Source organism: Nocardiopsis sp. CNT312 (genome assembly GCF_000515115.1).
Classification (GTDB): Bacteria; Actinomycetota; Actinomycetes; order Streptosporangiales; family Streptosporangiaceae; genus Nocardiopsis.
Map to the genome: position 1 here is coordinate 1 of NZ_AZXF01000014.1, position 115,343 is coordinate 115,343.

The following is a 115,343-nucleotide window of genomic DNA, read 5'->3' on the forward strand; positions in this document are numbered from 1 at the left end:
CCGCTGCGGCTGGCCGGGTCCCGACGGGCGTCCACGGTCATCCGGGTGGCGCGTTCGCGCAGCTCATCGGGGTATTTCCTCGGTGCTGGCATGTCTCTCATCCTTCCCAGGTTTGAGAGCCTCCATCACACCCGGCACGAGACACACCAGAGCAAAAGCGCTTAGATCAGGGCCTTTCGCGTGTGCGGCCGGGGCAGCCCGGGGCCGTTCCTGAAGGAGACCGACAGGGGTGCCAGGTGGTAGGCGCTGTGTTCGGCCTCTTGTGCCACGAACATCCGCGATTCGGGATCGGCGGAGACGTATTCCAGGGTGGGTGGAACCGAGACCGGGCCACCGAGGAAGACGCGCCCGGTCAGCGGGGCGGAGCCTGCGGAGACCGGCCGTACCGGCGAAGAGGCGTGTCCGGCCCTCGGGTTCCGTCCTCCGAATCCGGCCCCGGGGGCGACTCGGCCAGTTCCGGAGGAGCGAACTGGAATATGGGCCTCCTTCGGGAGGAAACACCTGGTATGGGGAAATACCCGGCAATGCCCGCCCTAGTCGTTTCTCCGGTACCGCGAAGATGATCGGAACAGACGGGCGAACACCTGCCGAACGGCGTCGTCACCCGGGAAGCCGAGGCACTGTGACGGCTCTGACGTGCCGTGGCCGTTCCGGGCCGGGTAGTGTCGGTCACCGGAGCCCGGCGATCGGGTTCGCGGACGAGGGAGCAGTACCCGCACCACGACAAGACTGCCACGAAGGGGTCACCGTCATGGCGTGGATCGTGCTCATCGTCTCGGGCATGCTGGAGGCCGTCTGGGCCGCGGCGCTGTCCGCCTCCCAGGGGTTCAGGCACCGGCGCCCCACCCTGCTGTTCTTCGTCTCTCTCGGCCTGAGCATGGGTGGCCTCTCCTGGGCCATGACCTCCCTGCCCACCGGCACCGCCTACGCGGTCTGGGTCGGTGTCGGCGCCACCCTGACGGTGTTCTGGGGGGTCTTCAGCGGTCAGGAGCGGATGACCGCCGCCCGGCTCCTGCTGCTGCTCCTGCTGGTCGGATCGGTCATCGGCCTGAAGGCGGTGAGCTGACGTGCCGTGGTTCGTCCTGCTCGCCAGCGCCGTGTTCGAGGCCGCCTGGGCCACCGCGCTGGGCATGTCGGACGGTTTCTCCCGCCCCGGGCCCACGGCCGTGTTCCTCGTCACCCTGACCATCAGCATGCTCGGCCTCGGCTGGTCCGCCAAACACATAACGATCGGCACCGCCTACGCTGTGTGGGTCGGTGTCGGTGCAGCCCTCACTGTCGCCTGCGCGATGGCCACCGGAGCAGAGAGCGCCTCACCCGTCAAGGTCGTCTTCATCGCCGGGATCGTCGCCGCGGTGATCGGGCTTAAGCTCGTCCCGGAAAGCCCGCGGACCGGTCCCAGGCGGAGCCCCGAGAAGGGCCGGGCACCGGGCGGCGCCCCCACGCACAGCCCGGAGTCCGACCGGAGGTAAACGCCGCGCCGACGGTGTGCCCCGGCCTTCTCCGGCCGGAGCGCCGCGAACCCCCGCCAACACAGCGTGCACAGACAGGATGACCGAATGCGCCCGAACCTCACCCGGCGTTCGACCCCGTTGTCGGCCCCCGAGACCGGGGAGGGATGCCCTCCCGCGCCGCCGGCTGGGGACGGTCGGCGCTTCCGCCCCGAGGTCCAGGGGCTGCGCGCCCTGGCGGTCCTGCTCGTCCTGGTGTACCACCTGGACGAGCGGCTCCTGCCCGGCGGCTATGTCGGCGTCGACGTCTTCTTCGTCATCTCCGGTTTCCTGATCACGTCTCTGCTGTACCGCGAGGCGACCGGGAACGGCCGGGTCTCGCTGGTCCGCTTCTACGTGCGCCGAGTCCGGCGGCTCCTGCCCGCCTCGATCGTCGTGCTCGTGGTGACCGGCACCGCCTCGCTCCTGCTGCTGCCGATCACCCGTGTCGCTGACACCGCCTGGCAGCTCATCGCCTCCGCGGCCTACGTCGAGAACCTCTACCTCGCCGACCAGGCCGTGGACTACCTCGCCGCGGAGACCCCGCCCAGCCCCGTGCAGCACTTCTGGTCGCTGTCGGTGGAGGAACAGTTCTACGTCGTCTGGCCGCTGCTGTTCGCCCTCTGGCTGCCGGCCCGGCGGCTCTGGCGCAGCGGAACGGCGGTCCTGGTCGCCTTGCTGGGCGGGGTCTTCGCCCTGTCCCTGGCCGCCTCCGTCTTCCAGGTGGGAGGCGCGACGGCCTACTTCCTTCCCACTACACGGGCCTGGGAGCTCGCCGCCGGCGGCCTGCTGGCCATCGCCCTGGCCCACGGCCGACTGCCCGCTGCGCTGCGGCCGTTCCTGGGCTGGGCCGGCCTGGCGGCGATCGTCAGCTCGGCCGCGCTCTACGACTCCGGGACCGTCTTCCCCGGCTGGGCCGCCCTCCTGCCCGTGCTGGGCACGGTGGCGGTGATCGCCGCGGAGGACTCCCCCGGCCACCTGTCCGCCTCGGCGCTACTGAGCACGCGTCCGGCCCGCTTCATCGGCGACGTCTCCTACTCGCTCTACCTGTGGCACTGGCCGGTCATCATCCTCACCCTCGCGGTGCTGCAACGGGACACCCTGGGCGTGCTCGGTCTCGTCTTCGCCGCAGCACTGTCCCTGCTGCTGGCGTGGGGGTCGAAGGTGTGGGTGGAGGATCCGGTACGCGCCCGCGGCCTGGTCCCCGACGGGCGCAGGGCCCTCACTGTGGCCGTGGCCGGGCTGGCGGTGGTGAGCGCCGTGGCGGCCGCGGGTCTGGTGCAGGTGGAGCGCGCCCGCAGCGCGGAGTTCGACTCCGGCGTGCACACGGGCCCGGCGGCGCTGGGAACCTCCACCCCGTCCTCCGGGGACCTGCTGTACCCGACACCCTTGGAGGCCGCGGAGGACGTCCCCGTGGTCTACGACGACGGTTGCCAGGCCCCCCATGCGGCCACCGAACCCTTCGACGGGTGCGTGTACGGCCCCGAGGACGCCGAGACGACCGTGGCCGTCGTGGGCGACTCCCACAGCACCCAGTGGTTCCCCGCGCTGGAGGAACTCGCGCGGGAACACGGTTGGCAGCTTCTCATCCGTACCAAGTCCTCCTGCGCTTTCACGGACACGCTGCAGCTCTACGACGGCAGCCCCTACCAGGCATGCCAGGACTACAACCGCGCCGTGGTCGACGAACTGCTCCAGGCTGAGCCCGACCTGGTGTTCACCAGCTCGTCGATCAGAACCGACCCCGCTGAGGCGGAGGCCTCCGACGCGGAGGCGAAGACGGCGGTGGCCGAGGGGATGGCGCGGTTGTGGCGTGAGGTCGCCGCCGCCGGGACCGAGGTCGTCATGATCCGGGACACGCCCCGCACCACCGGTGACGTCCTGGAGTGCCTGTCTGCCAACGGTGACGACCTCGCACGGTGCGACCGCCCCGAGGTGGAGGCGCTGGAGCTCGGCGACCCCCAGGAGCAGGCGGTCGGCATGATCGGTGAGAACGCGGCGCTCATCGACATGAGCGACCGGCTCTGCGGGGAGGGCACGTGCCCGGCGGTGATCGGCAACGTGGTCGTCTACCGCGACTCCCACCACATCACCGCCACCTACGCGCGAATGCTCTCGGAGGACCTGGGCGAGCGCGTCAGCGCGGCGCTCGGCTGAGCGGGGCGGGCCGCGCTCAGCCGTCGGTTCCCGACTGTGTGCCGCCACCGTCGGGCTCCGCTGTCCGCACGGTCTCCGGGAAGAGGACGCGCAGCCGGTGCGCCACTTCGGTGAACCCGGCGCCCGCGAGCAGGTCCACCTGCTCGCGGGCGAAGTCCGCCCGCCGCTCCTCCTCCGTGGAGTCGATGAGGCCGCGGACGATCGCCACCTGCACGTCCTGTTCGGCGGCGGCCCCGGCCGCGGCGCCCTCGGCCGGCCACCAGTAGCTCTCGTACCCCTCCTCGTCGACGTCGCTGCCGGGGCCGCGCTCCGACGGCGGCCCGGCGTCGAAGGGGGTGAGCTCCTCCAGTTCCGCCAGATCGCCGGTCTCCTCCGGAGGCGCGGTCGGCGGGAAGGGGTGCGGGTCCAGACCGTCCTCGGCGGCGCGGATCGCCTCCCACAACTCCCGGTCCTTGCGCAGACCCGCGAGTCTGCGGAGGCGCTCGGCGTCCGCGTCCGGGAGGCGCAGCCGTACGTCCTCGGCCCACGTGACGATCCCCGTGCCGGGCACCGGCCGCTCGGCGGCGAGCAGCGCGCCGAGTTCGCACTCGGCCGGACCGGCGTCGCAGGGCGAGACCTCGCGGGCGAGGTCGGCGGCAGCGGTCACCACGGCGTGCACGGCGGGGGCCGCCGGGTTGCGCAGGCGCAGGTCCACGTATCCGTCCCAGCGCCAGTGGACCACGGCGGAGAACTCCAAGCGGTGGTCGGCGGCGGCGCTGCGCAGCGCGACGGTGCGCACGCGCGTGCCCGGGACCGCGTCTTCGGCTGGGTCGCTTCCGGGGCCGTCCCGGCCGACTGCGTCGGTGCCGTCGGGGGGTCCGGCCTGCTGCGCGCCGCTAGGGGGCACCGGGCGGCGTGTCCGGGGGAGCAGGGCGGCGGCCAAGAGAAGGGCGGGACCCCACAGCAGAAGCCATACCGGGGGGAGGAGGTAGGCACCGCAGGGGGCGATGAGCAGGAGCGCGCCGAGGGCCAGGGCTCGCGGACGGAGGACGGGGGACACGGCGGGCACGTCTCCTCTCGCGGTGCGTGGTGGGGGCGGGAACGGGCGGCCCCGGCGTCCGGCGGGGCCGCTTGCGCACCAGTCTGCCGGAGTGCCCGGCTTCGGGAGGCGGTAACGGCCCTCTTCGCGGGGAAAAGCGCGGAACGCGCCACCCGGTTTCGGGGGCCCTCCCGCACAGGGGCCCGTCCCGGTCCGGGCCAGGGGGCCGGGAGCCCGGGGGGCGGCTGTCCGGGGGGAGCCGCCTCCGTGCGGGGGGCCGGCGGGTCACAGGGGCCGATCAACCGTCGGGGCCAGGAGGGGGAGGCACGTGGGGACTTCTCCTTTCGGTGTTCCGGCCGCCCCGGACGAAAACGGAGCAAAAAGGCCGGATGAGGAGGGGCGCCGCTGTTCGAACACGTTCTACGGTGGCACCAACGGCCGGGGCGATCAAATCGACCTGTGGAAAAACACACGCGGAACACCGCCCTACCGTGCGGCGGGGCGGAGAACACATGTATCGACCGATGGCCGCACTGATGGCGTCGAAGCACGCATCGGGTGCGCGGATTCCTGATACCGGTATGTCGGCGCGGCCTTCTCGGGGGATCGGCCCTGGCTGCCTTTGCGTCCCCTGGTCACCTGCCCGGGGCCGGCCGCCGACGAGGAGCGGCGCCCGGCGGCTCGCGCGCTCAGTTCTCCGAGGCGGCCTTCCGGTCGGACTTCTTCGGTCCGGTCCCGGCCCCGGCGTTGTCCCGGTCGAACGCCTCCTGGGCCCGGCCGTCGCGCTCCCAGGTGACGAAGCGCTCACTCTCGCCCAGGAGCATGGTGGTGAGCCACACGGCGGCACCGACGTCGTCGGTGATACCCAGCAGCGGCACCAGGAGTTCGGGGATGAAGTCGACCGGGGAGAGGATGTAGACCACCAAGAGGATCATCCCGGCGAACTTGGCGGGGGTGAGCTCCTTGTAGTGCCCCTTGGCCCGGGCACCGATCATTCTCGGAACGGCCTTCACCCGCTGCCACACGGAGATGTCGCCGCGGGTGTTCTGGACGACCTGCCAGGCGGCGGCGCCCGCCGCGGCCCGATTCTCCTTGCGCATCGTTCTCCTCCTCGGGGGGACACACCGCTTCTCACGATGTGACGTGATCGGCGCCTGATTCGTTCCCCGGTCCCGGCAGGCCAACCACGGTCCGGGGTCTCGAAACGGCGCCGTGTCCGTCCTCACCCCGCACTCCTCCGTCCACAGATTCCGGAGGAGGTGTTGAGACCACCGCACACCTGCGGGATCCTTGGATCGTCACAGCGCCGGAGAACAGGGCGCACGCCCTCCCACACGACCCCTTTTCCCGACCACTAGCGATCACGCCCCGCTTTGTCCACGGCGTGGCCACATCCGGCCATGACCCATACGACATTTCGGCGGGTACACAACCTCCCATCCACTCTCCGATCCCCACTGCCAGCACCGGAACCCGAAATACCGGCCACGGCCCTCCCACCACACCGCCGACCGCCTCGGGCACCGCCCGATTCCCACAGCCGAAAGGGGCGAATACGAGGACTCCCCCGCTGAGCCACACATTCGTTACGATGCGTCCGAGCGGCTTCTCCGAACGGCAATGCCGGACCGGACCGGACATCCCGTCAGCCCCCAGCGCTCAGAACCGATGGAGCTTGCCCAGTGTCCAATGCCCTTCCACGCTCGGCGACGACCGTCGCCCTGTTGGCGGACGTCCCCAGCACGGGCCACGTGGGTGAGGTCCGGGCACGGCGGTTCACGATGCACGGCGACGGTATCGGCGAACGCAGCGCGGAGTTCGTCTCCTTCGCCCAGCAGGAGCTCGCCGCCGGACGCAAGGTCGTCGCCCTCTACCCCGCCTGGCGCGCCGAACGCCCCGAACGCGCGATCAACTTCGTACGCGGCGCCGCGGGCACCGACCATGTCGCCGGGATGGCCCTGAACCTCTCCCCACTGGCCCTGTCACTGATCGCCGACCAGCTCGCCTACCTCGCCCCCTACCTCCCCCCGGGGATGGTCGCCGCGCTCTGCGAGGAACTGCCCCGGCACATCCTGGCCGGCGCATGGCTGCGCTCGGTCTCCAACCTGTCCACCATCCCCACCTCCCTGCGCCAGCACATGGGCTCCTACGCGCCGTCGGTCTCCTTCCTCGCCTACTGCGCCCCCATCGCCCGCGTGGAACGCCTGCGCCCCTCCGACCCGGTGGGGTCGCTGCCCTTCCAGCCCGTGCAGCCGGTCCAACTGCTGTGCTCCACACCGGACCCGGGGATCACCCGGACCTTCGACGACCACCTACCGCCCGCCGTCCGCCCCGTGGCCACCCGCAGCCTGCCCGCCCAGCCGCTGGGACCCGAGTACTGGGGCAGCGCCAGGTACGTGGAGTTCGTGGCGCTGAGCGCCCACCCCCAAGCGCTGGCCTACGCGGCCGGCTCCATCCGCGCCTCGGCCTGCTCCTGGTGCGGTGAGCCCACGGCCGCCCCGCGCTGCCCCTTCTGCTCCGCCACCGCCTCACGGACCCCGGTGCCGCCGATCGGCGGGCAGCCCGCGCCGGCCCCCGACGGCCGCGCCGCCCCCCGCACCGCGCAGGACCCCCCGCCGGCCACCGACGCCTCCGCCCCGGCTCCCCCGCCCCAGACCCCGCCGGTCCCGGGACCGCCTCCCCAGTCCGACCCCCACCGGTCCTACTCCCACTAGCGCTCTGTCCGCCTCGCGCGCCGCCCGATGACAAGGAAACGAAAGAGCCGTCCATGATGAACCCCCGCCAGCGACGAGGCGTCCTGCTCATGACCGTGGCGGCGATCGGTGCCGTCGCCGTGTTCGCCTCCGTGTTCACCTACCTCAGCTCCCAGCAGGAGCGGCTCGGCGACACCGCCACCGTCCTGCGCCTGGCGGCGGACGTGGACGCCTACCAACCCATCGGGGAGGAGTCCGTCGAGGCCGTCCAGGTGCCCCGCCTGTACTTCGACCCGGAGATCTTCATCACCGACCTCTCCGAGGTGGAGACCCCCGCCGACCAACAACTGGTCGCCGCCGCCCACCTCAGGGAGGGCGTCTACCTCCAGCAGGGCATGGTGCTGCCCCAGCCCACCCTCACCGAGGGCGAACGCGAGATCGCCATCATGGTCAACGCCGAGACCGGTGTGGCCGGCAAGGTCACCCGCGGCTCCATCGTGGACATCTACGGCACCTTCCAGGCCCGCGACCACGGCGAGGCGTGCGCGGTGCGCGTCATCACCGAGGTCGAGGTCCTCGACATCGGTGAGCTGCGGCCCCAGGAGAGCCCGACCGGCGGCGTGTCCGGGGTCGTCCCCGTCACGTTCCGGCTCGAACCCGAGGACTCGCTCCGGCTCACCTACGCCGAGGACTTCTCCTCCACGCTGCGCCTTGCCCTGGTCGGCCCCGAGGGCGGCGGCTCCCTCGGCTCCGGTGACTTCTGCAGCGGCGACTTCGACGAAATCATCGGTGCCGGGGACGGCACGGGAGACGCGGGCGGCGACCCCCTGGTCCCCGACCAGCGGCGCGCGCCGGAGAGGGGATAGACCGTGAACTTCCGCGTACTGGCGGGGATGCCCAACTCCGCGTCGGAGATGGTGCTCGCCGCGCGCTTCGAGGAACTGGACACGGCCGACCTGGTGGCCATCCGCCCCACCACCTCCACGCTGATGGACACGGCCGGGGAGTTCCGCGACCTGGACGTGGTCCTCGTCCACCAGGACCTCGGCCCGGCCCCGGTGTTCGACGCGATCCGGGACCTGTCGCACCGCCACCCCCATCTGGCGATCCTGCTGGTGTCGACGACCATGGACCCCGACACCTTCACGGGGGCCATGGAGGCGGGCGCGCGCGGGGTGCTCCCCGAAGACGCCGGAGCCGCCGAACTGGAGACGCGGGTGTCCAAGGCGGCCGAGTGGTCGCGTACCCTGCGCCGTCACCTGGAGTCGGCCTCCCTGGACCTGCCGGCCTCCTCCGGAGTGCGCGGCCGTCTGGTCACGGTCAACGGCGCCAAGGGCGGTGTGGGCACCACCACCTGCGCGGTCCACCTGGCGATGACGGCGGCCGCGGCGGGACGCGTGGTCTGCCTGGTCGACCTCGACCTGCAGACCGGCGACGTGCCCGCCTTCCTCAACGTGCGCCACCGGCGCTCCATCACCGATCTCGTGGACTCCGGGGACGACATCAGCCCCAGCATGCTGGCGGACACCCTCTACGTGGACCCGCGCGGCCCGCACGTGCTGCTCGCCCCCGAACACGGGGAACGAGGTGAGGACGTGGACGCCCGCGCCGTCCGCCGGGTCCTGTCGGCCCTGCGCTCACGGTACGAACTGGTCATTGCCGACTGCGGCTCGGCCATGAGCGAGGCCACCGCCATGGCCGTGGAGACCGCCGACGCCTCGGTGGTCGCCGTCACTCCCGACGTTCCGGCCATGCGCGGTGCCGGGCGGCTCATGGCCATGTGGGAAAGGTTGCAGATCCGCTCGCGCGACTCGGTGTTCGCCCTGGTCACCAGGCACAGTCGCAAGAACGAGGTGCAGCCGGACTTCGTGCGGCAACTCCTGGGGACCAAGGTACTGCGTACCCCCGTCCCGGCCGACTACCGCGCTCTGGAGCCGGGGGAGAACAACGGCGACCCCACCAAGGTCACCGATGAGGCGCTGCGCAAGGCCTTCGGGCGGCTGGCGGCCGAACTGGGTCTGCTGGAGCCGCCCGCCGGAAGCGGCGGCAAGGGCGGCTCCGCGCCCTCCGGCCCGACGGCCTCGCCCGCCACCCACGACATGTCCGGGTTCCTGGACGCCTTCCCGGGCGGCGGGGCGGCTGGCCTCGCCCGGGGCGGCCACACGGCCGGAAGCGGAGGGTTCGGTGGCTGAGCGGGCGACCGGGCGCGGACGGGGCGACCGCGGCGGGGCGATCGTGGAGTTCGCGGCGACGCTGCCCTTCCTGGGGCTGGCCCTGGCCCTGGTGTGGCAGGTCCTCCTGATCGGGCTCACCGCCATGTACGCCTCGCACGGTGCTGCCGAGGCCGCACGCCAAGCCGCCGTGACCCCCGACGACATGGAGCGCATCGACGCCGAGGCCCGCAAGCGCGTCCGCGCGCCGTGGGACGGCGAGAACGTGCTCACGGTGGAGATCACGGACCGCGGCGGCGCGCGTTACGCGCAGGTCACCCTGGCCATGCCGGTGTTCCTGCCCGGGACGGACGGCCCCTGGGACATCACCGCCGAGGCCGTGGTCGTGACCGAGGTGCGGCCGAGGGGGGCGCCCACGTGAGTGAGAGGACCGCGCGTGCGCGGCGAAACCGACGCGACTCCGACCGGGGCGGCCCCCTCATGGAGTTCGCGGCCATGTTCCCGTTCCTGCTTCTGATCTGCGTCATGTCGATTGAGGTGTTCATGACCTTCGTGGCGGCCGAGCGCATGGAGTCGGCCGCGCGGGCCGGGGCGCGTGTGGCCGGGGAGCAGTCGAGGCTCGGGGCGCTGGATACCGCACGCGACTCCCTGCCCTCGTGGATGCAGGACCACGCGTGGATCGACAGCGGCGACAACGACAGCGGCGGCTACTACGTGGAGATCACCTACTCCCTGCCGGTCGTGTTCTCGTCGGTGCCGCTGGACCTGTCGATCACGCGCCGCGTGGACATGCCCCATGTGTGAGGTCGGTGCGGACCCCGCCGCGCGGGGACGCGAGAGAAGGAGGCGACCGTGGGTCTGAGGGACCGTCTGGAAGAGGACGGCACCGGCGCGGAGCGCGGCGAGCACGGCGGTGTGACACACTGGCGCCGCCGCCTGCTGGAGGAGATCAACCTGGAGGACCTCACCCGGCTCACCCTGGCGCAGCGCCGGGTGCGGCTGGAGAAGGTCGTCGGGCACATCCTCTCCCGCGAGGGGCCGGTGCTGTCGGACCGTGAGCGGTCGGTGCTGATCCGCCGCGTGGTCGACGAGGCCTTGGGGCTGGGCGTGCTGGAGCCGCTGCTGGCCGACGAGACCGTCACCGAGATCATGGTGAACGGCCCCGACCACGTGTTCGTCGAGCGAGCCGGGCGCATGCAGCGCGTGGACGCCACGTTCAACGGCGAGGAGCAGTTGTACCAGACCATCGACCGGATCGTCTCCCTGGTCAACCGCCGGGTGGACGAGTCCTCACCCATGGTGGACGCGCGCCTGCCCACGGGTGAGCGGGTGAACGTCATCATCCCGCCGCTGTCGCTGTCCGGGCCGGTGCTGACCATCCGCCGCTTCCCCCGGCCCTACCCCGTCGAGGAGCTCGTGCGCATGGGCAGCCTGGACACACCTACGGGCCTGCTGCTGGCCGCGATGGTGCGGGCGCGGTTCAACATCGTGGTCTCCGGGGGGACCGGCAGCGGCAAGACGACGTTCCTCAACGCCTTGTCGGCGTTCGTGCCCACCAGCGAGCGTATCGTCACCATCGAGGACTCCGCCGAACTCCAACTGATGCAGGAGCACGTGGTGCGGTTGGAGTCGCGCCCGCCCAACATCGAGGGCCGGGGCGGGATCGCCATCCGCGACCTGGTGCGCAACGCTCTGCGGATGCGTCCGGACCGCATCATCGTCGGCGAGGTGCGCGGGGCGGAGACCATCGACATGCTCCAGGCCATGAACACCGGCCACGACGGTTCGCTGGTCACCGTGCACGCCAACTCCGCCGAGGACGCGATCCACCGGTTGCAGACCCTGGCGACCCTGGGCGAGCAGCACATCCCCTACGAAGCGATCCGCGACCAGATCAACAACGCCGTCGACGCCATCGTGCACCTGGGCCGGTGGCCGGACGGCTCGCGCCGCGTCAACGGCGTCTCCGTGGTCTCCTCCCGCAGGCGCGAGGAGTTCCGGCTGGAGCCGGTGATGTCCTTCGACGCCCTGCCGATGGGAACACACCGGTCCATGGAGGGCACCTTCCGCCACCTGCCGCTGCCCCGGCACGTGGCGGGACGGATCTACCAAGTGGGCGAGACCGTCCCCGCCGCGTTCGGCGTGGCGACCGAGGAGGCACGATGACCTGGCAGATGGCCGCGATCCTGGGTGCTCTGGCCCTCGTGCTCGCCCTGGCGCTGTGGGCGCTGTGGGAGTTCGTGGCCAGTTCCCAGCAGCGGCGGCTCATCGCGGCGCGCAGCGCTCTGGCGGAGGCCGAATACGCCGCGTCCACGCCCTCGGCCCGGCTGGAGGCGGCGATCCACCGCACCGAGTGGGGTGCCCGGCTGCACCGGCGCATCGCGCGCTCGGGCGCGCAGGTGCGGGTGTCCACCTTCGTCCTGGCCCTCATGGGTTTCTCCCTGCTGGCGGTAGTGGTCGTGTGGCAGGTGCTGGCGCCGTTCTTCGGCCTGCTCGCGGTGGCGGGGGTGGCGTTCCTGTTCTTCTCCTACCTGAACCGGGCCGAGGCCAGGCGGCGCGAGGAGTTCACCGCGCAACTGCCCGACCTGGCGCGGGTCCTGGGCAACGCCACCTCGGCGGGGCTGGCGATGCCGACCGCGGTGGCCATGGCGGCCGAGGAGCTGGACGGGCCGGCCGGTGAGGAGCTGGGCCGGATGGCCGAGTCCATGAAGGTCGGGGCGAGCTTCGAGGAGGCCGTGCGGGAGCTGCGCGAGCGGATGCCCTCCCGGGAGCTGGGCGTGCTGCTGTCGACACTGGTCGTGGCGTCCCGCTCGGGCGGTTCGCTGGTCACGGCGCTGCGCAACATCTCCACCACGCTGGAGAACCGCAAGGAGACGCGGCGCGAGGTGCAGACCGTGCTCAGCGAGACCACGAGCACCGTGTGGGCGCTGGGCTTCATGTCGGTGGGTGCCCTGTTCATGATCAACGCCATCGAACCCGGGATCATGCGGACCATGACCACCTCGGTCGAGGGCATCGCGGTGCTCATGGTGGTGGCGGCGCTGTTCACGACCGGCTTCCTGCTGGTCGCCCGGATCACCAGGATCGACCTGTAGGAGACGACGTGCTGAACTCGATCCCCCTGGTGCCGCTGGCCGCGGGGCTGGCCGCCGCCCTGGTGGTACTCCTGGCCTGCTACGGCGCGCATCTGGCCACGTCCGGGACCCGGGTCCGGGTGGGTGGCCCGGCCGCACCGCAGCGCGACGCTCCGGAGCGCACGTTCGTGCTGCACCGGATCACCGAGCTCGTCGGGAGGCCACTGGCGGGTTCGATGGTGGCCTCGATGTCCGAACAGCGGCGTGCGTCGATCATGCGGCGGATCGAGGCGGCGGGGCGGCCCGACGGGCTGACCCTCACCCGCTACGTGCAGCGCAGGATCGGCGAGACGGTGATCTACGGCGGGGGCGGCCTGCTGATGCTGTTCTCGGGCAACGCCGTGCTCGCGGTGCTGGTCTTCGCGTTCGCGGCGCTGACCGACTTCAACCTGTACGTGCAGGGCCAGGAGCGCTCGGACAAGGTGCAGTCGCAACTGCCGGACTTCCTGGACGTGCTCGCGGTGACGGTGAGCGCGGGGCTGTCGTTCCGGGCGTCGCTGGCGCGGGCGGCCGATTCGATGCCGGGTGTGCTGGCCGACGAGTTCAAGCTGGCGTTGCAGCAGATGGAACTGGGGACCTCCCGCCGGGAGGCCTTCGACATGCTGCGGCGCCGCAACCGCAACGACTCGCTGAGCAAGTTCGTGACCGCCATCCAGCAGGCGGAGGAGCTGGGCGCTCCGCTGGGCGACACGCTGGTGGACATCAGCCAGGACATGCGCCGCGCGGACGCGCAGTACATGCGCCGCAAGGCCCAGCGGATGAACCCCCGGGTGACGATGGTGACGGCGGTGACGCTGCTGCCGGGGCTGCTGCTGCTCATCGTGGGGTCGATGTTCCTGGGCACGGAGGTCGACCTGGGCCTGATCCTGGGCGGGTGAACCGCGGCGGGGCGACCGCTGCGAGCGGCCAGGGCCACAGACCGTGACCTGCCGGGTCCCGGACACCTTCACGTAAGTTAAATATGCTGACATGTCGGATACCGCCATAGACGGTACCGACGCTGCGGGTCCCCTGCCCCGGGCCCGACACAGCCGTCCCCTTGGCCCTTGCCGCCCCTCCCGCAAGGAGTATCCGTGAAAACTAGCCCCCGTATCGCGGGCCGCTACCGGCTCGACGAGCTCATCGCCACCGGCGGCATGAGCGCGGTCTGGCGGGGCCACGACACCCGGTTGGACCGGACGGTCGCGGTGAAGCTGTTGAAGGACACCGCGTTCCAGGACAACCGCCAGGCCAGGGAACGGTTCGAGCGCGAGGCCCAGGCCGCCGCCCGGCTGAACGGGCACGGGTTCGCGGCCGTCTACGACCGCGGCGAGGACACCGTGGGCCCCGACAGCCTCGCCTACCTGGTGATGGAACTGGTCGAGGGTGAGTCTCTGGCGGCCCTGATCGAACGCCGCGGGAAGCTGCCCCCCGCCCGGGTCATGGAGATCACCGCCTCGGTGGCCACGGCCCTGGAGACCGTTCACTCCGAAGGCATCGTGCACCGCGACATCAAACCGGCCAACATCCTCATCGAGCGGGGCGGCACGGTCAAGCTCGTCGATTTCGGCATCGCCCGGATCAGCGGCACCGCCTCGCTGACCTCCACCGGAACGGTCCTGGGCACCCCCGTCTACGCCTCGCCAGAACAGCTCACCCTCGACGAGATCACCGGGCTCGCCGACGTCTACTCCCTGGGCGTGGTGGCCTACCACGCCCTGGCGGGGAAGCCGCCTTTCACCGCCGACGACCACTACCGGCTGCTCTCGGACCACGTCTCGTCCCCGCCGCCCCCCTTGCCCAGTGACGTACCGAAACAGGTCGCGGCCGTGGTCATGCGAGCACTGGCCAAGGACCCGCGGGAGCGGTGGGGGTCGGCGGAGGAACTGGCCGCAGCCTGCCGGACGGCCGCCGCGGGCCGGACCGACCCGCCGAACACGCGAAGACCCCTGGCGCTGCCCGTCGCGCTGCTGGCGTCCTGCCTCGCCGTCCTCCTGCTGTCGGCCTCCCTCCTGCTGTGGTCACCGTGGTCTGAGGCCGACGGAGGCGAGTCCGCCCAGGGACCCGTCGTCTCCGGTTCCCGGGCCACCGCGCCCGGCCAGGACGGATCGGAGCCGGCGGCCGAGCCGGCGACGGACACCGACGACCGGCCCGGGCACCGGGTCTCGGATCCCGGCGGCTCCTCCGGCGCACAGGAGACCCCCGGCACCGCCCCCTCCCCCACGGGCCCGGCGGCCTCCCCCGAAGGGGGAACGGACCCCGGTCCGGCCCCGTCCCCCGCCGACCCGGGCCAGACGCCCCAGCCGACCGGCGGAACCGTCCCCGACGTGGTCGGCACGACCACCTTCCAGGCCCTCCAGGCCCTGCGCGGTCAGGGGTTCGGCGAGGTCTCCGGCGAACACCGCGCACCGGGGCTGCTCAACCTGCTCATCGCCCCCGCCACCTGCGAGGTGGAGTCACAGAGTCCGGCCGCCGGAACGACGGCCGGACTCGGTGACCCTGTGGTGCTCACCTACTACGCACCCAGTGCCGACGAGGACTGCGGCCTGTAGCGTTCGCTCGACGCCCTCAGCGGGCGGGAACGGGAGCACCGACAGCACCAGGAACAGCTCCGTCTCCTCGTAGGCCAGGTGTGCCCCGCCCACGGCCGGAGAGCGCCCCCTGGTGAGCCGCCTGTCCGGGGGAAGAACGGCCGGGCCCGGAGCGCACGGGCGACGAACACCTGAGAAACGCGCCGGGGCGGGGTGCGGCACCTCTGAGGAGGCCGCACCCCGCCACCGGTCACGGAAGCGGTGGCGGGGTCAGGCCGGGGCCCCGATCGAGCACCCGATGGCGTAGGCGTCGGTCTCCCCGGCGGTGGGGTTCCCGTTCTCCTCGGCGGGCATCACGACGAGGACGACCTCCCACTCGTCACTCTCGAAGGTGTCGGTGCCGCCGACCTCCTCCTGGTTCTCCGCCGTCTCGGCGAAGCCGTCGGCCTCGAAGCCGGCGAGCCCGGCGTCCCTGTCCTCAGAGGAGACGCCGAACACGTTCACGGCGCAGACCTCGCCCTCGGCGGGGTCGGAGGTCGCCCGGAGTTCGTACCCCTCGGGGACGGGGATCTCCTCGGGCCATCGGTCCTGGGCCTCGACGGCGTCCTGGGCCTGCTCGGAGGGCTCGACTTCGGTCTGCTCTGCGGTCGCCCCCTCCGGTTCATCGGAACAGGCGGTCAGCGCGGACGGGGAGAGCAGGACCGCGGCAAGCGCGGTGAGGATGCGGGGCATGGGGAGGTGGTCTTCCCGCGGGGGTCGCGTCGGCCCACGGGCACCGTCCTGGGGCCATGCGGACCGACTCCGCGAAGGGGTGCCACGTCTCCTGAAAAGGGACACAGGCGCCAATAGCCACCCATATCAGGGAAATCACCAGAGATCACATCTGCCACCGATACGCCCGATTTTTCACGGAGCCAGCCCCAGAAGAGACCGGGCTCCACTATCGCCGGACAGGACACCGAAACAAAAGGAAGGGTGGAGCGGGGACACCCCCGTAATCGGCCCCCGCTCCTCACCCCCTATTGTGCCGGACAACAAGTGGAGACGCGCGGATTTCCCGAAAGAAAACACCCCGAGACGCGGAAGCCACTTGGCCTTCACCCCCGCATCGGCCATCGCGTGAGAAAAACGGACAGACACCCATGACGAACAGTACAAAGAGATCCTCCACCACACCCCCTCCCACCTTGACCGCAACACCAGGCAGGGGCAGGAAATGTACCCAGTTTCCATCCTTATACCGACACACCGCCCCCCCAATAAAGCGAACTAAAACGAAGAAGAGGACAGATCATTTCCACCTTCCCAAAAGGAGCGCTCTACATGAAATCCAGCAAAATACCCCCCTGCCCCAGGGTCCTCCATTTCCCACACTGTTCATACAGACGAACCCGCCCGGTCACCTTTCCAATGAAAAGGCTTGCCACCCCTTCCCTCCCCCCGGTGCCTCCGCTCCGATCCGCGCACCAACCGCCCTGGCCACGGCCGATTCCGGCCCTGCGTACGCACCGACAACACACCGGCCGTGACCTACGCCGTCGAGGACGGCTACCGTCCGCCAACGGCCGCACCGGATGTGGACAGCCGTGCGGCTCACAGGTAACTTCTTAGTTCGATCACCATCGAACTCACGAGTGTGCGCGCCCCAGGGGAGCGGGCCGCCCGCTCGACGGGGAACCCGGGGGAAGAGCCACCATGTCCGACGTCGCGCTGTCCGTACTCGACCACGCCACCATCGTGGAGGGCTCCGACCCGGGAGAGTCCCTCCGCTCGGCCAGGGAACTCGCCCAGAACCTGGAGGCCTGGGGCTACACCCGGTTCTGGCTCTCCGAACACCACAACATGCGCGCCGTGGCCAGCGCCGCCACCTCCGTCGCCCTCGGGTTCATCGCCGAAGGCACCTCGACCATCCGTGTCGGCTCGGGCGGCGTCATGCTCCCCAACCACGCCCCCCTGGTCATCGCGGAGCAGTTCGGCACCCTCGCCTCCCTCTACCCCGGTCGCATCGACCTGGGTTTGGGCCGCGCACCCGGAACCGACCCCCACACCATGCGCGCGCTGCGCCGCGACCCCGCCTCGGCCTCAACCTTCCCCGCCGATGTCCAGGAGCTCCAGGCCTACTTCGAGCCCGCCCAGCCCGGACAGGCCGTCCGCGCGGTCCCCGGGGAGGGCCTGCGCGTACCGCTGTGGATCCTCGGCTCCAGCCTGTTCGGCGCCCAGCTCGCCGCGCACCTGGGCCTGCCCTACGCCTTCGCGTCGCACTTCGCTCCCCAAGCCCTGTACGAGGCCCTGGCCGAGTACCGTTCGGGGTTCCAGCCCTCCGAACAGCTCGACCGGCCGCACGCGGTGGCGGGCGTCAACGTCGTCGTCGCCGACACCGACGCCGAGGCCCGCCGCCTGTTCACCTCACAGCAGCAGAGCTTCGCCGGGATCGTGCGCGGCGGGCAGCAAGGCCTGCTCCCGCCGCCCATCGACAGCATGGACACCTTCTGGCTCCCCGGGGAGAAGGAGCGCGTGGACACCACGCTCCGCTACTCCTTCGTGGGAGCGCCCGGGACCGTCAGGGCAAAGATCGAGCAGTTCCTCGCCGACACCGGTGCCGACGAGCTGATGGTCTCCTCGATGATCCACGACAAGAAGGCACGCCTGCACTCCTACGAGGCCCTGGCCGACATGTTCGACCTCAAGGGCCCCGGTGTCGACCTGCACTGACGGGCACTCAGCGCACGGCCGCCGTCGGGGCGGCCGCGATGCCGGCCCCGACGTCGGCGAACCCCCGGCCCCAGCCGTCGGCCCCCGCGTACGGCGCGCCCCGGCCGGGTCCGAACGGGCCCTGGCAGACCTCCGCGAACCGGTGGACGGCGGCGAGGGTGCAGGTTTCGGAGGGGGCCGCGGCCCTGTCCTGGGCCGCGGCCTCCCGGGAACGGCTCCACGGGGAGGCCGCAAGCCTCAGCGCACGGAACCCGGTCAGGGCCGTGTGGCGCAGCGCGTGGTCGGTGTCCATCGTCTCCGAGGCCGGTGAGCGTTCGGCACCCTCCGCCAGCACGGCGTCCCCGGCCGGGGTGTTCACCGACGGGTGCAGCCCCCCGGACAGGCCCAGCGCCAGGCGGGTGAAGGCGACGACGGCCCCGGTGACGACGCCGCCGGTGAGGAGCGCCGTACCCCAGCCGCCCGAGGCCACCGCCGAGACGTCCAGGCAGAAACCGGTGATGACGGCCACCAGAGCGACGGCGAACAGGCGGAGGGACGCACCCCGCAGGCGGGCCCGTGCGGCGAGCGCGGCCCGCAGCTCCGGGGAGTCCACGATGAGCCGTCGGGCGTGGAGCTGGGCCCGCACACGGTCGATGCCCCGGCTGGCGACCGCGTGGCGCATCAACTCGCGCCCGCCGATCGCCGCCCGGCCGCGGAACGCCCGGACGATGTCGCGGCGGATCTTCTCCTTCTCCGACGCCTGTGGCTCGTCCGGCCCGACGAGGGTGAGGAAGCCGTCGCGGGTGGGCGCGCAGACCCGGCCGTGCAGGCGGGCCTCCATGAGCGCGACCTCGGCGGTGCGCACGGCGCCCCCGGCCAGGTAGCCGAGGTGGAGCGGGGTGAGGCCCTCGGGCGGGCATACTCTGGCGGACTCGGGGACCCGCGTCCGCGCGAGTCTGAGCGCCTCGGCGCTGCGGAGCACGGCGACCAGGGGCGGAACGGTGATGACCAGGGCCAGGACGAGAGCGGCGAGGAGGGGGAACGGACCGTCCATGTGCCTTCTTCCGTGGGGGATCAGAGGAATCAGGGTCTGTCGCGCGGGCGGGATCCGAGGGCAGTCTCACCGTGGCGGGAAGACCGGACCGGAGCGCGGGGGCCGGGGGCAGCCCCTCCTGCAGTGTGGATTCCCCTGAGAAGACCGTTACTCACCCCTGGGACCGGAGTTTCGGTCGGGCACGGTACACCGGGACGGCGAGGGCGTGACACACCGCTGCGGACCAAGCGCTATCAGTCGCGGCCGGGGTTCGCATTCAACGCGCTCTTCCATACCCTCTTCACAATCCCCGCGAGTACCACGATCACCCTCATGCAAGCAGAGGTATTCATCAGCAAATTCTGAACCAGGAATCACATCTCCGCGCCAAGTAACATCATTCACCTTTATAGCGCCACTGGAAGCTCAGCTCATGTGAGATGGACTCTCCTACCTGAAGTCCACGGAGCAGCTCCTTCCGAAGCGGGCACCAGCGACGCTGCAGTTCAACGGATTGGGCATGAGTGCAGCGCACAGAGCCACATGCCGTCCTCGCAGGGGTGGCAGGACAGCACCACGGGGTGCTCCGACCCGCGAAAAGGCGGCCACCAGTCCTGAAAGACGACACCGGTGTGGCCGCTTCCGGCCACACCGGTGATCCCCCCTTGGTTCCACCCACCCGTTTCACCCCCGCGGCCGAGGTTTGTCCCAGAGCGAAGACCAGCGTCGGCCTTCACTCTGGGACAAACCTCGACCACACGACAGCACACCCCGGCCCCAGCCCAGGGTCACGCCCCGCCGCCCCCTCCGTCAGCGCCGCCACCGGAACCACCACCGCCGAACCCCCCGCCGGAGTTCCCGCCCTCGAACCAGGTACTGCTGTCGAAGCCCCCGCCACCCACAGGCCCCGCACCGGCACCCACACCAGCCCCGGCCGGCTCCGCACCGCCCTGACAGGCCCGTGCGAACCCGGCCAGGTCCTCCAGCCCGCACACCGGTGCGCCCCCGTCAGCCGCCCCGTCGCCGTGGGTGTACACCGGGTGGGCCACAGCCCCCGGCGCCCGCCGGGTGTACAGCCCGCGCAGGCCGGTGACCGCCACATGGCGCTGCGCCTGCCCGTGCGTCATGGTCTCCGCCGCCGGGTACCATCCGGTGGCCCGCACCAGCAGGTCCGCCCCCGCCCGGGTGTTGACCGTAGGACGCGCCCCACCAGTGAAAGCAAGGACGAGATAGGCCGCCACGGCCAGAAGGCCCAGGAACAGGCCGGCCACGACCACAGCCGGAGCCCACTCGAACCCGCTGATGCCTGCGGCGATACCGGTGGTCGCTGCCCCCGCCGCGATCACGTAGACGGCCACGGTCCACCCCTGGAGGGCGGAGCGCCGCGCCAGTAGCTCGTCGAGTCCGGGGGCGTGGGCGATGAGCCCGCGCCCCACCAGCGACGACCGCACCGCGTCCATGGCGTCGCCTGCCGCGGTCCGGCGCACCAACTCACTACCCCGCGCGCCCGCACTGGCCTGGACGGTCTCGACGACGAATCGCTGAACGCCGTCCCGTTCCGTCCCTCCCGGAGCCAGGGGGTCGCTCAGGACGAAGAAACCCCTCCCGTCCTGGTCGCGGATGCGTCCGCCGAGGAAGGCACCCGTCACCGCCACCTCGGCTGCCCGCTCGCGCCCCCCGGCCAGGTAGCCCAGCTCCGCCGGGCTGAGGTCCCCCGGCTCCAGCGTGAACAACACCGGGGGGACCGCTCTCATCACGGATCTGTAGGCGGCGCTGTTGCGGATCACGGCGGCCAGGAGGAAGCCGCCGACGAGGAGTGCCGCGGCCAAGGCCACGGCCAGATAGACCGTGCTGTTGTCCACTGCGCTGCCTTTCCTATGGGGGGGTCGGGGGTCGGCTACCGGGAAACGGTCGCCCAGATGGTGATTCAACACCATACGGTGGGATTTCGCTGGACCCGACTTGGTTCGGTCCGGTCTGGCACTCTGTTCGTCCGGTGTCCGGCCAGCCCGTCCGGCGCCAGCCACATCCCCTGCGAGGACGGGGTTATCCACACCCGCCCATGGCGCGCATGGGGGTGTGCATGCGATCATGGTGACCCGTCGAGCACCCATCGTGACCCCCTGGGCGGAAGCAGCCGTGACCGAACCCCTCGGGTGTCCACTACCCGACCCAGGTGGACACGCGTCCCACCCGACACGGGGAACGCGGGCCAAGCGGACACGGATGCGGCCGGGCCAGCGGACGGCGATGGTGCGTGGCCACATTCGGCCAGGGGGAGAGCCAGAACCCTCGCGGATACTGGATAGTGGACCCCAACGGGGGTATACGCCCCCCGTGTGCCCCGACCGTCCTCCCAGCCCCGCGCCCCCGCGACGCGACCACGACGAAGCGCACTCACCCGACCTCCCCCACAAGGAGCCTGCGGACATGAGCATCCTGACCAAGGCCCGCGCCTACCTCTCCCCGACCTCCGCCCACAAGAAGAACGACCAGGGCGCCAGCATCACCGAGTACGGTGCACTGCTGCTTCTGGTGGCCCTGATCGCTGGAACAATTCTCGCATCAGGAATCGACAATATCATCAGCGGAAGACTTGGGGGAGTCGTCATTAGCATCTTCAGTGGAACTGAACCTGCCCCAGAGTCCGAGGAAAGTTAAGAGTAAGGATCAGAATAAATCTGAATCCAAATAAGACCAGTGAATTCGACCCACGGAAAACCTCGCCCGGGAATATTTAGAATAATACCCCTAGGCGCCCCCATTATATCGATAACGCTCATCACATCCGGCTGTGTAGCCTCCCCTGACGACACCAATCAGACAGAACACCCCCCAGGGGAAGAAACTAGTCCAACTGACCAGCACCCCACATCAAGTGGTTCCATACAAAACGAACCCTTAGCAAGAAGTCACACGTCATCTACAGAAATCGGAGACGACCTTCAGATCAATGTCATCTCCTTCGAGCGCCTCAAAAACGAAATACTCAGACTTCGCCTTGACATCAAAAATAGCTCTTCCGAGAACTTCCTTCTGCACGATGGACTTGCAGAAAACGGAGAGTTCTATACAAGCGGAGGTGTTACACTTATTGACACAGAGAATCAGAAACGCTATCTCAGTTACGATGAGAGCGACGGATCTTGCCTGTGCCAACCCCTGGAAAGCGAAATATCAAGTGGCTCCACTGAATCCATATGGGTAGCTTTCCCCGCCCCACCAAGCGACATCGAACAAATGACTGTCGTTACACCGCTCACGCCTCCAATGTTTGACATTCCTATCACTGATTCATCCGAGGAACTGGAGCACGGAGAGCTTGCTGAACCCGTCATCCTAGATCTCACCCTGATCTCTGATGACCTAGAAGACAATACAGGACGGACTGAGAATGAAGATGAAGTCAGCATCATCTTGTCCTCAGATGTACTTTTTTCAACAGGCAGCTCAGAGCTGACGCCTGAAGCCGAGAGCATTCTCGAACAGGTCGCTGTTGAGATCAGCGATGCAAGTTCCACGCTAGTGAATGTGGATGGATACACTGACAACACTGGCAGCGACTCAATAAATGGTCCGCTATCACTTGAGCGAGCCGAGTCAGTTGAGTCAACCCTATCTAAACTAACCACCCGCGAAAATGTTTCCTTCGATATCGAAGGCCATGGAGCAGCCAACCCCATCGGAGATAACTCAACCGAAGAGGGACGAGAGAGGAATCGTCGAGTGACCATCACATTCGAAAAATAGAGGAGGTTCCAGTGAAGAGATCAGTGCCTAGAGTAGGAGCCCTCCTTCTAGCATCCACCCTCTTTTTCAGTACATCATCGAGCACAGGGGCCTCAATGCACACACCAACCAAGCCCGGCCTCACCTCCCTTGGAGAAGCTCACGGAAACTCTGAAATATCATCTGGAATGAGTGCGCACATACATTCAGCAGAGAGAAACGGATCTGGAAAGCTCCTGTCTCTCACATGGAGCATTGAAAACGAGAGCGGCCGAGCGGATCTGATTACCTGGATCAGAAGCCGCCACTATACATACACCGGCCCGTACTACTCTGGAATTGCTCTCGTGGATGACAATTACAGACGCTTTCACCCTCTTAGGGACAGCGATGGCTCTTGCGTATGCTCTGGAGCTACTTCCAGCAACTTCAAGTCGTACGTCCGCCTCAACGAACAAGCCACATACTGGTCTCTCTACTCCATCCCTGAGGACATTGAAACAGTGACGGTCGAAATCACCGGCTTTGAGCCGATCGAGGACATTCCCATCTCCTGAGGCCCCCACGTGACGACTGGAGGCACCTTGCCCACCTCCCCCAGCCCGAGACTCGGGGACTCCCGTCGGCCGACCCCCACCAGGCCGTCGCGGAAGCCCGGCGACCGCACCAGGCCGCCGCGCGTGCGAAACCACCGGTCCCCCCTCCTCCGCCTCCTCGGTCGGCTGTGTCCCGCGCAGCGGTCCGACAGTGACAGCGGCGCGGCGTTCACCGAGATCGCCGCTGTCACCATCCTCGTCGGCATGATCCTCCTGGCCGTCTACCAGTCCCAGGTGGCCCAGATCTTCAACAACGCCGTCCGGGAGATGGTCTGCCTGGTCGAAGGCCCCGAGTGCGGCGGCGAGACCTGGACGGAGGTCGAGCGCCCACCGGAGCCTGAGGCCTACGAGTGGAATGCCCTGAACTCCAACACCGCCGACAACCAGGGCATCGGCATGGCCATCGCCCACGGCTACGGTTGGTCGGACCAGGAGTGGAACTGTCTGGACGACCTGTGGACCAGCACCTCCAACTGGGACCACACGCTCGTCGATCCCGACACCGGAGCGGTCGGCATCGTGGGCTTCGTCGCCGCCGACCACGGGGAGATGCCCGCCGGGTTCGCCGGGAGCGCTCGAACGCAGATCCACTGGGGTATCGACTACATCGACCAGACCTACGGGTCCCCCTGCGGCGCGTGGTCCCAGTGGCAGGCCACCCACACGTACTGACCGCTCCGGCACCGGGGGAGCACCGACACTCAGGCCCCCGCGGGCAGACGGCTCCCACTCGCGAACCGTGGCGACCCGGCCACCCCGTCCGGCTCTGCTGGGACGGCGGCGAGCGGCCTGGCGCTGTACTCCCGCCACGGCTCCAGGAGGGGCTCGTCGATGTGCCGTCCCCCGACGGGCCCGCTCCGTGTCACCGCCAGGCAGGACTGGGCCGCCTCCCCGAAGTACACGATGCATCCGGGGTGGCGAGCCTGGAGGGCGGCGGCCCGTGTGTGCTCACGCGCGGACTCGGCACGTCGGCCGCCGCTCAGGCGCTGCCGGGCCGCGCGGCGGGTCCGGCAGGAGGGGGCGCACAGGCCGGTCAGACCGGTTCGGTGAGCGGTCCGGCACTTGGAGTACACCGAATCCGCCGAACGTCTGCGGGCTCGCGGGGTGCGGGGATAGGGTGAGTCATCAGAATCCTGGTCCTTTCTTGATCACGGCTATGAGGTAGGGGTTCAGGGGGTGGACGGTGTCGGGCATCACCGTCCACCCCCGTCTTCCCAGCTCACGCGCGATCGGTGGTCGGTCTCGGTCGTGGTGCGCGGAGCCGGTCAGCCGTTCCACTGGCTCCTGGCGGGGCCGAGGGCCAGGCAGAACCAGACGCTCCGGTCACGAGCGGTGTTCACCGGCACCAACAACGTTCCCGGAAGAGCACATCCAGCGCCACGTCGACGGACGGGTGAAGCGCCAGGATCCTCGAACACCTCTGCCCACCGGCGTACGTCGCGATCGTCGACGAAGCCGCTCTACGCCGGTTCCCAGGAGAACCGGCCATGAGGAAAGAGCAGCCACAGCGGTCCTGGAGAAGACCGTGCCGTGGTGGCTGGCCTCTGCCTCGGCGCGGCTGTCCGCGACTCCAAGCGCCCCGGTGCCGGGCATCTCCCCTTCCCCGCCGCGGAGCGGACCGGCTTCCCTGCCACAGCCCTCTCCCCCACCGCCTCCTCACGCCGACCCACGGAGCCACGGTGCCCGGCCCGTGTCCCCAACGGGGGCCGCGGCCGGGCACCGGCGTTCGAGGAGCTGACGCGCAGCCTTCAGACGCCCAGGATCCCCAGCGGCGGCAGCGCGTCGAGGATGCCGAGTGTTTCCATGCCCAGCGTCCCTTCCAGCTGAGCGGGGTTCGCCGTGGGGCGAACCCCGGCGGTCGATTCCGTCGGGGGGCGAAGGCCGCCACCGACGTCCCCGGCCTCCCCTCAGTTTTCCTGGCCCGGGTCCACGGTGATGCTGCGTTTGAGGATCTTGCCGGTGGGGCCCTTGGGCAGCGCGTCGGTGGTCACCACCAGGCGGGGGTACTTGTAGGCCGCCACCCTGGCCTTGACGAAGTCGCGCAGTTCCTCCGGGGTGGCGTCCTCGCCGGGCTTGAAGGCGACCATCGCGCCGACCTCCTCGCCGAGTTCGGCGTGCGGCACGCCCACCACGGCGGCCTCGGCCACGGCGGGGTGCTCGTAGAGGACCTCCTCCACCTCCCGCGGGTAGACGTTGTAGCCGCCTCGGATGATCATGTCCTTCTTGCGGTCCACGATGAAGTAGAAGCCCTCCCCGTCCTTGCGGGCCAGGTCGCCGGTGTGGAACCAGCCGTCGCGGATCGCGCGGGCGGTCTCCTCGGGCCTGCCCCAGTAGCCCTTCATCACGTTGTGGCCCCGGACCGCGATCTCACCCACCTCGCCGGGCCCGAGATCCTCGCCCTCCAGGCCGACCAGGCGGAACTCCACCCCCTCGACGGGGGTGCCGATCGACCCGGGCCTCCGCTGGTCGGGGGTGTTGATGGAGGCCAGCGGCGAGGTCTCCGACAGACCGTAGCCCTCCAGGACCACGCATCCGAAGGCCTCCTCGAAGGCGGACATGACCTCGACCGGCATGGCCGCGCCGCCGGAGACGCACAGGCGCAGCGGGGAGAGGTCGTAGCCGCCGCGCGCGGGGTGGTTGACCAGTGCCACGTACATGGTGGGCACGCCCTCGAACACGGTGGCCCGGTCGCGCACCAGCACCTCCAGCGCGTCGGTGGGGTCGAAGCGCGGCAGCAGGGTGAGGCAGGCACCGACCGCGATCGCGGCGTTGAGCCCGGCGGTCTGGCCGAACACGTGGAACAGCGGCAGCCCGCCGAAAAGCACGTCCTCCTCGGTGAAGTCGAACATCCGCACCACGAGTTCGACGTTGCGGACGAGGTTGGCGTGGGTGAGTTCGGCGCCCTTGGGCTGCCCGGTGGTGCCGGAGGTGTACAGGATGACGGCGGTGTCCTCGTCGGCGCGCTCGGCCACGCCTTCCACCGGATCCGCCCCGGCCAGCAGCCCCGTGAACCCGGTGGGCTCGACCACCGTGCACGCGGTTCCGGCCCGTTCCGCGGCCGGTTCGGCCTCGTCCCGGAAGCCCTCCCAGACGAAGAGGGTCCCCGCGCCGGAGTCGCGCAGGTGGTACTCCACCTCGCGCCCCTTGAGCAGCGGGTTCATCGGCACCACGATCGCGCCGAGGCGCAGGGCGGCGTAGTACAGCACCGCGAAGTGCGGCACGTTCGGCAGCATGAGCGCCACCCGGTCGCCCGGCCGCACGCCCTGCCGGGTGAGCAGCCCGGCACCCTGTTCGGTGAGGGCGGCCAGCTGTGCGTAGGTCAGCACCGTGTCGTCGAGCTTGACCGCCGGCCGGCCGGCGTGCTCGGCGGCGGCGCGGGCGAGGTTCTGCGCGAGGTTCATGGTCGGCCTTCCTCCAGCGGGTCGCGGTGGGGCGTCCAACACCGGGTGCCTCCCGCCCCGACGCATGGTGTCCGGCCCGCGCGGGGCGGTCCAGCCCCCGCGCGGGCGCTTGGCACCCCTCTGACCCGCGCGCGGTCCTCCCTTGGGCGAACCCGGGCATGCGATCTCACCGTGGATCGAGACCTCGGCGTGCGGGGCGGCCGAGGACGGGGGACGGGGCGCGGCGGGCCGGACGGGTGCCTCCGGGGGGCCCGGAGGCGACCCGGGTACGGTATTGCCCACTGGTGCCTGCCGATCTCCGCCGATCGGGCGGGCCGGGCCGCCGCAACGGAGCGAGGGACAGGCATGGAACCCGCCTTCATCGTGGCCGCGTTCGCCGGAGGGCTCGTCGCCCTGGCACTGCGGCTGCCGCCCCTGGTCGGGTTCCTGGCCGCGGGGTTCGTCCTCAACGCCCTGGGCTACACGTCGACCCCGGCGCTGGAGACCGCGGCCGACCTGGGTGTCACCCTGCTGCTGTTCACCATCGGCCTGAAGCTGGACGTGCGGTCCCTGCTGCGCCACCAGGTGTGGGGTGCCGCCACCGTCCACATGGTCCTCTCCACGGTGTTCATCGCGCTGTTCCTAGGGGCGCTGAAGTTCACCGGGCTGGCGATGGCGGTGGAGGCCGGATGGTCGACGCTGCTCCTGCTGGGTTTCGCGCTGTCCTTCTCCAGCACGGTGTTCGCGGTCAAGGCCCTGGAGGCGCGCAGCGAGTCCGGGTCGTTCTACGGCCGTCTGGCGATCGGGGTGCTCATCGCCCAGGACGTGTTCGCGGTGGTGTTCCTGTCCGCCTCCTCCGGCCATCCGCCCAGCCCGTGGGCCGCGGGGCTGCTCCTGCTGATTCCGGCGGCTCCGCTGCTGCGGCTGCTGCTGGACCGGATCGGGTACGGGGAGATGCGGGTGCTCTTCGGTGTGGCCGCGGCGCTCGTGGCGGGCCACGCCCTGTTCGAACTGGTGGGGGTGAAGGGCGACCTGGGGGCTCTGGTCGTGGGGCTGCTGCTGGGGCCCTCCGCCAACGCCGCACCCCTGGCCAAGACGCTGCTTTCGGTGAAGGACCTGCTGCTGGTGGGGTTCTTCCTGAGTATCGGCCTCACGGCACTGCCCGATGCCGGGTCGCTGCTGGCGGGGCTGCTCCTGCTGCTCGTGCCGTTGAAGGGGGCTCTGTTCACGGCGTTGTTCCTGGGCCTGCGGCTGCGCGGGCGCACCTCCCTGCTGGCGGGGATGACTCTGAGCAACTTCTCCGAATTCGGGCTCATCGTCGCCGCCCTGGCGGCCTCGCAGGGGTGGCTCTCCGAAGACTGGCTGGTGGCGCTGGCACTGGCCGTGGCGTTCAGCTTCGCCGTGTCGGCGCCGCTGAACGCCGCCGGTGAGCGGGTGTACCGCAGGGTCGGTCCGTGGCTGGCCCGCCACGAGCGCACCGGCCAGCCGGAGGGTGACCGGCCCATCCATGTCGGCGAGGCCCGCGCGGTGGTACTGGGCATGGGCCGGGTGGGGCGGGGTGCCTACGAGCGGTTGGTGCAGGAGTACGCCGTGCCGACCGTGGGGGTGGAGCACGACCCGGTGACCGTGCAGCGGCTGCGGCTCCTGGGGTACCAGGTGGTGGAGGGCGACGCCACCGACCCCGATTTCTGGGAGCGGCTGAACCTGGACCCGAAGGTGTGGCTGGTGGTGCTGGCCATGCCCCACCAGCGAGGCAACCTGGCGGCGCTGGACCAACTGCACGGCGACGGCCTGCACGCCATGATCGCCGGGGTGGTCACCCGGGCGGAGGAGATCGGGGAGCTGCGGGAGCGGGGCGCCGACGTGGTATTCCACCTGTACGGCGAGGCGGGGCGTGCCCTGGTCGACGACGCGGTGGACCGCCTGGGCGACTGATCCGGGGCCCGTCCGCGCGGACGGGCCGGTCGCCTCAGGGGGTCCCCGAGCGCCAGCGGACGTGTTCGGGGACGACGTCGTCGACCCGCCAGGCCAGGTCGGAGTCGACGGCCACGACGCCCTCCAGGTCGTGGACCCTGCGGATCACGGCCTGGGCGTCACTGCGGCGCTCCACGGTCCCCGACAGCCGCACCACCCCGTCCTCGACGATCGCGGCGGGCTCCCGGGCGCGCGGTGCGCGCAGGGTGTCGGTGATCTCCTCCCTGGCGTCCGCGGCGATGTCCTCGTCCTCGCGCAGGAACACCGACAGCAGATCGCAGCGGCTCACGACGCCGACCAGCCTCCCCTGGCCGTCGACGACCGGCAGCCGCTTGATCCCGTGCTTCTCCATCAGCCGGGCCGCGCCGGCCACGGTCTCCTGCGGGGGCACCGTGACGGCGGGTGCGGTCATCAGCCCCGACGCCGCCCTGGCCCCCGCCTTGTCCTGGGCGTGTCCGCCTGCGCCGAGGCGGGCCCGCAGGCGGGTGCGCAGGGGTTGCCCGTACTCGTCCTCGCCGGTGAACTCCTCCTTGTGGAGCAGGTCTTCCTCGGAGACCACGCCCACCACCCGGTTCCGGTCGTCGACCACGGGCAGGGCGCTCACCCGGTTCTCGACGAGCAGGCGGACGATCTCCCGGTAGCCCGTCTCCCCGGTGGCCGTGACGACCCCGGTCGTCATGACGTCGCGAACGGTGTTCATCACGGGCCCCCTCGTGCTCTGCACCGGCGGCCGGTACGGCCTGCCCGGAACCTGCTGCTCCGCGTCTTCTTCCAGGATGGGCCGGTTGGCGCGCCCTGTCCAGCGGGAGGGCGTACGCGCGGGCCTCTCCTGTGGCGGCGCGGGCCCCGCCCGGCACGGAACGACGCACGGTCCGGCTACCAGGGGTTTTGCGCTCTGTCCCGCGGGCGTCTTCGGTGACCGGAGCGGGGGGAGGCCACCCGGCCCGGTGCGAGACGGGGTGCGGGTCCTCTGGAGGGCCGCAAAGGTCCCACAGGGGTCGGCAAACCTTTTCCCACCAGGCTCATATGTCGCATTTATACGTAAATACCCTCCTTAGCCTGAAGCTTCGTCCGTGACATCCCGACGGGGCGGGAGACGCAGCGCACGGAAAGCAGGGGGCAGTGTGAAGATCGCCTATCTCATCAACGACATGTACGGCATCGGGGGCACGGTCCGCACGGTCGCCAACCAGGCCGCGGCGCTGTCCGCGCGCCACGAGGTGGAGATCGTCTCGGTCTTCCAGCACCGCGCCGACCCGCTTCTGCCCGTACCCCCCCAGGTGAAACTGCGCTCCCTGGTCGACGTGCGCCGCGTCCCCGAGGGCACCAGCGCCGGCGTGGGCGGCAGGCCCCTCTACGAGGGCTCCCCGAAGGCCGGCCTGCCGCCCACCCTGTTCCCGGTGGAGGACACCCGCGGCGCCACGCACAGCCGTCTCACCGACGAACGGCTGGAAGAGTACCTCGCCACCACCGACGCCGACGTGGTCGTGGGCACCCGGCCCGGCCTGAACGTGGCCATCGCGCGCGCCGCCCCCGACCACGTCGTCGCGGTCGGACAGGAGCACCTCACCTTCGAGCAGCACTCCCTGCCCCTGCGCCGGGTCATGGAGATGGAGTACCCCAATCTGGACGCCTTCGTGACGGTGACCGAGGCCGACGCGCGCACCTACACCGCCCGCATGCCCCTGCCCGGGGTCGAGGTGCTGTCCATCCCGAACTCGGTCCCCGCGCCGGCCTTCACCGCTGACGGCCACGGCTCGCGCACCATCGTCTCCGCGGGCCGACTGGCCCCCAGCAAACGCCACGACCTGCTCATCCAGGCCTTCTCCATGGTGGCTGAGGAGTTTCCCGACTGGACCCTGCGCATCTACGGGCGCGGCAGCATGCGCGGAACGCTCGACCGGCTCGTGGGTTCACTGGGACTGGAGGACCGGGTGTGGCTCATGGGCCCGCACCCGCACGTGGAGGAGGCCTGGGCCCAGGGCGAGTTCGCGGCCGTGACCTCCAGCGAGGAGCCGTTCGGCATGACGATCGTGGAGGCGATGCGCTCGGGGCTGCCGGTGGTGAGCACCAACTGCCCGCACGGCCCCGCCTCGATCATCCGGCACGGCGAGGACGGGCTGCTCGTGCCCAACAAGTCCGCCAAGGGGATCGCCGAGGGGCTGGCCCTGCTCATGGCCGATGAACCCCTGCGGCAGCGGATGTCCGAGGCGGCGCTGGTCGACTCCGAGCGCTACGACCCCGCCACCGTGGTGCGCCAGCACGAACGGCTGTTCGCCGACCTGGCCGGGGCACGGGTGCCCGCCGTTCCGCCCGTGCCCGTCCCCCGTCCCGAACCGCCGCCCTCCTGCAAGGTGTGGGCGAGCGCGGAGGAGGGGCTGGCGGTGCTGTGGTTCCCCCACCCCCCGGACCGGATCGTGCTCGCGCACGGCGGGGAGCGCGTGGGGCTGGTGCCCGACCCGCGCGGCGAGGTGCCCGTGGACGCCCGGAGGCTGGACCTGGCGGCGCGGACGTGGGAGGTGCTGCGCGTGGACGGCGGTCGCGAACGCGCCGTCGCCGACGTGGAGATCCACCAGGAGGGGTACCCGCTGTCGACCGAGGCGGAGGTGCCGGCGGCGCTGGTGCTGCCCTCCCGTTCGACGCGGGGGCGGCTCGTGCTGCACGTGCGGCGTCTGGAGCGCCACGCCGAGGTGGAGCACGTGGAAGTCGCAGACGACCTGATCACCGTCCAGGGCCGGGTCCTGCGGCCTCCGGACGCCGACCCGAGGGCACGCCTGCTGGTACGGCACAAGGAGGTGCCGCGCCAGGTGCGCGGCTTCTCCGCCCCGGTCACGGCCGACGGGCACTTCACCGCGGTGGTCGACCCCGAGGACGTGGTCGGCGACCGGCCGGGCGACTCCGAGAAGTGGGAGCTGCGCCTAGGCCTGTCGAACGGATCGGAGCACCCGTTGGGCCGCCACTTGACGGGGGTGACGGGGTACAAGCGGATCATCGGGTACCCGTCGCTGCACGTGACGAGCGAGCGGGGCTACGGGGCCCGGCTGCGGCCCTACTACACGGTCAACGACCGGCTGGGGCTGTGCTCCGAGCCCGCCGCGCCGATCCTGGAGGTGAACGAGGCCCGGGCGGTCCTGCGCGGACGCCGCCGAGAACGGGTGCGGATCGACGTTCGGCTGGACACCAAGCCGCCCGAGAACATGGAGTACTCGGCGGAGGTGGTGTGGGGATCCGGCACGGGGCGGCGCTTCCCGCTGCACGAGGTGCCCCCGGTGGGGCTCGGCGGACGGCTGGTCGGGGAGCTGCCACTGCTCGAGTACGAGGATCAGGGGGGCCGCGGGACCGTACGGGCCACATGGCGGCTGCGGCTGCTGATGGGGCCGCCCGGGGGCCTGGGGCGGGTGGGTGCCGTGGCCGTCCCCCAGCACACCTCCCGCACGTGGCACCGAGGCCCCTACGTGCGGTCGGTGACCGTGGGGCCGTGGGCGGACGGGGACCTGAAGGTGACCGTGGCCGACGTGCACATGGCCGACGCGGTGCGGCGGCGCCTGGCCTGAGCCGCAGCGGTCGACGCCTTTGTCGCACAACCGCAGCGGTACGGCACTGTCGGGGCCCCGGCCCTCATCGAGTGGCTGCGCGCCGGCCGCCTGCTCGATCGTCTCGCGCGGTCCCTGGTGGGCGGCGGCACCGTATCCGAGGACCGTGCCGGGCCCAGGCCCGGGACCGGCACCCGATCCGGTCGCCACCGCCCTCCTGTGACCGCTCTCCCCCACTCCACACAGCGGTTGCTCCACGCATCAGAGCACCCACGAAAGGCCATGCGCGGCCCCGCGCGCTCCGGCCCCGTGTGGGCGGCCGGAGCGTTCGTCCACACCCACTACCGATCACGGTCCGGGGTGGATAAGCTACCGGAGGAGGAGGCCCCCGCCGCTCCTCCGCTCCCCCGGCCCCTCTCCCCCCGACGGAAAACGCTGCATGGGACTGCGACGGACCCCCCGGCGCGCGGCCACCCCCGCGCGACCGCGGCACCATCTCCTGGGCCGCAACGACCAAGGGCAGGCCAACATCCTGCTCATCTTCGGGCTGACCCTGGCCCTGCTGTCCCTCACCCTGCTCTTCGTGCGGATCGGCGCCGCGGGCGACATGCGCTCGCGGACCCAGACCGCGGCCGACGCGGCGGCGCTGGCGGCGGCGAGTGCGCTTCAGGAGGCCGCCGCCGAGGAACTCCTGGCCGGCAACTACCCCATGCCCTGGTTCGACGAGGAGGTCGCCGAGGCACGCGCCGCGGAGTACGCGCGCGCCAACGGGGCGGTGCTCACCGACATCCGCGCCAGCGACAACACCATGGGGCGCTCGGGCAACATCATCCGGGTGGAGGTGCGCGGGGCGGTCTGCCAAAGGGAGTTGGAGGCGGACGGTTCGCGGGCGTGGAACGACGTGGTCTGCGACGGCTCCGAGGAGGAGTCGGACACGACCGTGGGCAACGCCTCGGCGATCGCGATCGTGGAGCAGCCCTACGAGTGCTCGCGGACGGCCTTCAGGGTGGAGTGCGGCGGTCCCGTCACCAGTCTGGACCAGGCCCGGGACCTGCTGGACGTCCACCTGATCGACCAGGAGGGCCAGTACAGGTTCGACCCCACCGTGGTCTACGCCGGAGGAGCCATCGTGAACTGCGCGTCGCTGGGCCAGCTGCACCCCACCATGTGCGCGGTGCACCAGACGCTGCAGGAGGAGTTCGGCGGGTTCTACCTGACCGCCGGGGGCCAGCGCTACGAACCCGGCAGCGACCACCACGCGGGCATGGCGGTCGACTACATGATGGCCCCGCTCGGCGGCACACCGACCCCCCCGATGGACGCCACGGCTGTCACGGTCATCAACTGGGTGATCCAGAACGCCTCTCAGCTCGGCGTCAAGGGGCTCATCTACGACCACCACATCTGGAACGCCTCCCGGGACCCCGTCGGGCCGTGGGAGTCGGTCAAGCGCTTCCAGCAGGACACCGGGAACGCCACCCAGGACCACGTGGACCACATCCACCTGGCGGCGGGCCCCGGACCCATGCTCTGACCCCGCGCTCCGCAGGCCGCGACCGGGTCTTGTCCGCCCCACGACCATCACCCAACCTGGATACATGCCCGAAAGCGCTGACCGCACCGCCGAACGCGCCCTCCCGCTGCGCCCCGTCCCCGCCCTGCTCTCCGCCAACGCCTGCGACATCACCACCGTGGACGTGTGGGGCGTGAACGCCTACCCGCGCGGGGGGCCGGTCACCCGGCCTGGACTCCGCGAGGCGGCGGAGCGCCCGCGGTCCCGGCCACGGTTGGACCGGCTGCTGGGAGAGCTCACCGGCCGGGGGCGGAACTGCTCAGCCGAGCACAGGCGGCGGGTGGCGCACGCCATCCGCCCCCACGCGAAGAACCCCCCGGCACCGCTCTGACCCCGGCGGCGGGCGTGCCACCGCCCCCGTCCCGCGGTGGGAGGGCGGTACGTCCTACCTCCGTGCCACGATCGAACAAAGCGACGAGCGGCCCCGCCGGACCCCGGGGTACCGTCCGACGCCTGAGCGGCCCGACCGCCCTCCGAGCCCTCGGGCCGCACCCGCGAACCGTAGAAACGAGGCCGTACCCGTGTCGATGTCGATACCGGACACCTCAGCCGAGGGTGTCCCGGAACCGGAGCCGTCCCCGGGCGGACGGCTTCCGAACCCGTGGCTGTGTCTGACGGTGGCCCTGGTATGCCTGGCGGTGGCCACGACCGGGTGGCTCGTCGCCACCCTGGCGGTCGAGGACACCCGCTCGGACGGTGACGCCTCCCCCGAGGACGTCGCCGCCTTCGTCACCGCGGCCGTGGAGCGGTTGGAGGACGCCTCGGCGTTCCAGGTCGCCTTCACGGTGCACGGGCCCTCAACGGCGGAGGCGGGGCTCCCCGGGGAGGAACCGGGACCGCTCCTGGGTGAGGGGGAGGCGGTCTACGACTCCGGCCGCGATCCGGTCTTCTCCTACGCCTACCGCGCAACCGGCGGCCCGGAGGTACAGCGGTACCAGATGCGTTCGGAGCAACTGCTGATGACGGTGGACGGCTCCGGCCTGTCCGTCCTGGACGCCCCCACCAGAGCCGACCGCTATCTCGGTACCGCCGAGTTCGGGTCCGCCCAGCTTCGCGCGGTCCTGTCCACCTCCACCGACCTCGCGTTCGCCGGCGAACGCGAGGTGGTGCCCGCCCGGGGCGGGGAGGAGGCGGCGCACGGCGCTTACCTGTTCACCGGGACCTTCACGGCGCTGCGGGGCGACCACGGGTCGGTAGCGGGCGGTGGTGAACTGGTGTTCGCGGAGGAGGTCGAGTTCGCGCTGTGGATCGGTGAGGAGGGGTACCCGCTCAGGCTCTCGCTGCGTGCGGAGGACGGTACGGGGGAGACCGTGGAGTACCGCGACGTTCGGTGAACGGCCGTCCGCCGGGGCGGTCCAGGCCCGGGCCGTGATCGCCCGGGGCGGTGCGGACCCGCGGAGGGTGGACGGCGACTCCGGGAAACCCCGCAAGAACGGTCAGGCGCGGGTGCCGCCGGGCACAGCAGACTGAGGGCATGACCGGACGGGACCGCCTGCGCGAACTGCTCGACGCCGTGCTCAACGAGGACCACCGCACCCTGGCCGACATGGCGGGGGGTGCCCACAGCTCACCGTTCCACTTCACCCGCACGCTCTCACGCGACACCGGGGAAGCCCCGGTGGCGATGCGCCGCCGGGTGATGCTCGAACGGGCGGCCTGGCATCTCAAAGGGGGCGGCAGCGTCACCGACGCAGCGTGGGGCGCCGGGTACGGCTCCGTGGAGGGCTTCAGCCGCGCGTTCACCCGGGCGTTCGGCCGACCTCCCAGCACGGTGGATCCGGGCTGCGGCCACTGGCTGCCCGCGCCCAACGGCATCCACTTCCACCCGCCCGTGTCGCTGTGGTTCCACAGCGGGGAGCACTCCGCGAACCCCCTGACCGAGCAGATGGTCGAGCACGCGCTCGACGATACCCGTCACCTGCTCGAGGCGGCGGGGGACCTCACCGACGGGGAGTTGCGCGCCTGTCGGCGGCCCGGACTCACCGTCCTGTCCTGGGAGGGCCGCGAGGAGTCGGTCCAGGCGGTCCTGGAGCGGCTGGTGAACTCCGTGGAGGTGTGGCTGGCCTCGATCGAAGGCCGCGACCTGCCCGAACGCGACCCGGAAGCCGACGCGGCGGCGCTCCTGGAGCGGCACGGGGCGGTGGCGCCACGATGGCTGGCGATGGTGCGCGACACCGAACGCCGCGGCGCGTGGAACGACCGCCTGATCGACGCCCTGTGCGACCCGCCCGAGAGTTTCGTCCTGAGCGGGGTCGTGGCCCATGTACTCACCTACTCGGCCCACCGCCGCCAACTGGTCCGGCAGCTGCTGCGGGAGACGGGACGGCCGGTCGACGACGGCGACCCCCTCCTGTGGCTGCGTACCAGGCGCGGCGAGGAGGGTTCCGGGACGTGAACACTGCGAGACACACGAGAGGCGGCACATGCTGATCTACTACACGGCGACCACGCTTGACGGGTTCATCGCCGCCCCGGACGACTCCCTGGACTGGCTGCTGCGCCAGGAGGGCGAGCCGGACGGGGCCTTCGGCTTCGAGGCGTTCATGGCGCGCGTCGGCGCTGCGGTGATGGGCTCGACCACCTACGAGTGGATCCTCTCCCACGGGGTGGGCACCGACGAGCCGTGGCCCTACAGCGTACCTACATGGGTGATGAGCAGCCGGGACCTGCCCGGGGTGGAGGGGGCCGACGTGCGGTTCGCGTCGGGGGACGTGCGTCCGGTCCACGCCGCGATGCGCGGGGCGGCCGGGGACCGGGACCTGTGGCTGGTCGGCGGTGGCGAGCTCGCCGGGCGGTTCGCCGACGCCGGGCTGCTGGACGAGGTGGTCGTCTCGGTGGCACCGGTGACACTCGGTTCGGGGCGGCCTCTGTTGCCGCGCAGGCTCGACCTCGAACTGGTGGAGACGGCTCGGGGCGGCGCGTTCGTCAGTTCCCGCTTCCGGGTGTCCGGTCCGCTGGAGGAGGACCGCTGACGAGGCTGGAGCCCGTCTTCCGGCCGTGGTGCCGTATCCCGGGGGCCCGGGAGGGGGCGTAGGCGCGCCTGAGGGGCCGCAGGTTCCCGGGCACCCCGGTCGCTCGGCTCAGCCCCGGGTCCGGGCCCCGGCCTGTTCCTGGACGAGGTCGGGGACGCGGCCGGGGTCGTCCAGTTCGTAGGAGTAGGGCGGGTCGGGGACCTCGCCGCGCAGTTCGGGCTGGGCGGAGTCCACCAGCAGGTTGTCGCGGGTGAGCACGTTCCCGGGGGCCTCCTCCCCGTCGCCTCCGGAGACGGCCGAGAGCAGGGTGCCCTGGAAGTAGTTGCCCTCGGCCAGGAGCCGGGCGTCGAGTGCCGAACTCATCCCGTACTCCCCGTTGCCGCGGAAGTAGTTGTTGAACACGTGCACGTGCGCGGCACCCCGGGCGCGCGGGTTGCGGGCGGAGGTGCCGTCGAAGTAGTTGTGGTGCAGGGTGACGCGCAGCGCACCGGGCTCCTCGTCGGCCCCGCCGATGTCCACCGCGGCCGCGGAGTCCCGGAAGCGGTTCCAGGACAGGGTGACGCGGTCGGCCCCGCCGGTGACGCTCACCAGCGCGTCGCCGCCTCCGCCGCTGAAGGTGGACCCGTCGATCCACACGTGGTGCGCCCCGCCGCGGATGGCCACGGCGCTCCCCCCTGTGTCCATGGCCAGGTCGGCGATGACGACGTCGGAGGCGCCGTCGACGACCAGTCGGCCGCCGGTGAGCGCGCCCCCCTCCGGGGAGCCGACGAGGGTCTTGTCCGAACCGACGGCCACGTCGCCGCCCAGGTCGATGGTGCCGTGGACCTCGATGGTGAGGGGCCCTTCCCTGGCGAGCAGGTCGGTGAGCGTACCCGCGTCGGCGGCGGTGACCGTGTCCCCTCCGGAGCCGCCGTCGACGCCCGGGGACTTCTCACCGTCGGCCTCCAGGGGGTGGGCGGCCCAGCCCACGGCCTCCCAAGACCGTTCCCGCCCTCTGGCCCCGTCGGCCTCCTCGGCGGGTTCGTCCGTCGGCGGGGCCGGTTCGGCGGCCGCGGTGACCGGCGGCTCCGTCTCCTCCTGGGCCGTTCCGCCGTTGGAGCAGGAGGCGAGGGCAGCGCACAGCAGCACCGTCACACAGGAGGCTGCGAGCGGGTGAAGTCTCATCGACGGCTTTCCAACGAACGCGGACCAAGGGTGGGTGGATCGTCAGAAGAGTGTCATAACGACCGACGGAGCCCCAAACCGCAGCCCCCACGCACGAGGCCGTGCTCCCTCCCCCTCCACTAGCCCGAACTCGGGAAGTCCCCCCCGCCGCCGCGCGGCATTCGCCTTGACGTGACCCAATCGTTACATAAACTCGGGAGTCACATGCGTCACGCGTGATCGCGGGATCCTGGCACCGGATGCCGCCACCATCTCGCAGATTGCCCCCTTTTCGCAGATCAGAGGGGGCTATCCTGGCCAAAGCCAGGTCACCCGGGTCCCAGGGGAGGTACCAAGCGTATGCTGAGCGCGACTGCGCCCTCCAGTGTCGTAGGGCACACCGTCCACCGGACATGACCACCCGTCACGGCCGCCCCCGGCCCCTCCCCGTTTCCCAGTCCGACAGGGGCCCGCGCGGCTCCGCCGGACCCGACGTTCCGCGCCCCGTGGCACCAGACCACTTCCCTCCCCGTCCCCGAGGGCGTGACCCGTGTGTCTCCTACCGCGCCGTGACCCGCCCCTGCGGGCATGGACGCCACGAGGGCATGGCACCACCGCCCGCCCGCCGCGAACACACGTCCAGGGAAGTCCACCATGTGTGACACCGCAGCCCCGCGCAGTCTCCTCGGTTCCCGGCACGCGCACGCGCCACCGCCGGGCGCCATCCCCGCACGGCCCGCCCCGCTCCTCTCCCCCGAGTCCCGTCCGCCCCAACGACCGGCGAGTCCCATGGAAGAGCGCACCCAGCAGATCACCCAGACCGAGAGACCGGCCAGGCGCCGCTTCCCGGGGCTGCCGAGCCAGATCGCGCACGCACGCAGGTTCGTCGCCCGGCAACTGGCCGCCTCACCGGAGCTCACCACCGCGACGCTGCTGACCAGTGAGCTGGCCACGAACGCCATCACGCACAGCGCCTCCGGGCAGGAGGCCGGAAAGTTCGAGGTGTACGTGCTCCAGGCCCCCGGATGGGCCCGGGTGGAGGTCCGTGACCTGGGCAACATGGCCGAGTCGCCGCAACCCCAGCACCGTGCCCCCTACGACACCGAGGAGCACGGACGGGGCCTGGACCTGGTCGAGGCGCTCTCCAGCGCGTGGGGGACCGAGCCCCGGCGCGATGCGATGGGGCGCAGGGTGTGGTTCGAGCTGGTGTGGGACCGCGGCGGCGACCCGCTCTGACGGTACGCCGCCGCGCCGGTGCCGCGTCGCCGTCACTCCCCCGGCGGGGCCGGGTCCCGTGCGTCGTCGGCGGTGTCCGCCGTGTCGGCGCCACCGCCGTCCCCGGTCAGCCGGAAGCGCTCGTAGAGTTCGCGTGCGTAGTCCTTGGCCTCCTGTGACGGCTCCCCGCCCAGTTCGTCTCGGACGAGGTCGTCGAGGCTCTTGTTCGGTTCTTCCATGAAACGAACCCTGCCTTCCGTGCCCGGAGAGCACAAATCGACGCCCCGGGGAGCCGGTGAGACATCCCGTGCCAGGACCTCGGGAACCACCGGCCGGGCCACGGCGGGGCGCCCCGCAACGCGCGCGGAGCGCCCCTTGCCGGTGTTCGCCCGTCAGCGGCCGACCGGCTCTCCCGAGTGCTCCTGCGACGGGGTCAAGGAGTCCCCGGCGGCGTCCCCGGCCGTCCGCTGGGCGGCCCGGCGCTCCCGGCGCGCCGCACGCTTGGCCGCGCGGCGCTCCTTGCCGTGCTCCACCATCTGGTAGAGCACCGGCACCAGGATCAGCGTCAGCAGGGTGGACGAGATCAGACCGCCGATCACCACGATGGCGACCGGGCCGGAGATGAAGGCGCCTCCGCCGGCCAGCCCCGTCGCCAGCGGCACAAGGGCGGCGACGGTGCCCGCCGCCGTCATGAGGATCGGCCGCAGGCGGTGGCGTGCGCCCTCGACGATCGCCTCGCCGAGCGGCATGCCGTTGACCCGGTTCTGGTTGATCAGGTCCATCAGGACGATGGCGTTGGTGATCACGATGCCGATCAGCATGAGCATGCCGATGATGGCGGCCGCGCCGAGCGGGGTTCCGGTCAGCGCGAGCAGGGCCAGCGAACCGGTCGCCGCGAAGGGCACCGACACCAGCAGCAGGAGCGGCTGGATCAGGCTCTTGAACGTCGCCACCATGATCAGGTAGCAGATGACGACGGCGGCCAGCAGAGCCAGCCCGAGCTGGGCGAATCCCTCGGTCTGGTCCTGGCTGACCCCGCCCAGAGAGGCCTCGGACCCGGCGGGCAGGTCCAGGTCCTCCAGTGCCAGGGCGATCGCGGTGCTCACCGCTCCGAGGTCGGAGGCGGTGGGGCTGGCGGACACGGTCACACTGGAGACGCCGTCGACCCGGTTGAGCTCGGGCGGCTGCACGACCTCCTCCACGTCGGCGACCGTGTCCAGCTCCACTTCCTGGCCGGTCGGGGTGGTCAGCGGCAGCTCACGCAGTTCGGCGAGTGTCTCGGGCGCGTCTCCGGGGAGGATGACCACACTGCGGCGCACATCGTCGATCGTGGCGTTGCCGACGCCCCGGCCGTTGAAGGCCGAGGCGACCATCTGGCCGACCATGGCCTCGCTCAGCCCCCGCTCGGCGGCCTCCTCGGCGTCGACGCGGACCTCCAGGGACGCCTGGGACGGGGCCACGCCGTTGACGACGTCGTCGGCGCCCTCGACGTCCAGCAGCGCCTCCTCGACCAGGTTCGCGGCCTCCACGAGCGCGTCGTGGTCGTCAGCGGTCACCCGGACCTCGATACCCGCTCCCAGACCGCCCGAGGCGTCGAGCCGGGGCTCGTTCTCGGTGTCCAGGTCGGCGAGGGCGTCCCGCAGTACGTCGCGGTTGCTCAGCTGGTCGGTGTCGGGGTCGGCGGTGACGGTGTAGCTGATCTGGTCGTTGCCCGGCATCAGCGGGTTGCCGCCGACGCTCGTCTGGTAGCTGTCCACCCAGTCCAGGTCGGCGAGCACGGCCTCGACCTTGACGGCCTCGGCGTCGGCCACGTCGAGCGAGGTGCCCGGCTCCAGCTCCTGGACGACGGTGTAGGTGTTCTGCTCCGCCTGGCCGAGCCAGTCGGTCTCCATGGTGAAGTACAGGGCACCCGTGCCGACGGCGATGGCGGCGCTGGCCGCCAGGACGGTCGCGGTGGCGCTCTTGCGCTTGACGGTGATCCACCGGATGACCGGAACGTAGACCCGCTGGAGCGGTGAGCGCAGCTCCCGCTCGCTCTCGGCGCGCTCGATCTCCTCCTGGGAGGTGTCGCCGACGTCCTTGGGCCGCATGAACCAGTAGCACAAGACCGGGGTGAGCGTGAGAGCGACGATGAGCGAGGCGCCCAGGGCGATCGAGCTGGTCACGGCGAAGGGCACGAAGATCTCGCCGACCATCCCGCCGACGAGGGCCACCGGCAGGAACACGGCGATGGTGGCCAGCGAGGAGGAGGCCACGGCGGTGGCGACCTCGCGGACGCCGTCCTTGACCGCCGCCATGCGCTCCTTGCCGTAGCCCATGTGGCGGCGGATGTTCTCCAGGACCACGATCGAGTCGTCGACCACGCGGCCGATGGAGATGGTGATGGCCGCCAGGGTCAGCATGTTGAGGGTGAACCCGAAGATCTGCATCCCCAGGAAGCAGGCCAGGACGGACACCGGGATGGACACGGCGATGACCAGGGTGGACCGCAGCGACATCAGGAAGACCAGGATGACCAGGACCGCGGCGACCAGACCGTAGACGCCGGACTGGAACATGTCCTCGATCGACTCGTTGATGAAGGGCGCCTGGTCGAAGACCGTGGTCAGCTCGGTGTCCTCGCCGAGCAGGTCGGCCCGGTCGTCCAGGACCGACATGACCCCCTCGGAGATGTCGACGGTGTTGCCGTCGGGGGTGGGCAGCACCATGAGCATGATGCTCGGCTGGCCGTTGACCCGGGAGATGTCGGCGGCCTCCTGGGCGACCAGTTCCACGTCGGCCACCTCGGAGAGCTGGACCGGGGAGGGCGCGGGGCCGCCCGCGGCCGTCGCGGCGGAGACCGCGGCCTGGGAGGGCTGGATCCACACGTCCTCGACCTGTTCGAGGCTGGTGTGCTGCTGGCCGGTGGTGACGCTGAGTTGGCGGCCCTCCTCCACGAGGGAGCCGCCGCGCATGAGCAGGCCGCTGGACTGGAGGGCCTGGGCGACGTCCTCCGAGGACAGGCCGGCCGCGGCCAGTTCGTCCTCGTCGAGGGAGATCTCGACCCGCTCCTCCTCGACGCCGATGAGCACGGCCGAGCGCACGCCCTCGACCGCCTCGACCTCGGGGATGAGCACGCTCTCGACGGTGTCGGCCGTCTCCTGGTCGTTGCCGTCGGTGCTCACCGCCAGGACCAGGGACGGCAGCAGGTTGGTGCCCACGGAGGAGACGGTGGTCTCCACTCCGTCGGGCAGGAAGGAGGACATCTCCTCGACGGCGACCTGGGTCTCGCGGACCAGTGCGGTCTGGTCCTGGCCGTAGTCGAACTGCGCCATGATCTGGGCGGTGCCGGTGCTGCTGGTGGAGGTGACGGAGGTGACGCCCTCGACGCCCTGGACGACCTGCTCCAGGGGTTCGGCGACCTGCCCCTCCACGACGCGCGGTGAGGCGCCCTCGTAGGTCGCCTGGACGGTGACCACGGGGAGGCTGAACTGCGGGAAGAGTTCGCGCTTGGCTCCGACGGCGGCGAGGGCCCCGAAGAGCAGCACCGCGAGGATGATGAGGAGGACGAGCGCACGGTTGCCGAGGGAGATGTTCGACAGGCGGTTCACGCGTGCCCCCCATCCGCCGTCGGTGCGGAGGGCACGCGAAGGTGCGTGTCCGCGCCGGGGATCCATAGGGCCGATCTGGACATAAGGGGTTCTCGCTCCTTGTTCACTGCCGGGTGGAGGTCTGCGGCCTCCGGGACGCGCGATGCGCGGCGCACCGGCCCTCGGGGGCGTGCGGTGGCGGGAGCGTCACGGGGCTGCGGTGACAGCCCTCCGCCGACTCGCTGGTCCCCACTCGCGGGTAAGCCGGAACCGTGCGGGCGCTGTTGTCAGCGTACGTCGCGTTATATCGGAAGCCGTGCCCCTGTGGCCCGCTTCAGGGGACTTTCAGGGAGAGGTCAACCTTCTGTCAGGGTCGTCCCCGACCAAAGTCGCACGCCCGGGGCGACGACGGAACGCCCCGCCCTGACGTGGTGTTCCCCACGATCCGCGAAGCCGGAGCGCGGGCACGCCCCCCCCAGGGAGCGGCCACGTGTGAGACTCCTCACGGAGGCGGCGGCAGGGCTCAGGCGAGGGTGCCGCGCCGCCCCTCGGAGGGCGCGTGCGGCTGTGCCGTACCCCACACCACGCGCAGGAGGTCCTCCAGCGCGTGGGCGAGGGAGGCGTCGACGAGTTCGTAACTGACCCGCCGTCCGCGCGCGTGGGTACGGACCAGTCCGCAGTCCCGCAGGCAGGCCAGGTGGTTGGAGACGTTCTGCCGGGTGAGTCCGAGCTGGCCGGCGAGGGCGGCGGGGTAGTTCGGGCCCTCCAGGAGGGCGAGCAGGAGGCGGGAGCGGGTGGGGTCGGACAGGGCGCGCCCGAGGCGCTGGATGGCGGTGAGGCGCTGCTCGGAGGTCAACATGGGAATTATTGTACAGAGTTTGCTGTATAGACAGCACCGACTGTATAAACAGTGGAGGCTGAACCACCCCGGACGAGGGAGGCGGGCGATGGGCACCGGACACGGCCACACGCACGGCGCGGCCACCGCGGGGGCCGCGCACCGAAAGCACCTGGCCATCGCCCTGGGGCTGATGCTCACCGTCGCCGCCGTCCAGGTGGCGGGCGCCGCGTTCAGCTCAAGCCTCGCCCTGCTCGCCGACGCCGGACACACCGCCACCGACTCCTTCGGCGTGGGACTCGCCCTGGCCGCCGTGTGGATCGCCGCCCGGCCCGCCACCGGCCAGCGCACGTTCGGGTTCCAGCGGGCGGAGATCCTGGCCGCCGCCGTCAACGCGCTCGCGCTCTTCGTCCTGTGCGGGTTCATCGTGCTCGAAGCGGTCGAACGGCTGCGCTCCCCCGCCGAGGTGTCCGGCGCCGGCGTGGTGGCCGTCGCCGCCGTCGGCCTGGTCGCCAACGCCATCGCGCTGCTGGTCCTGCGCGCGGGCGCCCAGGAGAGCCTCAACGTCAAGGGCGCCTACACGGAGGTGCTGGGCGACGCGCTCGCCTCCGTCGGCGTCATCGCGGGCGGCGCCGTGCTGTGGCTGACCGGCTGGTCGCGCATCGACAGCCTCCTCTCCCTGGCCATCGCCGCGATCATCGTCCCCCGTGCCTGGTCCCTGCTGCGCGAGACCGTGCACATCCTGCTGGAGGCCGCCCCGCGCGGAATGGACCCGGGCGAGGTCCGCGAGCACCTCCTGCGCCACCGGGCCGTGATCGACGTCCACGACCTGCACGCCTGGACCATCACCTCCGGTCTGCCCGTACTCTCCGCGCACGTCGTGGTGGAGCCCGAGCGCCTGCACGACACCGGACCGATGCTGGACGAACTCCACGGGTGCCTGGCCCGGCACTTCGGCGTGGAGCACTGCACCCTGCAACTGGAACCCCCCGGCCACGCCGGCCACGAGGGCACCGACCACGTTTGAGGTCCGGTCCGGCGTGCGGTGGAACGGGCAATGACGTACACGGTCCGCGGCGGATGGCAGAATCGTTCGGGTCCGAAGACAGCCTCACCCGGAACTCGGTGGAACGTCGATCATGCAGTCGCTCACCGCGAGGGCGCGGGCCCGCGCCGCGCGGACGGCCGACAGGGTGCGGCGCTCCGCGGCCCGCCGCCTGGGCCTCGTCCCCTTCCTCCGGCGCTGGGCGCCGCGCAGATCCATGCACAGGCGCAACGCGTGGGAGAAACCCGCGCGCGCCTTCCTCCTCATGTTCCTCGTCACCGACCTGCTCGGCGCCGCACTGCTGATGACGCCCGCGGCCTCGACGGGGGACGAGGGGCTGACCGCGGTCCAGGCGCTGTTCACCGCGACGACCTCGCTCGCCGTCTGCGGGCTGAGCGTCGTCTCGATCGGCGGCGACCTGACGGTGTTCGGCCAACTGGTGGTGGCCGCCCTGATCCAGGTCGGCGGCATCGGCATCATGACCCTGGCCTCCCTGCTCGGCTCAGCCCTGGTACACCGGTTCAGCCTGCGCATGCAGCTCAACGTCCAGGCGGAGAACCGCGCCCCGGCCGTGGGCGAGGTCACCGGGATCGTGAGCCGGGTGGCGATCACCTGTCTGGTGATCGAGGGCGCGGTGTTCGCCGTCATCACCCCGGCCATGTGGCTGGGCCACGGCATGGGCCTCGGCGAGGCGCTGTACTCGGGGTTCTTCCACTCGGTGTCGGCGTTCAACAACGCGGGCCTGTCGCTGTACGACGACAGCCTGACGCGCTTCTCCGGGGACCCGGTCATCCTCGGCACCGTCGCGGCGGCGGTCGTGCTCGGCGGCATCGGCTTCCCCGTCCTCATCGAGATGCGCCGGGCCTGGCGCACCCCCCGCCTGTGGAGCCTGCACGCCCATCTCACCGTCGTCCCAAGTGCCGCGCTCTTCGCGGTGACCATCGTGCTGGTCACCGCGATGGAGTGGCACAACCCCGACACCCTGGGCGGACTGCACTGGTGGGCCAAGCTCACCGACGGGGCCTTCCACGGGGTGATGCCGCGCAGCGGGGGGTTCAACGTGGCCGACACCGGGGCGATGAACGACTCCACCCTGCTGCTCACGATCATGATGATGTTCGTGGGCAACGGCAGCGCCGGGACGGCCGGGGGCATCAAGGTGGCCACCCTGGCCGTGCTCTTCCTCGTCCTGTGGTCGGAGGTGCGGGCCCATGACCGGGTGCACGTCGCCGGCCGCCGCCTGCCGCCGGACGTCGTCCGCCAGGCCGTCAGCCTGACCTTCCTGTCGATGACCACGGTCGCGGTCACGACCGTCTTCCTGCTGTACACCACCCCCTTCACCTTCATGCAGACCCTGTTCGAGGTGGTCTCGGCGGTCGGCGTGGTGGGGCTCTCCACGGGTATCACCCCGGAACTGGACCCCTGGGCGCAGGTGCTGATGGTCGTGCTGATGATCGCCGGACGCATCGGCCCCGTCACGTTCGTCACGGCGATCGCCTTCCGTGAGCGCCGACGCCGCTACGACCTCGCTGAGGCCCGGCCCATGATCGGCTGAGGTCCACCGCACTCCCGTCCACGAAGGAAGATCCCCGTTGCCGCACGCCAAGAAGGAATCCGACAAGCGCATCCTCATCATCGGGCTGGGCCGGTTCGGCAGCTCGATGGCCCTGGAGCTGATCAGCCACGGCTGGGAGGTGCTGGGGATGGACTCCAGCCCCCGGCTGGTCCAGATGTTCGCCGACGCCCTGACGCACACCGTGATCGCGGACGCCACCGACGACGAGGCGCTCAGACAGATCGGCGCCGCGCAGTTCACGCACGCCGTGGTCGCCATCGGTTCGCACCTGGAGGAGAGCATCCTTGCCACGTCGCAACTGGTCGACCTGGGGGTGCCCGACATCTGGGCCAAGGCGATCAGCCGCCGCCACGGGCGCATCCTCGAACAGGTGGGGGCCCACCACGTGGTCCTGCCCGAGCACGACATGGGTGAGCGCGTCGCCCACCTGGTGTCAGGGCGCATGCTCGACTACGTGGAGCTGGAGGAGGGGTTCTCCCTGGGCAAGACCAAGGCCCCCAGGGAGCTCATCGGCATCCCGCTGGCCGAGACCAGGGTGCGCCAGAAGTACGGGATCACGGTCGTCTCGGTCAAGCACCGCGGCAAGGCGTTCACGTACGCGAGCCAGGAGACCGTCCTCAGCAAGGGCGACGTGATCGTGGTGGCGGGACGCACCGAGGACGTGGAGCGCTTCGCCGAGTCGCACTGAGCACGGCGGCGCCGGGACGCGCCAAGTGACAACCCTCTCTTTACCGACAAATTGACAATCATTTTCATTTTCACGCATGATGGACCCATGCGAACAGGGACTACCGTGCGGGCCGCAGCCGTCGGCGCCGCGACACTCATGTTGATCACGGCCTGCGGGGACGGCGGCGGAGCGGACGGCGGCACGCCGGACGCCGAGCTGAGCCTGGTCACCGGGGTCTACCCGCTGGAATGGCTGGCGGGACAGGTGGGCGGCGACCGGGTCTCGGTCACCCAGCTCACCGAGCCCGGCGCCGAGCCCCACGACCTCGAACTGACCGGCCGCCAGTTGGGCGAGGTCACCGACGCCGACCTGGCCTTCTACGTCTCGGGCCTCCAGCCGGCCGTGGACGAGGCCGTCGAGCAGCAGGCCCCGGACACGGCGCTGGACGTGGCCGACGTCATCGAACTCCACCCGGTGGCCGAGGGGGGCGGGCACGACCACTCCGACGACGAGCACGCCGAGGAGAGCCACGACCACTCGGAAGAGGGGCACGACCACGCCGAGGACGACCACTCCGACGACGAGGGCCACTCGGAGGAGGAGCACTCGGAGGAGGAGCACGGGCACTCCGACGACGAGCACGCCGAGGAGAGCCACTCCGACGAAACCCACGAGGAAGACCACGCAGAGGAGGGGGGCGACGGCCACGACCACGGCGAGTTCGACCCGCACTTCTGGCTGGACGTGGACCTGATGGCGGAGACCGCCCGCGCCCTCGCCGACCGGATGGCCGAGATCGACCCGGAGGGCGCCGCGACCTACACCGACAACGCCGAGGCCGTGGCGGCCGAGCTGGCGGCGATCGGCCAGGAGTACGACGAGGGGCTGGCCTCCTGCACGCACAGCGAGGTCGCGGTCGGGCACACCGCGTTCTCCTACCTCACCGAGGCCTACGGCCTGGAACAGATCGGTGTCAGCGGGATCGACCCCGACACCGACCCCTCCCCCTCGCAGATCGCGGCGATCGCCGACACCGTCGAGGAGCTGGGCATCGGGACGGTGTTCACCGAGCCGCTGATGCCGCCCGAGACCGCTGAGACCATCGCAGCCGAGAGCGGGGCCGAGGTCGCCGTACTCGACCCGCTGGAGGGTGTGACCGAGGATTCCCCCGGCGACGACTACCCCTCGATCATGCGGGGCAACCTGGAGGCGCTGACCGCCGCCCTGGAGTGCTCCTGACCCATACATCCCACGAGGCCCCTTGCCACCGCGCGTCCTGCGCGGCGGCAGGGGGCCTTTCCCGTGCCCGGCACTCCGGGGACGGGATCCCCAAAAGCGGAATTTCCGCAGCCAAAAGCCTTCTTGTCGGATGATTTCCCACCGCTCGGAAAACGAGTCGACCCCGCCAAGGTCACGCGGTGCTTACAAGGCTCCGAAGCTCAGGACAAGTGTCCTTGGTCACGCTATTCTTATGCATGCGACAGTGCCGATGCACTGCCAAATGCACATGCATTTGACAGTGCATCGGTGCCTCGCTCCCCCGTACGACACAAAGGAGCGCAGTTCACCATGACCGCACACAACGGGATCACCGCGACCGAGCTCACCGGCGCGGCCTGGCAGAAGGCCAAGCGCAGCAACTCACAAGGCGCCTGTGTGGAGATGGCCCGGCTCACCGACGGCTCGGTCGCCGTCCGCAACTCCCGCTTCCCCTCCGGGCCGGCTCTGGTCTACACGCAGGAAGAGATCGACTGCCTCATCCTCGGCGCCAAGGACGGCGACTTCGACAACCTGTTGAGCTGACCCCGCCGACGGCGACAGCAGCACGGACCCGGAGGCAACGGTGGCCGCCAGCGCCCCCTCGGCGCGACCGTCGCCCTCTCCGCCCCGGGCGCACCGCCGGGGGCCCAGCGACAGGGCCCCCGGCGGCACTCGAAGCCGAAACCTCGATGCCGCGGGCGGGGTGCGGCCCGCGCCGGGGAAAGGGCACAGGGCGCTCTGGGCCCTCTCAGGCCTTCTCGAAGTCCTCCAGGACCTGGTGGAGCATCTCCAGCGTCTCGTCCGGCGTGTAGGCCACGACGCTCAGCCGCGTCATCGCCTTGGTATAGGCCTCCACCACGTTGCGGCGGTCCACGATCTCACCGTCGGTGAGCTGTTCCAGGTAGAGCAGGTCGGCCAACTCGAATTCGGAGTAGCGCAGCAGTGTGAACGACCCGGCCTCGGCCGCGTGGGCACCGACCTCGAAGGGGACGATCTGGAGGGTGATGTTCGTGTAGTCCCGGCAGAACTCGATCAGGCGGCGGATCTGGCCGCACATGATCTCCTTGCCGCGCGGTTTGCCGCCGATCGGCCTGCGGACCGCGGACTCGTCGAGGATGACCCACATCCGCATGTCCTGGTCGGTCTCCAGCCGCTGCTGTCTTCGCAGCCTGGCCTCGATCCGCTGCTCGGTGACCATGTCGGTCTCCACACCGCCGGAGATGATCTCGCGCGCGTACTCCTCGGTCTGGAGCAGACCGGGCACGAACTGGGACTCGTAGATGCGGATGTGGTCGGCGGCCTCCTCGAATCCGACGTAGCGGACAAACCACTTGTGGAGGGAGTCGCCGTACTCTTTCCACCAGCCCGACTTGTTGGATTCGCGGGCCACGTCGACGAATTCCTTGACCACCTGCCGGTCGGTGATCCCGTACATCTTGAGCAGGTCCTCGATATCGCGGATCTTGAAACCGACCCGGCCGAGTTCCATCCGGCTGATCTTCGACGCGGACGCGCGAATCCTGTTCCCCGCGTCCTCGCGCGAGATACCGCGCTGTTCGCGATGCTTGCGCAACTCGTGCCCGAGGAGCATGCGACGCACAGTGGGGCCGCTCCCCTTGCGCAGTCGAGCGATATCCACCTTCGCCGCCTCTCTGTCACATTCCCCGGACAAGGGTATCCGGACCGCCGGCCCCGAGGCGGGCTGGTCCGGTTCGATACCGCAGGTACACGATATAGCCCCCCGTGTCCGCCCCTACCGCCCCTCCCCGGCACCCGGACAGGCGCGACGCGGGACGCCCGCCGGAGGCCACACACCGACCGGGGGGTGCGTCACACGAATTGCGCCCAAACGAACTTTCCACTCGGGGGGGTCGGAATCACTCCCCACTCTCGCGCGAAAGCACTCACCAGTGCAAGCCCGCGACCGCCTTCAAGTACCAGATCCGGCTTCCTTCTGCTCGGCCACCGATGCCCCCCGTCACGAACCGCACAGATGAATTCCCCACCGCTGCGCATCAGGGAGAGCTGAATACCGCCCTCACCCGGCCCGGGTACGGGGATCGGGCCGCCGTGCCGGACCGCATTGGTCACCAATTCGGAAACAACGACCGAGACGTCGCCGGACAAGTGATCCATCGCCCATTCCCTGAGAAGCGCGCTAGAAATCTCCCGCGCGGCCCCCACGGCGTACGGGCGGGGTTCGAGACCCCACGTGACGGCGTCATGACTGTCACCGCAGACAGGCGTGTTCCAGCGACTGGAACCGCACTCCAGAACCCTGAACCACCAGCCCCGGTCCGGCTCCGTCACCGCCTCCGCGCACTCCATGCCATCCACTCCTCACCGGTGCCCTGCTGTCGCGGAACGTCGGGCACCCAGGGTCCGGCCACGTGGCCCTCTTCCGCCGGAATCCCTGTGACACGCTGCGAAAACCGCGTGTCGGCCCGCTCGGCCCGTGCTTCTGCACGAGCCGAATGCACGTGCACCTTGGCTCTCCCGGCAATCGTAAGGCAAGCTCCGGCACCGCGCAGGGAAACTCCGACACCGATCGCCGACGAGCTCAACGGCGCATGGCATGCGCACCGCGCATAGTCGGATGGCCGAGACACGCCCCCCGCGCCCGTACCGACCGGTTGGCATGCCGATAGGATTCGTCCGCGCCCACCACCCGAACTCTTGGAGGTAACACCATGTCCCCTGCGCCCCGTGTGGCCATCGTGACCGGAGCCGCTCGCGGAATCGGCGCCGGCACCGCCGAGCGCCTGGCGCGTGAGGGCCGTGCCGTGGCCGTGCTGGACCTGAAGGAGGCCGACGCCCAGGAGGTCGTGGACCGCATCACGGCCTCGGGCGGCAAGGCCCTCGCCGTGGGCTGCGACGTCTCCGACGAGGAGCAGGTGCAGACCGCGGTGGACTCCGTCGCCGAGCGCCTCGGCTCCCCGGAGATCCTGGTGAACAACGCCGGCGTCCTGCGCGACAACCTGCTGTTCAAGATGTCGGCCTCCGACTGGGACATCGTGATGAACGTGCACCTGCGGGGCTCCTTCCTCATGAGCAAGGCCGTCCAGGCCTACATGGTCAAGACCAGGTGGGGCCGGATCGTCAACCTGTCCAGCTCCTCGGCGCTGGGCAACCGCGGCCAGGCCAACTACTCCGCGGCCAAGGCCGGCGTCCAGGGCCTCACCAAGACCCTGGCCATCGAGCTGGGCCAGTTCGGCGTCACCGCCAACGCGGTCGCCCCCGGCTTCATCGAGACCGACATGACCCGGGCCACCGCCGAGCGCATCGGCATCGACTACGAGGCCATGAAGGAGCACCAGGCCAAGCAGACCCCCGTGCGGCGCACCGGTGTCCCGGAGGACATCGCCAACGCCGTCGCGTTCTTCACCGGTGAGGACGCGGGGTTCGTCTCCGGCCAGGTCATCTACGTGGCCGGCGGCCCCCTGGACTAGCGGCCGCGGGGGAGGGCGCCCCGGGCGCCCTCCCGGGACACCCCGTCCGCACAAGTCGTCAGTAGGCGGGGTAGGGGACCTCGACGGGCACACCGCTGGGGGCCTCGATCTCCTCGATGACCATGGACACCAGCTCCTCGGTCAGTTCGACGCCCGAGAAGTAGTCCGGGTGGTCGTCGGTGAGGACCGCGATGAGGTACTCGCGGTCCTCACCGACGACATAGCCCACGCTGTTGACGTTCCACAGCCCGTCGTTGGCGTCGCGCGGGACCCAGCCGTTCTTCAGGCCGACGGTGTCGCCCCGCTCGGCCGCGACGCTGATCCCCCACGCCTGTTCGGGTGCGACGGCCTCCATCAGCTCGCACACGTAGGCGCGGCTCTCCTCCGAGAGCGGCCCCTCGTCGGTGTACAGGAAGCGCAGCAAGCGGAGCTGGTCGGCGGCGGTCGTCTCGGTCGCCCCCCACCTGCCGGTGGGCAGGGGCACGGTCTCCAGGTAGCCGATGCGTTCGGCGCCCTCCTCGAACCCGGCGGCGTAGCCCAGCCTGGCGTAGAGGGAGTCGGCCTTGCCGTTGTCGCTGTAGCGGATCATCTCCTCGGCCTGCGCCCGCTCGGCTGAGGTGAGGGAGCGCCCCTCCTCCTCGGCCCGCAGGAGCAGCATGGTGAGGATGGTCAGCTTGACGGTGCTGGCGGTGGTGAACCCCTCGTGTGCCGCGTAGCTGAAGGCCGTCCCGGTGCGCAGGTCCTGGACGGCGATGCCCACGCGCGCCCGGTGCTCCTCGGCCAGCCCGGCCACCCGGCCGGTGAGCTCCTCGCGCTCGCGCACCGTGAGGGTGGCCGATCCCGAGGGCCCGGGGTCGGGCGCGAAGAGCAGCGCCGGGGGGACCTCGGCGCCGGCCGACAGGTGCACCCGGGCCGACACGCTCTCGGGCTCGGGCAGCCGCACGGCCTGGGCACCGGCCATGGCACCCGGAAGCAGGGCGAGGACCGTGGCCGCGGCCACCGTGACCGCGGCGACGGAGCGCCGACGTCGTACGTCGGCCGGAGAACGCCCAAGCACGCGACCACCGGTCCGTTCACAGGGGAGTTTGGACTGTTTTGCCCAATTATCGGCTTGTGGACCGACGCCTCAAACATCCGAAACTGAATCGGTATACCGAAAATATCAGCTCATTCGAAAAGTGAAGCCCCGGTTACCCAACGAAAGACTCAGCGCTCTTCGGCGTCTCGGGAGTCCTCGTCGATCCCGCGTGCCACCAGGGCCTCCCCGGTTGCCTCGGCCATCCGCAGGAGCTGCACGATCACCGGGACCACGAGCATCCAGGGCCGCCCCGACAGCCCCCGCGCCTGGTAGCCCTCGCGCGCCATGCGCCACGCGTGGCCCACCATCGGGATCGAGCGGACGGTGAGCGCCAGGACCAGGGCCACCCTGCGGGAGTCGACCCCCACCCGGTGCAGGGGTCGACTCATGCGTTCAAAGAGGTCGAGCATCTCGCGTACCTGCGTGGTGAGCGTGACCGCGTTGGCCAGCAGGACGAGCGCCGCCAACTGCGCGGACAGCCGCAGGGCCGTGTGCCAGTCGCCGAACAGGAGCTGGAAGACCACGATGGCCAGCAGGAACGGCCACAGCACCCGCAGGGCCCCGAACGCGCGGCGCGGGGCCAGGCCGACCAGCGGGTAGAGGAGGAGCGCCGCGACCAGGGCCGCCAGCGACACCCAGTGGTGGGCGGCGACGACGATCGCCGTGCCGGTGAGCAGCAGTGCCAGGAGTTTGGGGCCGGCGGGGACCCGGTGCAGCGGTCCGTCGCCGGGAACGTACAGGCCGATCGTGCTCACTGGCCGGCCCCGCCCCGCTCCCCTTCGGCCATGCGTGCGGTGTAGAAGGCGACGGCGTCGGCGGGCGCGCCGTCGAAGACCACCCGGCCCTCGTCGATCACCAGCACCCGGTCGAACCCGCCGAGCAGGTCGAGGTGGTGCGTGCACAGGACCACCTGCTGGTCGAGCCCGTCCAGGACACGGTGCACCATGCGGGTGTTGCGCAGGTCGAGCAGGGTGGTGGGCTCGTCGCACACCAGGACACGGGGTTCGGTGACCAGGACCGAGGCCAGTGCGAGGAGCTGCTTCTGACCGCCGGAGAGCAGGTGCCCGGGGTGGTCGCGGTGCCCGTCCAGCCCGAACCGGACGAGGACGTCGTCGACCCTGCGCGCGGTCTCCTCGCGGCCCAGGCGCAGCGAGCGCAGCCCGATCTCCACGTCCTCGGCCACCGTGGGCATGATGATCTGCTGGGAGGCGTCGGAGAAGACGAACCCGACCTCGCGGCGGATGCGTTTGGCGTTTCGCCGGGTGTCCCACTCCCCGAGCGACACACGGCCCCGGTCTGGGACGACCAGGCCGTTGAGGGTCCGGGCGAGCGTGGACTTGCCCGAGCCGTTGGCCCCGATCACGCCGATCCGGTGCTCGGCGAGGTCGAGGGTGACGTCGCGCAGCACGGTGCGACCGTCGTAGGCGTGGGACACCCCCTCAAGACGCAGCATCAGGCGCCGCCCCCGGTGCTCTCGGCGGGCTCCTCGGCCACCGGGCGGCCGGCCGGGGGCACGGGGTAGGCGCGGAAGACGGCGGCGGCGATGAGGGCGGTGACGACGGCCTTGGCGAGGTCTCCGGGCAGGTAGCCGAGCATCGCCAGGGCACTGGCGAGCACCCCGTCGCCGAGGACGGCGGCCATCCACGGCACGCCGATCGCGTAGACGACGAGGATGCCGCCGACGATGTTGATGAGCACGCCCCGCCAGAGGGAGTAGCGGCGGCCGCCTCGGAGCATGAGGTCGGTGAGCATGCCGATGACCAGGGCGGCGAGGGTCCAGCTGACGATGAACCCGGCGGAGGCCCCGGCGAGGACGGACAGCCCGCCGCGTCCGCCCGCGAAGAGGGGGAGCCCGGCCAGGCCGAGGGCGGTGAAGGTGGCGACGGCGAGGGTGCCGCGCTTCCAGCCCAGGAGGCTGGGGGCGAGCATGACGCCGAGGGTCTGGAGGGTGATCGGGGCGACCGCCGGAAGGAACGGGACGGGGATGGCCACCGCGACGCTCAGCGCGGCGATCAGCGCGGCGAACACCGCGATGAGTGAGAGGTCCCGGGCGGTGAGGCCCCTGTGTCGGACGGTCGTGGTCGAGCCTTGCGGCATGCGGATCCCCTCGGGAGGTAGACGGGAGTGAACCACCCCCTATTGTCCGTTATCCGCAGCTCAAAGCAGTAGGGCGAGCCCCACAGTTCCCGGCGGTCACGGGTTGTAGGGATCGCTACGAGACGGGGATCACCCCCCGGGGCCGGGCCGCCGCGGAAGGCACACCAGGGCCGGCGGGCAGGCCGAACGGCACCGCAAGGTCTGGCGAGACCTCCAGAAGTGCTCCCCGCAGCGCCCCTACCAGGCGATGTCTCCTCCGGTGCCGCCGCCGAGGGCGGGTGCCACCGGGACGGTGAACGCCCCGGTACCGGTCGTGATCGGGGTCTGTGCCGGTGCGGTGGTGCTCCCCTTCCTCACCGCCCGCCGCGACCCCTCCGACGGTGGCGGCGAGAGCACACCGCAGGCGTCGGAGACCTCGCACCGACGGCCAGCACCTGGACCGCGCCGCGGCAGGAGTCCGGCACCGTCCAGGACGACGGCGACCCCCAGGGCGCCCCGGCCCGGAGCTCGGGGACGCCAGCGGCGTGTGGGAGGGCCCCGCGCGGGGAGACCAGGACTGGCGCAGCGTCCGCCCCGGCTTGCGGTGGCGGCTGGTCGATCGGCATCGACTGCCCGGAGTCGGAGTGCGGCGGCACCATCGACCTGACCGGGTCCGGCGGTGACGTCCTGGCCGGTGTCGAACGGCTGGAGTACGGCCTTCTGAGGTGCACCGACGGCGGAGACGTCCGTGTCCAGCGCGACGAGGCCGGGGGCCGGTGCTGGGAGCGGGGGTGTTGCGCTCGAAGGGCTGGCCGACCGGGTCGGCGGCGCGGTGGTCGCGGCGGGCGGCTACACCGACTGATCCGGACCTGCTACCGCTCCCGCGCGGCCCCCTCGGGCCAGATCACGTCCACCGGGACCCCACGGGTGCGCGCCGCCTCGACGGCGTCGCCGGTGCCGCCCCTGCCTCCTGCGGGTTTTCCGTCCCAGACCGCGAAGAGCCGGTCGATCCCGCCGAGCACGGCCTCGTTGGCGTCGGCGTAAGCGGCTTTCCCGGCACTCCGGTGCGGCATGTACCGCACGAACGCCGAGCGCAGGAGAAGACGGTCGAACCGCTCCAGCTCGTCGGCCCTGACCTTGGCCTCCCGGTAGTCCGCCGACGGCAGGACGGCTTCGAGCCGCCCGCCCGCGTCGAGCACGGCCTCGGCGAAGAGCTGGTCCGCCCCGCGCGCCAGGCAGGAGAGGCCGACCAGGTCACCTTCGGCGGTGTGGGGCGCCAGGGCGGTGGCCAGCGCCGCGCGGATGAGGGGGACGGTGTCGGCCGTCAGGTTCGAGTGCCCGGTGATCCCGATACGCGCCACGCGGTCTCCTCACATCGTCGGGGGTGGTGGAACGGCAGCAGTGGCAGCGGCTCCGGAAAGAACACCCGGTTTCCATAACCTACGGGCTTCATAGGCCCCGAAACCCTTGCCGTTTTTCGTGGCCTCTGGCCTGCGACGACACACCCCTCCCGCACGCGACCACCCTTCAGCACCCCCAAGGTCACGTGGCCCACGCCGCACCGCACTCTCGCGTCCCGCTGGCCAGCACGGACGCTCTGCGCGCAAACCGGGGTTCTCGCGACCGAACCGGACTTGATGTACACGCTCCTCTGCGCTCCACCCGTCAGTGACCGGGCTTCACCCTTACCGCACCGGACGCGCCGCCACTAGCCCCGCGCCGGGACAGGGCGCTTCGAACCGCCTCACCCGGACCGCGGGACCAGAAGCGGGGGCGGTTGCCCGCTGCCGGACTCCGGCACGGTTAGGCTGGCGGACGTGCCTGCGACCTTGACCCCGTGTGTCCCCGAACAGCTCGTGCTCGACGGAGTGGTGTTCTCGGTACGCCCCTCCTCCAAGCGCCGGACGGTGGGGATCACCGTGGACCGCGACGGCTCGCTGCTCCTGCACGTCCCCGACGGCCTGGCCTGGGAGCGGGTCGAGGTGTGGGCGCGGAGCAAGCGGCACTGGGTACGCGACAAGCTCGCCGACAAGGACCTGCTGCTCTCCCGCCAGTCGACACGCGAGTTCGTGTCCGGCGAGGGGTTCGACTACCTCGGGCGCCGGTACCGGCTCAAAGTGACCGACGAGATCGAGGGTGTCCACTTCAACGGCGGCCGCATCCGCATGCACCCAAAACTGGCCTATGGCCCTGACCCGGCGGGCGCGATGGCCGCCTGGTATCGCGAGCGGGCCCGCCGGTGGCTGCCGGGGCGGCTGCGCCCGTGGCAGGCCCGCATGGCCCTGCACCCGGCAGGGGTGCACGTGCGCGGTCTCGGCCACCGCTGGGGGTCGCTGGGCGCGGGCGGCAGGCTGAACCTGCACTGGGCAGTCATGCAGCTGCCGCCGACGGTCGTCGACTACGTCCTGGTGCACGAGCTCGCCCACCTGGCGGTCCGGGACCACTCCCCCGCGTTCTGGGAGCTGGTGCGCACCGCAGTGCCGGACTACGGGCACCGCAGGGAGCGGCTCGCCCTCCTCGGCGGGCAGGTGTGGCTGGGCTGAGCGGGAGTCGGCCGACACACGTTCGCGGACCGGGGGCCGCCGCGGCCCGTCCAGTCACGGCCGCCCGCGGCGCTTCTCCGCGGTGGCCACCAGGCGGGAGGCCAGGTGGTCGGCGGCCTCATCGTCGAAGAGTTCGATCCCGTTCAAGTGGCAGTCGATCAGCGCGCGCACCACCTTCTTGTGCAGCTTGCGCGCCCCGACCGGGCCGTAGCTCGCCAGGGCGATCTCGCGGTGCATCAGGTCGGTGACCTGGACGGTGAGGCCTCGCAGCAACCGCCGCAGGTTCTCCTCCAGGGGCGATTCGTCCCCGGCGCGCACCGCTCCCGCCAGCAGGTCGTAGAACGGGGCCTGGGTGTGCGGGTCGAGTCCGCTGTCGTCGGCCTCCCGTTCGGCGGCCGCATCCGCCATGAAGTCGCGCAGCGCTTCGGCGAGGTCCGCCCAGTTCCCGTCGAGACTGGTGAGGATCTCGTCGAGCCGTTCGGAGAGCTTGCCGTAGCGTTCGGGGTCCCTGTCCAGGTTCTCGCTGATGTGGTGGCGCAGCGCGTGTTCCATCTCCGAGGCCTTGGCACGGTCGGAGGACAGCGCCTCGACCCTGGTGTGGAAGTCGGCCGCCGTGATGGCCGTGGGAGGGATCTTCGTGCGGATATCGTGCACGCGGATGTAGCGGTCGATGAGGTCGCGCACCTTGCCCCCGTACAGGGAGGGGTCGAAGCCGTCGGCCTCCCGGTAGCGGCCCCGGGCGATCTCGGCGATGGCGCCGAAGGCCTTGGCGTCGGGGACGAACTCGCGCGCCTCGGGGCGGGGCAGCACCGTCTCCAGGCTCCGGTTGAACTCCTTCAGGGCGTTGGAGAACTCCCGGCGGATGCGCTCGTCGGCCAGGACCTGGACGCACTCCTCCCGCGCCTGGTCGGTGCCGAAGTCCGTCAGGCCCCGGACGGTGAAGACCCGGCGGACGCGCTCGTGACGCTCGCGCAGCAGCGGCACCTCGTCGCGCACACTGCTGAGCGCGCCCTCGATGTCCTCGGCGGCGTAGGCGGCCAGCGCGGTCTTGAGGTGCTCGGCCACCCCGTAGTAGTCGATGACGTAGCCGACCCGCTTGCCCTTGGCGGTGCGGTTGACGCGGGCGATGGCCTGGAGGAGTTCGGCCTCCTTGATGTGCCGGTCCAGGTAGAGGATCTGCTCGTTCGGTGCGTCGAACCCGGTCAACAGCATGGAGTTGACCACGAGGAAGGCCAGCGGGCTGGTCTTGTCCGGGTCGGGTCCCGGCCCCGCCGGGGGCAGCGGTCTCTTGAACGCGCGGATCCGGTTGCGGTGCCCGGTCGCGTCGGTCCACTCCTTCCAGTCCCCGTTGTCGTTGTGGGACGGGGAGATGACGGCGGCGGCGTCGAGCCGGGCGATGAGGTCGCGGTAGCGCAGGGCGCGGATGAGCCGGGCGGTGGCGGCGTCGTAGGCGTCGCCGCTCTCCGCCTCCTCGGCCGCCTCGGGGGTGCGCAGCTCGGCGGGCAGGGCGTCGAGTTCGGCGACGAGTCCGTCCCGGGCCCGCAGCAGCGCGGCCCGGTAGCGGACGGCGGCCTTGCGCGAGACGGCCACGACCTGGGCCTTGAAGCCGTTGGGCAGGATGGTGTCGACGTAGTGCCGCAGCATGCTCGCGGCCTTCTCCGCGATCATCGCTTCGGCTTCGAGGACGTCGTTCTTGGTGGCGTAGCGCTTCTTGAGCTCCTCCAGCTGCTCGGGGGTGGCGTCGATCATGCTCACGAACAGCTCGTCCAGGCCGTTGCCGTCGCGCACGTGGGCCTTGGCGGTGCGCCCCTCGTAGAGGATGGGCACGGTGGCGCCGTCGGCCTCGGACTGCTTGATGGTGTAGGAGTCGATGAAGGCGCCGAACACCTTGCTGGTGAAGCGCTCCTTGTCGCCCATGATGATGGGCGTGCCGGTGAAGCCCACCCGGACCGCGTTGGGCAGGGCGCCCATGAGGTTGGCGTGCAGCTGGGAGGTCTGGGAGCGGTGCGCCTCGTCCACGAGGATGAGGATGTCGGTGGAATCGTCGATGACGTCCAGCTGGGGAACGGGCTCCTTCCCCTCGCCCCCGCCCTCGGCGTCAGCGCCCCCCTCGTCGGCGGTGTCGGTGTCGCCGGTCCCTGGGGCGGTGCCGCCGGCCTGGTACTTGTGGATCATCGCGAAGTACAGGCCCTTGCCGGGCACGGCGAGGGTAGGCGCGAGCTCCTCCACCTTGGGGATGGTCTCGCTGCTCTCCCCGGTGAGCGCCATGGTCTTGCTGAGCTGGTCCTGGAGCTGGGTGCGGTCGGTGACCACGACGATCTTGAACCCGGTCAGCCGGGGCTGCGAGCGCATGACCCGCACCAGGAACACCATGGTGAGGCTCTTGCCGGACCCCTGGGTGTGCCAGACGATGCCGCCCCGGCGGTCGAACTCCCCGTCCTGGGGGCGGGTGGGTTTGGTGAGCATGCGCCGGACGGAGCGGTGCACGGCACGGTACTGCTGGTAGCGGGCGACGACCTTGACCTTGCTGGTGCCGGTGTCCATGAACAGGGTGAAGTGCCGAACCAGGTCCAAGAGGACCTCGGGGCGCAGCATCCCCGCGACCAGGACGTGCTGGCCGTTCAGCGCCCCCGGGTCGGTGAGCCCCGCCTCGGCGGCGGCCCGCTCGCGGCCGTGGGGCTCGGTGGTCTTCCACTCGGCGTAGTGCTCGGGCTCGGCGGTGAACCCGGCGGCGCGGGCGTTGGTGCCGCAGGCTGCCACGACGAACTGGTTGGTGTGGAAGAGGCGTTCGTTGCCTTCGGCGGCGCTGACCTCGGAGCGCTGGTTGGCGTAGCGGCGCATCTGGTCGATCGCCTCGGCCATGGGTGCGTGGGTGTCGGGGCTCTTGGCCTCGATGACGACCAGGGGGATGCCGTTGACGAACAGGACCAGGTCGGGAATGATCCGGTCCCTGCCCGCGGCTCCGGGGCCGTCCACGGTGAACTGCCGGACGACGCGGAAGTCGTTGTTGCCGACGTCGTCGAAGTCGATGAAGCGGACCGTCTGGCGGCGCCCGCCATGCCATCCCTCGACCCCGTCCACCTGTGTCCCGGTCAGCAGGAGGGCGGTGAGCTCCTCGTTGATCTCGATCAGGGTGCGGGCCTGCGGGCGGGTGAGGGCGCTGACGGCCTGGCCGAGGCGGGCCTCGTCGAGCCACTCGCGGCCGTCGTCGTCGGTGTTGATGCGGCGCAGCGCGGTGCGCAGGGGCAGCTCCAGGAGGGTCTCCCGGCGGGAGGAGCGCCCGCTGCTCTCCGCCAGGGTCCACCCCATGGCGGTGAGCTGGTCAATGAGGGGCTTCTCGGTGAGTTCCCACTCCGGGCCGGTGGGCATCGTGCCGGAGGAGGAATGGGGGGAACGGCCCTCGGAAGCGCGCATGGGCACCTTTCACGGCGTGGGGTGGGATGGCGGGAGGCGTGTCCGTGTCCTCCCGATTCTGCCATCCGACACCGTCAGAAGCCGGTGTTTTCGGCGCTCCCGAAGGCCGTTGCCCGCTGGCCGGAACCGGCCAGCGCGACCGGGAACCCGTCAGCCCCGGCCGGAGCCGGTCCCCCCGCGCAGGGTGGACAGGAGCGCGGCCCAGTCCGAGGAGGGGAAGGAGAGGTGCCCCAGGGGCCGGTTCTGCGTGTCGCGGACGTGGACCCGGGAAGGAGTGTCCGCCACCTCGACGCACGTAGGCCCGTTGCCGCTGTAACTGGACTTGCGCCAGTTCAGAGGTGTGAACTTTGAGTCACGCATACCTGGATTCCTTTCACCGCCCTTGACGCCTCTCACCATCAGCCAGCTCCGTGATGAGTGCGGTGGACTCAGACGGACTGAGCGCCATCGAACAGAGCTGGTTGAAAGCGAGCACGTACCGGAACACTTCCGCTTCTTCTTCGACGTAGAGGCTACTGGTCATGGCCTCTACGTGGACCACATCGGTGTCGTCACTGTCCGGGAACTTGAGGATGGTGAACTCACCCGCGGTAGCCGGATGCTCCCCGGACGCACTCAGCAGCACACGAACGGTCAAGTTGGGTTGTTCGGCAAGACTCACAAGATGTCTGAGCTGCTCTTCCATCACCTTGGGGCCGCCCACGTGGCGTTGGAGAGCCGCCTCATCCAGCACCACGGAGAGAGTCCGCGCATGATCGCTCATCAGCCTCTCTTGTCGCTCCATGCGCACCTTCACACGACGAGCCACTTCCCCCGGCGGAGAGATCAGAAGAGCAGACTGCACGACCCGCTGCGCATACTCCTCGGTCTGTAGGACACCGCTCACGATCTGGGGCGAGTAGGTGAGGACCGAACACGCAGCGTTCTCAAGCTCGATGTAGTCCGCATAGTCCCGTGGGATCGCGTCGGCGTAAGCCTCCCACCAGCCCTTAATCTTGGCTCCTTTGGCCAGCTCAAAGCACCTGTCTCGTTTGTCTTGCGGCACCTGGTAGAGATCCAGCAGTGCCCGCAGATCCTTGTTGCTGACAGCGATCCGCCCGGTTTCGATACGGCTGACTTTGGACTGCGACCACTGCAAACGTGACGCAGCCTGCTCACCTGAGAGTCCAGCAGCCTCCCTCAACCGCTTGAGCTCCATGGACAGCCGTCGCCCACGGACGGTCTTTTTACGTCGCTGCGTCATGCACACCCTCTCTGAGCATGTGGGGCGACCATCTTCACGGAACCCCTGGCATTCAGCAACAGAGTGTAGTAGACATGAGTCAGTGCATAATGCACGGACTGATGCGATGCAGCTTGGCCTACCGCATCGGACCAAACACAAAGCGGCCCTGATCAGGTGCTGGCACACCTGGTCAGGGCCTTGGCCCACGACCTGAGACAACAGGTGAGGACCCATGTCCAACCGTATCTTCCCCAACAGTCCTGGACCCCGGCGGCGCCTGCCGTTGCGGCGCTGCTCCTTCCGGTTCATCGGACACCCGGAGAGCGTGAAGGAGGCCCGCGACTGGATGGCCCGCAAGCTGGTCTTCGCCGACGCCCCGGCGGAGACCGCCGAGAACACCCTGCTCCTGCTCTCGGAGCTGGCCACCAACAACATCCAGCACGCCCCGGCCGACGGCGCGGAACGCGGTGACTTCTACATCCGGGCGTTCTTCTTCTACGGGTGGCTGCGCGTGGAGGTGCTCGACGCCTACAAGCGGCCGCCCGCCTTCCGAGTCGCCGCCCCCGATGTCGACACCGACACCGACGCCTATGCCGAGGGCGGGCGCGGCCTGCTCCTGGTGAACGCCATCGCCTCCCGTTGGGGACGGTTCCGGTCCCCGCGTGGTCCGGGAATGTTCTTCGAGCTGTGTTGGAACGTCCCCGAGCCTCTGGCCCCGGTGGTTCCCCTCCCCAGGAAGAGCCGGTGATGGCGGTGGAGGGCTACCACGTACGGCCGAGCGCGGCCGTCCTGGCGCTGCGCGAGGAGTTCCCGGACTTCCTCATCTGCGAACTGCGCGGAGGGCAGGAACGGCCCACCTTCGTGGCGACGAGTACCCGGACCACCGCCAGCGGTCGTCCCGAACTGGTCGTGTGCGCGTGTGTCGGAGAGCTGAAGAAGGCGTTGAGGGTTCTGGAAGGCGGTACGGCATGAGCGCGGCCATGACTGCGGAGTCTGTGGGAGCGTCCACTGTCCAGGGGGTGAACCGCCTCCGCGCCGCCTACCGGCACCGGGGATGGACGGTGTGGCACGGCGACTCGACCGGCCAGTACTGGGCGGCGCACACCGGACGCATGGTGTTGCTGAGCGGTGGCAGCGTCTGGGAGTTGGCGGCGGAGATCGAGAAGGTACAGCCGAGCAGGTCCGCACCGGCGGTTCCGGCTCAGGCACGGCGGCGGCGCGCAGGGCTGCGGCTGCCGCCGAGGCCCAAGCCTCGCGGCTACTGGGGCCGCCCGGCACGGTGGCCGGTGGCAGGCCATAGGTAGAGGGGTGTAGCGACCGTGGCCCGGGGCTGGTGTTCCCGGGCCACATGTGTGTCCGAGGTGAGGTCAGACGGGAAGGTCCTTGAGCTGGTCCACGCGGACCCTGCCGGTCAACAGGTCGTCCATCAGCCCGGCCTTCAGCGTGCGCAGCTTCTCCAGCCGCGCCCGTTCGGCCGCGATCCGCTCGTCATGCGCTTCGATGATCGAAACGATCCGCCGCTGTTCCTCCAGCGAAGGAATGTTCATCTCCATCTGAGCAAAACGATCCGACCCCAGATGAGCAATGCTCGTTGTCTGGAAAGCGAACCGAGAAAAGTAGCCTAGCCTCAGCCAGGAACTGAACTTCAGCTGAGCAAATTCGGGCAACAGGGAGCCCACACACCTATATCGAATCAGCGTATTCTGATAGCAGTACCGCCCCGGAGGACCCTGGTATATTGCCGAACGCCCAACCAGTTCCAGACTCTGCCCTTCATTCAGAAGGATATCACCAGGCTTCAATCCGTAAATCTCTCTCTCCCGAAGAGAGAAATTCATGCTCAAAACATCAGAGTAGTCAATTCGACCATCAAAAACGTTTGCCACGCGCAGGTACGGAGTAAGCGAAGTTCCGCTTTCGTGCTTCGGTGACCTCTGCCGCCCCATCCTGACTTCACCGAAATCCGCAACCCTGCCCTGGACCCAGTCGTCAGCTGATGCGTACACAAGGTTCTCTTGCACAACAGCCCAGCGAGTCAGATCCAGCTTAGCGATGGCCGCTTCGCACGAGTGGGATGCCTCATCCAGAGCGTCCAGCACCTCAGCAATCTTCCGCTGCTCATACATCGGAAGCAGCGGAACTTTAAATATAGAAAAGAATCCAGCTGGAACTCGACGCTGGCCCGCTGAGCCGACCATAAAGGCCTCAGCTTTTTTCCGAAGAAGGCGGGACTGCGCCCAGTGGGCAACGAACCGACTATGGGATTTCCCAGTTGAACGAAGAACATGAAATTCCGTACTGCCAAACCCAAAACCGGAATTCAGATCCCCTACAAGAGCACCCTTCCCATTTTCCATACAAGGGGTAATTTTGGCAAAGAGTACATCTTGCTCACGAAAGGCAGTATAGCCAATCGAATCTTCAACACTCCTCACATGAGAGGACACCACCCTGCCATCATCTGAAACGTCAGACATACCCAGGAAGGAGCACTCACCCCCAAAAGGAAGATGCGTCTTCGGGTTGATTTCCGCCAGCACAGAAAATGGGACAATCCTCAAGGAATCATTCATAGCCGAGCTCCTTCAGGAACATGCTGAGCTTGAACTCAGCCCGCTCCCGCCGCGCCTCGATCTGCCCTAGCGAGGTCTGGTACTTGTCCCACCAGTTCTCCAGCGCGGCCACGACCTCGCGCTGTTGCCTGGCTGCGTAATCCTTCAGCTCCGCTGTCAGCATCAGCTCTGCGAAGTCCATCACGTAGCGGCGCTCCGCCTCATACTCCAGAGAGTGGCGGGCCATCCGCAGAGCCGCGGTCAGATCCCCGCGCAGTGCCTTGACCTTCTTCTTCGCTTCGGTGCGGTCCTTCTTCAACTGCTTCAGCTCGGCGTCGCTCAGCGCCGTCCCCGAGTCCTCGGCCCCGCCAGCCCCACCGCCCTCGTCTCCCTCAGCGGCCTCGCCATCCTCGCCGTCTTCACCCTCCACGGGCTCCACTGTCGCGGCCTTGACCCGGGCGTCCAGCTCCGAAGCCCTCTGCTCCGCCTCCGCAAGCTTCTCCAGGTGGTCCGGGATCAGCGCGGACACCAGCGGATGCTCGGCCGGGTCCTGTGGCGGCGTGGCCTCCAGACCGTCCTCGATCGTGGTGATCCAGCCGTCCAGCACCCCGCCGAAACCGTTCTCCGCCAGGGTCCGCAGGTCGTACTGGATATGGTCCCACCAGCGCACGACCACGCCCGTGGTCTCGAACCGGCCCAGCGACCCCACTGGTTCCAGTGCCTCGACGAAGCTGTTGATCAGTTCCCGGCGCACCTTCATCAGGTGCTTGGTCTCCGGTAGCGCCACCACCAGGCCGCCCTGGCGCTCCCACCAGTCGTCCAGGGCCTTGAACAGCTCCTCGCGCTTGGCGTGCACTCCCGGATCTTTCGACACCTGCGCCGCCAGGTCCGCCCGGGTCAGCCCTTCGGCGAAGTCGCGGTAGGGGCCGTGCTCCCGGTCCGCCCCCGGCGGGCGCGGGAGGAGCGTGCCGTCGGCGCTGAACCCGATCCGCGCGAAGGCCTGCGCACGCTCGGCGATCTCCGCCTCCGGCACACCCCCGTGCAGGTGCGCGTACACGTCCTGCGGCTCCGGCGGCGGGGCGTTGTCCACGTACCGCCGGATGTTGAAGTTGAAGTCGTTGTCGAGCAGCTCCTCGTGATCCACCACCCGGGAGTATCCGGGGATCTCCGCGAAGTTGGTGTAGGCGTAGAGGATCTTCTCGGTGTGCTCGGGCAGCAGGTGGTTCTGCGCCTTCCCCGCCTTGAACTCCCGGTCGGCGTTGATGAACAGCACCTTGTTCCTGCGCTCGGCCGGCTTGCTGCGCGGGGCGCGGAACACGATGACGCACGCGGGGATGCCCGTGCCGTAGAACAGGTTCGGGGCCAGGCCGATGACCGCCTCGATGCAGTCGTCGCGCAGCAGCTCGGTGCGGATCTGGCGTTCTTCGCCGCCCCGGAACAGCACGCCGTGCGGCATGACCGTGGCACCGCGCCCGCTGGTGTCCTTGAGCACCGCCACCATGTGCTGGAGGAACATGAGGTCGGCCTTCTTCGAGCCGTCCTTGACCCGCCCCCAGCGGTAGCGGGCGTCGGCGAACTCGGCCTCCTCCCCCTTGAAGACCTGGGAGAACGGGGGGTTGGACAGGACGACGTCGAACCGCTCCAGCTCGCCGTCGGCGACATGCATCGGGCGCAGGAGGGTGTCCTGGTTCTGGAGGTCGGCCTCGGGGATGCCGTGCAGCAGCAGGTTCATCTTGGAGATGGACCAGGAACCGCCGTTGAGCTCCTGACCGGCCAGGCGCAGGTCCCGGGGGTTGCGGCCCTGCTCCGCCATGTGCTGCTTGGCCATGATGAGCATCCCGCCCGACCCGGCGCAGGGGTCGTAGACGCTCTCCCCCTCCCGGGGGTCGGTGAGCTGGGCCATCATCCGCACCACCGCGCGCGGGGTGTAGAACTCGCCGCCGCGCTTGCCCGCCGAGTCGGCGAACCGCCCGATGAGGTACTCGTAGGCCGCGCCCAGGAGGTCGGGGAACTCAAAGTCGGAGTCGCGCAGACTGTGCTTGTTGAAGTGCTTGACCAGGTCCCGCAGCGATCGGTCCGACAGCCGGGTCTTGCCGATGGTGGCGTTGAAGTCGATGTGCTGGACCACGCCCTCTAGGTCCGGGTTGGCCTGCTCCAGCGCCTCAAGGGCCTTGTTCAGCTCACTTCCGACGTTGGTGTGCACCTCATCGCGCAGGCGCTCCCACCGGGCCGCCGCCGGTACGAAGAAGACATCGTCGTAGTAGATCTCCCTTTCCGACGCCGCCTCGGCCCGCTCCCGGCTGAACCCCTTGTCCTCGACCAGCTCCCGGACCACTTGGGCCTGCTGCTCCTCGAACTCGTCCGAAGCGCGCTTCAGGAACAGCATCCCGAAGATGTACTCCTTGTACTCGGAGGCGTCCATCCGCCCGCGCAGGATGTCCGCCGCCGAGAACAGGTGCCGTTCGAGCTGAGGCAGGGTGAGTTTGGAGTGCGTTGCCACCGGGTCCGGGTCCCCTCTCGACGTGTCCCACACCAAGATCCTTCAGGTGTGGGACACCACCCTAGAGGGCCGTACGGACAGGCTGGGCCGGGTCCGGGCAGTCCTCTGGGCCGAGGCTCATTCCGCCTCGGCCCGCCGAACCTGCTCGGCGAGCTCGACCAGCGACCCCTCCCCCGGCAGGAACCAGTGCTTGGGCCCCTGCACGGCCTTCCCCGCACGGTCCCCCATGGCCTCCCTGAGCATGTGCAGCGACAGGTTGCTCGGGGAGTAGCGCTGACCGTCCGCGCTCCACAGCAGCGGACGTGAACGGTCGTTGATCCACGTGGCCCAACGGCGATCCTGGTTCTCCGCCAACCAGGCGCGCATACCGGACTGCTGGGGCCGTGTCTGCGGCCGGAACTCCAGCGGGGTCCCGTCGGCGATCGTGTCCGCGTCCACCAGAACACCCACGGCTCGGGGCCTGCGCGCCTTCTTCGGCTTCCGGTAGACCGCCGGGGCACCGGGGGAACCGGCACCCGACTTCAGGTGGGCGCGGACGGCCTCGACGAGAACCTCGCAGCGCTCCGCGCTCTTGAAGGTGGTCAGCGGAAAACTCGTCGGACCGAAACGGCTGTCCACGTAGTGGGTCGTCAGGTCGAGCATCGCCTCCACCGAGTCGACGGCGTTGTCCAACTCGGTCTCCCAGTCGGCGTCCAGGTCCGCGATCTCGGCGGTATCGGTGTGCTGGAAGACCAGATGGGTGATGAGCAGCCTGCCCTGTTCGGCGATCGCCGCACCGCGCCCCTCGCGCTGCTCGGCGAGCTCCTTCAGCCGGTCCTGGACGACACGGAAGAGCCGGACGCTGTTCCAGACCCGCGCGCTCGTCGGCGAGGGGCCGAAGAACTCCTTGTACATCGGGTCGCCGACAGGTCCCCACAGCGCGTTCTCGTTCTCTTTGACCCTCGCCACCCAGTCAGGGCGCCGGTGCGCACACAACAAGGCCAGTGTGGCTTCGCGCACGGTGCACCCCACATCGGGTGAGGGAATGATCTGTTCCCCGCGCTTGAGTGCGTACGTCTTGCCGAGGGTCAGGGCGAGGTCGTCCCGCAGCTCGGCCTGTACAGGGTCGAGCGCCACGAAGTCGCGCCGCTCCACCTGGTTCTGTGTGTTGGTGGCGGTGGTCACCCGTTCCCCGAAGTTCCCGTTCTCGTCCTCCAGGGAGATGAAGCGCACACTGACATCGGCTTGTTCACCGACCCCGGGAACCTCGCGAACCGCCCGGTGGATGGCGGCGACGGTCTGGGCTCCGTTGACGATGCTGGCCCCTTCCACGGAGAGCTGGCCGCTGCCGCCTGCCCTGCCCCTGTACTTCACCCCCCGGCGTACCGAGTCCGCCAGCACCGTGATGCCGTTGTTGAAGTACCAGAAGTGCTGTGGCTCATTTTTCAGGGTGTCGATGAGCCCTTGGTTGATGCTGGTCACGCCGAGGGAACGACGAATATTACGGTCGAAGAGCCGATCACCATGCTCGTCGTACCAGTCCTTGATCTGCCCCGCCGGGACCGTACCGGAGAACGCCGGATACGGACCGTCGTGCTCACTACAGCGTTCGACCATGACGTCGAGGTCGACACGGGCACGGTTCACCCCCGCCCTGACGAACTTCTGGAAATCACTCAGGTGTACATACTCGATGCCGACCGTTTCAGCACCGTGCAGGGTGACATGCTCGTCGTTCTTCCGTTTGATGTCGGGGTGCACCGGTTCGTTGCCCATCAGAGCCATGACCACGGTGATCTTCACCGACGGGGTCTCGATGGCCTCACGAACCTCCGGCCACAGTTTGTGGAAACGGTCGTTGAAGCCCGCCACATTCATCGACAGGATCTCTCCCACCCCGTCCCAGAACTTGAGAGTGGCCTCCAGGTTCAGCGTCGCGTCACCCTTGTTCCTCCACTTGGACTGCACGAACCACAGGCGGGAGCGAGTGCTGTCCACATGGACGGCGTCGATACCCCCGTCATCGGTCCCGTCGATGATCGAGGATCCCGCCTCGCCGATGTCGCAGCCGGACAGACTCTTGACCGCGAGAGCGGCCAGTCCTCTGGTCAGGCTTTTGGAGGTGGGTTCCTCAACCGCCAGGGAATGCCCCGGAATGTCGCTGAAATCGATGACGTCCGCGAAGTGCTGGCGGATGGCGTTCTTCACGTGCCGAACGGCGATGGGGGTGGCCATGAATCCAGAGCCTATCGTCGCCGCACGACGGCATCACTGGATTTGTGCCCTACGCTCCGGTGCACTCGGCCCTGCGGATGTGGTCGATGGGCCCCTGGCCGGGAACGGCCCGGCTTCGCGGCGACGCGCACCCGGGCCAGCGCCGACGGTCGATACGGGCTGGCCGTGTGCACGGGCGCCGAGAAAGCCGGAGAAAGCACAGCCCAGCGGGTCCGTGCCGGTGGCCGCCGGCCCACACACGGCGGCGGCGCGCGGGGCTGAGGCTGCCGCCCAGGCCCGGGCCGCGCGGTTCCTGGAGCCGCCCCGGCGCGGTGGCCGGCTCCAGGCCGCAGACCGAGGACCGCAGCGGCCGTGACCCGGGGACCGGTAGCGGCCCCGGGCCGCTCATTACCAGACCATCACACGGATAAGTGTGACCAAAAAGGCGGCTTGGAAGCCAATTTGGCACGGTGGCCGTATGGACCTCCCGATCCAGCAACAGGTCTCGGCGACGATCACAGCGGTCATGACCGTCGCTGGGGACACCACGACCACCCTCGCCAGCGGCGTCGGCCAGCGGCGCGAGACCATCCACCGCAAGATCCACGGAAAACGCCAGTGGTCCCTGGAAGACCTGGCCGCCGTCGCCACCCACTACGGAATCACCCCTGCGGACCTGCTGGCGGGAGCGGACCACGCCATCGCCCAGGTCAGCGGACAGCGCACTGACACCACCTCCGCCTGACCCGGAAGGGACCGCCATGAGAACAACGCTGAACATCGACATCACCCTGGAACAGGGCGAAGACGGCCTGTGGTGCGCTCACGCCGACCTCGGCGAACTAGGCGATGCCTTGGGAGACGGCCCGACCCGCGAGGAGGCCATGGACAGCGTCCGGCAGGGAATCATCGCCGTCCTGAGCACGGTGACACTGCCCAGCGGCGGGGTGGCCGCTTAGATGCCGCCACTGCCCGCCGTCCCGTTCCGCAAGGTCCGCCAAGCACTCAAGAACCTCGGTTACGAGTACAGCCACGCCACCGGAAGCCATCACCCGTTCGCCCGGCCCAGCGGCAGCGGCCTGCTGTCCGTACCGAAGCCTCACGGGGACGCAGTCCCCGAGGGCACGCTCCGAAACGTGATCCGGTTGACCGGTCTGGCCGAGGAGGAGTTCCTCGAACTGCTCTGAACTCCCATACCGTGGCGGCGCGCGGGTCCGAGGTTCGTCCCAAGGCGCACCTCGGGCCCCGGGTTCTCCCTGGGGCGAACCTCGGCGGCAGGGCGGTCCGGTGGTGTCCCCGGGCCGCTCGGTACCGGACCGTCCTCACGCGGCGGTCCGGAGAGCCCGGAACACCCGGCAGAGCCGGGGAGCCGCACCGATCGGAATCGTGTTCTCCCAGGTGAGAACAGGTTCTGGAAACACGCGAGCGGACACCCTGCCGGGCGGGCCCGGAAACTTCGCGGTTTCACCGGACCGGCCTCGCCCACGAAGGTTAGGGTGATCGCACCTCGGGCGCATAGACCGCACGATCCCCCACACGTATGATCGAAAAGAGACGATAACGTGCGAAAACACCGCGCTGAAGCGCCCCGGAACGACCAGGAGGGAACGGCATGGCCGACGTGACCGACGTCGCCCGGTACATCCTCGACCGCCTGGGACCCATGAGCGCTATGAAGCTCCAGAAGCTGTGCTACTACTCCTACGGCTACCACCTGGCCTGGGAGGAGCGTCCGCTGTTCCCCGAGCGGTTCGAGGCATGGGCCAACGGCCCGGTCGCACCTGGCCTGTACACACGTCACCGCGGTCTGTTCTCCGTGGGTCCGGAGGACATCGGGGGCGATCCCGAAGCGCTGGACCCGGGGGAGCAGGAGTCCGTCGACCTCGTTCTGGGCTCCCTTCGGGGCTTCAGCGCGCACCAACTGTCGGCGATGACCCATCGCGAGGCGCCCTGGCTGCGCGCACGTGAGCGGGCCGGGGCCGAAGGACTCGAACGGAGCAACGAGCCCCTCGCCGAGGCGGACATCCACGAGTACTTCACCACGCTGACAGCGGCCGACAGTGCCCAAGGGTAAAGGCGGCAGGAAGAAGGCTCCGGTCCCCGCCGAACCCCCGGGCAAGAGCCCGCCCGACCCCGGTCGCCTTCCCCGTGCCGACAGCTCCCACGAGCGCATGTGCTGGCGCTTCGAGCACGTCGACCACGAGGGGCCGTGGGGGTTCGCGCGTGTCTCCGGCCAGGACCTCTGCGACCTGCTGAGAAAGCTTCGGGACTTCGAGCGGATGAGTGTCCGTGAACTCTTCCATCAGAGTGGGGGCCTGGCCAAGAGCTACGACGTGGAAGGGCTGCCGAACAAGCACGCCCGAGAGCGCCTCGAACACCTCCGGCTGGCCGATCAGACGAGGATCTCTCGGCTGAGGATGAGCGGACCCGGCAGACTCTACGGCTTCGTCGACGCCAACGTCTTCCACGTCGTGTTCTGGGACCCCGAACACCGCATCTGGCCGAGCCGGAAGAAGCACACCTGAACCGGTCCTCGGTCTCGGCCCTGACAGTCCACGGCCGTTATCCGCAGGCCCGCATGTCCTCGACCACGTCAGCGGTGAGCCTCTGGATGCCCTCGAACGCCTCGGAGCGGCCGTCGGCGAGCCAGGACAGGGAGGGGAACTCCGCGACCGTACCGAGGTACGCCCCGTCCTCGACCGACCAGCGCACCCGGCAGGCGTAGTGGCCGGTTCCGCTCATGCCTCCCCCTTTCCGTGAGAACCACCGTGGCCCCACCGACCTCCATGGTGGCGCCGACCGCGCGGCCCTGTCAGCCGTTTCCCACACCGATGCAGTGTCCGGGCGCGGGGCCTCAGCGCTCCCCGGCCCGGCGGATGCGGTTGATGGGCACCGGCAGCACGCACACCGGGTCGGGGATGGCCACCCGGTGCCCGGTGTCGGCGGGGACCCCGGTGGCCGGGTCGATGCGCAGCGAGGCCAGCTCGCCGCCGTTCTGCGCGGCCACCACCAGGTGGTCGGGCTCGCCGTTGTGCCCACGGACCACGGCGAAGTTGCGCGGCCACGCCCCCGACGGGGTGTTGGCCACGTGCTCCAGGCGCGCGCCGCCGTCGCGCACGGCGAAGGTCGAGATGGTGTCGGCGCCCCGGTTGGACACGTACACGTACTCCCCGTGCACGAGGATCTCGCCGGGGAAGCTCTTGCCCGCGGCCTCTTCCCCCGTGGCGTGCACCGAACCCAGGTGCTCGCCCGTGCCCGCTTCGGTGTCCCAGCGGACGGTGTGCACCCGCGAGTCCAGTTCACCCGCGACGTGGACGTACTCCCCCGCCACCGCCATGTGCCGGGGGCCGGTGCCGGGCGGCAGGGCGAGGGCTCCGGTCGGCTCGCCGTCGCGGACGGCACGCAGCTCGTCGGTGCCCAGGTCGGCCACGAGCAGGTGGCGCTCGTCCAGAGCCGCGGTGCTGTGGGCGTGCGGCCCCTCCTGGCGGTCGGTGACCGGGCCGCTGCCGGCGTGCGTGAGCGGCTCCGCCGCCGGGGAGCCGATCGTGCCGTCCGGTGCCAGCTCGTACAGGCCCACCACCCCGTCGGCGTAGTTGCTCACCGCGAGCGTGAACCCCGACACCAGGACGTGGCACGGCGATCCGCCCCGGCTGGGGGCGGAGCCCAGTTCGGTCAGCGAGGCGTCGCCGTGGACCTGGAAGGCGGCCACGGTGCCCTCGGCGCGCTCGCCCACGGCGTACACCGTGGGCGGGTGCTCGTGGAAGGCGAGGAAGGACGGCCCGGGGGTGCGCGCCGCGACCCCGGCGTCGGCCAGTTCCCCGGTGGCGGGGTCGAACCGCACCCGGTGGATGCCCGAGCCCCCGCCCGAGGGCTGGGAGTCGGGGGTGTAGGTGCCCACCAGAAGGAGCCGCCGTCTGTCCGCCGAGTCGCTCACTGGGTCCTCGTTTCCGTCGCGCGTGTACCGGCAGTGGTCTACACCACCGGGCGCATGCTACCGGCCCGGCCGCCGCGGACCGCGTCGACCCCTGCACCAGTACGGGGGGCAAACAGGTTCTCCCTAGATCTTCCGTACAAGTACCGTACAATGGATGCTGCCTACCCATCGATCGCGTGTACACGCGATGGCCGAAAGGCCAAAGGCATAAGGAGCACACCCACATGAGCACCGCCACCGAACGCATGGAAGTCAGAGTCAGCCCCGAGGACAAGACCCTGTTCCTCGAAGCGGCGCGGCTTAGTCACGAATCCGCCTCGAAGTTCGTCGTCCGAGCGGCCAGGGACGCTGCCCGGGAAGTCGTGGAACGCGAACAGACCACCACGGTCCCCGCAGCGTTCTTCGACGCGATGATCGAATCGCTGGAAGAGCCCGCCGAGCCCGTTGAGGAGCTGTCCTCCGCTGTGCGCAAGCACCGCTCGATAGTAAAGAAGAGGTAGCCCGGCCGTGTTCGTCTGCCAGCCCCTCAACCAGGAGCACGAGCTTGGTTCCTTCTCCTCTGGTAAGGGGGAGATCGATGTCTGGCTCCGCAGAAGCGCGTTGCACTCCCGCGCCAACAACACTGCCGCCACCTTCGTGTGGTGCGAGGAGGGCAGCAGAGAAGTCGTGGCCTACTACTCCTTCACATCCATGACTCTGGAGAAGGAGGAGCTGCCCAAGGCACTGGCTCGGGGCAGCATGCACAGAGTCCCGGCGGTCCTGCTGGCTCGGCTGGCACTGGATAGCCGTTTCCAGGGGCAGGGGCTCGGCCCTGTACTGCTGGTGGACACCTTCGAGCGTGCTCTCGCGGGAAACGAGATCTTCGCGGTCCGTTTCTTCGTGGTCGACGCTCTCGATGAGGATGCCTACACCTTCTATGGCAAACACGGGTTCCGGGGCCTCCCCGGAAGCATGCGCCTGTACCGCAAGATGAGCGACATCGCCAGAACACTTCAATGACAGGGCCGCCGGGACCGCGCCTACCTACTCCAGCCTGGCCGCCTTGACGGCCTCGACGGCCTTCATGATGCGCTTGTCGGAGACGGGGTAGGCGGTCCGCAGCTCCTGGGCGAACAGGCTGATCCGGTACTCCTCCAGCATCCACCGCAGCTCCACCGCGTCCGGGTCGGCGGCCCGCCCGGCGGGCAGCACGCCCACGGCCTTGCGCACCGCCTGGCGCATCTGCTCGACCTTGGCCATGTTCACCTGGTCGCGGCGCGGGTTGTCCGCCAGCTTGCCGAGCCGGTACTCCACCCCGCGCAGGTACCGGTGCACGTCGTCCAGGCGGGCCAGGCCGGTACTGGTGGCGAAGCCCTCCCCCACCAGGTCGCCGAGCTGGCCCTGCACGTCGTTGAGCGAGGGCAGCACCGCCAGGGACGTGGTGCCCTTGACCTTCTTGGCCACCTTGCGCCACAGCACGAGCACCCGTGCCGTCTTGTCGAGCACCTCGGCGAGGGTGTCCCCCAGGTCGGCGCGCACCCGGTCGGCGAGCTCGGCGAAGTCCTCGGCGTTCCACACCGGCCCGCCCGCGCGCACCAGCAGGTGGTCGACGGCGGCGGACTCGGCGTCGGCGAGCATCTTCTTCACCGAACCGTGCGGGTTGTCGGCCAGGGCGAGCTTGTCGGGGTTGTTGAGCCCCTTGCTGACCACGTGCGCCACCGAGGGCACGGTGAGCAGCAGGAGCCTGCGGGTGCCCGCGTGCATGGCGGCGCGCTGCTCGGGGCGGGTGTCGAAGATGCGGATGGCCACGGATTCGCCCTCGTCCACCAGGGCGGGGTAGCCCTTGACGGCGGGTCCGAGCGCCTTGCGCTCCAGGGTCCGCTCCAGCGGGCCGAAGTCCCAGGAGGTCAGGCCCTTCCGCTCCACGCCCTTGGCCTCGGTGGCGATGGCCTCCCGCAGGCGGGGTTTGAGCTTGGCGCGCAGGTGCTCCAGGTCCTTGGACTCGGCGACGGACCGGTTCCTGCCGTCCACGGCGCGGAAGGTGATGCGCAGGTGGTCGGGGACCCGGTCGAGCTGGAAGGCGCTGGCGGGCACCTTCTCCCCCGCCATGCGGGTGAGTTCGGCGGCCAGCGCCTCGGCCAGCGGCCCGGAGTAGGGCTCCAGCCCGGCGCGTGCCCGCGCCGCGTGGTCGGGCACGGGCACGAAGTTGCGCCGCAGCGGCTTGGGCAGGGAGCGGATCAGGGCGGTGATGAGCTCGTCGCGCAGCCCCGGGATCTGCCAGTCGAACCCGGTGTTCTCCACCTGGTTGAGCAGTTTGACGGGGACGTGGGCGGTGACGCCGTCGGAGTCGCTGCCCGGCTCGAACTGGTAGGTGAGCGGGAAGGCGAACCCGCCCTGGCGCCACACGTCGGGGTAGTCGTCCTCGCTGACGGCGTCCACGCCGTCGTTGATCAGCTCGTCGCGGGTGAAGTCGAGCAGGGTCGGATTGCTCCTGCGCTCCTTCTTCCACCAGGAGTCGAAGTGGGCGGCCGAGACCACCGTGTCCGGGACGCGGCGGTCGTAGAAGCCGAACAGGGTCTCGTCGTCGACGACGATGTCGCGGCGGCGGGCGCGGTGTTCGAGGTCGCCCACCTCGTCCAGCAGCTTGCGGTTGTCGTGGAAGAAGTGGTGGCGGGTGTCCCAGTCGCCCTCCACCAGGGCGCGGCGGATGAACAGCTCCCGGGAGAGCTCGGGGTCGATGCGCCCGTACTGCACCTTGCGCCCGGCCACCAGGGGCACGCCGTAGAGGGTGACGCGCTCGAAGGCCATGACCGCGCCGCGCTTGCGCTCCCAGTGCGGCTCGCTGTAGTTGCGCTTGACGATGTCCCCGGCGAGCTGCTCGGCCCACTCCGGTTCGATGCGGGCGACCATGCGGCCCCAGAGCTTGGAGGTCTCCACCAGCTCGGCGGCCATCACGTAGCGGGGCTGCTTCTTGAACAGCGCCGAACCGGGGAAGATCGCGAACCGGGCACCGCGTCCGCCCAGGTACTCGTGCTTCTCCGGGTCCTTGAGGCCCACGTGGGAGAGCAGACCCGACAGCAGGGACATGTGCACGCCGCGCGGGTCGGCGGCCTCCTCGCGGGGGCGGGGCACCTCCACGTCCATCTGGCGCAGCACCTGCCGGAGCTGGCCGTGGATGTCCTGCCACTCGCGGACGCGCAGGTAGTTGAGGAACTCGTCCCGGCACAGCCTGCGGAACTGGTTGCCCGACAGCTCGCGCTGGCGGTCCTTGAGGTGGTTCCACAGGTTGAGGAAGGCCAGGAAGTCCGACTCCTTGTCGTTGAACCTGGCGTGTGCGGCGCGGGCCTGCTCCTGCTTGTCGGCGGGGCGCTCGCGCGGGTCCTGGATGGACAGCGCGGCGGTGATGACCAGTACCTCACCGAGGCAGTCGCGCTGCTCGGCCTCCAGCACCATGCGGCCCAGGCGCGGGTCGATGGGCAGTTGGGCGAGGCGGCGGCCGAGCGGGGTGAGGCGGCGCGTGCCGCCGGAGGCGTCGGGGTGCAGGGCGCCGAGTTCGGTGAGGAGGGTGACGCCGTCCTTGATCTGGCGGTGGTCGGGGCCGTCCACGAAGGGAAAGGCGGCGATGTCGCCCAGGCCGAGGGAGGCCATCTGGAGGATGACCGAGGCGAGGTTGGTGCGCAGGATCTCCGGGTCGGTGAACTCGGGGCGGGACAGGAAGTCCTCCTCCGAGTACAGCCGGATGCAGATGCCCTCGGAGACACGGCCGCAGCGGCCCTTGCGCTGGTTGGCCGAGGCCTGGGAGACGGCTTCGATGGGCAGGCGCTGCACCTTGGTGCGGTGGCTGTAGCGGGAGATGCGCGCCGTGCCGGGGTCGATGACGTACTTGATGCCGGGCACCGTCAGGGAGGTCTCGGCGACGTTGGTGGCCAGCACGATGCGGCGGCCCCGGTGGGAGGCCCACACGCGTCTCTGCTCGGCGGTGGACAGGCGGGCGTAGAGCGGCAGGACCTCGGTGTTCGGCAGCTTCTGCTTCTCCAGGGCCTCGGCGGTGTCGCGGATCTCGCGCTCGCCGCTGAGGAAGACCAGGACGTCGCCGGGCGCCTCCCCGGCGAGTTCGCCGACGGCGTCGAGGATGGCCTGGGTCTGGTCGCGGTCGGTGCGCCCACCCGTCGGCCCGCCACCGCCCTCAAACGACGGCCTTCGGTCGCGGTCCCTTTCCTCGGGGTCGAGGATCTCCTCCGACAGCGGCCGGTAGCGGACCTCGACGGGGTAGGTGCGGCCGGACACCTCGACGATGGGGGCGTCGTCGAAGTGGCGGGAGAAGCGCTCGGGGTCGATGGTGGCCGAGGTGATGATCACTTTGAGGTCGGGGCGCTTGGGCAGGAGCTGTTTGAGGTAGCCCAGCAGGAAGTCGATGTTGAGGCTGCGCTCGTGCGCCTCGTCGATGATGAGGGTGTCGTAGGCGCGCAGCATGCGGTCGCGCTGGATCTCGGCGAGCAGGATGCCGTCGGTCATCAGCTTGACGAGGGTGCTGTCGCCGGAGGTGTCGGTGAAGCGCACCTTGTAGCCGATGGTCTCGCCCAGGGGGGTGCCGACCTCGTCGGCGATGCGCTCGGCGACGGTGCGTGCGGCCAGGCGGCGGGGCTGGGTGTGGCCGATGGTGCCCATGACGCCGCGGCCCAGTTCGAGGCAGATCTTGGGCAGCTGGGTGGTCTTGCCGGAGCCGGTCTCACCGGCGACGATGACGACCTGGTGGTCCCTGACCGCCTCGGCGATGTCCTCGCGGCGGGCGCTGACGGGCAGCGCCTCGGGGTAGGTGAGCTCGGGGACCGCCTCGCGGCGCAGGTCCACGCGCAGGGCGGCCTCGTCGAGGTCCCTGCCGATCTGCTCGGTCACGGAGGCGCGGCGGCGCTCGTCGCGGATCTTGGCCAGGCCGTCGATACGGCGGCGGATCCGGTGCCGGTCCGCGGGCATGAGGTCGCGGAGCCGGGAACGGAGTGTGTCGGCGCCGGGCGCGGGCGTGGTGGTGCTCATCAGGTCTCAAGGCTACGAGGGTCTGCAACCGGTTTTTCCACCGGGCGGGGGCGGGCCCCTCCAGTATCGGGTGTCCGGCCCTGCAACACGACCGGCGGGCCGGTTGTTCCGGGCGGTCCCCGCCCGGCCGGTGCGGCGGGGACCGCCCGGCTCACAGGCCCCGGGCGGTGAGATGGTCGTGGAAGAGGGAGCCGACCCTGTCCACGTCGTCCTCCAGCATGCTGAAGTGGTCGCCGGGCACACGCAGCACCTCGTGCTCGGCCGCCCAGGTGAACGGGGCGAGCGGCCGCCCGTCGCGGTCGATGGTGGGCTGCTGGGGGCGCAGTTGGAGCACGGGGGTGGCCAGCGGCCCGGGGCGCCAGTCGCGGAACAGGCGCACGTAGGCGCCCATCGCGGTGAGGCGGACCCCGTCCATGGTGCCGATCGCCTCGGCGCGCTCGACCACGCCCGCCTCGATGGTGGGCAGGCCGGAGGCCTCCAGGTCGGTGGTGTCGGGGCTGTCCATCAGCGCGGTCAGTTCGGGTGCCCGGCCGCGTCCCCGCTGGTGGAGCTCCTCCAGGCGGCGGGTCACCTCGTGGGCGACCCAGCCGCCGGAGGAGCGGCTGACCAGGACGTAGGGGTCCCCGTCCGCGCAGGAGGCGACCGCCTCGGCCAGCACGTCGGCGACGGCGTCGACGCTCGCCGGGAGCGGTTCGCCGTCACCGAACCCGGGCTGGGCGATGACGTCCACTCTGCGGTGGCCGCGGATGCGGCCGGCGAAGCGGGCGAACTCCTGGACCCCGGAGACCATGAGGATCGACGGCAAGCAGATGAGCCGGGTCGCCTCCCCCTCACGGGAGAGCCGGACCGGGGCGCGGGGCGGACCGGCGTCGGCGGTGCCGGTGAAGGCGGGGCGCATCCGCGAGGCCGACCACAGCAGGTCGAGTCCGTCGGCGATGCGCCGCCGGTGGCAGGCGTCCGTGAACAGGTCGACCAGCCCGTCGGCGGCCGTACGGTCGGCGGCCGGGCCCGGCTCCTCGTCCGGTCCGGAGGCTAGTTCGGCGAGCAGGTGGGCGGACAGGTCGCGCGGGTTCGGGTGGGCGAAGGCCAGTCCGGCGGGCAGGCGCAGGCCGGTGGCCGCGGCGAGCCGGTTGCGCAGTTCGACCGCGGTGAGCGAGTCGAAGCCCATCTCCATGAACGGGGTGTCGGCGTCGATCTCGGCGGTGCCGGCGTGTCCCAGTACTTCGGCCGTGTCGGCCAGGACGTGGGACAGGGCCATGGCGGGGCGCTGCTCGGCGGGAACGCGGGCGAGCCTGCCGCGCAGGGCCTCGGCGTCCGGGCCCGCTGTTCCGGCCCGGCGGCGCGGTGGGCGCACCAGGGCGGAAAGCATGGCGGAGACCGTGCCGGTGCGGGCCGCGCGGGCCCGGGCCCCGGCCAGGTCCAGGGGGACCGGCAGCAGGTGGGGGCGTCCGGTGGCCAGGGCGTCGTCGAGCAGGGCGAGCCCGTGCCCGGTGTCCACCGGACCGGCCATGCCCAGGCGGGTGTAGCGGCCCAGGTCCCGGTCGTCCAGGCGGGCGGTGCCGCCACCGCGCCGGGCCCACATGCCCCAGGACAGGGACACGGCGTGCAGGCCGCGGGATCGCCTGCGGTGGGCGAGTGCGTCGGTGTAGGCGTTGGCGGCGCTGTAGTGGGCCTGGCCGGGGCTTCCGAGGGTGCCCGCGGCGGAGGAGAACAGCACGAACGCCGCCGTGTCGGGGAGGAGTTCGTCCAGGTGGTGGGCGGCGTCGATCTTGGGGCGCAGCACGCGGTCGACGGACTCGGGGGTGATGGAGGTGAGCAGAGCGTCGTCCAGGACGGCGGCGGTGTGGACGAGTCCGGTGACGCGGTGCTCCGACAGCAGGTCGGCCAGACGGTCGCGGTCGGCGGTGTCGCAGGCGGCCAGAGCCACGCGGGCGCCCCGGGCGGTGAGGTCGGCCGCCAGGTCGTCGGCGCCCTTGGCTTCGGGGCCGCTGCGGCTGACCAGGAGGAGGTCGCGCACAGAGTACCGGTCCACCAGGTGGCGGGCGATCTCCCCGCCCAGGGTTCCGGTGGCGCCGGTGACCAGGACGGTGCCGTCGCCGAAGGAAAGGGGGGCCCCGGTGCGTTCGGTGCGGACCAGGCGGGGGGTGAGCACCTCCCCGGAGCGCAGGGCGGTCTGTTCGCCGTCACCGGTCAGCGCCGCGACCAGGGCGGGACCGCTGCGGCCGGGATCGTCGGTGTCCACGATCGCGAACCGGCCGGGGTGCTCCTGGGCGGCGGCGCGCACCAGCCCCCACAAGGGGGCGTGGACCGGGTCGGGCACGTCCTCGCCGTCGGCGGCGGCCACGGCCCGGTGGGTGAGCACGACCTGGCGGGCGTTCTCGGTGCGGGGGTCGGCGAGCAGCATCTGCACGGCCTCGACGGCGGCGGTGACGGCGGCGCGGGCGTCGGCCGGGCCTGGCTCCACCGGGGGGAGCAGGTGGGGCAGCAGGACACGGTCGGGGACGGGTGCTCCGGTGTCGAGGGCGGCGTGCAGGGCCGCGGCGTCGGCGTGGGCGCGGACGGTGTGTCCGGCGGCGGTGAGCGCGGCGGCGGTGTCGAACAGGTCCTCGCCGACCACCGCCCAGCTCTGCCTCTGGGCGGGGGCGGACGCGGGTGCGGGCTCCCAGGCGACGTGGAAGAGATCGTCGGCGGCCTCCACCGGCTCGGGGGCGTCGGCGGGAGCGCGCAGGACGAGGGAGTCGACGGTGGCGACGGGCGCACCGCCGGAGTCGGCGAGCAGGAGCGCCACCTCGTCGGTGCCGGTAGGGCGCACGTGGACGCGCAACCGGGTGGCCCCGCTGGCGTGCAGGGTGACACCGCTCCAGGCGAAGGGCAGCCGCACCCCGTCGCGGGGCGTCCAGGGGGCGCAGCCGAGAGCGTGCTGGGCGGCGTCTGCCAGTGCGGGGTGCAGTCCGAACCGGTCGGCGTCGGCGTGCAGGGCGGCGGGCAGTTCGACCTCCGCCCACACCTCGTCGCCGCACGTCCAGGCGGCGGTCAGTCCGCGGAAGGCGGGGCCGTAGGCGTAGCCGAGGGTCTCCAGTGCGGGATAGAGGTCGGCGGTGTCGACGGGGTCGGCCCCGGGGGGCGGCCACTGCGCGAGGTCGCGGGGTGTGGCGGCGGGCTCGGGGGCCAGGACGCCGGCGGCGTGCCGGACCCAGGGGCGGTCGCCCAGGTCGGGGGCTCCGGATGCCCCGGCGGGGCGGGCGTGGACGGTGACGGCCCGGTGCCCGTGTTCGTCGGCGCGCTCGACGGCGACCTGGAGCTGGACCGCGCCGGTGGCGGGCAGGGCCAGGGGCGCGTGCACGACGAGTTCGACCGCGTGGGGTGTGCCGAGCCGGTCTCCAGCGGTGAGGGCCAGGTCGAGGAAGGCGGTGCCGGGCAGCAGCACGGTGTCGTCCGCGGCGTGGTCGCCGAGCCAGGGCTGGGCGGTGCGGGAGAGGCGGCCGGTGAACACGACGGTGCCGGTGTCGGCGAGGGGCAGGGCCGCGCCGAGCAGCGGGTGCTCCTCGGACTCCAGCCCGGCGGAGGCCGCGTCGGAGCGGGTGCCGGCGGGGGCCATCCACAGACGGCGGCGCTGGAAGGCGTAGGTGGGCAGGTCCACGGGGCGGGCGCCGTCGTGGAACACGGTGGACCAGTCGGGGTCGGCGCCGTGGGAGAACGCCTCGGCCAGTGCGGTGCGCAGACGTTCGGTACCGCCCTGGTCGCGGCGCAGGGTGGCCACGGTGGCCGCGTCCCTGCCGGTGTGGGCGATGGTCTCGGCCAGGGGTGCGGTGAGCACGGGGTGGGCGCTGACCTCGATGAAGCGTGTGTGCCCGGCGGCGAGCAGGGCCTCGGTGGCGTCCTGGAAGAGGACCGGTCGGCTCAGGCCCGCGTACCAGTGGGCGGCGTCGGCGGGGCCCTCCAGGGGGCCGCCGGTGACCGACGTGTACAGGGGCAGGCTGGGGTCGGAGGGGGCGAGGCGGTCCAGGGATCCCAGGAGGTCGTCGCGGACGGCTTCGGCGTGCGGGGTGTGGGAGATGAGGCGCTCGGCGAACAGGCGGGCCTGCACGCCCTCGGCGGTACAGGTCTCGATGAGGCGGTCGATGGCAGCGCGGTCACCGCCCACGACGGTGGTGCCGGGGCTGTTGAGGACGGTGACGCGCAGGTCGCCGTCGGCCAGGTACGGTTCCAGCACGTCTATGCCCAGGGAGACGACGGCCATGGCGACGTCGCCGGTGATCCGCTCCAGCAGGCGGCTGCGCACGGCGATGACCTGGGCGGACTGTTCCAGGGTGAGGGCTCCGGCGATGTGCGCGGCGGCGACTTCGCCCTGGGAGTGGCCGACGACGGCGTCGGGGTGGACGCCGTGGGAGCGCCACACGGCGGTGAGGGCGATCATGACCGCCCACAGCAGTTGGGGGACGATGTCGGTGCGGTCGGGGTCGGGAGCTCCGGCGCGGCCGAGGAGGACGTCGGTGAGCCGCCAGTCGTTGTGGGGGGCCAGGGCGCGTTCGCAGTCGGCGATGCGCGCGGCGAACACGGGGGACTCGGCGAGCAGGGCGCGGGCCATGCCCTCCCACTGGGAGCCCTGGCCGGGGTAGACGAACACGGTCCGGCCCTGGCGGGCCCGGCCTCGCGCGAGACCGGGTTCGCGGGTGGCTCCGGCGGCGAGGGCGTCCAGGCGCTCCAGGAGGGTGGCGCGGTCGGTGCCGACGACGGCGGCGCGGTGGGGGTGCGCGGTGCGGGCGGTGGCCAGGGTGAGGCCGACGTCAGCGGGGTCGAGGGCGTGGTCGGCGGCGACCCGCTCACGCAGGCGGCGGGCCTGGTCGGCGAGGGCTTCAGGGGTGTGCCCCGACAGCACCCACGGGACGGGGGCGGCCGCGTCGACTCGCTCGGCGGTTTCGGGCTCGGGCTCGGGGGCCTGTTCGAGGACGGCGTGGACGTTGGTGCCGCTGGCTCCGAACGCGGAGACTCCGGCGCGGCGCGGTGTCCCGGTCCAGGGCCGCGGGCCGGTGAGCAGCCGGAGCGGGCCCGCGGACCAGTCGACGTGCGGGGTGGGCTCGTCGGCGTGCAGGGTGGGCGGCATCACCCCGTGGCGCAGTGCCTGGACGGCCTTGATGACACCCATGACCCCGGCCGCCGCGCCGGTGTGGCCGAGGTTGGACTTGAGCGAGCCCAGCCACAGCGGCCGGCCCGGGGCGCGTTCGCGCCCGTAGGCGGCGATGAGCGCACCGGCCTCGATGGGGTCGCCGAGCACGGTGCCGGTGCCGTGCGCCTCGACGAGGTCGACGTCGGCCGGGGACAGCCGGGCATCGGCCAGCGCCGCGCGGATCACCCGTTCCTGCGCGGGCCCGCTGGGCGCGGTCAGCCCGCTGGAGGCACCGTCCTGGTTCATGGCGACACCGCGCAGCACGGCCAGGACCCGGCGGCCGTGGCGTCGGGCGTCGGAGAGGCGTTCCAGGACGAGCATGCCCGCCGCCTCGCCCCAGCCGGTTCCGTCGGCCCCGGCCCCGAACGCCTTGCAGCGGCCGTCGGGGGACAGGGCTCCGTGCTCGCCGAAGGAGACCCAGGGGGACACACCGGTGTAGACGCTGGCGCCCCCGGCCAGGGCCAGGGAGGACTCACCCGAGCGCAGGGAGCGCACGGCCAGGGTGAGGGCGGTCAGGGAGGAGGAGCAGGCGGTGTCGACGGTGACGGCGGGGCCCTCCAGTCCCAGGGTGTAGGACACCCGTCCGGCTGCGACGGCGGGCATGCCGCCGATCATCCGGTATCCGATGAGTTCGGGAGGCGACTCCTGGACGGGCGGCCCGTACTCCTGGCCGACCAGGCCGACGAACACACCGGCGGGGGTGGCGCGCAGGGAGGCGGGGACGATCCCGGCGTGTTCCAGGGACTCCCAGGCGGTCTCCAGGACGAGCCGGTGCTGGGGGTCCATGGCCGTCGCCTCGCGGGGGCTGATCCCGAAGAAGGCGGGGTCGAAGTCGCCCGCGTCGGCGAGGAAGGAGCCGGAGCGTACCGGGGTGGTGCCCGGGGCGTCCGGGTCCGGTGACAGCATCCGGTCCAGGTCCCAGCCGCGGTCGTCGGGGAAGGGGCCGAGGGTCTCGCGTCCCCCGGCCACCAGGTCCCACAGCGCGTCGGGGCCCGCGGCTCCGGGTGCGCGGCAGCCGATGCCGACGATCGCGACCGGCTCGTGGCCGCGCTGCTCCAGCTCCTCGACCCGGGAGCGGGAACGGCGCAGGTCGAGGGCCATCTTCTTGACTGTTTCGCGGAACTTGCTGTTCTGGGTCATGTCTGCGCTCCCACAGCCGTGGTCGGGTATCCGGGGTCAGGAGATCCCGAACTCCTGGTCGATGAGGTCCAGGAGCTGGTCGTCGGTGGCCCCGTCCAGGTCGGGGCCGGTCTCCACGGTTGCCGTGTCGACGCGGCGCAGCAGGGCGCGCAGCCGGTCGGTCAGTTCCTCCCGGACGCCGTCGGGGACGGTGTCCGCGGACTCGGCGGCGGCCACGGCGCCCTCCAGACGGGCCAGTTCGTCCAGGAGCGGCAGCGGCGGGGGGGCCGACCGGGCGTCGATCAACCCGAGCAGGTGCTCTGCCAGGGCGGCGGGCGTGGAACGGTCCAGGGCCGCCGTGACGGGCAGGTCCACTCCGGTCAGTTCGACCAGCCGGTTGCGCAGCCGGACCGCGCCCAGGGAGGTGCCGCCGGCGTCGAGGAAGCCGCGCAGCGGTTCGACGGCCTCGGGGCCGTCGTGGCCCAGGACCGCGGCGGTCTCGGTGCGGACCAGGTCCAGGACGGCCCGGGAGCGCTCGGCGGGGGAGAGTCCGTCGGGCAGGCTCCACACCTCCTCGGCGGGCTCCCGTGACGCGGGGGCGGGCGCGGTGGAGGCGGTGTGGGCGGCGGCGCCCCGGGAACGCCAGTAGCGGCGGCGCTGGAAGGCGTAGGTGGGCAGGTCCACGGGGCGTGCGCCGTCGTGGAACACGGCGGACCAGTCGGGGTCGGCGCCGTAGGTGAACGCCTCGGCCAGGGCCAGCCGGAACCGGTCGGCACCGCCCTCGTCCCGGCGCAGGGTGGCCACGGCAGCGGCACCGCGCTCCCCCTCCGCCTCGAAGGTCTCCAGCAGGGCGGGCGAGAGCACCGGGTGCGGTGCCACCTCCACGAACAGGTCGTGGCCGTCGGAGGCCAGGGCGCGGACCGTGTCGTAGAAGCGGACCGGCTCGGCGAGGTTGCGGTACCAGTAGGAGGCGTCCAGGTCCCCCTCCCCCGCCGGCGCTCCGGTCACGCAGGAGTAGAAGGGGATCTCCCCGGCGCGGGAGGCGATCCCGGCCAGGTCGGCGTGGATCCGGTCGCGCAGCGGGGCCACACGGGGGGTGTGGGAGGCGTAGTCCACGTCGATGCGGCGGGCCCGCACCCCCCGCCCGTCGTAGTCCTTCAGCAGGCGTGCGACGGCCTCGGTCTCCCCCGCCACCACGGTGGAGGAGGGTCCGTTGACGACGGCGACGTGCAGGTCGGCGCCGCGTTCGGCGAGGTCGGCGCGGACCCGTTCCTCGGGCAGCGCCACGGAGGCCATCGCCCCGGTGCCGGACAGCTGCAGCAGGGCGCGGCCGCGCAGTGCCACCACCGCGGCGGCCTCCTCCAGGGACAGCAGCCCGGCGACGCAGGCGGCGGCGACCTCGCCCTGGGAGTGGCCGACGACGGCGTCGGGGCGGACGCCGTGGGAGCGCCACATCTCGGCGAGGGCGACCATGACCGCCCACAGCACCGGCTGGACCACGTCCACGCGCTCCAGGGAGGGCGCGCCGGGGTCGCGGCGCAGGACAGCCGTCAGTGACCAGTCGGTGTGCGGGGCCAGGGCGCGTTCGCAGTCGGCGACGCGCGCGGCGAACACGGGGGACTCGGCGAGCAGGTCCACGGCCATGTCCGCCCACTGGCCGCCCTGGCCGGGGAACACCCACACCACGCGGCGGTCGGGGCGGGCACGGCCGGTGACGGCGCGGGGGCGGGTGCGGCGCTCGGCCAGCGCCTCCAGGGATTCCAGCAGGGTGTCGCGGTCGCGGCCGCAGGCGACGGCGCGGTGCTCGAAGTGCGTGCGGGCGGTGGCCAGGGTGAGGCCGACGTCAGCGGGGTCGAGGGCGTGGTCGGCGGCGACCCGCTCACGCAGGCGGCGGGCCTGGTCGGCGAGGGCTTCGGGGCTGCGGGCCGACAGCGGCCACAGGTGCAGGGCCGGGACGGCACCGGCGCGCCCGGCGCGGGGGGCCGGTTCGGCGGGAGCCTGCTCCACGATGACGTGGGCGTTGGTGCCGCTGGCACCGAAGGAGGACACGGCGGCGCGGCGCGGCGCGGCGGCGTCGGGCCAGGCCCGGCCCCGGTCCAGCAGCCGGACGGCGTCCTGCGCCCAGTCCACGTGCGGGGTGGGCTCCTCGGCGTGCAGGGTGGGCGGCATCACCCCGTGGCGCAGTGCCAGCACCAGTTTGATCAGGCCGCAGATCCCGGCGGCAGCCTGCGCGTGGCCGAGGTTGGACTTGAGCGAGCCCAGCCACAGCGGCCGGCCCGGGGCGCGTTCGCGCCCGTAGGCGGCGATGAGCGCACCGGCCTCGATGGGGTCGCCGAGCACGGTGCCGGTGCCGTGCGCCTCGACGAGGTCGACGTCGGCNGGGGACAGCCGGGCATCGGCCAGCGCCGCGCGGATCACCCGTTCCTGCGCGGGCCCGCTGGGCGCGGTCAGCCCGTTGGAGGCACCGTCGGAGTTGACGGCACCGCCGCGGATCACGGCGAGCACCCGGCGGCCGGCCCGGCGCGCGTCGGAGAGCCGTTGCAGGGCGACCATCCCGACGCCCTCGGAGAACCCGGCGCCGTCGGCCCCGGCCCCGAACGCCTTGCAGCGGCCGTCGGCGGCGACGCCGCGCAGGTGGGTGAACTCGGTGAGGACACCGGGACGGGCCATGACGGTGGCCCCTCCCGCGAGTGCGAGGGAGCACTCCCCGGCGCGCAGTGCCCTCACGGCCAGGTGCACGGCCACCAGTGACGAGGAGCAGGCCGTGTCGACGGTGAGGGAGGGGCCGTGCAGGCCCAGGGTGTAGGAGAGGCGGCCGGAGGCGACGCTGGGGTTGGTGCCGCTGAGCGTGAACCCGTCGTCGGGAGCCTCGGTGGCCGAGGGGCCGTACTCCTGGGAGACGGCTCCGACGTAGACGCCGGTGTCGCTGCCCGCCAGGGAGGACGGGGCGGTCCCCGAGCGTTCCAGGGCCTCCCACGCCGTCTCCAGCAGCAGGCGCTGCTGGGGGTCCATGGCCTCCGCCTCGCGGGGGCTGATCCCGAAGAAGTCGGCGTCGAAGTCGCCGGCATCGTCCAGGAAGGCGCCCTGGGACATGGCGGAGAGGGGCGGGGCGGAGCCGTCGCCGAGCAGGGCGCCCAGGTCCCAGTCGCGGTCGTCGGGCAGCGGCCCCCGGACCTCGCCGCCGCGGTCGAGCAGGTCCCACAGGGCCTCGGGGGTGTCGATGCCGCCCGGCAGGCGGCAGGCCAGGCCGACGACGGCGACGGGTTCGCCGGTGCGCTCCAGTCGTTCCTGGAGGCGCTCGTTCTTCTTCAGTGCCGAGCGCAGCGCCGTGACGAGTTGGGCGTTCTGATCACTACCGGTAGTCATCAACGGTCTCCTGTTCACCTTCGGACCGGGGATCGCCGTGTCCTCCCAGGGCGAGTTCGAGGAGTCCCTCGACGTTCATGTCATCGATCGGGCTGTCGTCGGGGGCCTCGCCGTGGTCCTGGGCGGGGCCGCTGTCGGGGAAGAGCTCCTCCGCGACGTGGCGGGCCAGGGCACGCGGGGTGGGGTGGTCGAAGACCGCGGTGACGGGCAGCCGCAGGCCGCAGGCGGCCCCCAGGCGGTTGCGCAGTTCCACCCCGGTCAGGGAGTCCAGGCCCAGTTCCTTGAAGGGCCGGTCGGCGGGCACCCCGGCACCGCCCTCCTCCCCCCGGCCCAGGACGACGCCGGTGTGCTCGCGCACCGCGGCGACCAGGGTCCGCTCGCGATCGGCCTCGGAGAGCCCGGACAGGTGGTCGGCCGACAGCACCGGTTCGACCGCCTCCTCCCCTGCCGGTGCCTCCTCCCGGCCGTCGGCCAGCTCGCGCAGGACCGGCAGGCCGGGGGCGGCAGAGGGGTCGAGCAGGGCGGGGGCGAGGACGGCACGGTCCAGGTAGAGGGCGGCGTCCATGCGGGCCAGGGCGCGGTCGGGGGCCATGGGAAGCAGACCGGTCCGGCCGAGAACGCCCAGGTCGCCGCCGTCGAGGTGGCCGGTCATGCCGCTGGCCCCGTCCCACAGTCCCCAGGCCAGGGACAGTGCGGGCAGGCCGCGCTGTCGGCGGTGGTGGGCGAGCGCGTCGCAGAACACGTTGGCGGCCGCGTAGTTGGCCTGGCCCGCGTTACCCAGGGTTCCGGCGATCGAGGAGAACACCACGAACGCGCCCAGGTCGAGGTCTGCGGTGAGCTCGTGCAGGTTCCAGGCGGCGTCGGCCTTGGGCCGAAGGACCGCCTCGACCCGGTCGGCGTCCATGGAGAGCACGGTGGCGTCGTCCAGGACCCCGGCGGCGTGGACGACGGCGCCCAGCGGCCGGTCCAGGGACGCGAGCAGGCGTGTGAGGGCGGCACGGTCGGCGGTGTCGCACGCGTGGACGCCGACCCGGGCGCCCAAGGCACGCAGCTCCTCGGTCCGGCTGTCCTGGCCGTGGGCCCGTTCACCGCTCCGGCTGACCAGGACCAGGTCGCGGACCCCGTAGTGGACGGCCAGGTGGCGGGCCACCCGGTGGCCGAGGGTGCCCGTGCCGCCGGTGATGAGCACGGCGGAGCCCTCGGGGAAGGGCTCGGGCACGCGCAGGACGGTCTTGCCGGTGGTCTCGCCCCGCTGGAGAGAGCGCAGCGCCTCCCGGAAGCGGCGGATATCGTGGGCCGCCACCGGCAGCGGGTGCAGGGCCCCGGTGGAGAACAGCTCCATGACGCGTTCGAGCATCTGCCCGATCCGCTCCGCGGGGACGTCGGGAAGGACGAACGAGTGGTAGCCGCGGCCGGGGTGCTCGGCGGCGACCTCCGCCTCGTCCCGGACGTCGGTGCGGCCCAGCTCCACGAAGCGGCCGCCCGCACCCGCTCCGCCGCCGGGGGCGCGCAGCAGGCGCAGGGAGGCGTCGACGAAGTCGCCGCTCAGGGAGTTGAGGACCACGTCGAACCCCTGTCCGCCGTTGGCCTCGCGCAGGGACGCCTCGAAGTCCAGGGTGCGGGAGGAGGCCAGGTGCTCACGGGGCACCCCGTACTCCACGGCCGTGTCCCACTTGTGCGGGCTCGCGGTGCCGAACACCCGGGCCCCCATGTGGCGGGCGAGCTGGACGGCGGCCAGCCCCACTCCGCCGGCGGCGGCGTGGATCAGGACGCTCTCCCCCGGCCTGACCGCCGCAACGTCCACCAGGGCGTGGTAGGCGGTGAGGAAGACCACGGGAACGGCCGCGGCCTCCTCGAAACCCCATCCCTCCGGGATGCGGGCCAGACGGTGCCGGTCGGTGAGGGCCACCGGACCGAAGGCCGAGTCGAGCATGCCGGCGACCCGGTCTCCAGGGGCCAGGTCGGTGACCCCGGCCCCCACTTCGAGGACGGTCCCGGCGCCCTCCAGGCCGATACCGTAGTCGTCGGGGATCATCCCCAGGGCGACGACGACGTCGCGGAAGTTGACCCCGGCCGCGCGCACCGCGACACGGACCTGGTGCTCGCCCAGCGGCGCACCCGTACCGGGGGCGGGCAGCGGGACGACCCCGTCCAGGGAGCCCGGGGCGTCGGCGGCCAGATGCCACAGCGGGCCGGGCGGTACGAGCTCGCCCTCCTCGACGGCGGACACCAGGCGGGGTACCAGCACACGGCCCGAGCGCAGAGCCGCCTGGGGCTCACCGGTCCCGGCGACGAGCCCGAGCACCCGGTGGGATTCCTCCGAGCCGTCGGAGTCCACGATGACGAAGCGGTCGGGGTGCTCGCGCTGGACCGAGCGAAGCAGACCCCACACCGAGGAGGCGGCCAGCCCGCTGAGCCGGTCGTCGTCGTCGGTGGACACCGACCGCCAGGTGACGAGCACGAGCCGGGCGTGCGCGGTACGCGCGTCCTCCAGCCAGGCGCGTACCGAGGCCAGGGCGGAGAGCAGCCCTTCGCGCACGGCGGCGGGCAGCGACTCGTGGTCGGCGTAGACGGCGCAGGCGGGCAGTTCGGCGTAGACGGTGTCGGGCACGGGGCCGTCGGTCGGCAGGGCCTCCAGCGAGGGGAGGGGCACGGTGGCGGCGTCGCCGGGGGGCGGATCGTCCACCTCCTGCCAGCGCAGTCGGTAGAGTCCGGGTTCCTCGTCGGGCAGCGACGGCAGGGCGGCGGGGTCGATCGGGCGCAGGACCAGTTCGTCGACGGCCAGCACCGGGGCTCCGGAGGCGTCGGTGCAGGAGAGGCGGTACCGGTCGCCGTCGAGGTGCTCCACGAGGGTGCGCAGAAGGCGGGGCGGCGTACCGACCGTGGCGACGCGCACCCCGCTCCACGCGAACGGGACCAGGGGGGCCTCGGTGTCGCCGCCGGAGCCGCCGTGCAGGAGCACCGCGTGCAGGGCCGCGTCGAGCAGGGCCGGGTGCGGGCCGGTGAACGGTCCGGGCGCCTGCCCTTCGGGCAGGGCCGTCTCGGTGATCAGTGCCCCGTCGCCGCGCCGCCATATCCGCCGCAGCCCCTGGAAGACCGGACCGTAGGTGTAGCCGCGTCGCGCCAGCCCGGCGTAGGCCTCGTCCCCGTCCAGCCCGGTGTCGGCGGCCTCGCCCGGCCAGTCCTCGGGCAGGTCCGGGACCGCTCCGGCCGGAGCCGCGAGTGCCCCGGAGGCGTTGCGCGTCCACTCACCGCCGGGAAGCCGGGAGTGGAGGGTGAAGGCGCGGTGGCCGTCGGGCCGGGGCGCCGAGACGGTGGCCTGGAGGTCGACCGTGCCGGCGCGCGGGAGCAGGACCGGGCTCTCCAGGGTGAGATCGGCGACGGCCGGGACACCCGTGCGGGCACCGGCGTGCAGGGCGAGTTCCACCAGGGCGGTACCGGGCAGCAGGGTGCGGCCGAGCAGCCGGTGGTCCGCGGCCCAGGCCGGGGCGTCCACGGCGGCGGCGCCGGTGAAGACGGTGTCGCCGCCGACCAGTTCCACCCCCTCACCCAGCAGCACGGAGGGGGTGGCCGCCGCCGGGACGGAGGCGGGTTCCGCCCAGTGGCGGCGGCGCTTGAACGGCAGGTCCGGCGGGGGGACCGGTGTGCCCTCGTCGACGACGCCCTCCAGGATCAGATGGGCGTTGGTGCCGCTGATCCCGAACGAGGACACCGCCGCCCGGCGGGGCCTGCCGGTGTCGGGCCAGGACTCCTCGTCGGTGAGCAGCCGCACACCGCTGCCCTCCCACTCCACGTGCGGGGTGGGCTCGTCGGCGTGCAGGGTCCTCGGCAGGCGGCCGTGGCGCAGCGCCTGCACGGTCTTGATGACCCCGGCCACCCCGGCGGCGGCCTGGGCATGGCCGATATTGGACTTGAGCGATCCCAGGCGCAGCGGCTCGTCGCGGCCGGGGCCGTAGACGGAGATGAGCGCGGACGCCTCGATCGGGTCGCCCAGCCTGGTGCCGGTGCCGTGCGCCTCGACGGCGTCCACCTCACCCGGTTCGAGTCCGGCCGTGGCCAGGGCCTGGCGGATCACCCGTTCCTGGGCCGGCCCGCTGGGGGCGGTGAGTCCGTTGGAGGTGCCGTCGGAGTTGACCGCTCCGCCGCGGAGCAGGGCCAGGACGGGACGGCCCGCCCGGCGTGCGTCGGAGAGGCGCTCCAGGACGAGCACGCCGACACCCTCGGCCCAGGCGGTGCCGTCGGCCCCGGCACCGAACGCCCGGCAGCGCCCGTCAGGGGACAGCCCGCGCTGGGCGGAGAACTCCAGGAACATACCCGGGCTGGACATCACGGTGACGCCCCCGGCCAGGGCCATGGAGCACTCGCCCCGGCGCAGCGCCTCGGCGGCCTGGAGGATCGCCACCAGGGAGGAGGAGCATGCGGTGTCGATGGTCAGCGCGGGGCCGTGCAGGCCCAGCACGTAGGAGACCCGGCCCGAGACGACGCTGGAGGTGGAACCGGTGAGCCGGTACCCCCCGTCGGCCTCTCCGGCCGGATCGGCCAGCCGGGGCCCGTAGTCGGAGGCCATCGCCCCCACGAACACGCCCACCGGCGACGCCCGCAGTTCCTCCACGGTGAGCCCGGCCCGGTGGACGGCCTCCCAGGAGGTCTCCAGCACCAAACGCTGCTGGGGGTCCATGGCGTCGGCCTCGCGGCGGGAGATCCCGAAGAAGTCGGCGTCGAACAGGTCGGCGTCGTAGAGGAACCCGCCGCGACGGGTGTAGGTGCGGCCGCGCTTGCCGGGTTCGGGGTGGTAGAGCCCGTCCAGGTCCCAGAAGCGGTTGTCGGGAAAGTCCCCGGTGGCGTCCGCCCCTTCCTCGACGAGCCGCCACAGCGCCTCCGGGGAGACCGTTCCCCCGGGCAGGCGGCAGGCCATCGCGGTGATGGCGATCGGGTCCCCGTCCCGGGCCGTCGGGGCCGGGACGGGGCGAGGCTTCGGGTCCGGTTCCGCGGGCTGCGAATGTCCGCTCACCACACTGACCTCGTCGCGGCCCAACTCCTCGGCGAGGAAACGGGCCAGCGCCGCCGGGGTGGGCTGCTCGAACAGCACGTTCTGGTCCAGGCGCACACCCGTGTGCCGGTGCAGGGCGTTGCGCAGTTCCAGCATCATGATCGAGTCGAAGCCGAGGTCGCGGAAGGCGCGTTCCTCCTCGCCCGGGTCGAGTGAGGCCCTGGAGAGGACCCGGGCGGCCTGTTCCGCCACCAGTTCCAGCACCGAGGCGGTGCGCTCGTGGACCGTTTCTGCCTCCTCCGGTGCGGCCGACCAGTCCACCCCTGTCCCGGTACGCGCCCCGGCGGCGATCCCGGGCCAGAAGCGGCGGCGCTGGAACGGGTAGGGGAACAGGTCGGTGCGGCGTGCCCCGGTGCCCTCGAACAGGCGCGGCCACTCGATGTCCACCCCGGCCGTGAAGGCGCGGGCCGCAGCGTTGAGCAGTTGCGCCTGGTCTCCCTCTCCCCTGCGCAGTGTCTTGAGGACGTGGCCGGACGCCCCGGCCCGTTCCAGCGCGTCCCGCACGCCGTGGGTGAGGACCGGGTGGGGGCTCGCCTCCAGGAAGACCCGGTGGCCGTCGGCGATCAGGGCGTCCACTGCGTCGGAGAACCGTACGGGGCTGCGCAGGCCCGCGTACCAGTAGTCGGCGTCCAGTGCCCGTTCGCCCAGTTCGGCGCCGGTGAGAGTGGAGTAGAAGGGCACCTCAGGGGCCTGCCACCGCACCCGCCCCAACCGCTCGGCGATCTGGCTCCGGATGCGCTCCACGTGCGGGGAGTGGGAGGCGTAGTCCACTTCGACGAGGGCCGCGTGCGCGCCGCGGTCGGCGCAGCGTTCGACCGCGGCGCGCACCGAGCGCGGAGAACCGGAGAGCACCACGGATTCGGGCCCGTTGACCACGGCAACGTGCAGGTCGGGCAGGACTCGGGTGAGCTCCTCGGCCTCCTCCACGGACACGCCCAGAGAGGCCATGCCGCCGGTCCCGGCGAGTCCGGCCACGGCCTGACTGCGCAGGGCCACGATGCGAGCGGCCTCCTCCAGCGTCAGGGCACCGGCCACACAGGCGGCGGCCAACTCGCCCTGGGAGTGGCCGACCACGGCGGCGGGACGCACGCCCAGCTCCTCCCAGGCCCGGGCCAGGGAGACCATGACGGCCCACAGCACCGGTTGGATGACGTCGACGCGGGCGAGGGTACCGGTCACCGCGGGGGCCTGCGGTTCACCGCGCAGCACCGATGCCAGGGACCAGTCCACGTAGGGGTCGAGGGCCCGTTCGCACTCGCGGACCCGCGCGGCGAACGCCTCGGCAGGGGGGCTGTCGGCTTCCAGGAGGTCGCGGCCCATACCGATCCACTGGCCGCCCTGTCCCGGGAAGACCAGGACCGTGCCGGGGCCGTCGACGGCGGCGACGCTTTCGGAGCGCACCGACTCCAGCTCACGGGTGCCGCCGTCGCCCGGGGCGAACACCACGGCGCGGTGCTCGAACACATCGCGCGTGGTGGCCAGGGAGAAGCCGATGTCCCGGGCCCTGGTCCCGGGCCGGGCGGACACATGCGCGTGCAGGGCGGAGGCCTGGGCGCGCAGCGCCTCCTCCGACCGTGCCGAGAGCACCCAGGGCACCGGATCCAGGAGGCGGGGGGCGGCCTCCTCCTCTCCCCCGGGTCCGTCGGCGGGGGCGGGCCCCAGGACGAGGTGGCAGTTGGTGCCGCCCATACCGAAGGAGGACACCCCGGCCAGCGGGGCGTGTCCGGGCCAGGGCTCGCGGCGGGTCTGCACCCTCAGTGCCAAGGCGTCCAGGTCGATACCGGGGGCGGGTTCGATGAAGTTGAGGGTGGGCGGGATCTGCTGGTGCTCCAGGGCCAGCACGGTCTTGACCAGGCCCGCGATTCCGGCAGCGCCTTCCAGGTGGCCGATGTTGGTCTTGACCGATCCAACCCTCAGGGGCTCCTCCCGACCCGCGGCGAAGACCTCGCCGAGGGCGGCGGCCTCCACCGGGTCTCCGGTGGGGGTCCCGGTGCCGTGCAGTTCGACGTAGCCGATCCGGCCGGCTTCCTTGCCCGCGTCGGTGTGGGCGGCCCGGATGGCCTCGACCTGGCCCCGGACGGTGGGCCGGGTGAGGAAGGAGTCGCCGCCGCCGTGGTTGACGGCTCCGCCGTGGATGACCGCGTGCACGCGGTCGCCGTCGGCCAGGGCGCGGCCGAGGGGTTTGAGGACGACGACGGCACCGCCCTCACCGCGCACGTAGCCGTTGGCTCCGGCGTCGAAGGCGCGGAGGCGGGCGTCGGGGGACAGCCCGCCGAAGCGCTCGACCTGCTCGGTGCTCTCGGGGACCAGGATGAGGTTGACCCCGCCGGCCAGGGCGAGGTCGCTCTCCCCGCGGCGCAGGCTCTCCACCGCGAGATGGACGCCGACCAGCCCTGAGGCCTGGCCGGCGTCGACGGTGAGGCTGGGGCCGCGCAGCCCGAGGGCGTGGGAGAGCCGGTTGGCGACCATGCTGCGGTGGGTGCCGGTGAGGGTGTGGTGGGTGATGGCCTCGGGGCCGCCCCGGTCGTGCAGGAGCGCGTAGTCGGAGCCGATGGCGGTGGCGAACACGCCGACCCGGGCGTCGCGCAGGGAGCCGGGGGCGGTGCGGGCGTTCTCCACTGCCTCCCAGCCCAGTTCGAGCATGAGGCGCTGCTGCGGATCCATCGCCAGGGCCTCGCGGGGGGAGATCCCGAAGAAGGCGGCGTCGAAGTACTCCGCGTCGTGGAGGTAGCCGCCCCAGTCGGGGCCGCGCTCGGGCGATCCGCCGCCGAGCCGGTCGGGCGGACCGGTGATGGCCTCGCGCCCTTCACCGATCAGGCGCCACAGGGCCTCGGGGGTTCCCGCACCCGGGAACCGGCAGGAGAGGCCGATGATCGCTACGGGCTCCCCACTGCCGGAGACGGGGGTTCCGGTCGGTCCGCCGTTCATCGTCGCCCTTCCCTTTCAACTGCCCTCGTCCGGCCCGACCGCGTTCACGTCCCGTGAAAATGCCCGTGTAGGTGCACAGGAACGGCGCTGGGGGCACAGCGAAGTTCGGACATGCGGCAATCCCAGTCCCCAGAATCCCAACGGGTGACTCAACCAACCCACAAAATGCCATTCTGGGCCAAATGGGAACCAACATGAAGGAGAGTAACGCTTACTCGCAAGCGCTGACAAGCATCCTTCTCTTTTCGGACAGAGGATTCGGACAAGACTTTATAGGTTTTTAGGGGACAGGAAAACCCGCTTCCCGTTGATCGTGAAACCGTGTGCCGCGTTTTCCCATGACAAGACCCGCTTCTCTCCATCACCAGAAAGACCTACCCGTATTCGGCGCGAACCACCGGGGTATGCGCACCGCGCCACGATCTTCGGGGAAGACCCGAGGACGGCCCCGCACGCCCCGCGGGGGTGAAGCACGCCACACACGCCCCAGGGACTGAATCACCCCTTCCGGCCTCTCCCGGAGAGGAGACCACGCGCACACGAAAGCCCGGCGCCCGCAGTGGGGCGCCGGGCTCCTGGGGAAGTGTCAGCCGGCGTTGTGCGCCCGCACATCGGCGATATAGCTTCGTGCGACCTCCGGATCGAACATCCAGTGCTTGAAGTCGGACGGGCAGTCCCAGCCCTGGATCCAGCGGTCGGCGACCTCCTGGTACTGGACCGCCGCCCCCACGACGTTCATGATGTGTTCGGGCAGGGCCTGTTCGACCATCGTGGAGGCGAACTCCGCCCATATCTGGTTGTCCCGCCCGAATTCCCAGAACCGGTCGAAGGCCCTGACCATGAACGCCTCGTCGAACGGCTTGTCGCCGTGCTCGATGATGCTCTCCAGGTAGGCCTCGGCGCAGCGGGTGGAATTGTTCCAGCTCTGCCCCACGAACGGGTCCATGGTCACGACCACGTCGGCCATACCGACGGCCAGTCCGCCGGAGGGCAGCCGCCCCACGGGGTTGCGCACCTGCGGCGTCAGGTCCTCGATGAGGGTGCTGCGCCCGTCCACCAGCCTCGCGTCCTTGGCCCGCTCGAAGAAGTCCGGCGCGTACTGGCGCATCAGGTCCTTCATCCTGCGCAGCTGCTCCTCCGGCCCCGGGCGGTCCGGCCAGGCGTCCATCGGGCCGCCCTTCTTGTCCACCAGCAGCAGGTTGTGGGCGGGCCCCTCCTGGGTGAGGATCGGCACGAGCATGACGTTGCCCGCCTCCTCCGTCACCCCGAACCAGCCGATGTTCTCCGACTCGCCCTCGTGGGGAGGCCAGAGGTCGTAGGCGTAGGCCTGGGCCAGGGCGCGCGGCCGGGTCCCGCTGAACCGGCTGGTGTCGTGGTCGAAGAGCTGCCCCAGCTCCCCGTGGCCGACAGCCACGATGATCAGCTCGAACATCCGGGAGAAGTAGTCGAGGTCGGTGACGGTGACCCCGTGGATCACCACCTTCCCGCCCCGGTCCTCGAAGAACTCCAGCCAGTCGGCCATCTTCACCCGGCGGTCCACCGCCACGGCGTAACCGTTGCCGGGGTGGGAACGGCCCCTGATGGAGGTGACCGGCGTCCCCTCCTGGAAGAGGGCCAGCTTCTGTTCACGGATCTGCGGGGAGAGCGCGCTCCAGAAGTCGAGTTCGAACTTGCGCTCGTACTCCAGGGCGGTGGGGAAGGTGAACTGGGAGATGGACGGCTTGCCGGAGCGGATCTCCATGGAGGACTGCCCGGTGATCACCGTGACGTCGTAGCCTTCGGTCAACAGCCCGTGGGCCAGGTGCAGACCGGCGTGGCCCGCACCGACGATCAGGATCTTGCGCATCTGTCGCTAACTTTCGAGGGAATGCGAAGGGGCGGTGTGGAGGGCAGGTCCGCCCCCCGGGGTTCAGGCGACCGTCTCTCCGGCTCGGTTGTGTTCCAGCGCGTACCGCAGCAGCGTCTTGAGAACCTCTCCTCCGGAGCCGCGGTGCCGCGCGTCGAAGTCGATGATCGGTACCTCGGGGCTGACCTCCAGTGCCTCCCGGACCTGCTCGGTCGTGTATTCGAGCCGCCCCTCGAACCTGTTCAGGGCCACGATGTAGGGAATGCGCTTGTTCGTCTCGAAGTAGTCGACCGCGTCGAAGGAGTCCGCGAGCCTGCGGCAGTCGACCACGACCACGGCACCGACCGCGCCCCGGACGAGATCGTCCCACATGAACCAGAACCGTGCCTGGCCCGGTGTGCCGAACATGTACATGACCAGCTCGTCGTCGATCGTGATGCGACCGAAGTCCATCGCGACGGTGGTCGTCTTCTTGTCGGGTGTGATGGATGTGTCGTCATGGCCGATACTCGCCTCAGTCATGACCGCTTCTGTGGTGACCGGCGGAATCTCCGAGACCGAGCTCACCAAGGTCGTCTTGCCGGCACCGAAGCCTCCGGCGATGACGATCTTGCTCGACATCTTCTTGCGATTCGACTTGCCGTCACTGGAAAAGTCGTTCGAGACCACGAAGAGCCCTCTCCAGAACCTGGTTTTCGGATGGACTGCTGCCGGTGATGGTCGGGTGAATGTACACCAGATCCTGCTCGGCCAGGTCACTGACCAGAACCTGGGTCACACCCAAGGGGATGTTCAGTTCCGCCGAAACCTCGGCGAGTGACCGCGTCTCCCGGCACAGTCGGTAGATCTTGATCGACTCCGGCATGAGGGTACCCGGCGGCTCCTGTCCCGGTTCGGACGTCGAAACCAGCGTCTGCACCATCAGCGGATGCCGCGACCGCGTCCGCCCGCCCGTGAAGGTGAACGGGCGGACGCGGTTACTCCTTCGCCTGCGGAAGCTCATGTCAGTGGCAACCTTCTCGTGATCCCTGTCGAACCGCTACGGGTCGCCGTGCTCAGCTCTGGATGACTTCGCGCAACTGCGACCGCAACTGGGGGGTGAGGACGTGCGCGACGTTCTCCACCAGCTTGGTCATCTGGAACCCGACGATCTTCAACTCGCTCCCCGGCGCGGTCAGCACCGCCATACACGAGCCGTCGCTGATGGCCATGATGAACAGGTGCCCCTTGTTGAACCGGACCAGGAGCTGTTCGCACTCGCCCCGCTGGAACAGCCCGGCACCACCGACGGCCAGGCTGTGCAGGCCGCTGGCGATCGCCGCCAACTGCTCGGCGTGCTCCTCGGGGAAGTCGCTGGAGTGTGTGAGAACCAGGCCGTCGGAGGAGACCACCACGGCGTGCTCGACTCCTCGAACGTCCCGGACGAACCGGTCGATCAGCCAGGAGAAGTTCTCAACGCTGTCAGTTGCGGGTTCGGTCATCGGTATACCTGCCTTGGCCGAGTGTCGTCTTCGTGGTTCCGGGGGGTGCACTCCGGCACCGTGGGTCCGGGTCGGGAGGGGAGGGGGATCACGAGGCCTCACCGTCCGGCCCGCCCTCGAGGGCCTCGCGTTCGCCGTCGAGGAAGTCTCCGAGTTCGTCGCGGATCTGCTCGGCGCGCGCCCGCCCTGTCAGCTTCGGCGGCGTCTTCTCCGACGCGCCGTTGGCGGACTGGCCGATCGGGGGCATCATCCGCAGCGGCGATCCGTGCGGTGTGGCACTGCGCCGGGGCAGGCCCGCGGAGGTGACGGCCGCGTCGCCTCCGCCGCGGGGCGCGGCTGTCGGGGCACCCTGGGACCCGTTGCCCTTGGTGAGCGGGGCCGGAGCCGACGCGGGCGGGGCCACCGAGCGGACCGCGGTGGTACGGGACTGGCCCGCCATGGGCGGTGTGACCACCCGCAGCAGGTGCTTGGGGATGATCGCGTAGGCGTTGACCCCGCGGAAGGAGCGCGACTCCAGCCGGGTCTCCAGCCCATGCTTGCGGGCGATCCGGCTCGCCACGTACAGCCCCAGGTGGCGCGGCACCTCGTCGTCGAGGACGGGATCGCCCTGGAGCCGCTGGTTGAGCGCGGCGATCTGCGCCTCGGGGATGCCCACCCCCTCGTCCTCGACCACGATCATGAGCCGGCCGTCGTCCAGCTCCCTGGCGCTGACCACGACCTGGGAGTGCTCGGGCGAGTTGGAGGTGGCGTTGTCCAGCAGCTCGGCCAGCAGGTGGCTGATGTCGTCGGCCGCCAAACCGGTGATGCAGGTCTGCGGGAGCTTGCCCAGCCGCACCCGCGGGTAGTCCTTGATCTCGGAGGTGGCCGCCCGGGCGACATCCAGCAGGGGGACGATCTCGTCGTGGGCGTCGGACTCGCCGCCGTCGTGGTCGGTCAGCACCAGGAAGTTCTCCCCGTTGCGCCGCATGCGGGTCGCGAAGTTGTCGATCTTGAAGAGCTTGTCGAGCAGGTCGGGGTCCTGGGTGTCGGTCTCCAGTTCCTCGACCATCTCAAGCAGCGAGTCCACCAGCGACAGGTCGCGCATGGCCAGGCCCGCGAGGGCCTCGTTGAGCAGGCTGGCGCGCTCACCCTCCCCGCTCCCGGAGGCCCGCTCTGCGGCGGTGTCCGGTACCGGGGCCTCGGCGGCTTTCTCCTCGGCGGCCGGGAGCTCCTGGGCCGGTTCGGGCGAGGACACCGCCTCCGGGGCGGCGCTCTTCTCCGGCTCGGGCGGGACCGTCGCCCGGGTTCCGCCGTCCGGCTCGGCAACCTCCCGCGCGTACCCGACGGGCGCGCCCGGCTCCGTGGTGATCACCTGCGGCGGCTGCCCGGCCGCGAGCACGATGATGTGCTGCACCGGCGGTCCGTAGGCGCCGTAGGGGGCCTGGTAGACCACCGGCTGCCCGGGGAAGGCGTAGCCGGGGGGCTGGAAGGGGAACGGATAGGCACCCGGGTAGGTCATCAGGGGGTGCGGCGGGGCGTAGGACGCCGGGTGGTAGTGAGCTGCGGGCTGCGGTGCGGGCCTCTGCTGGTCGGCGTAGGGGCGCTGGTCCGGCGCGGGGACGGCCCCCGACCAGCCGGCGTAGGGGTCGGGTCCATGCTGCTGGGGCGGCGCGGCCGGAGGGACCGGAGCCGGAGGGGCCTGGGGCGCGTAGCCCTGCGGCGCGTGTGCCGGAGGGACGGGGGGCACGGCCGGGCCCTGGTACGGGCCGTGCGGCGCGGGCGGATCCGCGGGTTCCCGGTGCGCCCGGGGCACCTCGTAGGGCCCGGCCGGGCCCGGCCCGGACGCGGCCGTCTCTGTGGTGCGGCCCGTGTCACGGGGCTCGGGGGCCCCGTACGGGTCCGGCTGGTCTTCCATGCGCGAACCTCCCTCCACGGGGTCGGCCCCGTGCTGCTTGGCCGGTGGTGTGTACGGCTCTCGCACACCCGCGTGCTCCGAAGCGGAACGTCTCCCGGCGTCTGCGGACGTCCCGGCACTGTCCCCAGCGCCCTCGAACGCCCCGCCACCGCTCCGGGGGAAGGACGAGGCATGGGGTTCGGGGGTCGCCACGGGGGTGGCCGGAGGGGCCTCGGCCGCCTCCTGCGGCCCCTCGAACGCGCCACCGCCATCGCGTACCGGAGCATCCGGGTCGGAAGCGGGTGCGAAGGGCCGGTGCCCGGCACCGCCCGGCGAACCCCCGAACACACCCTCACGGCTCCGGGCGGGGGGGACCGGGGGGTCGGGGTCCTTGACCGGGTCGGACGTCCGGGCCCCGGCCGCCTCCCGCCCGTCCTCCTCGACCGGGGCGTCCGGCCGGGACGAGGGAGCCGGGCGGTCCCGGGGGTCGGGCTGGTCCATCCCCACGCCGCGCCAGCGGCCGACCGCGCGCGCACCGGTGTCGACGTCCTCGATCTCCAGACGCCGGGTCGTGTAGGGGTTGGGAACGTTCCTGAGCGTGGCCGGGCGGTACCCCTGTTCAGCGGGTCCGGAGAAGGGGCCGACCGGCTTGTCCGCCGTGCCCTCCCTGGGTTCGGGGTCCGCGCCGCTCCGGCCCTCCTCCCGGTCCGTCGGGCGGTCGCCTGGCCGCGAGTGCGGATGCACGGGCTGATGCACGGGATGTCCTCGCTCGGTCTCCGGTGGGTTCTGGGACTTGACCATCCGGGAGATGGCCCGTCGGAGCCTGCCCTCCCGCCCCTCACCCGTCAGCCGGGTATCGGCCGACGGGCTGCCATCGCGTTCATGCGGCGACGGAGCCTGTGCCACGGTCTCGTCTCCTCGAATCGGGTGGGCGGATCGGTGGTAGCACCGCACCACCCCCGGTCCGGGGAAGTGCCTCCCCGAGCGACCGCACGGGGGTCCCGCGGGCCGGGGAACGTCTCGGTGGCGGCACGACCGCACCCGGACGGACGCTCGGATAGGAAGAATAACGCCCCACCCGTAGACATGCGTCCATGTTCGGCATCATTCCCGTACATCCACCGAGAACCATCGTTCGGGTGGTCAGACTAACAAAGGCCCCTCCAAGGGGGAGGCGATTCGAAAGATCGCTCGGGAACCCCCATCAGAACCCCGGATGACGTGCGATAACACGGACGTGATCCACCCAAACGAAAAGTCTTATATGCCTGTTTTTCCGGTCCAGTGACCTAAGTCCCGCCACGTGCGGTGCTCCAGGTCACATCAGGGATACGACATCTCAGCGCCCGATATCCCGCCGGGAGAATAGAAGAGGAGAAAGTCCCGAAAAGGACCTTTTCCCACAAAGCAGACCTCAGGGTGAAGCGTCCGCCCAGCCCAGAAGTTCGGCCCGCACCGTCCAGTGCACGGGGACGGTGCGGGCCGAGAAGAGAGGCGCTCAGCGCCAGGCGCCCTCCAGGGTGCCGGTGGCCTTCCCGCTGTCGTAGACGAGGCACAGCACCTCACGGTCGTAGGCCCTGGTCCATCCGTCCTCAGTGGGGAACAGCGAGGTGTAGTTGAGCTGGGACTCCAGATAGGGCAGGCCCACGAAGGACTCGAACTGCCCCAGGCACATCTCGTCGGCCAGCTCGTTGACCCGCTCCTGTCCGGGGTACTCGCCCCCCTCCAGATCACCGGAGTAATAGACCTCGTAGTCGTGGGGCTCGGAGCAGTCGATCAGCGGAACGTCGGAGATCCCCTCATCGCCTTCCCCCGTGTAGGCGTCGAGGCAGTCCCCCACCCCGATGGAGAACACGTTGACGTCCTCGGCCCCTCGGGGCCCGGGGGTCTCGACCGGCTCCGGTTCGGTGGCCGGCCCGGACTCGGCTGCGGGCACGACCGTCGACCCGTCCCCGCTGAGCGCGGGAGGGAGCAGGGGCAGCGGTCCGCACCCCGCCGTGGCCGCCGCAGCCGCGGCGGCCACGGGGAGCAGGATGAATCGGCCTGGTACCGAACGGCACGTCTCGGGCGACATGATCACTCCACAGGAATCGTCCCGCTCTCCACTGTCAGGAAAACGGCGGCACTGGTCCAGATGCGCCGCTCGGGCGAAATGTTCGGTGTCCTCCACCACGGAGACCCCGTTCCACGGCCCGCGCCCGCACGGCCGGTCCATGCTGGCGCGGGCAGGGGCCGACGCGGGCCGTTAGCGGCTGGCACCCTGGAGGGTGCCGGTGACCGTCTCGTCAAGGACGAGCAGGTAGCAGGTAATCCTGCGGTCGTCGAGGTTCTCCCAGGACTGCTGGGTCGGGACCAGCCAGCCAGCGTAGATCTCCGAGTCCACGTAGGGGACCCCGACGAAGTCGGTGAAGGCCTGACCGAGGCACGCCTCCTCCGCCTCCGTCTGGAGCGCCTCATCGCCGGGGAATGCGCCGCCCGCGACATCGTGGTTGAGAAAGACCTCGGAGTCGTGCGGCTCGGCGCAGTCGACCAGCGGAACATCGGTCACCTCCTGCTGGGCACTGCTGTCGAACACCTCCTCCTCGGTGAAGCAGTCGCCGACCTCGAGCTGGAAGGCACTGCCGCCGAGGAGGGGCATCAGCACGCCGCAGCCGGTCAGGCCGAGGGCGGCACCGACCGCGGCCGCCGACAGGGCCGCGCCGCGGACGGTGGGGGAAAGGAAAGCCATGGGGTACTCCGGTGATGAAGGGGACGCCCCGGAAAGGACGGCACAGGGGATGGGGGACGGCACTCACGGCCGGCGAGCGCGCCCGCACCACGCAAGGGGAATACGAAGAGCGATGAGAGGATCGCTATTCGCGCTTTTCCTGGGTGCTCACGGCACGGCTGAGCAGGCCGGAGTGTTCCATCACCCTAGAGCAATCCACCGACCGAACCCGGCGCCGTCCCTGCCCGCCCCGGGAGGCACACCCCCGCGGACGGCCCGGGGAGGCGGCTCAGGGCGCGAAAAAGCCCCGGCGCTAGCCGGGGCCTGGTTCTCGGTGCGTCATCAGGGACTCGAACCCCGGACCCGCTGATTAAGAGTCAGCTGCTCTGCCAACTGAGCTAATGACGCGCATTCCCTCGGGTGAACTCCTCGGTCCCCCTCGGCGACGGGGACAACTCTACCGGATGACCGAAGTCGCTCGAACCATCCCTCGGCGCGTCGTGGACCACACCACGACGCGAACGCCCCCGGCCACTCGGGCATGGAACCCGTCGGCCGGGGGCGGTCCACCGGTGCGTCATCAGGGACTCGAACCCCGGACCCGCTGATTAAGAGTCAGCTGCTCTGCCAACTGAGCTAATGACGCTCGCCGCCGAGCGCAGGGAAAGAGCCCCGCTGGCGACACCTACGACTTTAGCAGCAGCGGAGGGCGGCCGCGAACGCTGTCCCGGTCCGGACACCAGGCCCTGTCACCGTTCCCGGCGGCGGGCGCGCGGTCAGGTCAGAGTCACGAACAGCGCGACCGCCACGGCGACGGCGAGGAGCACCCCGACCGCGATGAGCACGATGGGCAGCACCGGGCGGCGCTCGGGCTCCTCGGCCGCGGGGTTCTCATCGACGAACCGGCGGAAGTGCTGGGTGTTCCCCGCCGGGTCGGTGTTGGGGTCATGGTTCTGAGTCATGTGTTCGACACTAGCGACTCACGCGCCCTGTGAGCACCCCCCGGCCCGGATCCAGCCGAATTCACGACCGACTCTTGGTGTCCTCCCGTGCTCCGCAACCGGCCCCCGGCCTCCGCCCCGCTCGGATCACTTGGAATCCTGGTTTCCCCGCTGTTTCCCTTCCACCCGTTGACGCCCGCCCTACGCCCGAAAGAAACTTTCGTCCATGGCGCACACTTCGCAGCCTCCGGCCGACCGCGCCTCCTGGGAGGTGGCCGGGTCCTCCGCGCCCGCCATCGTCCTGCGCATCCGGTCACTGCTGCCCTCCCTCGCCCCCGCCGAACGCAGGGTCGCCCAACGGGTCGTCGACGACCCCGAGCGGGCGGCCGCCTCCTCCATCACCCGGCTCGCCCAGGACTGCGCCATCTCCGAGGCCACCGTGATCCGGTTCTGCCGGACCATCGGCTTCCGCGGCTACCGCGCACTGCGCCTGGCCCTGGCCACCGAGGTCGGCCGGACCAGTGGCGCCCGTTCCGGCACCCCCGAACCCGTGGGCGACATCGACCCGGGCGACGGCCTGGCCACGGTGGTCCGCAAGATCACCGCCACCGACGCGCGCACCGTGCAGGAGACCGGTACCGTGCTGAACGTCGACGTCCTGCGCGCGGTCGTCGACGCGCTGGCCGCCGCCCGCCGGATCGACGTGTACGGGGTGGGGGCGAGCGGCTTCGTGGGAGCCGACCTCCAGCAGAAACTGCACCGGATCGGGCTGACCTCCTTCGCCTGGACGGACGGGCACGCCATGCTCACCAGCGCGGCCCTGCTCGACGGGCGCGATGTGGCCCTGGGCTTCTCCCACACGGGCACCACCCTGGACACCGTGCGCGCACTCGCCGAGGCGGGAAGGCGCGGCGCCCGGACGGTAGCGGTCACCAGCTTCCCCCGCTCCCCCATCGGCCACGCCGACCACGTGCTGACGACCGCGGCCCGGGAGACCACCTTCCGTTCGGGCGCGACCGCGAGCAGGATCGCACCGCTGACGGTCGTGGACTGCCTCTTCGTGGGGGTGGCGCAGAGCCGCCGGGCCGAGAGCCGCGGTGCTCTGGAGACCACCCGCGAAGCGGTCAGGGAACTGCGTACCACCAGGTGAGGGGGCGGCCGGTGCGGACCGGAGGAGAGGACGCCGTGCACGGGGACGGCTCCCGGGGCGCGGCCCCGGATCGGAACGGCGCGGAGGGCGGTGACGCCGTGGTCGTCCGCTCGCCGACCGAGGAGCGCAACGACCGGACCCGTGACATCGACCTGATCCCGGCCCTGGAGGTCCTGCGGCGGATCAACGCGGAGGACCAGGCCGTGCCGGGGGCCGTCGCGGCGGTCCTACCGGAGTTGGCCCGCGCCGTGGAACTGGCTGTGGCGGCGCTGGAGTCGGGCGCGGCCGTCCACTACTTCGGCGCGGGCACCTCGGGGCGGATCGCCGCCCAGGACGCGGCCGAGCTGCCGCCCACCTACGGTGTGCCGCCCGGATGGGTGGTGGCCCACCACGCGGGCGGCTGCGGTGCTCTGGCGCGCGCGGCGGAGGGGGCCGAGGACGACCGGGCCGCCGGCCGGGCCGACGCGGCGGGGCTGGCTCCGGGGTCGCTCGCCGTGGGGCTGACCGCGAGCGGGCGCACCCCGTACGTGGGCGGCGCGCTGGAGGCTGCCCGGGAGCACGCGGCGGCCACGGTGCTCATCAGCGCGAACCCGGACGCTCCGCTGGCCTCGGGCGTGGACGTGCACGTGGGGATGGACACGGGCGCGGAGGTGGTCGCGGGGTCCACCCGGATGAAGGCGGGCACGGCGCAGAAGCTGGCGCTGAACGCCTTCTCGACCGCCGTCATGGTGCGGATGGGACGCACGTACTCGAACCTGATGGTGGGGGTCGACGCCACCAACGGCAAGCTGCGCGGGCGGGTGGTGGCGATCCTGGGGGAGGCGACCGGGCTGGAGGAACACGTGTGCGTGCGGGCACTGGCCCGCTCCGGAGGCGACACCCGCGTGGCCCTGGTGTCGCTCCTGTCGGGAGCGGACACCGACCGGGCCGAGCGGGCGCTGGCGTCCGCCGGGGGCCGCGTGCGCGGGGCGCTCGCCGCGCTCGGCGTCGAGCACGGTCCGGGGTGAGCGGGGGGGGCGGCGGCTCCGGCGCGGGAACCCCTCGGCGGTGCGGCTCGTCTTCCCGAACGTGACGATCTCCGCTTCCTCCCCCCTGAAAGCCGTCCGTGCGGCCCTGGAACGGCTGGGGCCGCGGGGCATGGCCGCCCTGTGCGCCCTCGCCGTTGCGGCGGGCTGCGCCCCGTTCCTGTGGGCCCTCGCCTCCACCTCCGGCGACCGCCACCCCGCCGACACGGTGCCCGAGCGCCCCGTGGCCCTGGTCCTGGGGGCCGGGGTGCGCCCGGACGGGCTGCCGAGCAGGCTGCTGGCCCGCCGCCTGGACACCGCCGCAGCGCTCTACTCCGCGGGCCGGGTGCGGGCGATCCTGGTCAGCGGGGACAACAGCGTGGAGCACTACAACGAGCCCGACACGATGCGCGCGTACCTGATCGACGCCGGGGTGCCCGCCGACCGCGTGGTGGCCGACTACGCGGGCTTCGACACCTGGGACTCCTGCACCCGGGCGCACCGGGTGTTCGGGGTGGAGGCGGCCACGGTCGTCACCCAGGACTTCCACCTGCCGCGTGCGGTGCTGCTGTGCCGTTCGGCGGGCATCGACGCGGTGGGGGTGGCCGACTCCAGCCTCCGGGAGCGGACCTTCGCCACGGTCTACGGCTGGGTCCGGGAGGTGCCAGCGACCGCGGCGGCGGTGGTCGACGCGGTGTTCACGCCGGCCCCCCGGTTCCTCGGCCCCTACGAGACCGGGGTCGACGACGCCCTCTCCGCTTAGCGGCCGCCGAACAGGCGCCCGAACAGTCCGGGTTCGGGCGCGGTGGGCGCGGGTGCGGGCTCCTCGGCCTCCTCCGCCTCCCCGGGGCCGGTCTCCACACCGACCAGGGCACAGAACTCCTCGCGGTCGGTGGGCAGCGCCCACGCGCGCAGGGTGGCCGTGAACTCCTCGTCCTCCCACGCGGAGGCTGGGAGTTCGGCGACGGCCCACAGGACCTTGAGCGTGTCCTCGCCGTAGTCGGCCTCGACGTGCTCCTGGGCCGTGAAGCCCCGGGAACGGGGACCGAGCGCCGTCTCCAGCGCGACACCGGCCACCAGCGCGCGGGAGTCCTCCTCCTTCTCCAGGAGGCCGGGCAGCATGTCCAGGCGCAGGCGGCGGGCCCGCGTCCCGGCGCGGCCGAGCGCGAGGAACCCCAGGACCTGCGGAGACCGGGTTCCGCAGTGCGGCCACGACTCGTTGAACAGTCCCTCGTAGCCCGTGGACGTTCCGCCGCCCCGACCGATCCGGCGCAGGGCCTCGCGGGGGGTGTCCTCGCCGTGGAGGAGCACCATGGCCACGGAGGCGGCGAAGGAGTTGTAGAGGTTGCCCCCGGCCATCTGGTGGGCGAGGGCGACCGTGGTATCGGTGTCGCGGGGGTCGGCCAGCATGCCCAGGGCGAAGAGTTCGGCGGGCAGCGGCTCCCCGCCGTCCGTGCCGGCCATGGCCTCGCGCAGGTTGGCGGGGGGCCGGGGGGCGGAGCGCAGGTCCTTGGCGAGCAGGACCTGAGAGGCCCCAGTGATCTCGGCGGCGATGCGCTCGGCGTCGTCGTGCAGGAAGGCGAGCACGTAGCTCGCCCACTCGGCCGCGCGGTCCATGCCGCCCCGGTCGGCGGGGTCCTTGAGGAGGGCGGTCAGGTCGCCCGCTCGCGCGAGGACCGCCTCGTAGGTGTCGAGCGCGGCTCGCAGGACCTGGACCCCCTTCGGCCGCTCCAGGACGGCGAGCCGGTCGCTCAGGCGGTGGAACTCCTGCTCGTCGGCGGCCTCCGCGATCCATGCGCGGTACTGGTCGAGCGCCTTCTCGTGGTCGGTGGCGGCCACCCAGGCGACCTCGTCCCGCCACAGCGCGAGGTTCCGGGGCGCGGGCAGGCACTCCTCCGCACGGCCGCAGACCAGTTCGAGGAGGAGGCTGAGCGGCCGCCAGCGGTCGGCGGCCGGGGTCTGCGGGGAGCAGGCGGTGTCGACCAGGAAGCCGACCGCCGCGGGCGCGGCGAGGTGGCCGGGCTCCGGGTAGCGGATGATGTCGTGGAGGTCGGAGAGCGCCGCGTCGCTCCCGGCGAGCGAGGCCAGGAGGTCGGGGATGCGCTCACCGCCCTCGGGGGCCAGGGCGGCCCAGTCCACACTGTTCGCGTCGTTTCCCGTGGTCGCGTTCATGGGCCGATTATCGCGCCCGGCCACGGCCACGGCGAACCGGGTGCCGGTGCGGTGGGTCAGAGCCCGGCCTCGGCGGGGGCGGGGCGCAGGAGTGCGTCGCGCAGGGCCTTGGGTGCGGCCCCGGCCTCACGCGCGTAGCCGAGGACGGTGGGGCGCCGACGGGCGCCCAGGCTCGCGTCGCCGACACCGACGGCATCGATCCCGGCGGCCCTGGCGAGCGCGACGGTGCGCGGGAGGTGGAAGGCCTGGGTGACCATGGTGGCGGCGTCGACGCCGAAGAGTTCGCGCACGCGCACGCAGGTGTCCCAGGTGCGGTACCCGTGGGGGTCGGCCCGCACCCGGTGGGCGGGGACACCGCGGGCCACGAGGTAGCGGGTCATGGTGTCGGTCTCCCGGCACGAGACCTCGCGGTTGTCCCCGGAGACGATGACGGCGTCGACCCGGCGCTCGTCGTAGAGCCGGACGGCGAGGTCGAGTCGGCGGGCGAGCAGCGGTGAGGGCCCTTCGGGCCAGGCCGCGGCACCGAGGACGACGGCGACCGGCCGGTGCGGTACACGGTCGGCGCGCTTGCGGCGGCCCGCGCTGGCCAGGTAGGTCCATGCCAGTGGTACCAGTGCCAGGAACCCCGCACCGGCCCCGGCCCCGGCCACAGCGATCCACACGGCCACACCACCCCTTTTCCTCCGTCGGTACGGGCGCACCCATCATCGCGCACGCCGCGGGCCGGGCGGACGGGTGTCCGAGAGTTACCTGTGATGGCGGGCTCCAGAACTCCGCCGTTCTCCGCCGGACCCTCCCCTGGGGCACCCGGCGGGCACGGAGCGGGCTCACGTACTGCGGCCTTGCCGGAACCGGGTCCCGACCCACGGTGCGGTTGAGGGCTCTGCCGAGGCAGGACGGACCTCGGCAGAGCCCTGGACCGCGCGGAGCGGGCGCATCCGCCCACGATCTCGCGTCCGGGCCCTTCCGCACACCCGTGTGTCCTGATCCGGCCACGATCCCGCCCTCGCGTCCCGCACCGATCCGGGTTTCGGTCCTGCCGCATGTCCGGGTTCGCCCTCTGTGGCCCCGGCAGGGCATCCCTCACCGCGCACACCCGCGGAGCCGCTTCCGCCTCCCCGGTCCCCGGTCTGCGGCTCAGAGGCGCCCTCACGCCTCGCGTTTCGGACAGTCTATTAACCCGTTTTCGGACAGCAGAGCCGACGGGAGAACCCCAGGTCAGGCGGACCCCCGGAACCCGCTACGGAAGAGCCGCCCAGCTCCATCGAACGGGCTTCCGCAAAAACCGCTTCCACCTGCCCTGATGACGGAATGAACGCGGCTATCGCGAATGTCGCGGATCGCCCCTCGAACGGCGTTTGCCGGAATTCCACCGCGAGCATCCTTCCTGTACAGAGGCCACCGGCCGGCTTCCTCTGGATCCACACCGTCCGTTCCGACCGCACACGCACCGCCCCATTGGTCGAAGACCGGAGGACCACACGACGTGACCGCCCTTGCGATCGCCCCGACGTTTCTCAGCGACTTCACCCGCCTCACGCCCGAGGTTCAGCTACACACGCTGAGCGCGATGCGCGCCTGCCAGGCGGGCGACGACCCCGATCTGGAATCCGTCGAGGGTGCCGCCGATCCCCGTGTACGGGTCCTCGGCATCGCCCCCGACTGGTTCGGCGTCGTCCTGCCCGACTCCGCGGAGGACGGCCCGGAGGAGGCCGCGGCGGAGCCGCACTACCGCCTACTCGCCGTGCGCCCGCACGACGAGGCGCTCACCTTCGCCCGGGGCCTGCGCCCGGGCGCACCGGCCGCCGCAGGCGCCGACCCCACACCCGCCGGCCCGCCCGAACTCGCCGGAGCCCTGAGGGCGCCCTTCGACCAGTGGCGGATCAGCCTCCACCCGGACCAGCACGCCCTCGCCGAGGCCCGCTTCAACGGCTCCGTACAGATCACCGGCGGCCCCGGCACCGGGAAGACCGCCGTCGCCCTGCACCGCGCCGCCCGCCTGGCGGCGCGGGAGGCGGCCGCCCGCCCCGAGAGCACGCGCGCGTCGGTCCTGCTCACCACCGGCAACCGCACGCTCGCGCAGACCCTGTCCGAGCGCCTGGACCAACTGCTGCCCGATCCGGGTACCCGGGCGCGGGTCCGGGTGTCCACGATCGACGGCCTGGCCCGCTCCGTGGCCGCGGCCCGCTCCGGCGTCGCCCCCCGACTCATCGACGAGGAGGAGCTGGCCCAGCGCTGGCGTGCGCTGGCCGTCGCCGACGGCCTCCCCTTCTCCGGCCGGTTCCTGGCCGACGAGTGGGAGCAGGTCCTGCTCGCCCAGAACCTGGAGGAGCTCGCGCGGTACATCCGCTGCGACCGCAACGGCCGGGTACAGCACCTGGCACCCGAGCACCGCCGCCAGGTGTGGGAGACCGTGCGGCGCTACGTGGGCGCCATGCGCGTCGAGGGGCTGTGGTCCCGGCCCCAGTTGGCCGCCGAGGCGGCCCGGCTCCTGGAGCGCGGCGAGCCCTTGTTCCGGCACGCGGTGGTCGACGAGGCCCAGGACCTGCACCCGGCCCAGTGGCGGATGCTCAGGGCGGCGGTGCCCGAGGGGCCCGACGACCTGTTCATCGTCGGCGACCCGTACCAGCGCGTGTCCGACAACCGCGTCTCGCTGGCCTCGTTGGGGATCAACGTGCGCGGACGCGGGCGACGGCTCCGGGTCAGCTACCGCGTGACCCAGGAGATCCTGGACTGGAGCATCCCGATCCTGGGCAGGCGCGCCGCGCTCGGCATGGACGAGGACGCCGACACCCTGGCGGGCTTCCGGTCGCTGCTGCACGGACCGCGGCCGGTGGTCCGCGCGTGCGCCGACCGTGCCGAGGAGCTCTCCGCGCTCGGAAGCCGGATCCGGGTGTGGCTGGAGGCCGGGGTCGCGCCCGCCGACATCGCCGTGGCCGGGCGCAACCAGTGGGTGGTGCGCGCCGCCGCCAAGGAGTTGGAGGCCGGGGGCGTGCGCACCGCCCCGCTGGAGGGCCCCGGTGACGGCTCCGCGGTCCGGATCGGCACGATGCACCGGCTCAAGGGGCAGGAGTTCCGCTGCGTGGCCCTGCTGGGGGTCAGCGACCACCTGCTCCCGCCCAAGGCGGCGATCGAGGCGGCCGACGGTGACCAGGTGGCCCTGGAGCACGCCTACCAGCGGGAGCGGACGCTGTTGTTCGTGGCCGCCACCCGGGCCAGGGACGCGCTGTACGTGTCCCACGTGGGGCGGCCCAGCCGTCTGATCTCCGGACACTGACGGTGGCCGGGGGCGGGGCGCCGCCGCGGGTCGTCCGGCCGGGGCCGGGAAAGCGGTTCCTCCCGGCCGTGAACGGACCAGGATTCCTCGCTGGACGCCGTTGACGCCGTCGCCGCAGACCCCGAACGAGGCGGCCAGGAGCCCCCCGGGTCGTCCCAGCGCCCAGAACGGCGGCGGTGGGGCCCGGAACCGCGACGAGCGCGAAGCGGCGCCAGCGCGTTCCGCCCGTGCCGTGTCCGGCCACGTCCCGGGACCCCTCAGGCCTCGCGCCAGAAGCCATGGGATCCCTCCAGAGCTTCGCCGCGCGGAGCGGCGACGGGGGAAGCGAGGGGTTGCGCCGATGCGCGCCTCGCGTGTTGTATGAACACGCCTACTCGGCGGTAGTAACGAACGTTGCGATAGAAAATGTCACATTTCCAGTTGGCATCTTTGGCGTGGCGGACTCGCATCCGGCGCACGACGGGATCGCGACGCCTGAGCGAAGAAAGGTCCCACGTGTCCCCTCACCGCACGACCAACGCTGCCGCCCACCACCCCGAGACCACCTCCGAACAGCACGAATACGACGTCCTCGTGATCGGTTCCGGGTTCGGAGGGTCGGTCAGCGCCCTGCGCCTCACCGAGAAGGGGTACCGGGTCGGCGTCCTGGAGGCCGGACGCCGCTTCACCCCCGAGACACTGCCCTCCACCTCCTGGGACCTCAGGAACTTCCTGTGGGCGCCCCGGCTCGGCCTGTACGGCATCCAGCGCATCCACCTGCTCCGCGACGTGATGGTCCTCGGCGGGGCAGGCGTGGGCGGCGGTTCGCTCAACTACGCGAACACGCTCTACCACCCGCTGGACCCCTTCTTCGAGGACCCGCAGTGGCGGCACATCACCGACTGGAAGACCGAACTGGCACCCTTCTACGACCAGGCCCGACGCATGCTCGGGGTCCGCACCAACCCCACCCTCACCCCCTCTGACCGCGCGCTGAGGGCCGTCGGCGAGCAGATGGGCGTGGCGGACTCGTTCCGCCTCACACCCGTGGGCGTGTGCTTCGGCGACGGCCGGGACGGCGCGGGGAACCGGGGCGGGCCCGGAGCACCGGTCGGCGACCCCTACTTCGGCGGCGCCGGGCCCGACCGCAGGGCCTGCACCCAGTGCGGCGAGTGCATGACCGGCTGCCGCCACGGCGCCAAGAACACCCTCACCGAGAACTACCTGTACTTCGCCGAGCGGGACGGAGCGAGGATCCACCCGCTGACCACGGTCGAGCGCGTCCGCGCACTGCCCGGCGGCGGGTTCGCCGTCGACGCCGTCCCCACCGGACGGCGCAGGGGCGGCACCCGCACGTTCACCGCGGGCCAGGTCGTGGTGGCCGCCGGTACCTGGGGCACCCAGAACCTGCTGCACCGGATGCGCGAGTCCGGGACCCTGCCGCGCCTGTCCCCCAGGCTCGGCCACCTGACCAGGACCAACTCCGAGGCCCTCGTCGGCGCGATGAGCCGCCGCGTGCCGCCCCCGGAGGAGTCCCTCACCCAGGGCGTGGCCATCACCTCCTCCATCCACCCGGACGAGAACACCCACATCGAACCCGTCCGGTACGGCAAGGGCTCCAACGCGATGGGGCTGCTCACCACCGTCCAGGTCCCGGGCGGCGGCAGGGTGCCGCGCTGGCTGCGGTTCCTCGGGGAGGCGCTGCGCCACCCCTACGTCTTCGCCCGCAGCCTCTCCGCCCGGCGGTGGTCGGAGCGCACCGTCATCGCGCTGGTCATGCAGTCCCTGGACAACTCGCTGACCACCTCGCTGACGCGGGGCCTGTTCGGCCGCAGGCTCACCTCGCGGCAGGGCCACGGCGAGCCCAACCCCAGCTACATCCCGGCCGCTGAGGAGGCGGCCTCGCGGCTGGCGGCCGAGATCGACGGGTTCCCGGGCGGCAGTTGGGGGGAGGTCTTCGACATCCCGCTGACGGCCCACTTCCTGGGCGGCTGCCCGATCGGGGACAGCGCGGACAGCGGTGTGGTCGACCCCTACCACCGGGTCTACGGCTACCCGGGCCTGCACGTGGTGGACGGCTCCGCGGTGACCGCCAACCTGGGCGTGAACCCGTCGCTCACCATCACAGCGCAGGCCGAGCGCGCCATGTCGCTGTGGCCGAACCGGGGCGAGGAGGACCCGCGGCCCGCCCAGGGCACGGAGTACCGCCGCCTGAGGCCGGTGTACCCGCGCTCCCCCGCCGTGCCGGCCGGGGCCTTCGCCGAACTGCGCCACACCGTGCCGCTGCCGCTGTCCGTGGCCGAGGACCGCTCCGGGAACGGCGTAGGCTGACCGGGCGGGGGCGCCCCCGCCCGCGCGGCACGGGAGCGCTCCCCCCGCAGGTCAGACGAGTGCCTCGTGCTCCTGGGAGCGGTCGGCGGCACCGCGCAGGTGCTCCACGGCCGGGGCGCAGTGCCCGCCCCTCACGTCGTTGACGTTCTCCGCCATCGTCTGGACCAGGACCGCGTCGACGGCCTGCTGGGCGAGCGGGCGCACCCTGCGGGTCACCCCGGCGGTCCCGGTGACCTCCTCGCTGCCGCTGCGGACCAGCGTCTGGGGGGCGTACCGCTCCAGGACGTGCCCGGCGACCGGACGGACCACGTGCTCGGCGACATGGCCGACCTTGTCGCGCAGGTGCTCCGCGGTGTCGAGTGCCGTGTCCACGGGGAGGCCCACCGCGACGGGTTCGGCTCCGGCCGACAGCAGCCGCGGGCCCAGCACGCGGAAGCGCAGTCCGTCGCGTTCGAGGGCCCCGGTCGACGGCGCGCTCTATCGTCCGGGGCGTCACCCCCGTGCCGAACACGCCGCACAGGTCGGCGGGGGTGACGTCGGCGGCGCTCCCGGCGTCCCCGGTCGCCGATGCGAACCCGAGGATGCCGGAGAGGTCGCCGCCGCGCTCCCACACCCGGAACACCTCCCCGATGCTGGCGAAGGCGCAGCCCCGCCACAGCAGTTGGCCGATGAGCCGCAGACGTGCCGGGTGCGCCTCGGAGCAGATCCCCCCACGCCCCCGTCCGCGCGGAGGTGCGAGAAGACCCCGGCCCTGGTACACCCGGACGTTGCGTACCGTCGTGTCCGCGCGCCTTGCACGTTCGTCAATGCGGTATTGGGCCCCGCCTCCAGCCCAGGGACCGCGGCCCCTGCGGTGCGAGGCGGATCGCCTCGTTGCCGTAGCGCCTGCCGGACCCGCCGTCGGCGGGCAGGAGGGAACGGGCGGCCTCCCACCGCGCACGCCACCGCCCCTCGGTGAGCTGTGCCCCGGCCAGGGGCGGCGGGGGTCCGACAACCCGCGCCCCG

At 71.2% G+C, this 115,343-nt stretch carries 89 protein-coding genes, 2 tRNA genes, 2 pseudogenes and 1 riboswitch; of the genes and pseudogenes, 48 read left to right on the top strand and 45 right to left on the bottom strand.

Going from position 1 to position 115,343, the window contains the following annotated elements; genetic code table 11:
* Positions 1-672 precede the first annotated feature (672 nt).
* A riboswitch (guanidine-III (ykkC-III) riboswitch) is annotated at positions 673-739 on the top strand.
* Between the two features lie 12 nt (positions 740-751).
* The 3 genes from B042_RS0105635 to B042_RS0105645 all read left to right on the top strand — a co-directional run bounded on the left by B042_RS0105635 (position 752) and on the right by B042_RS0105645 (position 3,647).
* Positions 752-1,066 (top strand): multidrug efflux SMR transporter, encoded by a 315-nt coding sequence (locus B042_RS0105635; protein WP_028647450.1) that lies wholly within the window; start codon positions 752-754, stop codon positions 1,064-1,066.
* 1 nt (position 1,067) lies between these two features.
* A complete protein-coding gene (locus B042_RS0105640; RefSeq protein WP_028647451.1) occupies positions 1,068-1,472 on the top strand; it encodes a multidrug efflux SMR transporter in 405 nt (134 codons plus the stop codon).
* An 87-nt stretch (positions 1,473-1,559) separates the two neighbouring features.
* On the top strand, positions 1,560-3,647 hold the full coding sequence (locus B042_RS0105645) for an acyltransferase family protein (protein ID WP_081748614.1): 2,088 nt from the start codon (positions 1,560-1,562) through the stop codon (positions 3,645-3,647).
* A 16-nt stretch (positions 3,648-3,663) separates the two neighbouring features.
* Here the strand turns inward: B042_RS0105645 and B042_RS0105650 are convergent, their stop codons facing one another.
* Together B042_RS0105650 and B042_RS22050 are read right to left on the bottom strand one after the other, a co-directional pair.
* Positions 3,664-4,686, bottom strand: coding sequence for a hypothetical protein (locus B042_RS0105650; RefSeq protein ID WP_051415503.1), 1,023 nt, complete (start codon positions 4,684-4,686; stop codon positions 3,664-3,666).
* 668 nt (positions 4,687-5,354) lie between these two features.
* Complete coding sequence (locus tag B042_RS22050) at positions 5,355-5,765, bottom strand: YkvA family protein (RefSeq protein ID WP_051415495.1); 411 nt, start codon at positions 5,763-5,765, stop codon at positions 5,355-5,357.
* A 582-nt stretch (positions 5,766-6,347) separates the two neighbouring features.
* Between B042_RS22050 and B042_RS22055 the strand changes: the two genes are divergently transcribed.
* From B042_RS22055 to B042_RS22065, 9 genes are all read left to right on the top strand, one after another.
* Positions 6,348-7,379: a hypothetical protein gene (locus B042_RS22055; protein WP_036554047.1), complete on the top strand. Its 1,032-nt coding sequence runs from the start codon at positions 6,348-6,350 to the stop codon at positions 7,377-7,379.
* A 56-nt stretch (positions 7,380-7,435) separates the two neighbouring features.
* Entirely contained in the window at positions 7,436-8,224 is a 789-nt protein-coding gene (gene cpaB / locus B042_RS0105665) for a Flp pilus assembly protein CpaB (protein ID WP_028647454.1), read from the top strand.
* 3 nt (positions 8,225-8,227) lie between these two features.
* Positions 8,228-9,550, top strand: coding sequence for an AAA family ATPase (locus B042_RS22060; protein WP_036554050.1), 1,323 nt, complete (start codon positions 8,228-8,230; stop codon positions 9,548-9,550).
* A 43-nt stretch (positions 9,551-9,593) separates the two neighbouring features.
* The gene (locus B042_RS0105675) at positions 9,594-9,950 is read left to right on the top strand and encodes a hypothetical protein (RefSeq protein WP_028647455.1); all 357 of its coding nucleotides are present in this window, start codon (positions 9,594-9,596) and stop codon (positions 9,948-9,950) included.
* Positions 9,947-10,333: a TadE/TadG family type IV pilus assembly protein gene (locus B042_RS0105680; protein WP_028647456.1), complete on the top strand. Its 387-nt coding sequence runs from the start codon at positions 9,947-9,949 to the stop codon at positions 10,331-10,333. Before B042_RS0105675 ends, B042_RS0105680 begins: the two co-directional genes overlap by 4 nt.
* A 48-nt stretch (positions 10,334-10,381) precedes the next feature.
* Complete coding sequence (locus tag B042_RS0105685) at positions 10,382-11,695, top strand: CpaF family protein (protein WP_028647457.1); 1,314 nt, start codon at positions 10,382-10,384, stop codon at positions 11,693-11,695.
* Positions 11,692-12,624, top strand: a complete 933-nt coding sequence (locus tag B042_RS0105690; RefSeq protein WP_028647458.1) for a type II secretion system F family protein — start codon at positions 11,692-11,694, stop codon at positions 12,622-12,624. Before B042_RS0105685 ends, B042_RS0105690 begins: the two co-directional genes overlap by 4 nt.
* A gap of 11 nt (positions 12,625-12,635) precedes the next feature.
* On the top strand, positions 12,636-13,541 hold the full coding sequence (locus B042_RS0105695; protein WP_028647459.1) for a type II secretion system F family protein: 906 nt from the start codon (positions 12,636-12,638) through the stop codon (positions 13,539-13,541).
* 195 nt (positions 13,542-13,736) lie between these two features.
* Entirely contained in the window at positions 13,737-15,194 is a 1,458-nt protein-coding gene (locus tag B042_RS22065) for a serine/threonine-protein kinase (protein WP_051415496.1), read from the top strand.
* Between the two features lie 249 nt (positions 15,195-15,443).
* Here B042_RS22065 and B042_RS0105705 read toward each other — a convergent pair whose 3' ends face one another.
* A complete protein-coding gene (locus B042_RS0105705; protein WP_028647460.1) occupies positions 15,444-15,905 on the bottom strand; it encodes a hypothetical protein in 462 nt (153 codons plus the stop codon).
* A 963-nt stretch (positions 15,906-16,868) separates the two neighbouring features.
* Here B042_RS0105705 and B042_RS0105710 point away from each other — a divergent pair.
* Positions 16,869-17,885, top strand: coding sequence for an LLM class flavin-dependent oxidoreductase (locus B042_RS0105710; protein WP_028647461.1), 1,017 nt, complete (start codon positions 16,869-16,871; stop codon positions 17,883-17,885).
* A 7-nt stretch (positions 17,886-17,892) separates the two neighbouring features.
* Here B042_RS0105710 and B042_RS0105715 read toward each other — a convergent pair whose 3' ends face one another.
* Both B042_RS0105715 and B042_RS24260 read right to left on the bottom strand, forming a co-directional pair.
* Positions 17,893-18,918, bottom strand: a complete 1,026-nt coding sequence (locus tag B042_RS0105715) for a hypothetical protein (protein WP_028647462.1) — start codon at positions 18,916-18,918, stop codon at positions 17,893-17,895.
* A gap of 767 nt (positions 18,919-19,685) precedes the next feature.
* Positions 19,686-20,759, bottom strand: a complete 1,074-nt coding sequence (locus B042_RS24260) for a TIGR04222 domain-containing membrane protein (protein ID WP_028647463.1) — start codon at positions 20,757-20,759, stop codon at positions 19,686-19,688.
* Positions 20,760-21,327: 568 nt separating this feature from the next.
* On the opposite strand from B042_RS24260, the gene B042_RS25555 reads away from it, so the two are divergent.
* The 4 genes from B042_RS25555 (at position 21,328) to B042_RS0105730 (ending at position 23,894) form a co-directional block, all read left to right on the top strand.
* A complete protein-coding gene (locus tag B042_RS25555; protein ID WP_036554054.1) occupies positions 21,328-21,558 on the top strand; it encodes a hypothetical protein in 231 nt (76 codons plus the stop codon).
* 39 nt (positions 21,559-21,597) lie between these two features.
* Entirely contained in the window at positions 21,598-22,647 is a 1,050-nt protein-coding gene (locus tag B042_RS26000; RefSeq protein ID WP_231493839.1) for an OmpA family protein, read from the top strand.
* An 11-nt stretch (positions 22,648-22,658) separates the two neighbouring features.
* Positions 22,659-23,183 carry a hypothetical protein gene (locus B042_RS25560; RefSeq protein WP_155988897.1) on the top strand — a complete coding sequence of 175 codons (525 nt, stop codon included), beginning with the start codon at positions 22,659-22,661 and terminating at the stop codon, positions 23,181-23,183.
* A gap of 123 nt (positions 23,184-23,306) precedes the next feature.
* Positions 23,307-23,894: a hypothetical protein gene (locus tag B042_RS0105730; RefSeq protein WP_231493840.1), complete on the top strand. Its 588-nt coding sequence runs from the start codon at positions 23,307-23,309 to the stop codon at positions 23,892-23,894.
* 29 nt (positions 23,895-23,923) lie between these two features.
* Here B042_RS0105730 and B042_RS25565 read toward each other — a convergent pair whose 3' ends face one another.
* Positions 23,924-24,295 (bottom strand): hypothetical protein, encoded by a 372-nt coding sequence (locus B042_RS25565; RefSeq protein WP_155988899.1) that lies wholly within the window; start codon positions 24,293-24,295, stop codon positions 23,924-23,926.
* Between the two features lie 460 nt (positions 24,296-24,755).
* Between B042_RS25565 and B042_RS27010 the strand changes: the two genes are divergently transcribed.
* Positions 24,756-25,049, top strand: coding sequence for a DUF397 domain-containing protein (locus tag B042_RS27010; RefSeq protein WP_369797670.1), 294 nt, complete (start codon positions 24,756-24,758; stop codon positions 25,047-25,049).
* Between the two features lie 80 nt (positions 25,050-25,129).
* Here the strand turns inward: B042_RS27010 and B042_RS0105740 are convergent, their stop codons facing one another.
* On the bottom strand, positions 25,130-26,623 hold the full coding sequence (locus B042_RS0105740; RefSeq protein WP_028647466.1) for a long-chain fatty acid--CoA ligase: 1,494 nt from the start codon (positions 26,621-26,623) through the stop codon (positions 25,130-25,132).
* Positions 26,624-26,968: 345 nt separating this feature from the next.
* On the opposite strand from B042_RS0105740, the gene B042_RS0105745 reads away from it, so the two are divergent.
* Positions 26,969-28,537: a cation:proton antiporter family protein gene (locus tag B042_RS0105745; RefSeq protein WP_028647467.1), complete on the top strand. Its 1,569-nt coding sequence runs from the start codon at positions 26,969-26,971 to the stop codon at positions 28,535-28,537.
* 34 nt (positions 28,538-28,571) lie between these two features.
* Here the strand turns inward: B042_RS0105745 and B042_RS0105750 are convergent, their stop codons facing one another.
* On the bottom strand, positions 28,572-29,276 hold the full coding sequence (locus B042_RS0105750; RefSeq protein WP_028647468.1) for a CBS domain-containing protein: 705 nt from the start codon (positions 29,274-29,276) through the stop codon (positions 28,572-28,574).
* 424 nt (positions 29,277-29,700) lie between these two features.
* Here B042_RS0105750 and B042_RS0105755 point away from each other — a divergent pair, with 424 nt between their 5' ends.
* The 6 genes from B042_RS0105755 to B042_RS0105780 all read left to right on the top strand — a co-directional run bounded on the left by B042_RS0105755 (position 29,701) and on the right by B042_RS0105780 (position 36,654).
* Entirely contained in the window at positions 29,701-32,130 is a 2,430-nt protein-coding gene (locus B042_RS0105755) for a glycosyltransferase family 4 protein (RefSeq protein WP_028647469.1), read from the top strand.
* A gap of 418 nt (positions 32,131-32,548) precedes the next feature.
* Positions 32,549-33,643 carry a pilus assembly protein TadG-related protein gene (locus B042_RS0105760; RefSeq protein WP_028647470.1) on the top strand — a complete coding sequence of 365 codons (1,095 nt, stop codon included), beginning with the start codon at positions 32,549-32,551 and terminating at the stop codon, positions 33,641-33,643.
* A 64-nt stretch (positions 33,644-33,707) separates the two neighbouring features.
* Positions 33,708-34,013, top strand: coding sequence for a hypothetical protein (locus B042_RS0105765; RefSeq protein ID WP_028647471.1), 306 nt, complete (start codon positions 33,708-33,710; stop codon positions 34,011-34,013).
* 286 nt (positions 34,014-34,299) lie between these two features.
* Complete coding sequence (locus tag B042_RS22080) at positions 34,300-35,016, top strand: hypothetical protein (protein WP_155988902.1); 717 nt, start codon at positions 34,300-34,302, stop codon at positions 35,014-35,016.
* 140 nt (positions 35,017-35,156) lie between these two features.
* Complete coding sequence (locus B042_RS0105775) at positions 35,157-36,077, top strand: helix-turn-helix domain-containing protein (RefSeq protein WP_028647472.1); 921 nt, start codon at positions 35,157-35,159, stop codon at positions 36,075-36,077.
* A gap of 28 nt (positions 36,078-36,105) precedes the next feature.
* Complete coding sequence (locus tag B042_RS0105780; protein ID WP_028647473.1) at positions 36,106-36,654, top strand: dihydrofolate reductase family protein; 549 nt, start codon at positions 36,106-36,108, stop codon at positions 36,652-36,654.
* Positions 36,655-36,762: 108 nt separating this feature from the next.
* Here the strand turns inward: B042_RS0105780 and B042_RS0105785 are convergent, their stop codons facing one another.
* On the bottom strand, positions 36,763-37,818 hold the full coding sequence (locus B042_RS0105785) for a polysaccharide lyase family 1 protein (RefSeq protein ID WP_028647474.1): 1,056 nt from the start codon (positions 37,816-37,818) through the stop codon (positions 36,763-36,765).
* Positions 37,819-38,586: 768 nt separating this feature from the next.
* Here B042_RS0105785 and B042_RS0105790 point away from each other — a divergent pair.
* Positions 38,587-39,033 carry an ATP-binding protein gene (locus tag B042_RS0105790; RefSeq protein ID WP_028647475.1) on the top strand — a complete coding sequence of 149 codons (447 nt, stop codon included), beginning with the start codon at positions 38,587-38,589 and terminating at the stop codon, positions 39,031-39,033.
* Between the two features lie 32 nt (positions 39,034-39,065).
* Here the strand turns inward: B042_RS0105790 and B042_RS0105795 are convergent, their stop codons facing one another.
* The 3 genes from B042_RS0105795 to B042_RS0105805 all read right to left on the bottom strand — a co-directional run bounded on the left by B042_RS0105795 (position 39,066) and on the right by B042_RS0105805 (position 43,440).
* On the bottom strand, positions 39,066-39,251 hold the full coding sequence (locus tag B042_RS0105795; RefSeq protein WP_028647476.1) for a hypothetical protein: 186 nt from the start codon (positions 39,249-39,251) through the stop codon (positions 39,066-39,068).
* 153 nt (positions 39,252-39,404) lie between these two features.
* Entirely contained in the window at positions 39,405-42,602 is a 3,198-nt protein-coding gene (locus B042_RS0105800; RefSeq protein ID WP_028647477.1) for an efflux RND transporter permease subunit, read from the bottom strand.
* Between the two features lie 502 nt (positions 42,603-43,104).
* Positions 43,105-43,440, bottom strand: coding sequence for a helix-turn-helix transcriptional regulator (locus B042_RS0105805; RefSeq protein WP_028647478.1), 336 nt, complete (start codon positions 43,438-43,440; stop codon positions 43,105-43,107).
* Between the two features lie 88 nt (positions 43,441-43,528).
* On the opposite strand from B042_RS0105805, the gene B042_RS0105810 reads away from it, so the two are divergent.
* The 5 genes from B042_RS0105810 (at position 43,529) to B042_RS0105830 (ending at position 48,513) form a co-directional block, all read left to right on the top strand.
* Positions 43,529-44,446: a cation diffusion facilitator family transporter gene (locus B042_RS0105810; protein WP_028647479.1), complete on the top strand. Its 918-nt coding sequence runs from the start codon at positions 43,529-43,531 to the stop codon at positions 44,444-44,446.
* Positions 44,447-44,681: 235 nt separating this feature from the next.
* A complete protein-coding gene (locus B042_RS0105815) occupies positions 44,682-46,019 on the top strand; it encodes a TrkH family potassium uptake protein (RefSeq protein ID WP_231493846.1) in 1,338 nt (445 codons plus the stop codon).
* A 37-nt stretch (positions 46,020-46,056) separates the two neighbouring features.
* A complete protein-coding gene (locus B042_RS0105820; protein ID WP_028647481.1) occupies positions 46,057-46,728 on the top strand; it encodes a TrkA family potassium uptake protein in 672 nt (223 codons plus the stop codon).
* Positions 46,729-46,815: 87 nt separating this feature from the next.
* Positions 46,816-47,949 (top strand): metal ABC transporter solute-binding protein, Zn/Mn family, encoded by a 1,134-nt coding sequence (locus B042_RS0105825; protein ID WP_036554059.1) that lies wholly within the window; start codon positions 46,816-46,818, stop codon positions 47,947-47,949.
* A gap of 330 nt (positions 47,950-48,279) precedes the next feature.
* Positions 48,280-48,513, top strand: a complete 234-nt coding sequence (locus B042_RS0105830) for a DUF397 domain-containing protein (protein WP_028647483.1) — start codon at positions 48,280-48,282, stop codon at positions 48,511-48,513.
* Between the two features lie 205 nt (positions 48,514-48,718).
* On the opposite strand, the gene B042_RS0105835 is transcribed toward B042_RS0105830, so the two are convergent.
* Both B042_RS0105835 and B042_RS24750 read right to left on the bottom strand, forming a co-directional pair.
* Positions 48,719-49,561, bottom strand: coding sequence for a helix-turn-helix transcriptional regulator (locus tag B042_RS0105835; RefSeq protein WP_028647484.1), 843 nt, complete (start codon positions 49,559-49,561; stop codon positions 48,719-48,721).
* 239 nt (positions 49,562-49,800) lie between these two features.
* Positions 49,801-50,298 (bottom strand): ATP-binding protein, encoded by a 498-nt coding sequence (locus B042_RS24750; RefSeq protein ID WP_081748619.1) that lies wholly within the window; start codon positions 50,296-50,298, stop codon positions 49,801-49,803.
* Between the two features lie 362 nt (positions 50,299-50,660).
* Here B042_RS24750 and fabG point away from each other — a divergent pair, with 362 nt between their 5' ends.
* The gene (gene fabG, locus B042_RS0105840; RefSeq protein WP_036554062.1) at positions 50,661-51,419 is read left to right on the top strand and encodes a 3-oxoacyl-ACP reductase FabG; all 759 of its coding nucleotides are present in this window, start codon (positions 50,661-50,663) and stop codon (positions 51,417-51,419) included.
* A 58-nt stretch (positions 51,420-51,477) separates the two neighbouring features.
* Here fabG and B042_RS0105845 read toward each other — a convergent pair whose 3' ends face one another.
* From B042_RS0105845 to B042_RS0105870, 5 genes are all read right to left on the bottom strand, one after another.
* Complete coding sequence (locus tag B042_RS0105845; RefSeq protein WP_028647486.1) at positions 51,478-52,476, bottom strand: LppW family protein; 999 nt, start codon at positions 52,474-52,476, stop codon at positions 51,478-51,480.
* Between the two features lie 149 nt (positions 52,477-52,625).
* Entirely contained in the window at positions 52,626-53,252 is a 627-nt protein-coding gene (locus B042_RS0105850; protein ID WP_028647487.1) for an energy-coupling factor transporter transmembrane protein EcfT, read from the bottom strand.
* Positions 53,249-53,950 carry an energy-coupling factor ABC transporter ATP-binding protein gene (locus B042_RS0105855; RefSeq protein WP_028647488.1) on the bottom strand — a complete coding sequence of 234 codons (702 nt, stop codon included), beginning with the start codon at positions 53,948-53,950 and terminating at the stop codon, positions 53,249-53,251. The genes B042_RS0105850 and B042_RS0105855 overlap by 4 nt, the downstream gene beginning before the upstream one ends.
* Positions 53,950-54,594, bottom strand: a complete 645-nt coding sequence (locus B042_RS0105860; protein ID WP_028647489.1) for a biotin transporter BioY — start codon at positions 54,592-54,594, stop codon at positions 53,950-53,952. Before B042_RS0105860 ends, B042_RS0105855 begins: the two co-directional genes overlap by 1 nt.
* A gap of 851 nt (positions 54,595-55,445) precedes the next feature.
* Positions 55,446-55,934 (bottom strand): hypothetical protein, encoded by a 489-nt coding sequence (locus B042_RS0105870; protein ID WP_028647490.1) that lies wholly within the window; start codon positions 55,932-55,934, stop codon positions 55,446-55,448.
* 456 nt (positions 55,935-56,390) lie between these two features.
* Here B042_RS0105870 and B042_RS0105875 point away from each other — a divergent pair, with 456 nt between their 5' ends.
* The gene (locus B042_RS0105875; RefSeq protein WP_051415498.1) at positions 56,391-57,116 is read left to right on the top strand and encodes a M48 family metallopeptidase; all 726 of its coding nucleotides are present in this window, start codon (positions 56,391-56,393) and stop codon (positions 57,114-57,116) included.
* Between the two features lie 54 nt (positions 57,117-57,170).
* Here B042_RS0105875 and B042_RS0105880 read toward each other — a convergent pair whose 3' ends face one another.
* From B042_RS0105880 to B042_RS0105890, 3 genes are all read right to left on the bottom strand, one after another.
* Complete coding sequence (locus B042_RS0105880) at positions 57,171-60,530, bottom strand: type I restriction endonuclease subunit R (protein WP_197024183.1); 3,360 nt, start codon at positions 60,528-60,530, stop codon at positions 57,171-57,173.
* Positions 60,531-60,680: 150 nt separating this feature from the next.
* Positions 60,681-60,890, bottom strand: a complete 210-nt coding sequence (locus B042_RS0105885; RefSeq protein WP_028647493.1) for a DUF397 domain-containing protein — start codon at positions 60,888-60,890, stop codon at positions 60,681-60,683.
* 13 nt (positions 60,891-60,903) lie between these two features.
* A complete protein-coding gene (locus tag B042_RS0105890) occupies positions 60,904-61,773 on the bottom strand; it encodes a helix-turn-helix transcriptional regulator (protein WP_028647494.1) in 870 nt (289 codons plus the stop codon).
* A 214-nt stretch (positions 61,774-61,987) separates the two neighbouring features.
* Between B042_RS0105890 and B042_RS0105895 the strand changes: the two genes are divergently transcribed.
* Genes B042_RS0105895 through B042_RS24755 form a run of 3 tightly spaced genes read left to right on the top strand, consistent with a single transcriptional unit; the run spans position 61,988 to position 63,059 of the window.
* A complete protein-coding gene (locus tag B042_RS0105895; protein WP_028647495.1) occupies positions 61,988-62,503 on the top strand; it encodes an ATP-binding protein in 516 nt (171 codons plus the stop codon).
* Positions 62,503-62,727: a hypothetical protein gene (locus B042_RS0105900; protein WP_036554067.1), complete on the top strand. Its 225-nt coding sequence runs from the start codon at positions 62,503-62,505 to the stop codon at positions 62,725-62,727. The genes B042_RS0105895 and B042_RS0105900 overlap by 1 nt, the downstream gene beginning before the upstream one ends.
* 47 nt (positions 62,728-62,774) lie before the next feature.
* Positions 62,775-63,059 (top strand): hypothetical protein, encoded by a 285-nt coding sequence (locus tag B042_RS24755; RefSeq protein ID WP_231493841.1) that lies wholly within the window; start codon positions 62,775-62,777, stop codon positions 63,057-63,059.
* A 63-nt stretch (positions 63,060-63,122) separates the two neighbouring features.
* Here the strand turns inward: B042_RS24755 and B042_RS24760 are convergent, their stop codons facing one another.
* The 3 genes from B042_RS24760 to B042_RS0105915 form a co-directional block, all read right to left on the bottom strand.
* Positions 63,123-64,328 carry a restriction endonuclease subunit S gene (locus B042_RS24760; protein WP_081748621.1) on the bottom strand — a complete coding sequence of 402 codons (1,206 nt, stop codon included), beginning with the start codon at positions 64,326-64,328 and terminating at the stop codon, positions 63,123-63,125.
* Positions 64,321-66,807 (bottom strand): class I SAM-dependent DNA methyltransferase, encoded by a 2,487-nt coding sequence (locus tag B042_RS0105910; protein WP_028647498.1) that lies wholly within the window; start codon positions 66,805-66,807, stop codon positions 64,321-64,323. Before B042_RS0105910 ends, B042_RS24760 begins: the two co-directional genes overlap by 8 nt.
* Positions 66,808-66,924: 117 nt before the next feature.
* Positions 66,925-69,021 carry an AIPR family protein gene (locus B042_RS0105915; protein ID WP_028647499.1) on the bottom strand — a complete coding sequence of 699 codons (2,097 nt, stop codon included), beginning with the start codon at positions 69,019-69,021 and terminating at the stop codon, positions 66,925-66,927.
* Positions 69,022-69,478: 457 nt separating this feature from the next.
* On the opposite strand from B042_RS0105915, the gene B042_RS0105920 reads away from it, so the two are divergent.
* The 5 genes from B042_RS0105920 (at position 69,479) to B042_RS0105940 (ending at position 71,525) form a co-directional block, all read left to right on the top strand.
* Positions 69,479-69,745: a helix-turn-helix transcriptional regulator gene (locus tag B042_RS0105920; protein ID WP_028647500.1), complete on the top strand. Its 267-nt coding sequence runs from the start codon at positions 69,479-69,481 to the stop codon at positions 69,743-69,745.
* 16 nt (positions 69,746-69,761) lie between these two features.
* Positions 69,762-69,959: a hypothetical protein gene (locus B042_RS22090; RefSeq protein WP_036554070.1), complete on the top strand. Its 198-nt coding sequence runs from the start codon at positions 69,762-69,764 to the stop codon at positions 69,957-69,959.
* Positions 69,960-70,187 carry a type II toxin-antitoxin system HicA family toxin gene (locus B042_RS0105930; protein WP_028647501.1) on the top strand — a complete coding sequence of 76 codons (228 nt, stop codon included), beginning with the start codon at positions 69,960-69,962 and terminating at the stop codon, positions 70,185-70,187.
* Between the two features lie 425 nt (positions 70,188-70,612).
* Positions 70,613-71,074 carry a Panacea domain-containing protein gene (locus B042_RS0105935; RefSeq protein WP_028647502.1) on the top strand — a complete coding sequence of 154 codons (462 nt, stop codon included), beginning with the start codon at positions 70,613-70,615 and terminating at the stop codon, positions 71,072-71,074.
* A complete protein-coding gene (locus B042_RS0105940; RefSeq protein WP_155988904.1) occupies positions 71,061-71,525 on the top strand; it encodes a hypothetical protein in 465 nt (154 codons plus the stop codon). The genes B042_RS0105935 and B042_RS0105940 overlap by 14 nt, the downstream gene beginning before the upstream one ends.
* 37 nt (positions 71,526-71,562) lie before the next feature.
* Here the strand turns inward: B042_RS0105940 and B042_RS0105945 are convergent, their stop codons facing one another.
* Complete coding sequence (locus B042_RS0105945) at positions 71,563-71,742, bottom strand: hypothetical protein (RefSeq protein ID WP_028647504.1); 180 nt, start codon at positions 71,740-71,742, stop codon at positions 71,563-71,565.
* 112 nt (positions 71,743-71,854) lie between these two features.
* On the bottom strand, positions 71,855-72,934 hold the full coding sequence (locus B042_RS0105950; protein WP_028647505.1) for a lactonase family protein: 1,080 nt from the start codon (positions 72,932-72,934) through the stop codon (positions 71,855-71,857).
* 224 nt (positions 72,935-73,158) lie between these two features.
* On the opposite strand from B042_RS0105950, the gene B042_RS0105955 reads away from it, so the two are divergent.
* Together B042_RS0105955 and B042_RS0105960 are read left to right on the top strand one after the other, a co-directional pair.
* Complete coding sequence (locus tag B042_RS0105955; protein ID WP_028647506.1) at positions 73,159-73,434, top strand: DUF1778 domain-containing protein; 276 nt, start codon at positions 73,159-73,161, stop codon at positions 73,432-73,434.
* A gap of 7 nt (positions 73,435-73,441) precedes the next feature.
* A complete protein-coding gene (locus tag B042_RS0105960) occupies positions 73,442-73,933 on the top strand; it encodes a GNAT family N-acetyltransferase (RefSeq protein WP_028647507.1) in 492 nt (163 codons plus the stop codon).
* Between the two features lie 24 nt (positions 73,934-73,957).
* Here B042_RS0105960 and hrpA read toward each other — a convergent pair whose 3' ends face one another.
* The 14 genes from hrpA to B042_RS0106030 all read right to left on the bottom strand — a co-directional run bounded on the left by hrpA (position 73,958) and on the right by B042_RS0106030 (position 104,446).
* Positions 73,958-77,947 carry an ATP-dependent RNA helicase HrpA gene (hrpA, locus tag B042_RS0105965; protein WP_028647508.1) on the bottom strand — a complete coding sequence of 1,330 codons (3,990 nt, stop codon included), beginning with the start codon at positions 77,945-77,947 and terminating at the stop codon, positions 73,958-73,960.
* A 151-nt stretch (positions 77,948-78,098) separates the two neighbouring features.
* The gene (locus B042_RS22095; RefSeq protein ID WP_051415500.1) at positions 78,099-84,254 is read right to left on the bottom strand and encodes a type I polyketide synthase; all 6,156 of its coding nucleotides are present in this window, start codon (positions 84,252-84,254) and stop codon (positions 78,099-78,101) included.
* A 36-nt stretch (positions 84,255-84,290) separates the two neighbouring features.
* Complete coding sequence (locus B042_RS0105975; RefSeq protein WP_036554074.1) at positions 84,291-87,599, bottom strand: type I polyketide synthase; 3,309 nt, start codon at positions 87,597-87,599, stop codon at positions 84,291-84,293.
* Positions 87,586-95,577: a type I polyketide synthase gene (locus B042_RS0105980; protein ID WP_028647510.1), complete on the bottom strand. Its 7,992-nt coding sequence runs from the start codon at positions 95,575-95,577 to the stop codon at positions 87,586-87,588. Before B042_RS0105980 ends, B042_RS0105975 begins: the two co-directional genes overlap by 14 nt.
* A gap of 586 nt (positions 95,578-96,163) precedes the next feature.
* A complete protein-coding gene (locus B042_RS0105985) occupies positions 96,164-97,423 on the bottom strand; it encodes a styrene monooxygenase/indole monooxygenase family protein (protein ID WP_028647511.1) in 1,260 nt (419 codons plus the stop codon).
* Between the two features lie 63 nt (positions 97,424-97,486).
* A complete protein-coding gene (locus B042_RS0105990; protein WP_028647512.1) occupies positions 97,487-98,044 on the bottom strand; it encodes an ATP/GTP-binding protein in 558 nt (185 codons plus the stop codon).
* Between the two features lie 22 nt (positions 98,045-98,066).
* Positions 98,067-98,426, bottom strand: coding sequence for a DUF742 domain-containing protein (locus tag B042_RS0105995; RefSeq protein WP_081748622.1), 360 nt, complete (start codon positions 98,424-98,426; stop codon positions 98,067-98,069).
* 52 nt (positions 98,427-98,478) lie between these two features.
* Complete coding sequence (locus B042_RS0106000; RefSeq protein WP_028647514.1) at positions 98,479-98,904, bottom strand: roadblock/LC7 domain-containing protein; 426 nt, start codon at positions 98,902-98,904, stop codon at positions 98,479-98,481.
* Between the two features lie 88 nt (positions 98,905-98,992).
* Positions 98,993-101,533, bottom strand: coding sequence for a sensor histidine kinase KdpD (locus tag B042_RS22100; protein WP_231493842.1), 2,541 nt, complete (start codon positions 101,531-101,533; stop codon positions 98,993-98,995).
* 742 nt (positions 101,534-102,275) lie between these two features.
* A complete protein-coding gene (locus tag B042_RS0106010) occupies positions 102,276-102,851 on the bottom strand; it encodes a septum formation family protein (RefSeq protein ID WP_028647515.1) in 576 nt (191 codons plus the stop codon).
* 171 nt (positions 102,852-103,022) lie between these two features.
* Positions 103,023-103,505, bottom strand: coding sequence for a septum formation family protein (locus B042_RS0106015; protein WP_028647516.1), 483 nt, complete (start codon positions 103,503-103,505; stop codon positions 103,023-103,025).
* 314 nt (positions 103,506-103,819) lie between these two features.
* A tRNA-Lys gene (locus tag B042_RS0106020) sits at positions 103,820-103,892 on the bottom strand.
* 165 nt (positions 103,893-104,057) lie between these two features.
* Positions 104,058-104,130 (bottom strand) — tRNA-Lys (locus B042_RS0106025).
* Between the two features lie 130 nt (positions 104,131-104,260).
* Positions 104,261-104,446 (bottom strand): hypothetical protein, encoded by a 186-nt coding sequence (locus tag B042_RS0106030; RefSeq protein WP_028647517.1) that lies wholly within the window; start codon positions 104,444-104,446, stop codon positions 104,261-104,263.
* 205 nt (positions 104,447-104,651) lie between these two features.
* Here B042_RS0106030 and B042_RS0106035 point away from each other — a divergent pair, with 205 nt between their 5' ends.
* The 3 genes from B042_RS0106035 to B042_RS0106045 all read left to right on the top strand — a co-directional run bounded on the left by B042_RS0106035 (position 104,652) and on the right by B042_RS0106045 (position 107,342).
* Positions 104,652-105,575, top strand: a complete 924-nt coding sequence (locus tag B042_RS0106035; RefSeq protein WP_028647518.1) for a MurR/RpiR family transcriptional regulator — start codon at positions 104,652-104,654, stop codon at positions 105,573-105,575.
* An 11-nt stretch (positions 105,576-105,586) separates the two neighbouring features.
* Positions 105,587-106,582, top strand: a complete 996-nt coding sequence (locus B042_RS0106040) for an N-acetylmuramic acid 6-phosphate etherase (RefSeq protein ID WP_028647519.1) — start codon at positions 105,587-105,589, stop codon at positions 106,580-106,582.
* 130 nt (positions 106,583-106,712) lie between these two features.
* Complete coding sequence (locus B042_RS0106045; RefSeq protein ID WP_081748629.1) at positions 106,713-107,342, top strand: vancomycin high temperature exclusion protein; 630 nt, start codon at positions 106,713-106,715, stop codon at positions 107,340-107,342.
* Here the strand turns inward: B042_RS0106045 and B042_RS0106050 are convergent.
* Both B042_RS0106050 and B042_RS0106055 read right to left on the bottom strand, forming a co-directional pair.
* Complete coding sequence (locus tag B042_RS0106050) at positions 107,339-108,751, bottom strand: hypothetical protein (protein WP_028647521.1); 1,413 nt, start codon at positions 108,749-108,751, stop codon at positions 107,339-107,341. The two genes, B042_RS0106045 and B042_RS0106050, sit on opposite strands and share 4 nt — an antisense overlap.
* 56 nt (positions 108,752-108,807) lie before the next feature.
* Positions 108,808-109,419: a vancomycin high temperature exclusion protein gene (locus B042_RS0106055; protein WP_028647522.1), complete on the bottom strand. Its 612-nt coding sequence runs from the start codon at positions 109,417-109,419 to the stop codon at positions 108,808-108,810.
* A gap of 818 nt (positions 109,420-110,237) precedes the next feature.
* Here B042_RS0106055 and B042_RS0106060 point away from each other — a divergent pair.
* A complete protein-coding gene (locus B042_RS0106060; protein WP_028647523.1) occupies positions 110,238-112,028 on the top strand; it encodes a UvrD-helicase domain-containing protein in 1,791 nt (596 codons plus the stop codon).
* A gap of 108 nt (positions 112,029-112,136) precedes the next feature.
* On the opposite strand, the pseudogene B042_RS26390 reads toward B042_RS0106060, so the two are convergent.
* A pseudogene (locus B042_RS26390) lies at positions 112,137-112,308 on the bottom strand (cholesterol esterase); the annotation flags it as partial.
* A gap of 293 nt (positions 112,309-112,601) precedes the next feature.
* Here B042_RS26390 and B042_RS0106065 point away from each other — a divergent pair.
* Positions 112,602-114,338, top strand: coding sequence for a GMC family oxidoreductase (locus B042_RS0106065; protein WP_304412542.1), 1,737 nt, complete (start codon positions 112,602-112,604; stop codon positions 114,336-114,338).
* A gap of 51 nt (positions 114,339-114,389) precedes the next feature.
* Here the strand turns inward: B042_RS0106065 and B042_RS22105 are convergent.
* Positions 114,390-115,146: pseudogene (locus tag B042_RS22105) on the bottom strand (MerR family transcriptional regulator).
* Between the last annotated feature and the right edge of the window lie 197 nt (positions 115,147-115,343).

Bases quoted from the DNA above. Each gene is read 5' to 3' on its own strand.
- B042_RS0105635 (WP_028647450.1), top strand. From the start codon at position 752: ATGGCGTGGATCGTGCTCATCGTCTCGGGCATGCTGGAGGCCGTCTGG.
- B042_RS0105645 (WP_081748614.1), top strand. From the start codon at position 1,560: ATGCGCCCGAACCTCACCCGGCGTTCGACCCCGTTGTCGGCCCCCGAG.
- B042_RS22050 (WP_051415495.1), bottom strand. From the start codon at position 5,765: ATGCGCAAGGAGAATCGGGCCGCGGCGGGCGCCGCCGCCTGGCAGGTC.
- cpaB (WP_028647454.1), top strand. From the start codon at position 7,436: ATGAACCCCCGCCAGCGACGAGGCGTCCTGCTCATGACCGTGGCGGCG.
- B042_RS0105690 (WP_028647458.1), top strand. From the start codon at position 11,692: ATGACCTGGCAGATGGCCGCGATCCTGGGTGCTCTGGCCCTCGTGCTC.
- B042_RS0105705 (WP_028647460.1), bottom strand. From the start codon at position 15,905: ATGCCCCGCATCCTCACCGCGCTTGCCGCGGTCCTGCTCTCCCCGTCC.
- B042_RS0105710 (WP_028647461.1), top strand. From the start codon at position 16,869: ATGTCCGACGTCGCGCTGTCCGTACTCGACCACGCCACCATCGTGGAG.
- B042_RS0105715 (WP_028647462.1), bottom strand. From the start codon at position 18,918: ATGGACGGTCCGTTCCCCCTCCTCGCCGCTCTCGTCCTGGCCCTGGTC.
- B042_RS25555 (WP_036554054.1), top strand. From the start codon at position 21,328: ATGAGCATCCTGACCAAGGCCCGCGCCTACCTCTCCCCGACCTCCGCC.
- B042_RS0105740 (WP_028647466.1), bottom strand. From the start codon at position 26,623: ATGAACCTCGCGCAGAACCTCGCCCGCGCCGCCGCCGAGCACGCCGGC.
- B042_RS0105745 (WP_028647467.1), top strand. From the start codon at position 26,969: ATGGAACCCGCCTTCATCGTGGCCGCGTTCGCCGGAGGGCTCGTCGCC.
- B042_RS0105750 (WP_028647468.1), bottom strand. From the start codon at position 29,276: ATGAACACCGTTCGCGACGTCATGACGACCGGGGTCGTCACGGCCACC.
- B042_RS0105760 (WP_028647470.1), top strand. From the start codon at position 32,549: ATGGGACTGCGACGGACCCCCCGGCGCGCGGCCACCCCCGCGCGACCG.
- B042_RS0105765 (WP_028647471.1), top strand. From the start codon at position 33,708: ATGCCCGAAAGCGCTGACCGCACCGCCGAACGCGCCCTCCCGCTGCGC.
- B042_RS0105775 (WP_028647472.1), top strand. From the start codon at position 35,157: ATGACCGGACGGGACCGCCTGCGCGAACTGCTCGACGCCGTGCTCAAC.
- B042_RS0105780 (WP_028647473.1), top strand. From the start codon at position 36,106: ATGCTGATCTACTACACGGCGACCACGCTTGACGGGTTCATCGCCGCC.
- B042_RS0105785 (WP_028647474.1), bottom strand. From the start codon at position 37,818: ATGAGACTTCACCCGCTCGCAGCCTCCTGTGTGACGGTGCTGCTGTGC.
- B042_RS0105790 (WP_028647475.1), top strand. From the start codon at position 38,587: ATGGAAGAGCGCACCCAGCAGATCACCCAGACCGAGAGACCGGCCAGG.
- B042_RS0105795 (WP_028647476.1), bottom strand. From the start codon at position 39,251: ATGGAAGAACCGAACAAGAGCCTCGACGACCTCGTCCGAGACGAACTG.
- B042_RS0105805 (WP_028647478.1), bottom strand. From the start codon at position 43,440: ATGTTGACCTCCGAGCAGCGCCTCACCGCCATCCAGCGCCTCGGGCGC.
- B042_RS0105810 (WP_028647479.1), top strand. From the start codon at position 43,529: ATGGGCACCGGACACGGCCACACGCACGGCGCGGCCACCGCGGGGGCC.
- B042_RS0105815 (WP_231493846.1), top strand. From the start codon at position 44,682: ATGCACAGGCGCAACGCGTGGGAGAAACCCGCGCGCGCCTTCCTCCTC.
- B042_RS0105825 (WP_036554059.1), top strand. From the start codon at position 46,816: ATGCGAACAGGGACTACCGTGCGGGCCGCAGCCGTCGGCGCCGCGACA.
- B042_RS0105830 (WP_028647483.1), top strand. From the start codon at position 48,280: ATGACCGCACACAACGGGATCACCGCGACCGAGCTCACCGGCGCGGCC.
- B042_RS0105835 (WP_028647484.1), bottom strand. From the start codon at position 49,561: ATGCTCCTCGGGCACGAGTTGCGCAAGCATCGCGAACAGCGCGGTATC.
- B042_RS24750 (WP_081748619.1), bottom strand. From the start codon at position 50,298: ATGGAGTGCGCGGAGGCGGTGACGGAGCCGGACCGGGGCTGGTGGTTC.
- fabG (WP_036554062.1), top strand. From the start codon at position 50,661: ATGTCCCCTGCGCCCCGTGTGGCCATCGTGACCGGAGCCGCTCGCGGA.
- B042_RS0105855 (WP_028647488.1), bottom strand. From the start codon at position 53,950: ATGCTGCGTCTTGAGGGGGTGTCCCACGCCTACGACGGTCGCACCGTG.
- B042_RS0105860 (WP_028647489.1), bottom strand. From the start codon at position 54,594: ATGCCGCAAGGCTCGACCACGACCGTCCGACACAGGGGCCTCACCGCC.
- B042_RS0105880 (WP_197024183.1), bottom strand. From the start codon at position 60,530: ATGCGCGCTTCCGAGGGCCGTTCCCCCCATTCCTCCTCCGGCACGATG.
- B042_RS0105885 (WP_028647493.1), bottom strand. From the start codon at position 60,890: ATGCGTGACTCAAAGTTCACACCTCTGAACTGGCGCAAGTCCAGTTAC.
- B042_RS0105890 (WP_028647494.1), bottom strand. From the start codon at position 61,773: ATGACGCAGCGACGTAAAAAGACCGTCCGTGGGCGACGGCTGTCCATG.
- B042_RS0105895 (WP_028647495.1), top strand. From the start codon at position 61,988: ATGTCCAACCGTATCTTCCCCAACAGTCCTGGACCCCGGCGGCGCCTG.
- B042_RS0105900 (WP_036554067.1), top strand. From the start codon at position 62,503: ATGGCGGTGGAGGGCTACCACGTACGGCCGAGCGCGGCCGTCCTGGCG.
- B042_RS24760 (WP_081748621.1), bottom strand. From the start codon at position 64,328: ATGAATGATTCCTTGAGGATTGTCCCATTTTCTGTGCTGGCGGAAATC.
- B042_RS0105915 (WP_028647499.1), bottom strand. From the start codon at position 69,021: ATGGCCACCCCCATCGCCGTTCGGCACGTGAAGAACGCCATCCGCCAG.
- B042_RS0105920 (WP_028647500.1), top strand. From the start codon at position 69,479: ATGGACCTCCCGATCCAGCAACAGGTCTCGGCGACGATCACAGCGGTC.
- B042_RS22090 (WP_036554070.1), top strand. From the start codon at position 69,762: ATGAGAACAACGCTGAACATCGACATCACCCTGGAACAGGGCGAAGAC.
- B042_RS0105930 (WP_028647501.1), top strand. From the start codon at position 69,960: ATGCCGCCACTGCCCGCCGTCCCGTTCCGCAAGGTCCGCCAAGCACTC.
- B042_RS0105935 (WP_028647502.1), top strand. From the start codon at position 70,613: ATGGCCGACGTGACCGACGTCGCCCGGTACATCCTCGACCGCCTGGGA.
- B042_RS0105945 (WP_028647504.1), bottom strand. From the start codon at position 71,742: ATGAGCGGAACCGGCCACTACGCCTGCCGGGTGCGCTGGTCGGTCGAG.
- B042_RS0105955 (WP_028647506.1), top strand. From the start codon at position 73,159: ATGAGCACCGCCACCGAACGCATGGAAGTCAGAGTCAGCCCCGAGGAC.
- hrpA (WP_028647508.1), bottom strand. From the start codon at position 77,947: ATGAGCACCACCACGCCCGCGCCCGGCGCCGACACACTCCGTTCCCGG.
- B042_RS22095 (WP_051415500.1), bottom strand. From the start codon at position 84,254: ATGACCCAGAACAGCAAGTTCCGCGAAACAGTCAAGAAGATGGCCCTC.
- B042_RS0105980 (WP_028647510.1), bottom strand. From the start codon at position 95,577: ATGAACGGCGGACCGACCGGAACCCCCGTCTCCGGCAGTGGGGAGCCC.
- B042_RS0105985 (WP_028647511.1), bottom strand. From the start codon at position 97,423: ATGCGCAAGATCCTGATCGTCGGTGCGGGCCACGCCGGTCTGCACCTG.
- B042_RS0105990 (WP_028647512.1), bottom strand. From the start codon at position 98,044: ATGTCGAGCAAGATCGTCATCGCCGGAGGCTTCGGTGCCGGCAAGACG.
- B042_RS0105995 (WP_081748622.1), bottom strand. From the start codon at position 98,426: ATGAGCTTCCGCAGGCGAAGGAGTAACCGCGTCCGCCCGTTCACCTTC.
- B042_RS0106000 (WP_028647514.1), bottom strand. From the start codon at position 98,904: ATGACCGAACCCGCAACTGACAGCGTTGAGAACTTCTCCTGGCTGATC.
- B042_RS0106010 (WP_028647515.1), bottom strand. From the start codon at position 102,851: ATGTCGCCCGAGACGTGCCGTTCGGTACCAGGCCGATTCATCCTGCTC.
- B042_RS0106015 (WP_028647516.1), bottom strand. From the start codon at position 103,505: ATGGCTTTCCTTTCCCCCACCGTCCGCGGCGCGGCCCTGTCGGCGGCC.
- B042_RS0106030 (WP_028647517.1), bottom strand. From the start codon at position 104,446: ATGACTCAGAACCATGACCCCAACACCGACCCGGCGGGGAACACCCAG.
- B042_RS0106035 (WP_028647518.1), top strand. From the start codon at position 104,652: ATGGCGCACACTTCGCAGCCTCCGGCCGACCGCGCCTCCTGGGAGGTG.
- B042_RS0106045 (WP_081748629.1), top strand. From the start codon at position 106,713: ATGGCCGCCCTGTGCGCCCTCGCCGTTGCGGCGGGCTGCGCCCCGTTC.
- B042_RS0106050 (WP_028647521.1), bottom strand. From the start codon at position 108,751: ATGAACGCGACCACGGGAAACGACGCGAACAGTGTGGACTGGGCCGCC.